The sequence below is a fragment of the Achromobacter aegrifaciens genome (genome assembly GCF_902859735.1).
Classification (GTDB): domain Bacteria; phylum Pseudomonadota; class Gammaproteobacteria; order Burkholderiales; family Burkholderiaceae_B; genus Achromobacter; species Achromobacter aegrifaciens.
Map to the genome: position 1 here is coordinate 1 of NZ_CADIJY010000012.1, position 112,967 is coordinate 112,967.

A 112,967-nucleotide genomic window follows, 5' to 3' on the forward strand; every position below is an offset into this window, starting at 1 on the left:
TGCCGCGCCTGCGCCCGCCGCGGCGCAGCCCCAGCCCGCGCCGGCAGCCGTTCAGCCCGCAGCCGCAGCAGCGGTTGCGGAGCCTGCACCGGTCGCCGCGATTCCGGCGCCGCCCGTGGCCGCGCAGGCTCCTGCTCCGGCTGAGTCCGCGGCTCCCGCAGCCATCGCGCAGAAGGCTGAACCGGCGCCTGCCGCGGCGGAACCCGAACCGGCCGCGTTGGAACAAACTTCGCAAGCCACCCAGCCCGGCAGCGTGCCGCCCTGGGAAGAACTGCCTGCCGATGCGCCGGCCATGTCCGAATCCGAAGCTGGCAAGACCGCTGGTTCGGCCGCGCTGGCGGTCACGCCCGCGACCGCCGCAGCCATCGCGCCCGCGCCCCAAGCCGACGACGGCGAAGGCCCGCCCGCCTGGGTCGACGAAGAAATCCCGTTCGAAGCCGAAGGCGGCTTTGCGCCGGACAACGGCTTTACGTCGGATCCCGACGACGATGATTTCGAAACCCTGGCCAGCGCGCCCTCGGCCGCGCCGCCGCCAGCGGCCCGCCGCGAAGGTCCGGCGCCCGCGCGCAAGCGGCAGTCGTCGCGCGCCCGCCTGACGGACATGACGTCGGAAACCTGGCCCGAGCTGGCTGCGCGCCTGCCGGTCACCGGCTTGGCGGCGGAACTGGCGCGCCAGAGCGCATGGGCCGGCGTGCAGGGCGATGCCGTCATCCTGCGCGTGGCCGTCAAGACGCTGGCCGAAAGCGAAAGCCGCGTCCGTCTGCAGACGGTGTTGTGCGAACATTTCGGCCAAGGCATACGGCTGGACGTCGAGGTCGGCGTGACGGGCGAGGCGACGGCGCATGCCGTGGCCCAGGCCGAACGCGCCGCCCGCCAGCAGGCCGCCGAAGAGGCGGTCGCGGTCGACCCGTTCGTACAGGCGCTCGTCGCCGATTTCGGCGGCCAGGTCGTCGCCGGCTCGATCCGCCACGTAGATTCCCCCGCCGCCGCTGCCTGAAGCGGCGGCCATCTCTCATTCCCCTCGTTCAAGGAAGCATCGATCATGATGAAAGGACAACTGGCCGGCCTGATGCGCCAGGCGCAGCAAATGCAGGAAAACATGAAGAAGGCGCAGGACGCGCTGGCCGAGATCCAGGTCGAAGGCGCCTCCGGCGGCGGCCTGGTCAAGGTCACCATGACCTGCCGCCACGACGTCAAGCGCGTGGCCATCGATCCGTCGCTGCTGGGCGACGACAAGGACATGCTGGAAGACCTGGTCGCCGCCGCGTTCAACGACGCGCTGCGCAAGGCCGAAGCCACCTCGCAGGAAAAGATGGCCTCGGTCACCGCCGGCATGCCGCTGCCCCCGGGCATGAAGCTGCCGTTCTGAACGCAGCCCCAAAGCCGCAATGGACCCGCTACTGCCTGAACCCGAGCCGCTCGTCTCGCTGATCGAGGCGCTGCGGCGCCTGCCCGGCGTGGGCGTGCGTTCTGCCCGGCGCATGGCCTATCACCTGCTGCAGCATGACCCGCAAGGCGCGGACATGCTGGGGCAGGCGTTGGCGGGCGCGGTGCGGGACCTGAAGCATTGCGCCCGCTGCAACAGTTTCTCGGAAGAGGAAGTCTGCGGCACCTGCATCAATCCCAAGCGCGATCCCTCGCTGCTGTGCATCGTCGAGACGCCGGCCGATCAGAACATGATCGAGTCCAGTCACGGCTATCGCGGCCTGTATTACGTGCTGATGGGCCGCGTCGCGCCGCTCGAAGGGATCGGTCCGCGCGAGCTGGATTTCGAGCGGGTGATCAAGCGCGCGACCGACGGCGTGGTGCAGGAGGTCATCCTGGCCACCAACTTCACCGCCGAAGGCGAAACCACCGCCCACTTCCTGGGCGAAGCGCTGGGCGAGCGCGGCCTGCGGGTCACGCGGCTGGCGCGCGGCGTGCCTGCCGGCAGCGAGCTGGAATACGTCGACGCCGGGACCATCGCCTGGGCCCTGATGGAGCGCAAGACCACCTGATTCCGCAGTGCCAGAACGCCTTGCCGGCAACGTATCGGCAACGGCAAAAACCGTGAGGAAGACAAGCCATGTCAGCGCTGACCGGACTGAAGGTCCTGGAACTCGGCACGCTCATTGCCGGCCCATTCGCCGCGCGCATCTTCGGCGAATTCGGCGCCGATGTCATCAAGGTGGAAACGCCCCACGGGCCTGACGGCACGGGCGGCGGCGACCCCATCCGCAGCTGGCGCCATCTGCACGAGGGCAATTCCCTTTGGTGGACGGTGCAGGCCCGCAACAAGCAATCCATCGCACTCAACCTGAAAGATCCACGCGCGCGGGAGATCGCCCGCAAGCTGGCGCTGGACGCCGACGTGGTGGTCGAGAACTACCGGCCGGGCGTGCTGGAGAAGTGGGGGCTGGGCTACGAGCAGCTGCGCGCCATCAACCCCGCGCTCATCATGGTGCGCCTGTCCGGCTATGGGCAGACGGGGCCCATGAAGGACCAGCCGGGCTTTGGCGCCATCGGCGAATCCATGGGCGGGCTGCGCTACGTGTCGGGCCATCCCGACCGGCCGCCCCTGCGCGTGGGCATCTCCATCGGCGATTCCATCGCCGCCTTGCACGGCGTGATCGGCGCGATGATGGCGCTGCGGCACCGCGACGCCACCGGCGGGCGCTGGAACGGCAAGCAGGGCGCGGAGTGCCAGGCGGGGCAGGGCCAGATGGTGGACGTGGCGCTGTACGAGGCCGTGTTCAACATGATGGAAAGCCTGGTGCCAGAGTACGACGTGGCCGGCGTGGTGCGCGAGCGTACTGGCGGCGCGCTGCCCGGCATCGTGCCTTCGAATACCTACACCACCCGCGATGGCCAGAACATCGTCATCGCCGGCAACGGCGACGCGATCTTCCACCGGCTGATGCGCGCCATCGGCCGTGACGATCTGGCCACGGATCCGGGGTTGGTGCGCAACGACGGCCGCGCCAAGCGCGTGGACGAGATCGACGGCGCCATCCAGCAGTGGTGCGGCGCGCGCGGCATCGAAGAGGCGCTGGGCGCACTGAAGGGCGCCGACGTGCCGGTGGGCAAGATCTACAGCGTGGCCGACATGTTCAGCGATCCGCAGTTCCTGGCGCGCCGCATGATAGAGCAGCACCGCTTCCCTGACGGCACGCCGGTCAAGCTGCCGGCCGTCGTGCCCAAGCTGTCGGAGACGCCCGGCGAGACGCGCTGGGTGGGGCCCGTATTAGGGGAACATACCGAGGAAGTCCTGAAATCGCTGGGGTATGATTCAGCGGCTATAGAAGAGCTGGCAAAGACCGGCGCTATCGGTCTGCCCGACAACTAGGAGACAAGCACATGTCAGTCACTCGCCGTGATCTGCTCAAGATGGCCGGCGCCGCCGGCGTCATGGGCATGGCGCCCGCCATCGTGCGCGCGCAGAAGCTGGAGAAGACCAAGGTCCAGATCGCAGTCGGCGGCAAGCCGCTGATCTACTATCTCCCCCTGTCCATCGCGGAAGCCCGCGGCTACTTCAAGGACGAAGGGCTGGACGTCAGCATCGCCGACTTCGCGGGTGGCTCCAAGGCCTTGCAGGCCGTGGTGGGAGGCAGCGCCGACATCGTGTCGGGCGCGTTCGAACACACTTTGTCCATGCAATCCAAGGGCCAGGCCTACCGCGCCTTCGTGCTGCAGGGCCGCGCGCCGATGATAGGCGTGGGCGTGTCCAAGAAGAACCTGCCCAACTACAAGAGCGCCGCCGACCTGAAGGGCAAGAAGATCGGCGTGACCGCGCCGGGCTCGTCCACCAACATGGTGGTCAGCTTCTTCCTCGCCAAGCACGGCCTGAAGGCCTCGGATGTGTCCATCATCGGCGTGGGCGCCGGCGCCGGCGCAGTGACCGCGCTGCGCAGCGGCCAGATCGACGCCATCTCCAACACCGACCCCGTGGTGTCGATGCTGGAAATGCCGGGCGACATCCAGATCATCGTCGATACGCGCACGCTCAAGGACACCAAGGAAATCTTCGGCGGCAACATGCCGGCGGGCTGCCTGTACGCCCCGCAGGCCTTCCTTGACGCCAATCCCAACACCACCCAGGCCCTGGCCAACGCGCTGGTGCGCGCCGACAAGTGGATCCAGAAGGCCGGCGCCGACGAAATCGCCAAGGTCGTGCCGGAAACCTATCTGCTGGGCGATCCGGCCGTCTACAAGGCCGCCATCGCCAAGAGCCTGGAAGGCCTGTCGCCGGACGGCCTGATCCCCGAGGATGGCGCCGCCACTGCGCTCAAGGCGCTGGCTGCCTACCAGGCGGATTTCGACGGCTCCAAGATCGACCCGTCCAAGGTCTGGACCAACGACTACGCGCGCCGCGCCAACGAGAAGTACCCCAATGGCTGAAGCCGCGCTGTCGCTGGAAAACATCAGCTGCACCTTTGTCTCCCGCGACGACCGCTCGCAGCGCTACACCGCCGTCAGCGACACGACCCTGGCCATCGCGCCAGGGGAGTTCGTGTCGGTGGTGGGTCCGACCGGATGCGGCAAGTCCACCCTGCTCAACGTCAGCGCCGGCTTGCTGGCGCCGTCCTCGGGCAGCGTGAAGGTGTTCGGGCAGCCTCTGTCCGGCATCAATGAGCGGGCCGGCTACATGTTCCAGGGTGAGGCCCTGCTGCCCTGGCGCAGCGCGCTGGACAACGTGGTGGCGGGCCTGGACTTTGCCGGCGTGCCTCGGCAACAGGCGCTGGAGCGCGGCCGCGAATGGATGCGCCGCGTGGGCCTGGGCGGCTTCGAGGGCCGTTATCCGCATCAGATGTCGGGCGGCATGCGCAAGCGCACGATGCTGGCGCAGACGCTGATCCGCGATCCCGACATCATCCTGATGGACGAGCCGTTCTCGGCGCTGGACATCCAGACGCGCCAGCTCATGGAGAACGAGGTCCTGGACCTGTGGATGGCCAAGCGCAAGGCCGTGCTCTTCATCACGCACGACCTGGACGAGGCCATCGCCATGAGCGATCGCGTGGTGGTGCTGTCGGCAGGGCCCGGCACGCACCCCATCGGCGAATTCGCCATCGACCTGCCGCGTCCGCGCGACGTGGCCGAAGTGCGCACGCATCCGCGCTTCGTGGAGCTGCACTCCGCCATCTGGGGCGTGCTGCGCGAAGAAGTTCTTAAGGGCTACGCCCAACAGAAGCGAGCCTAGGCCATGTCCAAGCTGATCAAACCCGGTTCGGCCAGCCTGCGCTTCTGGCAGTTGCTGCTGCTCGTCATCATTCTTCTCGTTTGGCATTTCGCGTCGCGCGATCCCAAGGTGGCCTTCTTTTTCGGCGAACCGCTGAAAGTGTGGGGCCGCATCTGGGCCTGGTTCGTGACCAACGCGGACATCTATACCCACCTGGGCGTGACGCTGACCGAAACCGTGCTGGCGTTTTTCATCGGCACCATCGCCGGCCTGGCCTTTGGCCTGTGGCTGGGTCTGTCGCCCGGCGCAAGCGCGATCCTCGATCCCTACATCAAGGCCGCCAACTCGATGCCGCGCGTCATCCTGGCGCCCATCTTCGGCATGTGGTTCGGCCTGGGCATCTGGTCCAAGGTGGCGCTGGCCGTGACGCTGGTGTTCTTCATCGTGTTCTTCAATGTCTACCAGGGCGTGCGCGAAGTCAGCCCCACCTTGCTGGACAACGCCAGGATGCTGGGCGCGCGCCGCCGCCAGCTGTTGCGGCACGTTTACCTGCCGTCTGCCACCAGCTGGGTGTTTTCCAGCCTGCATACCTCCGTGGGCCTGGCCTTCGTGGGCGCGGTGGTGGGCGAGTATCTGGGCTCGGCCAGCGGCGTGGGCTACCTGATCCTGCAGGCCGAAGGCACTTTCGACGTCAACACCGTGTTCGCGGGCATCATCGTGCTCACGGCTTTTGCGCTGGTGCTGGACGCCATCGTCGGCATGGGCGAAAAGCGGCTGATGAAATGGCAGCCCAGGTCCGGCGAAACCGAAAAGATCTGACCGGAGTTTCCCATGGCCCGTCTACCCTACGCCGACCTGACCCATCCCGAAGCCAAGCCTCTGGTCGACCGCATCGTCGCCGAACGCGGCAGCGTCCTGCACCTGTACCAGATGCTGCTGCACAGCCCCGCGGTGGCCGGCGGCTGGCTCAATTACCTGACCTCGATCCGCCAGCTCAGCACCTTGCCTGGCGATCTGCGCGAGCTGGTCATCATGCGCGTGGCGGCCATCAACGGCGCGCCCTACGAGGCCGACCAGCATGCGCCGATCGCGCTGAAGGAAGGCGTTTCGCAAGCGCAGCTGGACGCGCTCAATGATTGGGAAGCGTCAGATCTGTTCGATGAACGCGAAAGGGCGGTGCTGGCCTACACCGATGCCATGACGCGACAGGTGCAGGTGCCGGAACCGGTGTTCCAGGCGGCGAAGGCGGCGATGGGCTCCGAAAAGCTCATCGTGGAGCTGACCGCGACGGTGGCGGCCTACAACATGGTGTCGCGCTTCCTGGAAGCGCTGCAGGTGCATTCACACGATCACCGCTGACGCACGCGCGCGGCCGCAAGGGCCGCGCGCGTGCTTGCGGATGTGGCAGAGGAAAGTCGCGCTCAGGCGCGCTGCGCCTCGATCAACGCATCCAGCTTGACCGCGTCCGCCACGAACAGGCGGATGCCTTCCGACAGCTTTTCGCTGGCCATCGCATCCTCGTTGAGCAGGGTGCGGAAGGTGACCTCGTCCGCGCCAATGCGGGCGATGTTGGCGGGCACGTCGTCGGCGCGCAATTGCGCGGGCGCGTCGCCCTCGGTGCCGGCCAGCTTGGTCAGCAGCTCGGGGCTGATGGTCAGCAGGTCGCAGCCCGACAGCGCCAGGATCTGGCCCACGTTGCGGAAGCTCGCACCCATGATTTCCGTGGGGATGTCGAAGTGCTTGTAGTACTGGTAGATCCGCGTGACGGACAGCACGCCGGGATCGCGCGCCCCGGCATTGTCGGCCTCGACCCAGTTGGCGCCGGCGGACTTCTTGTGCCAGTCGTAGATGCGGCCGACGAAGGGCGAGATCAGCTGCACGCGGGCATCGGCGCAGGCCACGGCCTGCGGCAGCGAGAACAGCAGGGTCAGGTTGCAGCGCACGCCTTCCGATTGCAGGGCGCGGGCCGCCTGGATGCCTTCCCAGGTCGAGGCGATCTTGATCAGCACGCGCTCGCGCGGCACGCCAGCGGCTTCGTACAGGGCGATCAGGCTGCGGGCGCGTTCGATGGTGGCGCGGGTGTCGAAGGACAGGCGGGCGTCGACTTCAGTCGACACGCGGCCGGGCACGATGTCCAGGATGGCGCGGCCAAAGGCCACCAGCAGGCGATCCATGAGTTCGGCAGTGGGCGCGCCGCGGTGTTCGCGCGCGGTCTTTTCCAGCAGGGGACGGTAGGCGTCCTGCTGGACGGCCTTAAGAATTAGGGACGGGTTTGTGGTGGCGTCGGTGGGACGCAACGCCTTCATCGCTTCGAAATCCCCCGTGTCGGCGACGACGGTGGTGTGGTTGCGCAGGGCGTCGAGTTGGCTGGGCATGGACGGTACGGCTCGCTGCAGGCTAGGGTTGAAGGTGTCCTAGCGTATCACCGAGGCCGCAGGCGCGCTGCCGGCCGGACGGCGGAGGGGGACGGCGGGACGCGGAAAAACAGGCCAAAACCCCGTTTCCGGCCTTATTTGGCGCGGTTCCCCGAGAAAAACGGCCGCTCAAGGTATAATCCGAAGGTTTGATTATCGATTCTAAAACCGGGGTTTACTGTGCTGCCGCAACTCTTTCCCGAGGGGATCAACCGCTTCCCTCCTGCAATTCTGGCTCTGGCGGACGGTACCATTTTTCGAGGCGTGTCGATCGGTGCGCCTGGGCATACCGTTGCCGAAGTGGTGTTCAACACCGCGATGACCGGGTACCAGGAAATTCTCACCGATCCCAGCTATAGCGGCCAGATCGTCACGCTGACCTATCCGCACATCGGCAATACCGGCGTCAACGCCGAAGACGTGGAAGCCAAGCGCGTCTTTGCCGCCGGCCTGGTGGTCCGCGACTGTCCCGCCCGCGTGTCGAACTTCCGTTCCACGCAATCGTTGCCTGAGTACCTCTCCGAGCAAGGCGTCGTCGCCATTTCCGGCATCGACACCCGCAAGCTCACCCGCATCCTGCGTGAAAAGGGCGCCCAGGGCGCCTGCATCTTCGTCGGCACCGACGCCGAGCGCGCCGTCGAGCTGGCCCGCGGTTTTGCCGGCATGGCCGGCCAGGACCTGGCCAAGGAGGTGTCGCTCAAGGATCGCGCCGAATGGACCGAAGGCACCTGGCAACTGGGCGAGGGCTTCTCCAAGCCCGACCAGTCCAAGTTCCACGTCGTGGCCTACGACTTCGGCATCAAGACCAACATCCTGCGCCTGCTGGCCGACCGCGGCTGCCGCCTGACGGTGGTGCCGGCCCAGACCAGCGCCGAGGAAGTCTTGAAGCTCAATCCCGACGGCGTGTTCCTGTCCAACGGCCCTGGCGACCCCGAGCCCTGCGACTACGCGATCGAAGCCACGCGCGCCTTCCTGGACAAGAAGCTGCCGGTGTTCGGCATCTGCCTGGGCCACCAGATCATGGGCCTGGCGCTGGGCGGCAAGACGCTCAAGATGAAGACCGGCCACCACGGCGCCAACCACCCCGTGCAGGACCTCCAGTCCAAGCGCGTGTTCATCACCAGCCAGAACCACGGTTTCGCTGTCGACGCGACCAGCCTGCCGGCCAACGCGCGCGTGACGCACGTCTCGCTGTTCGACGGCACGCTGCAGGGCTTCGAGCTCACCGACCGCCCGGCCTTCTGCTTCCAGGGTCACCCCGAAGCCAGCCCGGGTCCGCACGACATCCTTGAACTGTTCGACAAGTTCATCGCCCTGATGTCCGGCCAAAAGTAAAGATTGCATCATGCCCAAGCGTACAGACCTAAAAAGCATACTCATCATCGGCGCCGGCCCCATCATCATCGGGCAGGCCTGCGAATTCGACTATTCCGGCGCACAGGCGTGCAAGGCGCTCAAGGCAGAGGGCTACCGCACCATCCTGGTGAACAGCAACCCGGCCACGATCATGACGGACCCGGAAACGGCCGACGTCACCTACATCGAGCCCATCACCTGGCAAGCCGTCGAAAAGATCATCGAGCGTGAAAAGCCCGATGCGTTGCTGCCCACCATGGGCGGCCAGACCGCGCTGAACTGCGCCCTGGACCTGGCCCACCACGGCGTGCTGAAGAAGCACAACGTCGAGCTGATCGGCGCCAACGAGCACGCCATCGAAAAGGCCGAAGACCGCCAGAAGTTCAAGCAGGCCATGACCGACATCGGCCTGGAATCGGCCAAGTCGGGCGTCGCCCACAGCATGGACGAAGCCTGGGAAGTGCAGCGCCGCATCGCGGCCGAAGTCGGCACCTCCGGTTTCCCCGCCGTGATCCGCCCCAGCTTCACCATGGGCGGTTCGGGCGGCGGCATCGCCTACAACGCCGAAGAATTCGAAACCATCTGCCGCCGCGGCCTGGAAGCTTCGCCCACCAGCGAACTGCTGATCGAAGAGTCGCTGCTGGGCTGGAAGGAATTCGAGATGGAAGTGGTCCGCGACAAGGCGGACAACTGCATCATCGTCTGCTCCATCGAAAACCTGGACCCGATGGGCGTGCACACGGGCGACTCCATCACCGTGGCGCCGGCTCAGACGCTGACCGACAAGGAATACCAGATCATGCGTAACGCATCGATCGCGGTGTTGCGCGAGATCGGCGTGGATACGGGCGGCTCGAACGTGCAGTTCGCCGTCAATCCCAAGAACGGCCGCATGATCGTCATCGAGATGAACCCGCGCGTGTCGCGTTCGTCGGCGCTGGCGTCCAAGGCTACCGGCTTCCCCATCGCCAAGGTCGCCGCGCGCCTGGCCGTGGGCTACACGCTGGACGAGCTCAAGAACGAAATCACCGGCGGCGCCACGCCCGCCTCGTTCGAGCCCTCGATCGACTACGTGGTCACCAAGGTGCCGCGTTTCGCCTTCGAAAAATTCCCCACCGCCGACGCGCGCCTGACCACCCAGATGAAGTCCGTGGGTGAAGTCATGGCCATTGGCCGCACCTTCCAGGAATCCTTCCAGAAGGCGCTGCGCGGCCTGGAAGTGGGCGTGGACGGCCTGAACCAGAAGACCACCGACCGCGAAAAGCTGCAGGTCGAACTGGGCGAACCTGGTCCGGAACGCATCTGGTACGTGGGCGATGCCTTCGCGCAGGGTTTCACGCTGGACGAAGTGCACAACATCACGCACATCGATCCGTGGTTCCTGTCGCAGATCAAGGAAATCGTCGACATCGAGCTGGCGCTGGAACAGAAGACGCTGGCTGACCTGGACTACGCCACGCTGTGGGAACTCAAGCGCCGCGGTTTCTCCGACCGCCGCCTGGCCTTCCTGCTGGATTCCTCGGAATCCGAAGTGCGCAAGCTGCGCCACCAGCTGAACGTGCGTCCGGTCTACAAGCGCGTCGACACCTGCGCCGCCGAATTCGCCACCCGCACGGCCTACATGTACTCGACCTACGAGGAAGAGTGCGAAGCCGCGCCCACCGACCGCAAGAAGATCGTGGTGCTGGGCGGCGGTCCGAACCGCATCGGCCAGGGCATTGAGTTCGATTATTGCTGCGTGCACGCCGCGCTGGCGCTGCGCGATGACGGGTACGAGACCATCATGGTCAACTGCAACCCGGAAACCGTGTCCACCGACTACGACACCTCGGATCGCCTGTACTTCGAGCCGCTGACGCTCGAAGACGTGCTCGAAATCGTCCACAAGGAAAACCCGGTCGGCATGATCGTCCAGTACGGCGGCCAGACCCCGCTGAAGCTGGCGCGCGCCCTGGAAGCCAACGGCGTGCCCATCATCGGCACCAGCCCTGAATCCATCGACGTGGCCGAAGACCGCGAGCGCTTCCAGAAGCTGCTCAACAAGCTCGGCCTGCGCCAACCGCCCAACCGCACTGCGCGCACCGAAGGCGAGGCCCTGGCCCACGCCGCCGAAATCGGCTATCCCCTGGTCGTGCGTCCCAGCTATGTGCTGGGCGGCCGCGCCATGGAAATCGTGCACGAGCAGCAGGACCTCGAGCGCTACATGCGCGAGGCCGTGAAGGTCAGCAATGACTCGCCGGTGCTGCTGGACCGCTTCCTGAACAACGCCACCGAAGTGGACGTGGACTGCCTGGCCGACGGTGAAACCGTCTTCATCGGCGGCGTCATGGAACACATCGAGCAGGCCGGCGTGCACTCGGGCGACTCGGCTTGCAGCCTGCCCCCGTACTCGCTGTCGGCGGAAGTCATCGCCGAGATCAAGCGCCAGACCACGATGATGGCCAAGGCATTGAACGTCAGCGGCCTGATGAACGTGCAGTTCGCGATCCAGGGTGGCGACGTCTACGTGCTGGAAGTGAACCCGCGCGCTTCGCGCACGGTGCCCTACGTTTCCAAGGCCACCGGCCTGCAACTGGCCAAAATCGCCGCGCGCGCCATGGCCGGCCAGACCCTGGCTGCGCAAGGCATCACCAAGGAAGTCGTGCCGCCTTACTTCTCGGTCAAGGAAGCCGTGTTCCCGTTCGTGAAGTTCCCGGGCGTGGACACCATCCTGGGTCCGGAAATGAAGTCGACCGGCGAGGTGATGGGCGTAGGCACGAGCTTCGGCGAAGCCTTCGTCAAGTCGCAGCTGGCCGCGGGTGTGCGCCTGCCGGAATCCGGCACGGTGTTCATCAGCGTCAAGAACCAGGACAAGCCCCTGGCGGTGGAAGTGGCGCGCGGCCTGCACGCGCTCGGCTTCAAGCTGGTCGCCACGCGTGGCACGGCTGCCGAGATCGAAGCCGCCGGCATTCCGGTTCAACTGGTGAACAAGGTCACCGAAGGCCGTCCGCACATCGTCGACATGGTGAAGAACGGCGAGATCTCGCTGGTCATCAACACCGTCGAAGAGCGCCGTAACGCCATCGCTGATTCGCGCACCATCCGCACCCAGGCGCTGGCCGCCCGCGTGACCTTCTTCACGACCATCGCCGGCGCCCGCGCCGCGGTCGAAGGCATGCAATACCTGCGCCAAGGCCTGGGCCTGCAGGTGTATCCGCTGCAGGAGCTGCACGCTTCCTTGCAAGGCTAAGCTGGCAAGCGACACAATAGGGCACGCGAAAGCGTGCCCTATTTTTTTGCAACGCGATTCCGCAACGCTACGACAGGCATCAGGCACACATGGAAAGAGTCTTCATCACCGGCGCCAGCAGCGGCCTGGGACGCGCCTTGGCGCAGCAATACGCGTCCACGGGCGCTACGCTGGGCCTGCTGGGCCGGCGCGAGGACGCGCTGCGCGAACTGGCCGACAGCCTGCCCGGCGAGCACCGCTGCTATGCAGTGGACGTGCGCGACCGCCAGGCGCTGCATGCCGCGGCACAGGATTTCATTGCCTTTTGCCAGGGCCGGGTGGACGTGGTCATCGCCAGCGCCGGCATCAGCGCCGGCACCCTGACCGAGCATGGCGAGGACTACGACGTCTTCAAGGCCATCGTCGACACCAATCTGCTGGCCACCGTGGCGACCTTCGAACCCTTCATCGCGTCCATGCGCCAGGCCGGGTCGGGCAGGCTGGTGGGCATCGCCAGCGTGGCAGGGGTGCGGGGGCTGCCGGGCGCGGGCGCCTACAGCGCGTCCAAGTCGGCGGTGGTGACCTATTGCGAAAGCCTGCGGCTGGAGCTGGCCGCCGAAGGCATAGACGTGGTGACGATCGCGCCCGGCTACATCAAGACGGCGATGACGGCCCACAACCCGTATTCCATGCCTTTCCTGATGGAAGCAGACGCCTTCGCCCGCCGCGCGCGCAGCGCGATCGGGCGGGGCGCGTCCTATGTGGTGATTCCGTGGCAGATGGGCATCGTGGCCAAGCTGATGCGCTTGTTGCCCAATGCCGTCTACGACAGGCTGGCGCGCAACGCGCCGCGCAAGCCGCGCCGCGCGCGCTAAGCGTTCACGGCACCACGTCGTTGCCGACTTCGTCGGTCACGTGGCCCACGTCGCCCCAGTCCAGCACCTGCCATTTACGGCCCTGCACGCCGACGCGGTTGATGCTGACGTTCAGCAGCGAGGCGTCGCGCGGCCCGTTCAACGGCACGCCCGAGGCATGGCGCCAGATGATGTCCAGCACGCCGCCGTGCGTGAACATCAGGATGCGTTCGTCGTCGTGGCGGCTGGCGATGTCGTCCACGGTGGAAATGACGCGGGACTGGAATTGGCCCAGCGTTTCGCCGCCGTCCAGCGGGCGCAGCGGGTCGCGGCTCTTCCAGGCGGCAGCGGCTTCGGGGGCCAGCACATCGATGCGTTCGTGGTCCAGGCCTTCCAGCACGCCGAAGCCGCGCTCGCGGATGCCCGGCTCCACGCGCACGCGCAGGCCCAGCTGTTCGGACACGGGCACGGCGGTGGCGTGGGCGCGCTGCAGGTCGCTGCTGTAAATGGCGTGGATGGGCGTGTGGCGGGCCTCTTCGCGCATGCGCGCGGCCAGCAGGCTGGCCTGGTTGACGCCGAATTCGTTCAGGGGGATGTCTTGCCAGCCTTGCAGGCGGCGCTGGCGGTTCCAGTCGGTTTCGCCGTGGCGGATGAACCAGATTTCAGTCATTACGGTCTTGATGCGGATTTAGAGCTGGCCGGACGCGATGGGCGCGCGCGGTTTCCAGATGGTTTGAATGATCGAGCTTAACGCGACCAGCGCGGGCTCGCTAGCGCGCTCATAGGGCAGGATGAATCCCAGCATGGCGTCCACGCGCGCCTGGCCCCAGACGATGAAGTCGTTCGAGGCCGCGCCGGCCAGCGCGGCTTCCTCGCGCAGCAGGGCGCAGCCGGCGCCCGCGCGCACCAGCGCGTCCAGGTTGGCCTGGTCGTCATTCTGCATCACGATGCGCGGCGACAGGCCATGGCGTTCGAACATGTCGCGCAACAGCAGGTGCGTATGGCTGCCGGCGGGGCCGTCCAGCCAGGGCAATTGCGCCACCTCGCGCCAGCCGCCGCGCTTGAGCACGGCGGCGTGCTCCTTGGGCATGGCGATGCGGTAGCGCACGCTGCGCAGGGGCTGCCAAAGCACGCCGCGCGGCGGATTGGCGGCGATGATCAGCGCCGCCGGCAGGCGGCCGGTGCTGACCTGTTCCGCCAACGCGGCGGCAGGCAGGGTCTGGGTCTTCAGCTCGACCAGCGGCAGGCGCTGGGTGACGGCCGAGGCCAGTTCGCCCAGGCGCAGGAAATCCGGCTTTTCGCTGGGCACGCCCAGCTCGACCGCGCCATGCAGGCTGCCTTGCAGCTGCTGGGCTTCGGATTTGAACTGCGCGCCCAGCACCAGCAGCGATTCGGCGGTGGGCAGCAGCACCTCGCCGGCCTTGGCCAAGGCCAGCCTGCCGCCGCTGCGGTCGAACAAGGCCACGCCCAGGCTTTGTTCCAGCGCCTTGATCTGCGCGGTCACGGCGGGTTGGGTCAGCGACAGCGCCTCGGCCGCCTTCGTCAGGTTGCCCAGCCGGGCGACGGTGACGAAGGCGCGGATCTGATAGATTTCCATGGCCCCGAGTTTAGGCCGCCAGGAGCCGCACTTGGGTAGGTTCGAGACCGATGGAAACCGGAGCGCCGATGGGGAAGGGCGACAGCCCGGCCAGATGCGATTGGTCCGCCGTCAGCCGCTGCTCGCCGATCTGCACCTGATAGCGGGTGAACTCGCCCAGGAACTCGCTGCTTTCCACGATGCCCGGCAGCCACACATAGCGCGCGTCGCCCAGCCCGTCCGCCATTTCGATCTGTACCGTGTGCGGGCGGAAGCTGGCCGCCAGCCGGGTAGCGGCGGGCGCTTCGCCCGTGAGCGGCAGGTGCAGGTCGCCCACGCCTTCCACCGCCAGCACCACGCTGCCGCTGGTGCGTTCGCGCACGTCGCCTTCCAGCACGTTCATCGTGCCCACGAAGTTGGCGACGAAACGGTTCACCGGATAGTCGAACAAGGTGCTGGGCGCGCCGATCTGCTGGACCACGCCATGGTCCAGCACCGCCATGCGGTCGGCGGTGGTCATGGCCTCTTCCTGGTCGTGGGTGACGAAGATGGTGGTGATGCCAAGCCGGCGCTGCAGGCTGAGCAGGTCCTGGCGCATCTGCACACGCAGCTTCTTGTCCAGGTTGGACAGAGGCTCGTCCAGCAGCAGCACCTGCGGCTCGATCACGATGGTGCGCGCCAGGGCCACGCGCTGCTGCTGCCCGCCGGAAAGCTGGTTGGGGCGGCGCTTGCCATACTGGGACAGGCCGACGAGGTCCAGCGCGGCTTCCACCTTGGCATGGATCTCGGCGCGCGGCAGCTTGCGTTCGACCAGGCCGAAGGCCACGTTGTCCCAGACCGTCATGTGCGGCCACAGCGCATAGTTCTGGAACACCATGCCGATGTTGCGGTTCCAGGGCGGCGTACCGCTGATGTCCTTGCCGTCCACCAGCAACTGCCCGGCGCTGTGCCGGTTGAAGCCGGCGATCAGCCGCAGCAGCGTGGACTTGCCCGAGCCCGAGGGGCCCAGCAGCGCGAAGAACTCGCCGGGCTCGATGCTGATGTTGACGTCCTTGAGCACTTCCGTCTTGCCATAGGACAGCCGGATGTTGCGGCATTCGACGCTGACTTTCTTCATGCGGATTCCCCTTCATTGCGAGCCGGCCGCTGGCGCGACTGGGCGCGCTCCACCAGCAGGTGCGAGACATACGTGCCGATGGCCACCGCGGCCACCGCCAGGACGCCGAGCGCGGCGCCGGGACCCCGCCCCGCTGCGCTCTGCATGTACAGATAGATGCCGTAGCTCATGGGCGCCTGGCTATCCTTGGTCACCAGCATGATGGTGGCCGACAGTTCCACGGCCGCCGTCACGAAGCTGGTCACGAAGCCCGCCAGCATGCCGCCCGCCATGAGCGGCACCACCACGCGCCGTATGGTGCTCATGCGCGTCGCGCCCAGCGATTGCGCCGCCTCTTCCAGCGAGATGTTGATCTGCTGCAGCGAGGCCACGCAGGAACGCAGGGCGTAGGGCAGCCGGCGCACCGAGTACGCGATCATGATGATGATCCACGACGAGGTCAGCAACGTGCCCGTGCCGGGCAGCTCGATGCCGCGGAAGGTGCGCAGAAAGCCGATGGCCAGCACGATGCCTGGAATCGCCAGCGCCGCGGAAGCCAGGAAGTCCAGCCACTGGCGCGCCGGCAAGCGGGTGCGCAGCATCAGGTAGGCAATGGCAGTCCCCAGGATCACGTCCACGCCGGCGGCCAGGCCGCAATAGAGCAGGGTGTTGGCGATCATGCCTTGCGACTCGGAGAACACCGCGGCGTAATGCGCCAGCGTGTAGCCGTCAGGTAGCGGCGCAAAGCTCCAGACGCTGGCCAGCGACAGCAGCAATACGCCCATGTGCGGCGACAGCACCAGCAGCAGCACCAGGATGATCCAGCCATAGGCCAGCACGCTCTCCATCGGGCGCAGTTTGCGCTTCTGGATGGAGCCGCCGCCCTTCTGCAGGGTGGAGTAATCGCGGCCCTTGAGGACCCGTGCCGACAGCCACAACGCCAGGATCGAGAAGCCCACCATGATCACGCTGATCACATAGCCCAACGGGTCCTCCAGGCCCACCTGCGTGATGCGCAGATAGGCTTGCGGCGCCAGCATGTTGGTGGTGCCCAGCACCAGCGGCGTGCCCAGGTCGTCGAACACCTTGACGAACACCAGCGAGGCGCCAGCCACGTAGCCGGGCAGGGCCAGCGGGAAGATCACGCGGCGGAACAGGCGAAAGCCCCGCGAACCCAGGTTGAAGGCCGCTTCTTCCATGGCGCCGTCGATGTTGCGCAGCGCCACCACCAGGTTCATCAGGATGAAAGGGAAGTAGTGCAGCGCTTCCACGAAGATGACGCCGTTCAGGCCCTCCATGAACGGAATGGTGAAGCCGAACCAGTCATTGAGCAGCAGGTTCACGCTGCCCGAGCGGCCGAAGATCAGCTGCATCGCGACCGCGCCCACGAAGGGCGGCATGATCAGCGGCAGCACGCCCAGCGTCTGGATCAGCAGCGCGCCGCGGAAATCGAAGCGCACCGTGAAGTACGCCAGCGGCACGGCGATCAGGGACGCCAGCAGCGCCGACCAGCCCGCCACGTACAGGCTGTTGAAGAAGGCTTCCTTCATCAGCGGCTGGCTGAAGAAGGCGCCGAAGTGGCCCATGGTGAAGCTGCCGTCGGCGTTCACGAATGCGCTGTAGAACACCGTGCCCACCGGCACGGCCAGGAACAGCAGCAGAAAACCGAACACCAGTAGCGCCGTCAGCAGGGGGCCGACGGGCAGGCGCGAGTGGCCCGAAGAATTCATCGAGATTCCCGAAATCGTTGCCAGGGGAAAACCGCGGCAGCGGACGGGACCGGCCCGTCCACTGCGCGTCCTGCGGGTGTGGCGGCCTAGAGCGCGGCGGCCTGCTTGGCGAGCTTCACGGCTTCTTCGTAGTTCGCCTTGGAACGGCCGTTCCATTCGCCTTCCAGCTGAGTGATCTGCTGGTTCACGGCGGCGTCCTTCTTGTTGCCGGCGAAGATCGCCAGGAAGGCCGGGTCGGCGGCCTTCTTTCCGTCGATCAGCGGTGCCCAGGTCAGCTTGCGGGCCTGCGCCAGCAGTTCGGCAGCCTTGCCGCTCTTGGCCTTGTCGCCCAGCTTGGCTTCGGCGTCGTAGATGGCCTTGGTGGCGGCCTGCAGTTCCTTCAGGCGGAACGTGACCGTCTGGTCATACAGCGACTGCACCACGTAATAGCGCGACTGCGACAGGTCGGCGTTGAATTGCACCTTGCTGCGCTTGGCGATTTCGGCGGGGTCGGGATAGCCCTGGGGAATCTTGCCGGCCAGCGCCGTGTAGGGCAGCACTGGCAGGCGCGAGATCTTGGGCTCCAGCAGCAGTTCCTGCCCGGCCTGGCTGAGGGTGAAGGCGATGAACTTCTTGCCTTCCTCAGAGTTCTTCGCGCCGGCGATCAGCGCGATGTTGGCCGGCACGATGGCGGTTTCGGAGGGGTAGACGAATTCGACCGGGAACTTGGAATACTTGCTGGACAGGCCGAAGAAGTCGATCACCGGGCCGGCGCCGAACTGGCCGTTGTTCACGCCGTCGGGTACGCCGAACGAACGCTCGGTCACGGCGCTGCTGTTGCCCGACATGCGCAGCAAGGTGCTCCAACCTTCGTCCCAGCCTTCGCCCTGGAGGATGGTTTCCACCGTCAGGTGCATGGTGCCCGAGCGCGACGGCGAGGTGATCCCGACATGGCCGAACCACTGCGGCGACAGCAGGTCCTTCCATTCCACCGGCGCAGGGATCTTGTGCGCCGCGATGTAGCGGGTGTTGTAGATGATGCCGTAGCCGGCCAGGGCCTGGCCCAAATACATGCCGCCCGGATCGTTGATGGGATAGTTGCCGATCTTGTCAGGCACCTGCTTGTTGGCGACGTCGGTGGAACTTGCCAGCAGTTTGTCGCGGCCCAGCACTTCGAAGGCGTCGGGCGCGCTGGCCCAGAACACCTCGGGGCGCTGGCCGGCGGGCGTTTCGCGCACATAGGCGATGCCCGATACCGTGTTCTTGTTCAGGACTTCCAGCGTGATGCCGGGATTGGCCTTTTCGAAGGCCGTCTTGTAGGCCTGGGTGAGGTCTTTGGGGAACGACGTGATCACCGTGACGGTGCCTGCCAGGGCAGGGGCCGCGCAAACGGCCAGCACCGCACCTGCAAGGGCTGTGCGCATTGCATGCATGGTTTGTCTCCGTAGTTTTAGATTTGTCCGGAGACAGTACTGGCCGGCCTGGGCAGCGTCCAATCACAAATTTTGATGCGCGCCATCAATGCGGGCGCCCCGGCCGGGCGGGGCGCCGAGCCTTGCCCGCTAGGCCGTGGCGGATATGCCGCCTTGCATGGCCCGGGCCTGCTTGTCCATCACTGCGGTGATCTGCTGCTGGATCTGCATCGCCTGGGCGTTGAGCGCCATCAGTTGCTGGGCCTTCATTTCGGCCGGCATGCTGCTGGCCTTGACCTTGGCGATCTGGTCCATCACGCGCTTGAGCTGCTTCTGCAGTTCCTTGATCTGGCGTGTGTAGGCGTCGTCGTTGCTGGAGTCTTCGGTTTCCTTGGCTTCCTGCACGTTGCCCATTTTCAGGCCGCCTGGGTTGTTGACGCGGATCTTGCCGTCCGCGGACACCGTGCTCGCTTCCGCGTCCGAGGCGCTCTTGGCTTCCTTGTTGGCCTGGATCTTCTGGGCCCAGAGGTCGGCCAGGCTGTTGATTCGGGAACTGCCGCTGATGGGATCGATCGCCATGATTGCTCCTGCCGCCTATGAGGATTTCGGGGTTTTCACTAGTACGGCATTCCGACGGTGAACTTAAGCATTGCCCCCTGTTTGCGGCCCCCTTTACACTGGCGCCCGCTCACACCCAACACCTACTTTGGGATATCCATGTCCAATTCCTACTTTCCGCGCTGGCGCCTGGCGGACGACGCCGAGCCCGGCGTCATCATCGCGCCCGACGAAAGGCTGTCCTGGCCCAAGAACGTGGCCATGGGCGCCCAGCACGTGGTTGCCATGTTCGGCTCCACCGTGCTGGCGCCGCTGCTCATGGGCTTTGACCCGAACGTCGCCATCCTGATGTCAGGCATCGGCACGCTGATCTTCTTCCTGTTCGTGGGCGGACGCGTTCCCAGCTACCTGGGTTCCAGCTTCGCCTTCATCGGCGGCGTGATCGCGGTGACCGGCTATGCCGGCGGCGGGGCGAACGCCAATATCGGCGTCGCGCTGGGCGCCATCATCGCCTGCGGCCTGGCCTACACGCTGATCGGCCTGATCGTCTGGTTCGTCAACGCGCGCGCCGGCGGCGGCGCGAACTGGATCGACACCCTGATGCCGCCCGTCGTCACGGGCGCGGTGGTTGCGGTCATTGGCCTGAACCTGGCCCCGATCGCCGCCAAGGGCGCGATGGGCGCATCCGGTTTCGACAGCGTGATGTCCATGGTCACCATCCTCTGCGTGGGCGGCATCGCCGTGTTCACCAGGGGCATGGTGCAGCGCCTGCTGATCCTGGTCGGCATGATCCTGGCCTGCGTGGTGTACGGCATCCTGGCCAACGGCATGGGGCTGGGCAAGCCCATCGACTTTTCGGGCGTGGCCGGCGCGGCCTGGTTCGGCTTGCCGCATTTCGCCGCGCCGGTGTTCAAGGTCGAGGCCATGGGCCTGATCGTGCCTGTCGCCATCATCCTGGTGGCCGAGAACCTGGGCCACGTGAAGGCCGTCAGCGCCATGACCGGACAGGACCTGGACCGCTATCTGGGCCGCGCCTTCGTCGGCGACGGGGTCGCCACCATGGTGTCCGGCGCCGTGGGCGGCACGGGCGTCACCACCTACGCCGAGAACATCGGGGTGATGGCGGTCACGCGCATCTATTCCACCCTGGTGTTCGTGGTCGCCGCCCTGATCGCCATCGTGCTGGGCTTCTCGCCCAAGTTCGGCGCGCTGATCCAGATGATCCCGGGGCCCGTGCTGGGCGGCATGTCGGTGGTGGTGTTCGGCCTGATCGCCATTGCCGGCGCCCGTATCTGGGTGGTCAACCAAGTGGACTTCAGCGACAACCGCAACCTCATCGTGGCTGCGGTCACGCTGGTGCTGGGCGCGGGCGACTTCACGGTCAAGTTGGGTAACTTCACGCTGGGTGGCATCGGCACCGCCACCTTCGGCGCCATCATCCTGTACGCCTTGCTGCGCCGCAGGAAGTAAGCGGCGCGACCACGCGCGGACCCGGCGTCGCGCGCGTGGCCGGCCAGCGCGCCTAGGTGCCCGACAGCCTCGTGGCAGAGGCCGTGGCGGTCACGGCCACCGGCACCGCCTCGATCACCTGTCCGGATTGCGTCTTGAATACTGCGGTGGCTTCCGCCAGGCGCCGCGCCTGTTCCTCCATCGCGGCTGCCGCCGCTGACGCTTCCTCGACCAGCGCGGCGTTCTGCTGGGTCACCTCGTCCATTTGCGAAATTGCCAGGCTGACCTGGTCTATGCCGCCGGCTTGCTGCGTCGAAGCGGCCGAGATCTCGGCCATGATCGCCGCCACCCGCTGCACGGAATCCACAATTTCCTGCATGGTCTGCCCGGCTGCGGCGACCTGGGCCGAACCGGCGGCGACCGTGTCCACCGAAGCTTCGATCAGCGTCTTGATCTCCTTGGCGGCCTGCGCCGCGCGCTGGGCCAGGGTGCGGACTTCGCCCGCGACCACGGCAAAGCCCTTGCCCTGCTCGCCGGCGCGCGCGGCTTCCACCGCGGCATTCAGCGCCAGGATGTTGGTCTGGAAGGCGATGCCATCGATCACGGACACGATGTCCGCGATCCGCCGCGAACTGTCCGAGATGCCGTGCATGGTGGCCACCACCTGCTCCACGTTCTGGCCGCCGCGCTGCGCCACGTCCATGCTGACCGCGGCCAACTGATTGGCCTGGGCGGCGTTTTCCGCATTCTGCTTGACGGTCACCGCCAGCTCTTCCATGGTGGATGCGGTTTCTTCGAGCGCCGCGGCCTGTTCTTCGGTACGCACTGACAGGTTGGAGTTGCCGGCAGCGATTTCCGCCGCGCCCACATTGATCTCATCCACCCCCTGGCGCACGGACGTCACCGTGCGGGTGAGGCCCTCCTGCATGCGTTTGAGCGAAGCGAACAGGACGCCGATCTCATTGTTGGAGCGGGTTTCCACGCGGTTCGTCAGGTCGCCGGCCGCGATGCGGTCAAAATGCCTGCCAGCCTCCTGCAGCGGACGCAGCACGGCGCGCCGGATGAAGGTCCAGCACAATGCCGTCAGCAGCAGGGCGGCGGATATCAGCGCGACCGCCGAGATCCGGGCGGTGGAGTAGGTTTGCTCCGAGCTTGCCAGCACGCCGTCGCTGCGCTCCTGGACCCGGGCCAGGAAGGCTTGCATGTCTTTCATGAAGTAGGCGTCTGCCTGGGGCAGCCTCCCCTCGTCCTGGCGGTACTTGGCAGGCGAGCGTGCCTTGAGGTCGGATTCCAGTGTGTCCAGGATGGCGGCGTACTCGGTGAAGCGTCCCTGCAGCGTCTGGGCCAGCTCCTGACCGCGAGGACTCTTGGGGACGGCCATGTAGCGGGCGAAGCGCTCGCGCGCCTGCTTCAGATGGCTGGCGGCTTCGTCGCCGGCCAGCCCGGCCTGGTCCATGCCGCCGGCCTGCATGGCAGCCATGCCCGCGCCGAGCGCCAGTCGCGCGCGCAGCAGGGCGGCGTTGGCTTCGTAGAGCGGGTCGACCTGATGGACCGCGACATTGTTCAGGTCCTTGATCTCGGTCACGCTTTTTTCGGCGTTCATCCAGCTCAAGCCGCAAGCCAGCGCCAGGGCGACGACGAAGCAGCCCAGCACCAACAGCATTCCAGTACGGACTTTCAATTTTTCCAGCATGAGAGCTCCTCGTTCTTGAACGCGATCCGCCGTGCGAAGGAACGGCCCAGGCCGCCTGCCGAGCGGCGGAATGGCGAACGTCGCGCCGGGTGGCTGCGATGCGTCCGCCTCCACTGCAACTACCCGCAAAAACAAGACTCCTGCCCCTGGCACGTGCTTGCGATCAGCAGCCCCGGCCAATCGGCAGTGATTTCAATGTATTAAATTGTCATGAATGACACAATTTGTTGTTTTATACTGATTCAGTCCGTTTTTGCTGGCGTTTTGAGAGGTAAGCATCGGCTGTTGCAAAAAAACTATCGAAGAGTAGTTTTTACGCCACACCTGCGCCATGGCGCGCGATTGCGGCCTGCCCCATCCGGCTTTCGGGTGGATCAGGAAAAACTGAAAAAAATGACGGGTTTTAGCGGGTTACAGCGGCGAAATGCGGCGAAAACAGCGGTTTCTCCGGCGGCTTGCAATTCCCGTGGACTTTGACCACAATATGACCTTGATTGCCCCGGTTCCGACCCGAGCCGGGGTTTTGTTTTGGTCGTCCGCGCCGCTCGCCAGTTTTTGCTTTTACCCGGCTGCCTGCGCGCGCCAGGATTCCGACCTTCACCGAGAACGCTCCGTCCGGGGCGTTTTCTACTTTTGTTTGGGAAACGACATGTCTGCCATTCCTTTGACCGTGCGCGGGGCCGAGCGCTTGCAAGAAGAGCTCCAGCGGCTGAAAACCGTGGAACGTCCTGCCGTTATCAACGCGATCGCTGAAGCGCGTGCGCAGGGTGATCTGTCGGAAAATGCCGAGTACGACGCTGCTCGCGAGCGCCAAGGCTTTATCGAGGGCCGGATTGCCGAGCTTGAAGGCACGCTTTCCAACGCCCACCTGATCGATCCTACCGCCCTGGATGCCGAAGGCCGCGCCGTGTTTGGCGCCACCGTCGACATCGAGGACCTGGACTCGGGCGATCGTGTGACGTACCAAATCGTCGGCGACGTTGAAGCCGACATCAAGTCGAACCTGATTTCCGTGTCCAGCCCGGTGGCGCGCGCGTTGATCGGCAAAAGCGAAGGCGATGTGGTCGAGGTCAAGGCCCCGGCTGGCGTTCGCGAGTATGAAGTCCTGGGCGTGCGCTACATCTGACGCCAACGTAGTAAGCTGGAAGTTGTCAAAACACCATAGTCCGAACCGTGCGTTCGACTGAATTCCGCGGTTTAATGCGGATCGCTATGGTGGACCGGGCGCGTAAAGCGCCCGTTTTTGTGCCTGCACTTACCTTTTCGTCGACTTGCGGCTGGTGCCGCTGCGTGCTCCGGCCCGCAGGCTGAGCGCGCTGCCGGCGCGGCGGGGAATGCCGTGACCGCTGGCGGTGGTCTTCCTGGTGCCAGGGCGCATGGGCTTGCCGTTCTTGTTGAGCTGGTCCTGGGGCACGAAGCGCGTCTTCGGCTTGGGCTCTTCGGATTCGCTGCGGCGCGGACGCTTGGCCAGGGTCTTGCCTTCGGCGGCCAGCTTCTTGGGCGTGTGCGGCTCAGAGGCGCGGCGCTTGGCAGGGCGTTCGGGTTCCATGGCGGCCAGCGCGGCGGGCTTGATGTTGCCGGCCAGCGGGCGGAACAGGATCAGCGTCTTGCCCAGGTGGTGCACCGGGGCGCAGGAAAGCGTGTCGCAGATGGTCGACAGCATTGCGTCGCGGGCCTCGCGGTCGTCGCCGCCGGCGCGCACCTTGATGAGGCCATGCGAAGTCAGCGCCAGGTCGATTTCCTTGAGCACGGCTTCGGTCAGGCCATTGTCGCCGATCAGGACGACGGGGCGCAAAGGGTGAGCGGCGGACCGAAGGTCGCTGCGCTCACGAGAGGTAAGTTCTAATATAGGCATGCGTGGAATTGTACGGTAATGGCCAAGAATAAATTCTCTAAAGACTGGATTCACCAGCACATCAACGATCCCTATGTGAAGCTGGCGCAACAGAAGGGCTACAGGGCCCGCGCCGCCTTCAAGCTGATCGAGATCCTGGATACCGAGAAGCTGATGCGCCGGGGCGACCTCGTGGTCGACCTGGGGTCGGCGCCCGGCAGCTGGTCCCAAGTGGCGCGCGAGCGCCTGGCGGGGCCGGGCGGGGTCGTGGACGGACGCATCATCGCGCTCGATATCCTGCCCATGGAACCCGTGGCGGGCGTTGAATTCATCCAGGGCGACTTCCGCGAAGATGAAGTTTTGAAACAATTGGAAGACATGGTCGGATCGCGCGCGGTGGACCTTGTTATTTCCGACATGGCCCCCAACTTGTCAGGGGTGGGTATTGCCGACTCCGCGCGCATCCAGCATGTGTGCGAGTTGGCGATGGAATTCTCCTGCGCCCACCTCAAGCCCAACGGGGCGCTGATCGTCAAGGCTTTCCACGGCAGCGGCTTTTCGCAGATCGTGGAATCCTTCAAGCAGCGCTTCAAGCGGGTGGTCGAACGCAAGCCGAAGGCATCGCGGGACAAATCCTCCGAAACCTTTCTGGTTGCGCGCGATCTGAAGTAGCCCGGGTCCGGGGCGCGCCGCCTCGGATTCGAAAAACCTACAGCCTGCCGGGACAACGACCAGAAAATTCGCGAATAAGACAAAACTCAGAGGGGCTCAGGCATCCCGGGACGCAATCTGGTCTGACAGGGTAGAATGAGCTATTGACATACTTGTGACTGTGCCATATGCGGGTGCGCGGTCGCCGGTCGGAATCGAAAGCAGGAGATCGACCTTGAATAATTCATTTTCGAAAGTCGCTGTCTGGATGGTGATAGCCCTCGTGCTGTTCACTGTCTTCAAACAGTTCGACGGACGCGCTCAGACCCAGGACGGCGTGACCTACACGCAGTTCATGGACGACGCCAAGGCGGGACGTATCCGCAAGGTCGACGTCCAGGGCGACGTGCTGTACGTCACCCCTGACGCGGGCCGCGCCTACACGCTGACTTCGCCGGGCGACCTCTGGATGGTCTCCGATCTGCTGAAGTATGGCGTCCAGGTGTCGGGCAAGCCGCGCGAAGAGCAGTCGTTGCTGATGAGCATCTTCGTGTCGTGGTTCCCCATGCTGTTGCTGATCGGCGTCTGGGTGTTCTTCATGCGCCAGATGCAGGGCGGCGGCAGGGGCGGGGCGTTCAGCTTCGGCAAATCGCGCGCCCGCATGCTCGACGAGAACACCAACCAGATCACCTTCGCCGACGTTGCCGGCTGCGACGAAGCCAAGGAAGACGTCCAGGAACTGGTCGATTTCCTGCGGGACCCCAGCAAGTTCCAGAAGCTGGGCGGCCGCATTCCGCGCGGCGTGCTGATGGTCGGCTCGCCGGGTACCGGCAAGACGCTGCTGGCCAAGGCCATCGCGGGCGAAGCCAAGGTGCCGTTCTTCAGCATCTCGGGTTCCGACTTCGTTGAAATGTTCGTCGGCGTGGGCGCGGCCCGCGTGCGCGACATGTTCGAAAACGCCAAGAAGCACGCTCCCTGCATCATCTTCATCGACGAAATCGATGCGGTCGGCCGCCAGCGTGGCGCCGGCCTGGGCGGCGGCAACGACGAACGCGAACAGACGCTGAACCAGATGCTGGTGGAAATGGACGGCTTCGAGTCCGGCCAGGGCGTCATCGTCATCGCCGCGACCAACCGTCCCGACGTGCTGGATCCCGCGCTGCTGCGCCCGGGCCGCTTCGACCGCCAGGTCGTGGTGCCGCTGCCCGATATCCGCGGCCGCGAGCAGATCCTGAAGGTCCATATGCGCAAGGTTCCGCTGTCGCCCAACGTCGACGCGACCGTGCTGGCGCGCGGCACCCCGGGCTTCTCGGGCGCCGATCTGGCCAACCTGGTCAACGAAGCCGCGCTGTTCGCCGCCCGCCGCAATGGCCGCACGGTCGACATGTCCGACTTCGAAAAGGCCAAGGACAAGATCATCATGGGTGCGGAACGCCGCTCCATCGTGATGCCCGAAGAGGAACGCAAGAACACCGCGTACCACGAGTCCGGCCACGCGATCGTCGCCCGCCTGCTGCCCAAGACCGATCCGGTCCACAAGGTCACCATCATCCCGCGCGGCCGTGCGCTGGGCGTGACCATGCAACTGCCTGAGACCGACCGCTACAGCATGGACAAGGGTCGTCTGCTGTCCACCATTGCCGTGCTGTTCGGCGGCCGCATCGCCGAAGAAATCTTCATGGACCAGATGACGACGGGAGCTTCGAACGACTTCGAACGCGCCACCGCCATCGCCCGCGACATCGTCACGCGCTACGGCATGACCGACGAGCTGGGCCCGATGGTCTATGCCGAGAACGAAGGCGAAGTGTTCCTGGGCCGCAGCGTCACCAAGACCACGCACATGTCGGAAGCCACCATGCAGAAGGTGGACACCGAGATCCGCCGCATCATCGACGAGCAGTACAGCGTTGCGCGCAAGATCCTGGAAGACAACCGCGACAAGGTCGAAGTCATGACCTCCGCGCTGCTCGAATGGGAAACCATCGACGCCGACCAGATCAACGACATCATCGAGGGCCGTCCTCCGCGTCCCCCGAAGACGCCTCAGGGCCCGTCGGATACGTCCGATACGCCGCCCACGGGCCTGGCGGCAGGTGGCAATACGGCTGCCGCTGTCTGAGGCTGCTCATCCTGAGTTATGGCAAATAACTTCCTTTGCGGGCGCTTCGAGTTTGATCTCGAGCGCCCGCTTGTCATGGGTATCGTCAACGTCACGCCGGACTCCTTTTCCGACGGCGGCCAGCATGACGATACGGATTCCGCAGTGGCGCATGCGCGCCAATTGATCGCCGAAGGCGCCCAGATCCTGGACCTGGGCGGCGAATCCACGCGCCCCGGGGCCGATCCGGTGTCCGTGGCCGACGAACTGGCTCGGCTGCTGCCGGTGGTGGAGGCGCTGCGCGATTGCGGCGTGCCCCTGTCCATCGACACCTTCAAGCCGGAAGTCATGCGCGCCGTGCTGGATGCCGGCGCGGACATGATCAACGACATCTATGGCTTCAGGCAGCCCGGCGCCGTCGAGGCGGTGGCGCATTCGCGCTGCGGGCTTTGCGTGATGCACATGAAGGGCGAACCTCGCACCATGCAGGCCGCCCCGCCCGAGTACACCGACTTGATCGGTGAAATCGGACTCTTCCTGGGGGCTCGCGCGCACAAGCTGCGCGCGGCCTGGATCGATCCTCGCCGCATCGTGCTGGACCCGGGCTTCGGCTTCGGCAAGACGGGCGACCAGAATTTCCAACTGTTGCGCCGGCTGTCCAGCCTGCGCAGCGCCGGTTATCCATTGCTGATCGGCCTCTCGCGCAAAACCATGATCGGCCAGGCTACCGGCCGGCCCGTGGGCGACAGGTTGCCCGGCAGCATCGCCGCGGCGCTTGCCTGCGTGGCGCGTGGCGCTTCCATCGTGCGGGTGCACGATGTGGCGGCCACGGTCGACGCGCTCAAGGTATGGCACGCGGCAGAACAAGGAGCACTCAGTTCATGATTCGACGCAAATATTTCGGTACCGACGGTGTCCGCGGCGAAGTCGGCGGTCCGGTGATCAACGCCGAATTCGCGCTGCGTCTGGGTTACGCGGCCGGCCGCGTCCTGGCGCGTGAGCACGCCGTGCGCGGCGGCAGCCGTCCGCAGGTCGTGATCGGCAAGGACACGCGGATCTCCGGCTACATGCTGGAATCCGCGTTGGAAGCCGGCCTGTCGGCGGCAGGCATCGACGTGCTGCTGGCCGGTCCGATTCCGACCCCCGCGGTGGCCTACCTGACCCGGGCGCTGCGACTGGTGGCGGGGATTGTCATCAGCGCTTCGCACAATCCGTACCAGGACAACGGCATCAAGTTCTTCTCGGCGCAGGGCATGAAGCTGCCCGACGAGATCGAGGCCGACATCGAAACCGCCCTGGACGAGCCGCTGGGCTGCGTCGCCTCGGAAGCGCTGGGACGCGCGCGCCGCATGGGCGACGCGCAGGGCCGCTACATCGAGTTCTGCAAGAGCACCTTCCCCAACGATCTGGACCTGAACAGCATGACGATCGTGGTGGACGCCGCCCATGGCGCCGCCTACAACATCGCGCCGCACGTGTTCCGCGAACTGGGCGCCGAAGTGCACGCCATCGGCGTCAATCCGGATGGCTTCAACATCAATAAGGGCGTGGGCGCGCTGCATCCCGAGCTGCTGGCCAAGGAAGTGCACGCTCGCGGTGCCCAGTTGGGCATCGCGCTGGACGGCGACGCTGACCGCCTGCAGATGGTGGATGGCGAAGGCCGCATCTACAACGGCGACGAACTCATGTACGCCATCGTCCGCGAACGCATGCAGCGCGGCAAGGTGGACGGCGTGGTCGGCACGCTGATGACCAACTTCGGCTTCGAACGCGAAATGCAGCGGCTGGGCGTGGGCTTCGAGCGCGCCAATGTCGGCGACCGCTACGTGCTGGAGCAGATGCAGGCGCGCGGCTGGCTGTATGGCGGCGAAAGCTCCGGCCATCTGCTGTGCCTGGACTGCCATTCGACGGGCGACGGCATCGTCGCCGCGCTGCAGGTCCTGACTGCGCTGCGCCGCAACTCGGTCGGGCTGGCGGAGTGGGTGAGCGATCTGCGCATGTATCCGCAGAAGATGATCAATGTGCCGCTGACCCCGGGCCAGGACTGGAAGACGCATGCCGGCTTGAGCGCGGCGCGCAAGGCCGTCGAAGCCGAGCTGGACGGTCGCGGCCGCATCCTGATCCGCGCTTCGGGCACCGAGCCGAAGCTGCGCCTCATGGTCGAGGCCGAGGATGAAGCCCTGGCCGTCTCCTGCGCCGAGAAGCTTGCGGCCAGCCTGGGATAAACGCTGCCTTACGATTTCGAGCAAGGCCACCCGGCGCGTGACGGGTGGCCTTTGTTTGTTCAAGGGTTGTATAGATTTGTAAAGTTTTGTCGATTTGGGCGGAGGATTGATTTATTCGCTCCAGACTAAACTTCATAGTCACGTAACATATTGGTCAAGTCTTTGACATACAGGGCGTCCACACTGGCTGGACTCTCTAGGAGCTTCGCGCAATGCTGGAATTAGCACGCATCAATCCGAGCCGTAATGCCGCGGAACCTTGGACCGGCGCCGCCGCCAAGGTGCTGGTGGTGGGCTTGGCGCGCACCGCTGAAGAAATCGAGCAGATTCAACGCCTGCGCTACGACGTCTTCACCGAGGACATGGGCGCGGTGTTCCCCGACGCCCAGGACGGCATCGAGCATGATCGCTTCGATCCGTTCTGCGAACATCTGATGGTCCGCGAGCTGGATACGGGCCGCGTAGTCGGCACCTACCGGATCCTGACGCCGGAAAAGGCGCGAGAGGCTGGCGGGTATTACTCGCAGTCCGAGTTCGACCTGTCCGGGCTGGGCTCCATCCAGGACGAGCTGGTCGAAGTCGGCCGCTCTTGCACCCACCCCGACTACCGCAGCGGCGGCGTGATCATGCTGTTGTGGTCTGGCCTGGCCGAATACCTGCGCCGGGGCGGTTATCAGTACGTGCTGGGCTGCGCCAGCGTCAGCCTGCGCGACGACGGCGTCACGGCCGCCGAAGTGTGGCGCACCATTTCCAAGCAGCTGCCGCAGGGCGATGAGCCGCGCGTGACGCCGCTGCACCGCTATCCGGTGGAGAAGCTCAACAGCACCCTGCCGGCGCGCGTGCCGCCGCTGATCAAGGGCTATCTGAAGCTTGGCGCCAAGGTCTGTGGCGAGCCCGCCTGGGACCCCGATTTCAACGCCGCGGATTTCCCGGTCCTGCTGAAGATGGACCGCATGGACGAGCGCTACCGCCGCCATTTCGGGCTGGATCAGCCCGCAACCGCCGCTGTCCAGCGCTGAGACCCCCATGCGCCGCCTGTTCCGCCGCATGAAGATCAGGTTGATACGGCGGGCCACCAGGCCCTTGCGCATGGAACTCAAGCGGCTGGATCGCGAAACCGATCTGTCGCCGTTCTAGCGCGTCGGCCCCGCAGGGCGGGGTCCGAACAGGGCGGCGCGGGCGCGCCGCCCGGCTGGTTCCTCAGAACTCCAGCAGTTCGAACGAAAAGCCCACCTTGTTCCACTCGGCTTCTTCCGCGCGCAGCGTGAAGTCGCTCAGGGGGTGCTGCGCCAGCCATTCGCGGTTGACCCGCACCACGATCGAGTTGTCGCGCACCGACGCGGTCAGCGGCAGCGGTTCGATTTCATTGCGGCGGCGGAACAGCAGCACCGCCAGGCGCAGGCTGAGGATGGCCTTCCATTGCGGGCGCGAGCGCACCAGCGGTTCCAGCTTGGTCAGCTTGCCCTGATGGCCGAGCGCAAGCAGCGCCAGCAACTGCTGGTCGGCGCGCGAGAACCCGGGCATGTCGGCGTTTTCCAGCACGTAGGCGGTGTGCTTGTGGTACGCATTGTGGGCGATGGACAGGCCCACTTCGTGCAGGTCGGCCGCCCAGCCCAGCGCGGGGCGCAGCTCCGCGCGCTCCGGACCATCCGGGAACATGGCGTCGAACAGCGTCAGCGCAGCGTGGTGCACGCGACGCGCCTGGTTGACGTCGACGTGGTAGCGCTTCATGAACTGGCGCACCGATTCATCGCGCTTGTCATGCTCGTCATCGCGGCCCAGCAGGTCGTACAGCACGCCCAGGCGCAAGGCGCCATCGCCGGTGTGCATGACGTCGATGCCCAGCTCGTCGAACAGGGCGCTCATGATGGCCAGGCCGCCGGGCAGCACGTCCGAGCGTTCGATCTTGATGCCGGGCAGTTCGGATGGGATGACGCGGCCCGAGCGGATGATGCGGTCCTTCAGCTTGTTCAGGCCGGCGCGCGTGATGCCTCGGTCCGAGAAGCGGCATTCGGTCAGGATGGCGAACAGCGCCTTGGCCGTGCCGGAGGAGCCGTAGGCTTCCTTCCAGCCCATCTTGCGGTACTGCTTGGCGATGACTTCGATCTCGCGGCGCGCGGCCAGCTCGGCCTGCTTCATCTGATGAGCGTCCACCACGCCGTCCGAGAAGAACTGGCGGCTGTAGCTGACGCAACCCATGTAGAGCGAGGACATCAGGCCGGGCTCGTGGCCTTTGCCGATGATGACCTCGGTCGAGCCGCCGCCGATATCGATGACCAGGCGCTTGTTGGGCGAGGGGGGCAGGGTGTGGACCACGCCGGAGAAGATCAGGCGGGCCTCTTCGCGGCCGGCGATGACTTCGATGGGAAAGCCCAGTGCGGCTTCGGCGCGCGGCAGGAAATCGCGGGTGTTGCGGGCAACGCGGAACGTGTTGGTGGCGACGGCGCGGACCCGGTTGGGATGGAAGCTGCGCAGGCGGTCGCCGAAGCGCTCCAGCACGGCGATGGCCCTGTCGATGGCCTCGTCGCCCAGCCTCTTTTCGGAGTCCAGGCCGGCCGCAAGCCGGACGGTTTCCTTGAGGCGGTCGATCTGATAGATCTGGGGCGTACCGTCCTGTTGAACGATGCGTCCGATGGAGAGGCGGAAGCTGTTGGACCCGAGGTCCACCGCGGCCAGAAGTTGATCCATGCGGCTCGTAAATATTGTCTGAGAGGTGGCCCGATTATAGAGATCCCATGTGACAGCGCCCCCGCCCACGTTTTTTTTCTTATGGAACAGGGGTTTGCGGCATCTGATCCGCCTGCTATGCGTCCCGGTTTTGGCGTACGCTACGTATTTGCTGCTGTGTCATGGAACCGTCACTTTTTTGCAGTAAAACTCCACGCTCTCCCTACGTATGGAATCCGGTATGCCCTCACGCCCTCCTGCCGAGCCTTTGCTTCTGAACCGCGAGTTGTCGCTGCTGAAATTCAACGAACGCGTGCTGGCGATGGCGGAGAATCCCAAGACTCCCTTGCTGGAACGCCTGCGCTACGTCTGCATCGTCAGTTCCAACCTGGATGAGTTCTTCGAGATCCGGATTTCCAGCCTGAAGGAGCAGCAGCGCCAGTCGCCGAATCTGGTGGGGCCCGACGGCATGACGCCCGACCAGGCGTTCGACAATGTGCAGCAGGCGGTGCACGAACTGGTCAACCGCCAGTACAACCTGCTCAACGACGAGATCCTGCCGGCCATGCACGCCGAGGGCATTTCGTTGCACCACGCGTCCGAATGGAATCCGCAGCAGCAGGAATGGGCGCGCGATGTCTTCAATCGCGACGTGATGCCGCTGCTGACCCCGATCGGACTGGATCCGGCGCATCCGTTTCCGCGGGTCTACAACAAGAGCCTGAACTTCATCGTGTCGCTGTCGGGCGCCGACGCCTTTGGCCGGCAAGCCTCGATCGCCGTGGTGCAGGCGCCGCGCGCCTTGCCGCGCCTGATCAAGATGCCGCAGGAGCTGTCGGGCCAGCCCGAGGGCTACATCCTGCTGACCTCGCTGCTGCGCGCCTTTGTCGGCGAGCTCTTCCCGGGCCTGGAAATGCTGGGCTGCTATCAGTGGCGGGTCACGCGCAACAGCGACCTGTTCGTGGACGAGGAAGAAGTCACCAACCTGCGCCACGCCTTGCAGGGCGAGTTGTCGCAGCGCAACTTCGGCGCCGCCGTGCGCCTGGAGATCGACAAGCTGACGCCGGTCGAACTGGAACACTTCCTGCAGCGCGAGTTCTCGCTCAAGGCCGAGGACACGTACCGCGTGCCGGGGCCGGTGAATCTGTCGCGCCTGATGCAGCTGTGCAACTCGGATTCGCGCCCGGATCTGTTGTTCCCGGATTACCGCGCGCCCGTGCCGGCGCCGTTCGACCGCGTGGGCGACAAGCCGGCCGAACTGTTCGAGGCCGTGGCCGAGCAGGACCGCCTGCTGCACCATCCCTACCAGTCGTTCCAACCCGTCATCGACTTCCTGACCGCCGCCGCGCTGGATCCGGACGTCATGGCGATCAAGCAGACCATCTACCGCACCGGCGAGGACTCCGAGCTGATGAAGATCCTGCTGGCCGCCGCGCGCGCCGGCAAGGAGGTGACGGTGGTGGTGGAGCTGATGGCCCGCTTCGACGAGCAGACCAACATCAACTGGGCTTCCAAGCTGGAAGAGGTGGGGGCGCACGTCGTGTACGGCGTGGTGGCGCACAAGACGCACGCCAAGATGGCCGTGGTGTTGCGCCGCGAAAAAGGGCGGCTGCGCCGCTATGCCCACCTGGGCACCGGCAACTACCACCCGCGCACGGCGCGCCTGTACACCGACTTCGGCTTGCTGACCGCCGATCCTAAGCTGTGCGAGGACATGGACAAGGTGTTCGCGCAGCTGACCGGGCTGGGCGCGCGCCGTTCGCTCAAGGCGCTGATGCAGTCACCCTTCACCATGCACGACGGCATGGTGGCGCTGATCCGCGCCGAGGCCCGCGCGGCCAAGGCCGGCAAGCGTTCGCGCATCATGGCCAAGATGAACTCGCTCTTGGAAGAACAGATCATCGAAGAGCTTTACAAGGCCGGTCAGGCCGGCGTGAAGATCGACCTGATCGTGCGCGGCGTATGCGCATTGCGCGCCGGCGTGCCGGGGCTGTCCGAGAACATCCGGGTGCGTTCCATCGTCGGCCGCTTCCTGGAGCATTCGCGGGTCTTCTACTTCTACGCCGAGGGCGAAGAAACCGTGTACCTGTCGTCGGCCGACTGGATGGATCGCAACTTCTTCCGCCGGGTAGAGATCGCTTTCCCGATCTACGACAAGACCCTGAAGAAGCGCGTCATCGACGAAGCCTTCACCTACGCCCTGCGCGACAACCAGCTGGCCTGGCAGCAACTGCCCGACGGCGACTACACCCGCGTCAAGAGCCGTCGCGAGCCCTTCAACGTGCACCAGTACCTGATGCAGAAGCTGGGCGTGTAACGCCTGCCGCCCCGACCGGGGCGGTTTTCGAAGCAAGGCCTCCCATATGTTCGTCCCCCTTTTTAGGGTGGCGGCGTTCGAGGCAAATCCTCCCCAGATCCAGGCCGCGCGGATCCGGCTCCGCGCCGGTCCGCCACCGGCGCCCCCTGGGAGGGAGGCGCGCAGCGCCTCGGGGGGATCATGACTGTCACTATCCTGTCATGTGGGACTTCTATTATTCGAGGGTCGCTGAAAGACAGGCAGTTTTCCAAGCCTGCCAGACTCCTCCAACGAGCACAGAAGGAACCCTGATGTTCAAACGTGTCTTCAAACAAGTTTCCCTGGGCGTCGCGCTGAGCGCCGCCGTATTTGCCGTCCAGGCCGCCGACGTGACCGGCGCCGGCGCTTCGTTCCCGTACCCGATCTACGCCAAGTGGGCCTCCGACTACAAGGCCGCCACCAATAGCGCCGTCAACTACCAGTCCATCGGTTCGGGCGGCGGTCAGCAACAAATCATCGCCAAGACCGTCGATTTCGGCGCTTCGGACGATCCCATGAAGGCTGCCGATCTGGAAAAGAACGGCCTGCTGCAATTCCCGGCCGTCATCGGCGGCACGGTTGCCGTGGTGAACATCGACGGCGTCGAACCCGGCAAGCTGAAGCTGTCGGGCAAGGTCCTGGCCGACATCTTCCTGGGCAAGATCAAGAAGTGGGACGACGCTGCCATCAAGGCGCTGAACCCCGACCTGAAGCTGCCGGCCGCCGACATCATCGTCGTGCACCGCTCGGACGGCTCGGGCACCACCTTCGGCTGGACCAACTACCTGTCCAAGGTGTCGCCGGACTGGAAGTCGACCGTGGGCGAAGGCAAGGCCGTCAAGTGGCCCGTGGGTCAGGGCGGCAAGGGCAACGAAGGCGTCGCCGCCTACGTCGGCCAGCTGAAGAACTCGATCGGCTACGTGGAATACGCCTACGCCAAGCAGAACAAGCTGGCCTGGACGCAACTGCAGAACAAGGACGGCAAGTTCGTCCAGCCGGAACAGAAGGCGTTCGCAGCCGCGGCCGCCAACGCCGACTGGAAGAGCGCGCCGGGCATGGGCGTGGTCCTGACCGACGAGCCGGGCGCCGATTCCTGGCCCGTCACCGCCGCCACCTTCATCCTGGTCCACAAGTCGCAAGACAAGCCGGCGCAGGGCAAGGCCGTGCTGGAATTCTTCGACTGGGCCTTCAAGAACGGCGCCAAGTCGGCTGAAGCCATGGACTACGTGCCGCTGCCGGAAGCCGTGACCAAGGAAATCCGCGCCGCCTGGGGCGAAGTCAAGGCCGCCGACGGCAAGGCCGTCTGGCAATAAAGGCTTGAGCGCGAGGGAGGCCGGCTGACAATGCCAATCTCCGTCGCGCGCAATCCACAGCGGCCGCCGCTGGCGTTCCGGATACGGGATGCTGGCGGCGGTCCGCCGCAAGACCTTCGAAGTTTCTCCCCTGGTTTCCTAAGGAAAGTCCATCCATGAGCGCGGTAATGGATAATAGTGTGCCGCTTTCGCCCAGCGTGGCGGACTCCGTGACTACCGGCACGCCTTCGCCTATGAAGCAAAACAAAAACGCGCTGATGGATGCGCTATTCAAGAACCTGACCCGCCTGTTCGCCTTCCTGGTGTTCATCCTGCTGGCGGCGATTCTTGTTTCCCTGATCTACGGCAGCCGCGAATCGCTGGCCAAGTATGGCCTGTCGTTCCTCTGGCTCAACGACTGGGATCCGGTCAATTCGAACTACGGCGCCGTGGTGCCCATCATCGGTACGCTGCTGACCTCGGCCATCGCCCTGATCATCGCCGTGCCCGTGTCCTTCGGCATCGCCATCTTCCTGACCGAACTGTCGCCCACCTGGCTGCGCCGCCCCCTGGGCACAGCGGTCGAAATGCTGGCGGCGATTCCGTCCATCATCTACGGCATGTGGGGCCTGTTCGTCTTCGTCCCCGTGTTCCAGCAGTATGTGCAGCCCTTCATGATCGCCACATTGGGCAGCCTGCCCGTGATCGGCGGCATCTTCGCGGGGCCGCCCTTCGGCATCGGCATCTTCACGGCCGGCCTGATCCTCTCGATCATGATCATCCCGTTCATCGCCGCGGTGATGCGCGACGTGTTCGAACTGGTGCCGGCGATGCTCAAGGAATCCGCCTACGGCCTGGGCAGCACGACCTGGGAAGTGATGTGGCGCGTGGTGCTGCCCTACACCAAGTCGGGCGTCATCGGCGGCATCATGCTGGGCCTGGGCCGCGCGCTTGGCGAAACCATGGCGGTGACCTTCGTCATCGGCAACGCCTTCAAGTGGTCCGGTTCGCTGTTCTCGCCGGGCAACTCGATCGCTTCGGCGCTGGCCAACGAATTCAATGAAGCGGGCGGCATACAGAAGTCGGCGCTGCTGGAACTGGGCCTGATCCTGTTCCTGATCACGACCATCGTGCTCGCGCTGGCCAAGATGCTGCTGGTTCGCTTGTCCGCCAGTGAAGGCAAGAAAACCTGACGCGCCGCGAGCACAAGGAAAAGATCATGGCTGTATCCGTACTCAATATGCAGAACGGCACCTATCGCCGGCGCCGCGTAGTCAACCGCATCATGCTGACCGTGTCGCTGGGCACCCTGGTGTTCGGGCTGTTCTGGCTGTTCTGGATCATTCTGACGCTGTTGATGAAGGGCGCGCCCGCGCTGTCGTACACGCTCTTCACCGAGATCACGCCGCCGCCCGGGCAGACCGGCGGTCTCATCAACGCCATCTTCGGCAGCGTGATGATGGCTGGCGTGGGCACGCTCATCGGCACGCCCGTCGGCATCCTGGCCGGCACCTACCTGGCCGAATACGGCCAGCGCGGCTGGCTGGCGCCGGCCACGCGCTTCCTGAACGACGTGCTGCTGTCGGCCCCGTCCATCATCATCGGCCTGTTCATCTACGCCGTGTACGTGGCCCAGGTGGGGCACTACTCGGGCTGGGCCGGCGCCATCGCGCTGTCCATCCTGGTGATTCCGGTGGTGGTGCGCACCACCGACAACATGCTGCTGCTGGTGCCCAACAGCCTGCGCGAAGCCGCTGCCGCGCTGGGCTGCCCCAAGTGGCGCATGATCACCATGGTGTGCTATCGCGCCGCTAAGACCGGCATCATCACCGGCGTGCTGCTGGCCATCGCCCGCATCTCGGGTGAAACCGCGCCGCTGCTGTTCACCGCGCTGTCGAACCAGTTCATGTCCTTGAACATGAACGGCCCGATGGCCAACCTGCCGGTCGTGATCTACCAGTACGCCGCCAGCCCCTTCAAGGACTGGAACAACCTGGCCTGGGCCGGCGCCACCCTGATTACGCTGCTGGTGCTGGGCATCAACATCATCGCCCGCAACATGTTCCGCAAGTAAAGATCGCTATGCCGGCGCGCCGGGCGCGCCGGAGCCAAGGGAAACCAAATGGAAAACACCGCTACCGCCGTCAAGAACAAGATCGAGGTCAAGAACCTGAACTTCTACTACGGCAAGTTCCATGCGATCCGCAATGTGAACATGTCGATCCAGGAGAAGAAGGTCACGGCCTTCATCGGCCCGTCCGGCTGCGGCAAGTCCACGCTGCTGCGCACCTTCAACCGCATGTTCGAGCTCTACCCCGGCCAGCGCGCCGAGGGCGAAATCATCCTGGACGGCGAAAACTTGCTGACGGCCAAGACCGACATCTCGCTGATCCGCGCCAAGGTCGGCATGGTGTTCCAGAAGCCCACGCCGTTCCCCATGAGCATCTACGACAACATCGCCTTCGGCGTGCGCTTGTTCGAGCGCCTGTCCAAGGGTGAAATGGACGAGCGCGTGGAATGGGCCCTGAGCAAGGCCGCGCTGTGGAACGAAGTGAAGGACAAGCTGCACCAGAGCGGCAACAGCCTGTCGGGCGGCCAGCAACAGCGCCTGTGCATCGCGCGCGGCGTGGCCATCAAGCCGGAAGTGCTGTTGCTGGACGAGCCGTGCTCGGCGCTGGACCCGATTTCGACCGCCAAGATCGAAGAGCTGATCGCCGAACTGAAGAACGACTACACCGTCGTCATCGTGACGCACAACATGCAGCAGGCCGCGCGCTGCTCGGACTACACCGCCTACATGTACCTGGGCGAGCTGATGGAATTCGGCCAGACCGACCAGATCTTCGTGAAGCCTTCGCGCAAGGAAACGGAAGACTACATCACGGGCCGCTTCGGCTGACCGCCGCGTTTCGGCTCTGCAAATGGCGGCGCGCTGTTCGGACAGCGCGCCGTTTTTCATTTGCTGTTACAGCAGCACCTGCTCGGAGCCCGCCGGGGCTGCTCCTGGACGTTGCCCGCATGGCGGCCGGGAATCAGCACCATGAACATCCCCGCCAGCGCGTAACAGCCCCGCAGGCCCAGCCGCATAGGCCAACCGGGCCGGGATCTGGTATAGTTGCCACCCTTCGGGGCGTAGCGCAGCCTGGTAGCGCATCTGCTTTGGGAGCAGAGGGTCGTGAGTTCGAATCCCACCGCCCCGACCAATGAAGAAAGGCCGTCAGCGATATGTCGCTGACGGCCTTTTGCTATTTCCGGGCCGACCCTCAGGTCAAGCGCAGCATCCGCCGCATCCTTTCCGTCAGCAGCTGCTTGATTGCATCATCCGGGAGGCGCATTGGACCCGGGTCCGTCAGCATCATGGCACTGAGCGTTCCCAGCAGCATCTGCATGGCGATCTGGATTTCCAATTCTGTGTCCACGCCCGCCTGGACCGGCATTTTTCGAGCCAAGGCCGGCACGAACAGGGCATGCATATGGCGATTCAAGATGACCAACGGACTCGATTCTCGTTCGGCCATCGAGAAATCCTGTAGCACGGCCTTGAAAGTCCCCTGGCTTTCGCGGCAGCCATCGACGTAAAAATCCACCATGGCTGCGACGATATCCGAGGCGGTGCCTTCGGTCCAGACGGCGTCTTGGCGGACAAGATTATCGGCTTGCGCTTTGCTTTCCGTGACGGCAGCGTCCAGGACTGCCGCAAGAAAGGTCTCTTTGTCCTGGAAACGGCCATAGAACGCGCCGATGGATGTGTCCGCGAGACGTATCACGTCACCAATCAGTACCAGGTCCAGGTTGGCGTGCCGTTCTATCAATTCGCGGCCGGCGCGGATCATCCTGGCCAGGGACTCCTCGCTGCGTAACTGACGGGGAGGACGCGGAACGCCCGGTGATTGGGCGACCGGGCGAGCGGCTTTCCGCTCCCTGGAAGCGCGCGTTGTCTTGGTAGTTGTTTTCTGCGATGGAGGGGCTGCCATGACAACATCTATCCAAACCTGAAGTGCCACATTATGCCGTAGCAGATGCGCTCTCTTATCGATCAAGCGCCTGTTGCTGCCACGTCATAACGGGGAGGTTGTTTGCAGGACGAACGGCGGTCACAGGTGCTTGGCCCAGCACTGATCTCGGCCTAGGGAAACCTCGCGTTGAAGGGCCTCAAGTACCTTCCAATAATAGAATTAGAATTCTAATTATTGTGTGACAACGAAATATGGCCATGGGTTGGTCCTCCTGCCAGCTCTGCCGTATCCCACGGATCAGTCCGCGACTTGCGTGGATGCAACGGCAGGTCATGCGCACGGCGGCGATGCGGCATGGCGCGGCTCCTCGCATAGCGGCATTGGAGAAGAGAATCATGAGCGATTACATCTCAGGCAAGACCATCGTCATTACCGGGGCAGGCGGCGGCTTTGGACGCCAAGTCGCGCAGCAGGCCGCCGCCCGTGGCGCGCTGGTGACGTGCGGCGATATCGACGCGGACGCTGCGGCGGAAACCGTCGCACGCATTACCGCGGCGGGCGGCCGGGCGCAGGCCCTAGCCGCGGATGTCCGCATTCTGGATGACCTGAGAGGCCTCGTCGGCGCCAGCGTGCAGCGCTATGGTTCGATTGACGTAATGCTCAACAATGCAGGCATCATGCCGCTGGCTTTTGTCGCGGATCACTCGCGTGCCTACGATGCCTGGATGCGTTGTATCGACATCAATATGAGGGGCGTGTTCAATGGCATGATTGCCGCCCACGATGCGATGATCTTTCAGGGGCGGGGCCACTTCATCAACATCTCGTCCATCTATGGGGACTTCCCCGCAGTGGGCGCGGCAATCTACGGCGCCACCAAAGCCGCAGTCGATTTCATGTCGGAAGCCGTGAGGACGGAGGCGCGCGGGAAGATCAAGGTGACGACCATCAGCCCCACCGGAGTGCCCAACACCGGACTTGGCGGGTCCGTAGCCAACCACGCTGCCGCCGTCGGGAGAGTCGGGAACAACATGGAGCAGTTCATGGCAATGGTAAAGGGCCTGCAGGAAGGGGCCCTGCCGCCTGATCTCCGCGATCCGGAGAGCCTGTCGCATATGCCGGTGGAGCCTGACTCGATCGCCGACGCGATCCTGCTTGCCATCGATCAACCATGGGGCGTTTCGGTCAGCGACATGACGGTGCGCGCTTCGGCGGATTGCTTCGTGCTGTGATGGATCCGTGGTTTGTCGGCCAGGCGCCGCCAGCCTGCCAATTGATGGCGTGGGCGGGGACCTGAATCAGGCCGACCAATCTGCCACGAACTCATCACGAAACCGCCGTATCCAGTCCAGCCGCGTGGCAGCAAGCGCGCGGCCGCCATCCGTCTGCATGGTTCCCGCGATGCGTGCGAGCTTCAATTCGATGTGATCCAGCGCGTAGGCGCCGTCGTCCAGTTGCCGATGCGTGCCCATGGGGTCGGTGGGGTGCGCAAGCGCCCGCCCCAGTTGCCCGCCGACATGGAACATGCGGGCCAGTCCCACCGGTCCAAGCGCATCCAGGCGGTCGGCATCCTGCACGATGCGGGCCTCGATGGTCCGGGGCGGGATGTTGGCGGAGTAGCTGTGGGCCTCGATGGCATGATGGACGGCTGCGAGCTTGGTTGAGGGATAGCCGGCGGCCTGCAGCTCACGCACGGCCTCGTCAGCCGCCATGGCCGATGCGCGCGCCCGGTCGGGATGGTTCTTGGGCAGGTTGACAAGGTCATGCAGGTAACTGGCGGCCATGACCACCATGGCGTCGGCTTCGGGGTGGTGCGCCAGCATGCTGTTGGCGGCCTTCCATACGCGTTCCAGATGGCTCAGGTCATGGGCGCCGTCACCGGTATCCGCGCTCTGGGCGATCAGTATGAGCTGCGGCCGCAATGCCGCCAAATCTTCGCGCATCTTCATTTTCTTCCGCCAGCTTCGGGACCAGCGGAAAGTGTACACAGGACGTTTTCGGGCCGGGCGTTTTGCCGCGCGGCCCGCAGCGCGGCCTTAGCCGCCCTGCGCCTGCATCCGTGCCGCCGCCATGGAGCAGATCCGGTACACCAGCGCCGACACCACGAAGCTGGCCGGCGCGGCCAGCGTCGCCGCGAAACCCTCCGTGTGCATCAGCGCCAGGCCGCAGATCGCGCCTGCGAACCAGCCGGCCAGGCCAGCGCGGTTGAAGGCGGCCCCGCCATGTTGCGGCGCGGACTCCTGGTCGCCCAGAATGTGCACCAGCGCCACCGCCACCCACGACACCACAAAGATGCCCTGGTAGGCGAGCGCCTGCAGCAGATACGAGAACACGTCCAGCAGCATCAGCGCATACGTCACCGCGCCCACGATGACCGCCCACATCGCCTTGGGCCAGCGCATGCCCGGCCAGCGCGCGAAGAATGCCTGCATGTTGATGGTGGCCAGGTAGTAGTTGGCGGTGTTGATGCGGGTCTGCGTGATCCACACGAACAGCAATCCGCCCAGGCCCATCAGCTTGAGCAGCGCCAGCACCACCGACACTTCCGACAGCGCGGCGTCGCTGGGGATGGTGCTGACCAGATAGATGCCGGCCACGCCGTTGAGCAGGAAGGTCACCAGATAGAAGGGCATGCCGAAGTTGTAGCGGCTATGGTAGGTCTGGTCTTCGCGCTTGCCGAAGCGGGCATAGTCGAAGGTGAACATCATCAGGACCCATACGCCCATGTAGTACACGAAGGCGTCCCACCAACCGCCGGGGACCGGGCCTTCGGGCGGACCGAATGACAGCCAGGCATCGCTGTAGCCGTATTCCTGCGTCGCCATCACCACGGCCAGCAACAACCCCAGCAAATAGAAGGGCAGCAGCACGCCGTTGAACTTGTCGAGCCATGTTTGCACGCTGCCGAAGATCAACAGCACGCTGTAGATGACCACCACCAGCGCCACCAGCCAGTACGGCACGACAGGATAAAGATGATGCGCCGCGACCGACATCACCGCGCCTTCGAACACCGCGTAGTAGATGGCGGTGGCGAAGAAGATCAGGGTGGCCAGCGCCGCGCCCGAGGTGCCGAAGAGCCGGCGCGAGAACAGCGCCACCGACAGGCCGCTGCGGATGGCGTAGCGGCTGATGACGCCGTTGATCAGCCCGTAGCTGATCACCGACAGCACCATGCCGATGATGGCGTTGCGGGCGCCGTATTTCAGCGCCAGCGTGGCGCCGACGACGATGTAAAACACGGCGCTGCACACGGCCCACCAGGCCATGGTGAGGGCGTAGCGGGGCATGCGGTCGCTGTCGGCGACGGCATGCAGCGAGTTGTCCGTCTCATCGGACGGTTTGCGTGGGGTCATGTTGGCCATGTCGGATCTCCTGGCGGGATCGGATGCTGCGGTTCGACTGCGGAACGGGCGCGGGTCGCCCACCGGCCTTGCCAGGGGGCAAGGCCGGGATATAAGAAAAACCGGGAGAAGGGCGCGGACCGGCCGCGCCCCGAGGATCAGCCGCTGAGCGCCTGATGCAGCCGCTCGAAGCGGGCGCGGTAGTCGCGCCTTGCGGCCACCGCCTGCTCCAGCGTCACCCGCTCGAAATGGGCGCTCTGGTTGGGCTGCATCTGACCGACCTTGTCCAGGTCGGCGCTGATGACCGTGCCTATCATGGCGTAGCCGCCGCCGGACACCGCATCGCGATGCAGGATGATGGGTTCCACGCCCGCAGGCACCTGGATGGAGCCGATGGGATAGCAGGCGTCGACGATGTTCGACGGATCGGCGCCCGCGCCGAAAGGTTGCTCGCGGGCGCGAAAGCGTAGCGGGCGGCCCTGCTTGTAGCGGTAGCCGATGCGATCGGCCTCGGAGGTCACGGTCCAGGCGTCTTCATAGAAAGTGGCGGCGGATTCTGGCTCCAGGCGGTGATCGTATAGACCCGGAAGCACGCGCAGCGTCTGCGTCTTGGGCGGGGCCTCGGCCAACGCGGCCGGCAGTTCGCGGCCCACGCGCGTGCGGATGGACGCCCGGCCCACCGCCAGCCGGTCGCCGGCCTGCAGCTTGCGGCCTTCGTGCCCGCCGATAGCGCCCAGCGCGTAGGTCGAGCGGCTGCCCAGGACCACAGGGACGTCGATGCCGCCCGCGACCGCCAGGCAGGCGCGGGCGCCGGCCTGCACGAAGTCGAACGACAGCCGGCTGCCGGCCTGCACCGCCAGCGCCACATTGCAGGCCTGCGCCACGCCGTCGATCTTGGGGATCATGCTGGCGCCCGTCACGGCAATCACGGCGGTGCGGTGGAACAACAGCTCCGGGCCGAGCAGCGTGCATTCCAGCACCGCGTCGCCGGCGGCATTGCCCACCAGCAGGTTGGCGGCGGCCAGCGCGTACTGATCGAGCGCGCCGGACGGCGGTATGCCCAGGTGGTAGTGGCCTAGGCGGCCCGTGTCCTGCACCGAAGTGGCCAGGCCGGGCTTGATGACTTCGATGATGGGATCGTTAGGCATGGAGCGTCTCCAGCAGTTGGGCGTTGCAGGCATCGGGCGCGCGCTGGAACTCGGCCAGCGAGAACGACACGGGCCGGATGCGCAGGTCGAAGCTGCCGGCCTCGACCTGCGCCGTGGCCTGGTCGTACTCGTCGCGGGTGATGGGCTTGAACTTCACGATGTCGCCCGGGCGGAAAAACACCATCGAATCGCGCAGATGCGCCTGGCGCTGGGCAGGTTCGAAGATGGGTGCTGGCGTGACGCCGAACATCTGGTAGCCGCCCGCGCCGCGTACCGAATAGATGCAGCCGAAGCAGCCGCCGTGTCCCACCGTGTGTTTGGGAGTATCGGTGCGGGGGCGCAGGTATTTGGGAACCTGCAGCTGGCGGTCGCGTTCCACCATCTGGTACATGAAGGGCAACCCGGCCACGAAGCCCACCATGGACACGAACCAGGGCGAACCGGAGTGGGCGTCGATGAAGCCCTGCACCGAGTCGTGGCCGTTGATGCGGGCCGCGTACTCCAGGTCGGTGGATTCCGGATCCTGGTGCCTTTCGCGAAACCGCATCAGGGTCTCGTGGGTCCAGGGGTCGTTGTAGTACACCGGCACTTCGATGATGCGGGTGGCCAGCGTCAGGTTGGCCAGGTCTATGCCCGCCTCCAGTTCGCGCAGCAGGGCCAGCAGGGCGTCCGGCGCGATGCGGTCGGGGTCGTACCGTACTTGATAGGACGCGTTGGCCGGGCATATCTCGGTCACGCCGTCGACCGCGCGTTCGCGCAGCGCCCGCGTGATCGCCATGCCCTTGAAGAAGGATTCCAGCGACATGTCCTCGCTGATCTCGACGAAGATGAACTCGTCGCCGCCATGGGTGTAGCGCAAGCTCATTGGTTTTCCTCCCGGTCCCTTTGCATCCAGGCTTCAAGATAATTGGTGTGGTAGCGGCCCGCCAGCACGTCCGCATCCTCCAGCAGTTCGCGGTGCAGGGCCAGCGTTGAATGCACGCCCGTCAGTTCCACTTCGTCGAGCGCGCGCGCCATGCGCGCCAGCGCCGCCGCGCGGCTCTCGTCCCAGACGATCAGCTTGGCCAGCAGCGAGTCATAGTAGGGCGGCACGGAGCAGCCCGGATACAGCATCGAGTCCACGCGCACGCCGGGCCCGCCGGGCCAGCGCACGTGTTCCACCCGGCCAGGGCTGGGCGCGAAGTTGCGCTTGGGGTCTTCGGCGTTGATGCGGCATTCGATCGCTGCGCCGCGAATGGCGATGTCCTGCTGGCGTAAGCGCAGGGGTTCGCCGTCGGCGATGCGCAGCATTTCGCGCACCAGGTCCACGCCCGTGATGGCTTCGGTGATGGGGTGCTCGACCTGGATGCGGGTGTTCATCTCGATGAAGTAGAACTCGCCGGCGCCGCGGCTGTCGTCGTACAGATACTCCAGCGTGCCCGCTCCCCGGTACCCGACCGAGCGCGCCAGTTGCGCCGCCGATTCGCACAGCTTCTGCCGGGTGGCGGGGTTCAGGGCGGGAGAGGGCGCTTCTTCCAATACCTTCTGCCGGCGCCGTTGCAGGGAGCATTCGCGTTCATACAGGTGGACGGCGTTGCTGCCGTCGCCCAGAACCTGCACTTCGATGTGCCGCGCGCGCGGCAGATAGCGCTCCAGGTATACGCCGGCTTCGCCGAAGGCCGCCTGCGCCTCGGCCTGGGCCTGCGGCATCTGCGCGCGCAGTTCGGCTTCGTCGCGCACCACGCGTATGCCGCGCCCGCCGCCGCCCGCGGCTGCCTTGATCATGAGCGGGTAGCCAATGATGGCGGCATGGGGCAGGGCTTCGTCCAGCGATGACAGCACGCCTTCGCTGCCAGGCACCGTCGGCACGCCGGTCGCCTGGGCGCAGGCGCGCGCCGCCGCCTTGTCGCCCATCGTGCGGATGGTGGCGGCATCGGGCCCGACGAAGATCAGGCCGGCGTCGCTCACGGCCTGCGCGAATGCCGCGTTTTCCGACAGGAAGCCGTAGCCGGGATGTACTGCCTGGGCGCCGGTGCTGCGGGCGGCCTCCAGCAGCGCTTCGGTGTTCAGATAGCTGCGCGTCGCGTGCGAGGGGCCGATGAGCACCGCTTCGTCGGCCATGCGCGTGGCCAGCGCGTCTCGGTCCGCTTCGCTGTATACGGCCACGGTGCGCATGCCCAGTTCGCGGGCGGCGCGGATGATGCGCAAGGCGATTTCGCCGCGGTTGGCCACCAGCACCTTGTGGATGTTGCGCGGCCGGTAGGGAAGATGGGTATCGGACATGGCGCGGCCTATCCCTCGATGCGCAGCAGGGGCTGTCCGGCTTCCACCGGCTCGCCGTCTTCCACCAGGATCTCGGCCACCACGCCGCCGGTGGGCGTTTCGATCTGGTTGAACTGCTTCATGACCTCGACGATGCCGATCACGGCGCCGGCGGCGACCGTGGCGCCCCGCTCCACGAAGGGGGCAGCGTCGGGGCTGGGGCGGCGGTAGAAGGTTCCGGGCAGGGGGCTGGGAATATCGTGCAACGGCATGGTTTTCTCCTTGGAATGTCGTTCGGGCGGCAGGGGGTCAGGGGCCGGTCACGCTGGGCGGCGCGATCCGGATACCGTGGGCTTCCAGCTTCTCGCGGGTGGCGCGCACCAGGGACAGGGCGCCGGGTGTGTCGCTGTGTATGCAGACGGAATCGAAGTCGATGGGGATGTCCTTGCCTTCGACCGTGCGCACGCGGCCCTCGGTGCAGGCGCGCAGCACTTTTTCGGCGACCTGGGCGGGGTCCAGCGGCTGGGTGTAGCGGGTGAAGACGATGGAGCCGCTGGCGTCGTAGTCGCGGTCGGCGTAGAACTCGCGCACCACGGGCTGGTTCAGTTCGCGCGCCAGACGGTAGGTGACCGAGCTTTCCATGCAGTACAGCGCCAGCGTGGGCTCCAGCTCCTGCAGCGTTTCGATCAAACGGCGCGACAAGGCTTCGTCGCGGGCGGCCTGCATGTACAGCGCGCCATGCGGCTTCACGTGCTGCAGGCGCAGTCCGTGCAGTCGGGCGAATTCGCGCAGCGCGCCCAGTTGATAGACGATGTCGTGCACCAGCGCTTCAGCGCTTTCGCGCATGTCCCGCCGGCCGAAGCCGACCAGGTCGCGAAAGCCGGGATGGGCGCCGATGCAGACGCCGTGTTCGCGGGCCTGCAACACCGTGCGGTTCATGATCCGCGGGTCGCCGGCATGGAATCCCGTGGCGATGTTGGCCGAACTGATCAAGGGCATGATCGCTTCGTCCACGCCGTCCCCGATGGTCCACGGGCCGAATCCTTCCCCCATGTCCGAGTTGAGGTCGATGCTGCGTTTGCTCATTGCCGGAGGCTCCTTGGCGTTGCTCGCCGCATTCGACGCGGCGTGTGACGTGAACATTAGCCAAGGCCGAGGGGGACAAAAAGATCTTTTTATTGATCGATCAATATCTGTTTTTTAGATAACTATCCGTCGAATTGGCAGCATCGTTCCGACGTTTTTCCTATGAAAAATAAGGGATACCCCTGATAAGACGCATCGGATCGCAGAGAGAATATTCAGATATTCTGGGGTAAAGATATCGATTAAAAAGATAAGACCAGACATGTCGATTACCCTACGTCAGCTCAAATACTTCATCGCCGCAGCCGAACTGGGCCAGATTTCGCAGGCGGCAATCCAGCTGGCGATATCCCAGTCGGCCATCACCAGCGCCATCCGCGAACTGGAGGAGACAGTGGGCACGGCGCTGTTCCTGCGGGGCGCCCACGGCGTGACGCTGACTCACAGCGGCCGCACCTTCTTGAACCACGCCTACAACATCCTGTCGTCGGTCGACGAGGCCCTGCGCATGCCGGCGACGGCGGAAGAGGTCTCGGGCCGCCTGTTGCTGGCGGCGTCCTATACGGTGATCGGCTACTTCCTGCCGTATCACCTGCAGCGGCTGTCTCAGCTGTATCCGCGCCTGGACATCCAGCTGCACGAACTGAACCGCAGCGCCATCGAGGAAGGCCTGATCGCAAACCGCTATGACATGGCGGTGCTGCTGACCTCGAACGTCGCCAATCCGGATCTGGCGGTGGAGCATTTCTTCGGCTCGCCGCGACGCCTGTGGCTGCCGGCCAGGCATCCCTTGCTTGCGGCGGACGCCGTGACCCTGGAGGACGTCTCGCGCGAACCCTTCATCATGCTGACCGTGGACGAGGCGGCCTACACCGCCTTGCGCTACTGGAACGAAACTCCGTTCAAGCCCGACGTGCGGCTGCGCACCTCATCCGTCGAGGCGGTGCGCAGCATGGTGGCCAACGGCAGCGGCGTGGCCCTGCTGTCGGACATGGTCTACCGGCCCTGGTCGCTGGAGGGGCGGCGGATTGAAACGGTACAGCTCAAGGACCCGATTCCGCCCATGAACGTCGGGTTGGCCTGGCGCCGGGGCGCGGAAGTGTCGCCCGCCATGCAGGCGGTGCGGGACTATTTCCGGCATGCGTACATGGCGCAGCGGGGCGGGGCGGGCTGAACGCGGACCGGCGCTACGCCCGCTTGCCGGGATGTATGCCCATGGTCTTCGCGATGACTTCCAGCATGATCTCGTTGGCGCCGCCGCCGATGGCCGTCTGCCTCAGGTCGCGATAGGCGCGAGAGATCCAGTTCTCGTTCATGACGCCCTGGCCGCCCCAGAACTGCAGGCATTCGTTGGGAATCTTCATGGACAGCTTGCCAGCGTAGTACTTCGCCATGGAGGCGAACTGGGCGATGTCCTGGCCGTCCAGGTATTGCTCGATGGCACGGTACAGCAGAGAGCGCAGTGCCTGGATCTCGGTCTGCATTTCGGCGAGCTTGTGGTAGACCACCTGATTGGACAGGATTGTGCCGCCGAACACTTGCCTCTGGCCGGCGTATTCGATGGTCTCTTCGATGGCCCGCTCCATCGACCGCATGCTGCGCGCCGCGACGAACATGCGTTCTTCCTGGAACTGCTCCATCTGGTAGATGAAGCCCATGTTCTCTTCGCCGATGCGGTTGCTGACTGGTACCCGCACGTCGTCGAAGAACAGTTCGGCCGTATCGGAGGCGCGCAGCACCAGCTTGTCCAGCTTGCGCGACACGCTGACGCCGGGAGCGTTCAATGGCACGATGATGAGCGATTTGTTCTTGTGCGGTCCGCCGTCCTGCGAGGTATTGCACAGCAGGCAGATCCAGTCGCCCTGTACGCCATTGGTGATCCACATCTTCGATCCGTTGATGACGTAGTCGTCGCCGTCGCGCCGCGCCCAGGTCTTTATCTGCGACACGTCCGAGCCTGCCGAGGCTTCGCTTACGCCGATGCAGCCGACCAGATCTCCCGCGATGGTGGGCGCCAGGTAGGCGCGCTTGAGCGCATCGCTGCCGTGATGCGCCAAGGCCGGAGTGCACATCGTGCTTTGCACGCCGATGGCCGAGGTCAGCCCGCTGGACCGGACTTCGCCCAGGGTCTCGGCGAAGACCATTTCGTAGCTGAAATCCAGCTCCATGCCACCATACTCGGCAGCCTTTCCTATGCCCAGCAGCCCGGCGGATCCGAAGGCCTTCATCACGCGGTGCGCAGGGAAAATCTGCTCGGCCTCCCACTCGTCCAGATAGGGGTCCAGGTGTTCGGCGATGATGCGGCGGGTGGTCCGTTCGAGTTCGCGATGCTCGTGGGTCAGGTGCATGGCTGTTTCCGGTTGGTTCAGTTGGCTGCCGGTGCGCCGGCGTCGGCTAGCGTGACGTGGCCGGCGATCAGCGCGACGCCGCCGGCATCTCTTACCCAGACGTCATATCTCCCTGGTGCATCGGCCACGCATTGGCCGCCTGCGGTGATGAGGCCGCCGGCATGCAGCGGCTTGAGAAAGCGGATGTCCAGGTCGAATCGTTCCAGCGCCGCGGCACCGAAGCTGCGCGCCAGCGATTGCCAGATCAGGTTGACCGACAGCGTGCCGTGGGCGATGGTGCCGCCCATGGGCGTGGCCGAGGCGAATGCCGGATCTACGTGCAGGGGATTGAAGTCGTTGGTCAGTTCGGCATAAAGATCGATGTCCGCCTGAGTGACCTTCATGGATACTTCTTCCAGTGTAGGCGTCATGGTGTGTCCTAGGCAGCCCAGATCAGATTCATTCGGCCGGTATAGAGGGGGCGTCCAGTTGCGCCCTCGCCAGCGACTTCAAGTCGTAGATAGCGACGTTCGCCCCGCATTTCCTTGTCCAGGCAGCGCACCGTGGAACGTACGCGTTCGCCAGAGCGCGGCAGCCCTTGGACGCAAAGCGCTTGCCGCGCATGGATGTTGCCGGGCGGGCGCGGCGTCACCACGTTCAGGTAGGCGCGCATCATCAGCGCGACGGCCAGGCCGGCCTGCCTGGCCGGTGCGTCCTGCGCGTGCTGGCCGAACAGGCGTTCCCAGAGCGCCAGCAGCCTCGCGTCGAGCGGCTCTTCCCATTCGCCCAGCACGGAACCAGGGGTAAAGCTGTCATAGGTATACAGCGCGCTCATGGCGTCTCCGGTTCGGCAATCGGGAGCAGGTGGTCGCCGCGGGGCTCGAATCCGATCCGCACCCGCTGGCCGATGGCGAGCGGCGAGTTGGCGTCATTGCGGGTGTTGACCATCAAGCGGAATCCCTCGTCCAGGTCGACCAGAGCGATTACATAGGGCGCTTCGGCCTTGAAGGCCGCGTTCGGTGCACGATGCACCGTGGTATGGCTGAGCACGGTGCCCAGTCCGGCGGATTCGTTCCACTTCAGCTGCTGTCCGTGGCAATGAGTGCAGACACTGCGCGGAATGCGCTGCACCGCGCGGCATTCGCCGCAGGTCTGGTAGCGCAGCTTGCGGTCGCGGCAACCTTGCCAGAAAGGCTGCGTTTCCGCGGTGGGGCGTATGGAGGGCTTTTCCATTTCAGGCGGCTCCCAGGATGAGTGAGCAGTGGGCGGAAAGGATGCCGCCGTCTCCGTGCACGAAGGCCAGGTTGGCGCCATCCACCTGGCGGGCATCCGCCTGGCCGCGCAATTGATGGACGGCCTCGACCGCATGGAACATGCCGCCGGCCGCGCCGGAGTGGCCATAGGACAGCAGGCCGCCATGGGTATTGCAGGGCAGGGCGCCGCCCAGGCCCAACTGGCCTTGCAGGGCGGCGGGCCCGGCTTCGCCGCGCGCAAAGAATCCAATGGATTCAAGTTCGACCAGCAAGGTGATGGTGAACGAGTCGTAGATGAGAGCGACGTCGATGTCGGCGGGCTTCAGGCCGGCCGCCGCGAACGCGCGTGCCGACGAGGCCTTGCAGCCGAAATCGACCAGGCTGGGTGCGGACACGATATGTTCGTGCGTGTGGCCCTGGCCCGCACCCAGGATCTCCACGGCACGGTGGCTGGTGTTGGTGGCAGGACGGCGGCTGACCACCAGCGCCGCGCCGCCGTCGGAAACCAGGCAGCAGTCCAGCATGCGCAGGGGCGCGCTGATCTCGCGCGAGTTCAACACGTCCTCAATGGAGATCGGCTCGCGCTTGTGGGCCTTGGGATGCCGGCCGGCATGGCGGCGGTGCTCCACGGCGATTGCTGCCAGGTGCTCGGATGTCACACCGTAATCGTGCATGTAGCGTTGCGCAACCAGCGCATAGGAAGCGGGCACGCTGATGCCGAAGGGGCGCTCGAACTGCGGGTGGCCGACCTCGGCCAGCGCCGCCACCGCGCCGTCGCGGGACAGCCCCGTCAGACGGTTGTCGCCCGCGACGACCAGGACGTGGTTGCACTGGCCGCTGGCCACCAGGGCGGCCGCCTGCATGACCATGATGCAGGCGCTGGCGCCGCCGGCCTGTATCGCGGTGCAGAAGTTCGGACTCAGGCCCGCGTATTCGCAGAACACGGAACCGAGCATCAGGTGCGGCTCGGTAAAGGAATAGGCGCACAACACGCCGTCGATGTCGGCGGGGTCCAGGCCCGCGTCGCGTATCGCGCCGAATGCCGCTTCCGCGTGCAGGCCCATGCAACTGGAACCTGGCAGTTCGCCAACGCGTGTGTCGCAGGCGCCAGTGATGTAGGCGTTCATGCTCATGCGGCGCCGTCCTTGCCGGGCTTGGCGGACCAGTTGAATGCGAGGGGCTGCTTGTCCAGGAAGCGCGCCACGGCGTCGTCGTGGTAGACCGTGTGCAGAGCCAGCGCCTGGGCATGGGCCTCCAGTTCGGCCAGCGTGTTCTGGTCCAGGTTGAAGGAGCGGTTGAGTATGTTCTTCGACATGCCCAGCGCTTCGGTCGATGCGGCATGGAATCGGGCGGCAAGCGCCAATGCCTCGTCCAGCAGGGATTGCGGCGGGACGATGCGGTACAGGATGCCGAGGGCGCGCGCTTCTTCGGCGTCCACTTCGCGTGCCGAGAACACGAGTTCCTTGGCGCGCTGAAGGCCGACGATGCGCGGCAACAGGAAAAAGCCGCCCAGGTCCGGCACTAGGCCGATGCGTCCGAAAACGGCACAGAACCGCGCGCCCGGCGTGCCCAGGATGAAATCGCAGGCCAATGCCAGATTGAAGCCCGCGCCGAAGGCGGGGCCGTCCACCGCGGCAATGACGGGCTTTTCCAGATTGACCAGCTCATGGAACCAGGTGTGCAGACGGCGTATGCGATCCCGGTCCTTGTACACAGGCCGTTTGGCCTCGGACAGCGATTTCAGATCGCCGCCCGCACAGAACACGCCCTGGGCGCCCGTGATGACCACGGCTTTGACCGTGTCGTCGTCGCGCGCTTGAAGCACGGCTTCGGCCAGGCTTTGGCGCACCTCGAGATCGAAGGCGTTGCGTCGTTCGGGACGGTTCAGGGTGATGAGGAGTGTCGCGCCGCGGCGCTCGCGCAGGACATAGTCGGTCATGGCTTGAATCCCAGGCTGTTGGCGATGATGTTCTTCTGGATCTCGCTGGTGCCTTCGCCGATGATGTAGACCAGCGCGTCGCGGTGGATGCGGCCGACCGGATACTCGCGCATGATGCCGGCGCCGCCGAAGATACGGATGGCTTGCTCGCTGACCGAAACGGCGGTTTCGCTGGCGACCAGCTTGACGCGCGCGGCCGTGGCCGCGTCCAGGGTTCCCTGATCCACGCGCCAGGCGCCGTAATAGACCAGCCAGCGGGCCGCTTCGATCTGCGCCGACATCTCGGCAAGCTTGTGGCCGATGGCCTGATACTGGCCGATGCGCTTGCCGGCCACCAGACGGTCGTTGGCGTAGGCGGTGGCGGCATCGAAGGCCGCGCGCGCCATGCCCAGGGCATTGGCCGCCACGCCGACCCGGTTTTCGCTGAGCGATTCCAGGATCAGCGGATACGTGCCTTCGGTTTCGCCGAGCAGGCAATCGTCGGGCACGAAGGCGTTGTCGATGTGGATAAGCGCCGTTTCCGACGCGCGTATCCCTTCCTTCTTGAGCTTGGAAATTTCGAAGCCAGGATTGGGCAGTTCGACGATGAACAGGCTGATCGAGTCAGGACGGAGGTCGGGACTGGTGCGCGCGGCTACCAGCAGGAAGTCGGCGAAGGGTGCATTCGTGATGTAAAGCTTGCTGCCATGCAGGCGCCAACCGCCTTCAACGCGTTCGGCCCGGGTCTTCATGGCGCGCACGTTGGAGCCGCCGTCCGGTTCGCTCAGACCGAAGCCGGCCACTTTCCGGCCGGCCAGCGCGGGCGCCAGGAAACGCGCCTTCTGCGCCGGCGTGCCTGCTTTCCATATGGGCCAGATGCCCAGATGCGTATGGGCCGACCAGGTGGATGCGAACGCCTGGGACAGGTAACTCAGCTCTTCGCGCACGATGCAGTCGCTGATTTTGTCCAGGCCGCTGCCGCCATCGGCTTCCGGATAACGCACGCCCAGCAGGCCCAGATCGCCCCAGCGTTCAAAGACGTGCTTCGGAAAGGTTTCCTGTTCTTCAGCATCGAAGACCAGGGGGGCGAGTTCATCCTGGCAAAGCCGCCGCACGGTATCGCGGACGGCTTCGTGTTCACTGGAAAACGCAAAGCTCAAGCTCACGGATATGCTCCTTTTGTCTCCGCTGGCGATGCCCGTCACCCTTGGCGTGTCGGGCATCTTTAAATTCTTTATAGAGAATAATATTCTCGTTAAAAAATATAATAGCCAGCGTTCATTGATGCGTCAATCATCGGATCAGGCGGTTTTGTCCTTGACAAGCCGGAGGGTCAATCCTAGACTTTATTCGCTATAAAGATAAATATTCGCTATACAGAATAAAGGAGACAACATGAAGACCGGATTACCCCTGCTTCAATCCTCATTCTCGTCGCGGGCGGCCAGCTTGGCTGCGGCTGCCTTTATGGCTTTGGGCTCAGGGTCGGCCCGTGCCGAGCCTGTCTACCCGTCCAAACCGATAGAGGTGATCGTGGCGTCCTCGGCGGGCGGCATCCTGGACACTATCGCGCGCACGGCCGCGCACGGCATCGAACGCCTGGGCCAGCCTGCCGTGGTCAAGAACCTGCCGGGAGGCGGCGGCACCATCGGCACTCAGGCAGTGGCGCGCGCGCCGGGAGACGGCTACACCTTGGGGGCGGTAGCGACCAGCCACGCCATCAATCCCAGCATGTATTCCAAGCTGCAGTACGACACCGCGCGCGGATTCAGCAACATTACGCAAATGGTGGAGCTGACCAACTTCCTGGTCGCCAATCCTGCGGTCCCCGCGTCCAACCTCAAGGAGTTCATCGCGCTGGCAAAGTCCAAGCCAGGCACCCTGACATACGGCTCTGCGGGCGTCGGACAATCCAATCATCTTTCAGGCGAATTGCTGCAGCAGGCCGCCGGCATCAAGCTGGTGCATGTGCCTTACCGGGGCAGCGCACAGGCGTTGACGGATCTGCTCGGCGGGTCGCTTTCGGTGATGTTCGTCGACGCGCTTTCGGCCGAACCCTATGTAAAGTCAGGAAAGCTGAAGCTGATCGCGATTACCGGATTGGAGCGGTCGCCGGCCTATCCCGACTATCCCACGCTGAATGAATCCGGCTTGCCGGGGTTCAACGGCAATACCTGGCTCGGCCTGGTTGCGCCTGCCGGCGTGCCCAAGAACATCGTCGACAAATTGCAGGGAGCGGTGCGCGCGGAGTTCGAGGATCCCGTCGTGCGCAAGCGTCTGCTGGGGCAGGGCGTCATTCCGGTAGCTTCCGCGCCGAAGGCTTTCAGCGAGTTCCTGGACGGCGAGATGAAGCGCTGGGACCAGGTCATCAAGACGGCGGGCATCGATGCGAACTGAAATGATGGAAGACATGAACATCGTGGGCGGCGCGTCACCGCAGGCGCTGGCAGGGGCGGCGCGCGCGGCCGCCGTGCTGGAGGCGCGCAGCGTGGCCATCGTGGGCGCTTCAGCCGATCCGGGGAAGATCGCCGGCCGACCTTTGGCCTACATGCTGTCGCGCGGCTTTGTCGGCAAACTGTTTCCGGTCAATCCGACGCGCGATCAGGTGCAGGGTCTCAAGAGCTATCCCTCGTTGGCCGCGATAGGCGAGCCGGTGGATCTGGCCATAGTCGGTACGCCGGCGGGGCTGGTCGAGGATGTGATCCGCGAGGGCGCGGCCGCGGGCGTCAAGGCGTTCGTCGTGTTTTCTTCGGGCTTTTCCGAAACGGGCGAAGAAGGCGCGGCGCTGCAACGCAGGCTGGGCGAACTAGCGCGGGCCCAAGGCGTCACGATACTCGGCCCCAACTGCCTGGGCGTGGCCAATAGCGCCACCGGACTCATTGCCTCGTTCACCACCGCACTGGAGGAAACGCCAATCAAGCAGGGCGGCTTCGCCTTCGTCAGCCAGAGTGGCGCGTTGGGCGCGTACTGGATGGACATCTGCCTGCGTTCTGGCCTGGGATTCAGCAAATGGATCACCACCGGCAATGAGTGCGACATGGATGCGGCGTCGGCCATTGCCTATCTTGCCGACGATCCGCAGACGCGCGTCATCGGACTTTACGTCGAGGATATCCGCGATTCCCTGGCGTTCCGACGGGCGCTGCTGCGCGCGGCGGCAGCCGGGAAGCCGGTCATCGCGATCAAGGCGGGCCGCTCGCAGGCGGGCGCGGCGGCGGCTGCTTCGCATACGGGAGCGCTGGCCGGCGACGATGCCCTGTATGACGCCTGCCTGCGTCAGCATGGCGCGCTGCGGGTGGATTCGCTGGGCCAGATGATGGATGTGGCCCGGCTGTTCCTGTTCGACAGCGTGCCGCAGGGCAAGCGCTTGGCCGTCATGTCCGTGTCGGGAGGCGCGGGCGTGCTCATCGCGGACGAAGCCGAACGCTGGGCGCTGGAGCTGCCCGCGCTTGCGCCGCAGACGGCCCAGGCGCTGGCGCCGGTGTTGCCTTCCTTCGTCAAGGCGGCCAATCCGCTGGACCTGACCGGCAATGTGGTGCAGGACACCGCCAGCATTTCAAGGGCGCTGGAGGCCGTGGCGCGAGACCCGGGCAACGACGCCATCGTGCTGTTCGTTGGCCTGATGCACAGCATCGCCACGGCGTTTACCGACGCCATCGCCCAGGCGCGCCAGCGTACCCATCGTCCCATCGTGGTGATCTGGATCGGCGCCAAGGAAGAGTCGGTGAGTGTGCTGGAGCAGGCGCGCATACCCGTGTTCCGCGATATCCCGCCCGCGGTTGCAGCCCTGGGCGCTGCTGTGCGTCTGAACGGCTTGCGCCATGCGGCGCTTACGGCGCCGGCGTTGCCGGCACTCCGGTGCGATGCGATGCCGGCCGCTAGTATCGCGTTTCTGCTTGAGTGGGACAGCAAGGCGCTATTGCGCGAACTCGGAACCGCCGGCATCCCCGACGGCGTGCTGGTGGACGGCGATATGCCCGACCGCTTGCCCGCGCCCTTGGCTTACCCCGTCGTCGCCAAGCTGCAGGCCAGTACTGTCCTGCACAAGAGCGACATAGGCGGCGTGGTACTCGGCATCATGGACGACGAGCAATTGCGAGCAGCCCTGCTGCGCCTGCGCGCAATCGCCAGCGACAGGGGCATCGACGCGAGGGGCATCCTGCTCGAATCCATGCAGCGCTTCGACCACGAATTGCTGCTGGGCCTACGCCGCGACGTCCGATTCGGCCCCACCTTGACGCTGGGCCGCGGCGGGGTGGAAGTGGAGCTCGATCCCGACGTGGTCTGCCGTTTGCTGCCGCTGGACGCACAAGGCATCCAGGAAATGATCGAGGGCCTGCGCTCGGCCAAGCTGCTGCAGGGGTTTCGGGGGCGCGGCGCCGTTGACCTGCCAGCTCTGGCTCGGCAGATTGCGGGGTTGTGCGAAGCATTCCTGGCGCGGCCGGACCTGGCGGAAATCGAGATCAATCCGCTGGCAGTGGGCGAGGGGCAGGCCTGGGTGCTCGATGCGGTCGTGAGCAGGTTCGAATGACGGCATCCTCGCACCATGTGCTGGTTCACGACGCCGCTGGCGTCCGTACGCTGATCCTGGACCGTGCGGCCAAGGCCAACGCCCTGAACGTGGAAATGCTCGACGTGTTGCGGCGCGCGATTGAAAGCGCCCCGGCCGCAGGGATTGGGCTGATCGTTCTCCGCAGCGCTTCTCCCTCCCTGTTCTGTGCCGGCGGCGATATCGAGGAGTTCGTCCGCAGTGCGGCGTTGTTGCAAGCGCAGGGGCAGGGCCTGCGTGAACTGATGGCCGCCATGGCGCGCTCGCCGGCTCCCGTCCTGGCTGTCGCCCGAGGCAAGGCGGCGGGGGCCGGCGTCATCCTGCTGGCGATGACGGACATCGTCATTGCCTCGGCGGACCTCACGCTCGCGTGCCCGGAAATCGCTTTCAACATGTACCCCGTCATGGTCCAGACCGCCCTGGAAACCAAGATCAGCGGCGCGCGGGCCCGCCAGTTGTGCCTCAGCGGCCAACTGCTGAAGGCCGAGCCCGCCCGAGACCTGGGACTGGTGACCGATGTGTTGCCGACCGAGGACTTCGAGCGGCTTTCCGCCGAGCGCCTGGCGTTCTACATCGCGCGCCGCGAGGCGCTGGTCATTGCCCGCAAGGCGCGTTTGTTGCGGGAGCCGCCCGATTGCGCCGTCGGACGCATCGAAGCGCTCGAGCCCCTGATGCACGAAAACTTCGCCAGGCCCGGCGTGCAGGAAACCATACGCGGCTATCTTTCCAGCATGCGCGCCAGGCGCTCCGGTTGATATGCCCGCCGGGTTTGTGCGGGCAGGCGCTCTATGCCACAATTTTTGCTCTTTTCTATCCAGAGAAATTCTCTGTCTTCAGAATGACGACCGAACAACCGGAAAAACTCGTAGGTGCTCTCGTGGGCGGATTACGCGTTCTGCGCTACCTGAGCGCGGCGCCCTCGGGCGTGGGGGTCACCCGCGTGGCGCGCGACCTGCAACTCAATTCCAGCACTTGCTACAACTTCCTCAAGACGCTGGTATATGAAGGCCTGGTGTCGTTCGATGAAGCCACGAAAACCTATTCCATCGCGTTGGGGCTGGTCGAGCTCGCCAAGGGCGCGCTGGAGCAGGGATCCTACGTGCGGCTGGTGCATCCGCATTTGCGCGATATCGCGCGCAGCCACGGCGTGACTGCGACGCTCTGGCAGCGCACGTCCAATGAGCGCGTAGTGCTGGTGGACCGTGCCGACACCGACAGTTCGGTGCGCGTGCACATGAGCGTGGGCCAGCGACTGCCCATGTACATCGCGGCGCTGGGCCGCTGCATGGCGGCCCATTCCGGGCTGGATGACAAGGAATTGCGGCAACGTTTCGACAACCTGAGGTGGGACGACAAGCCGCCTTTCAAGGACTATATGGAAGGCGTGCGCGACGCCCGTGAAAAGGGTTACGCGGTGGACGCCGGCAACTACGTCAAAGGCGTCAGCACGGTTTCCGCCGCGGTGCTCGACGAATTCGGCAAAGCCGCCATGGCCATCAGCGCCGTTGGCTTCAGCGCCCAGGTTTCGGGCGAGGCGCTCGAGCGCCTGGGCGTTGACCTGCGCGACCGCGCCGCGCTGATCTCCCGCGCACTCTCGGGCGGCCGCGCCTGATTCCCCACCGCTGACGCCACGCTGCCCGTGTCGCCGTGCGGGCAGCGCGGCCGCTGCCCCTTCCAGCGCGGGAAAACTCCCTGAAAAACCCGATTGACGTTCTCGAGAACCTTTGCTTATGATTCATCTAACCGTACGGTTAGTAAATTAACTGACCGATAACTTATATGTAACAGCATGACGCCAAGGCAGGCGGCGTGGAATCACAAATAGCGGTTGTTACGAGGAGGCAATGGTGGCTAGCGCCAACAAAGAGCAGTTGCTGGACGCATACCGGCGCATGTTGCGCATCCGGCTGGCCGAGCTCCGGCTCGGACGCTTGTTCGCGGACGGGGAGGTGCCCGGCTTCATCCATCTGAGCATCGGCCAGGAGGCCGTCGCCGCTGCGATGGGTATGGTGCTGCGGGCGGACGATACCGTCGCCTCGACCCACCGTGGCCATGGTCATGCCCTGGCCAAGGGCATCGACATCGAAGATTTCTTCCTGGAGCTGATGGCGCGCGAAGAGGGTATCTGCAAGGGCCGTGGCGGTTCGATGCACGTCGCCAACCTGTCCATCGGCATGCTGGGCGCCAACGCCATTGTCGGCGCCAGCATACCGATAGCCCTGGGCAGCGCACTGGCCCATCAGGTGCAGAAAAAGGACTGCGTGGCGGTGGCCTTCTTTGGCGACGGCGCCATGGCCGAAGGCGTGCTGCATGAAAGCCTCAACCTGGCTGCGCTGTGGCGCCTGCCGTTGCTGTTCCTGTGCGAGAACAATGGTTGGGCCGAGTTTTCTCCCACCCACAAACAGTTCGTGGCGCCGCTGGACAAGCTATCGGCCGCCTTTTCCATTCCCCACGAAAAAATCGACGGCAACGACGTGTTGGGGGTGGCCGACGCCGCCAGCGCGGCCGTGGCGCGCATACGCGCCGGTGAAGGTCCGCGGGTGCTGGAGTGCATCACTCACCGTTGGCGCGGCCACTATGAAGGGGATCCCCAGAAGTACCGCCCTTCCGAAGAGATCGAGGGCCTGGGCGAGCATGATCCGGTAGCGCGCTTCGAAGCGGTGCTGGATCAGAACGGGGTCGCCAAGGCGCAGCGCGAACAGGCGTTCGAGGAGGTCCAGGCCCAGGTCGAACGCGCGGTCGAACGCGCGCGCCTGGGGCGCCAGCCCGTGTGGGAGGACGCGCGCAATGATGTCTACACCATGAACGAGGCGAACTGAGATGGCTGAACTACGTTTTGCCCATGCCATCAACCGCGCGTTGGCCGAGTGCATGGAGGAGGATCCCACGGTGTTCCTGTTCGGCGAAGACATCGCCGAAGCCGGAGGGCCGTTCGGCGTCACGCGCGGGCTGCATGCCCGTTTTGGCCCGGACCGCATCCGCGATACGCCGATTTCCGAAGCCGCCATGGCCAACGCGGCAGTGGGAGCGGCTCTGTCCGGTCTGCGTCCCGTGCTTGAAATCATGTTCATGGACTTCATGACGCTGACCATGGACGCGCTGGTCAACCAGGCGGCCAAGGCTCGCTACATGTTTGGCGGGCAGGCCAGTGTGCCCATGGTGGTGCGCACCCCGCATGGCGGTGGCATCAGCGCGGGGCCGCAGCATTCCCAATGCCTGGAAGCATGGTTTGCCCACATTCCGGGCCTGAAAGTGGTGTGCCCCAGCAACCCCGCCGATGCTTATGGCCTGCTGAAGTCAGCCATTCGCGATCCGGACCCGGTGGTGTTCGTGGAGAACAAGGCCTTGTATGCCCTCAAGGGCGAGGTGGCCGATGATGCCGGACCGATACCGCTGGGCCGGGCCCGGGTTGCACGCCCGGGCCGAGACCTGACCGTGGTGAGCTACGGCGCGACCGTGCACAAGGCCTTGCGGGCCGCCGAGGCCCTGGTTGCCGATGGCATCGAGGCCGAGGTGCTGGATCTTCGCAGCATCCAGCCCTGGGACGAACAGGCGGTGCTGGCATCGCTCAAACGCACCCACCGGCTGCTCATCGTGCACGAAGCCGTGGAGGCATTCGGGGTCGGCGCCGAGATCGCTGCACGAATGGCGGACATAGGTTTTGACGAACTCGACGCGCCCATCGCTCGTGTCGCGGCGCCCTTCGTTCCGGTGCCATTCGCTCCATCGCTCGAAGAACAGTACCAGCCCCAAGAGGCCGATGTCATAGCCGCCGCGCGCAAGCTCTGCGCGTGAACCCAGGAGACAGCATGAACGAACCCAGCATTCTTGCCGAAGTCCGCAATCGCGTCGGCATCATCACCATCAATCGGCCGAAGGTGCACAACGCGCTGGACATTCCAACCTTGATCGAACTGGAACGGGCTTTCGCCGCATTGGAAGCCAGCGACGACTGCCGCGTCATCGTCATCACGGGCGCCGGCGATAAGTCGTTTGTGGCGGGAGGCGACCTGGCCGACCTGAATTCACGCCAGGGGCTGGCGCACTACCAGGAGTTCGCCGAGGATATCCATCGCGTGTTCCGGCGCATCGAAGTCAGCGACAAGCCGACGATCGCTGCGGTCAACGGCTGGGCGTTGGGCGGCGGCACCGAGTTGCTCCTGGCCATGGACCTGCGCATCCTGGCCGACAGCGCCATGATTGCGCTGACCGAGATAAACCTGGGCCTGTTCCCGGGGGCGGGCGGTACGCAGCGCATCATCCGGCAGGTCGCGCCTTGCCTGGCCAAGGAGCTGATGTTCACGGGCGGGCGCATCAGCGCCGCCGATGCGGTGCGCATGGGCCTGGCCAACCGCGCAGTTCCGAAAGACGAACTCATGGCGCAGACTCTGGCGCTGGCGGAGCAGATAGCAGGCAAGTCGCCGCTGGTGCTGAAGCTGCTCAAGCGCACGCTGCGCGACGGCGCCGACATGCCCCTGGCCAATGCGCTGGCGCACGAACAAGCCATGATAGGCCTGGTGCTGGACACGCGCGACGCGCATGAGGGCATCGGTGCATTCCTTGAAAAGCGCGAAGCGCGCTTCGCGGGGCAATAGCCCATGGGCGCGCTGAATGACCTGCTGATGCCCAAGCTCGGCCTGACCATGACCGAGGGCATGTTGATCGAATGGAGCGTGGCCGCTGGCGACCAGGTCAAGGCTGGCGATCCCTTGTTCGTGGTGGAGACCGACAAGGTCGCCAACGAAATCGCGGCGGAGGCAGACGGGCTGATTGGCGAGATCCTGGTGCAGGCGGGCGAAACCGTTCCCGTCGGCGCTGTGGTCGCGCGTTGGACGGGCCCGGGCCAGCGGGCAGAGCAGGAACCCGGCCTGGCTGCCGGGGAGGAGGCAACGGTCATGACCAAGCCGGCCGTGCCGGCGTGCGTCGAGCCGGCGCCAGTCGTGGGCGGCCGCATCGTGGCCACGCCGCTGGCGCGGCGCCTGGCCCGTGAACTGGACGTGGATCTGGCGAAGGTCGGCGGCACGGGGCCTGGCGGACGCATCAAGGCGGCCGATGTGCGCCAGGCGGAAGCGCCGGCGGCGCTGGCGAAGAGCGCCGACGAACTGACGGTTGCGGCAAAGGACGTCGGCCAGCGAGTCACCGCCAGCGGGCTGGTGCAGTCCATGGCCCGCCGCATGACGCAAGCCAAGCAGGTACCTCATTTCTATCTCTCGGCCGAAGCGGAAGTCAGCGAGCTGCTCGCCTTGCGCGGCCGGTTGAATGGCCAAGCTGACGCACCCCGGTTGACCTTGAACCACTTCGTCATCGCCGCGGTGGCGCGGGCGCTCGAGGCCTTGCCGCAACAGAACCGCATCTGGAACGACGACCATATCGTGCAGTTCCAGGCCATCGACGTCGGTGTGGCGGTCACGACCGAGCGCGGGCTGATGGCGCCCGTCCTGCACGGGCTGGCAGGCGCCACGCTGGACGGCGTCGCACGGCAGTCGGATGCATTGCTCGAACGCGTGCGCTCGGGCAATGCCACCCGTGAGGACATGATTGGCGGCGCCATCTCGATTTCCAACGCGGGCATGTTCAACGTCACATACATGACGCCCATCATCAACCCGCCCCAGTCGGCCATCCTGGGCGTGGGCAGCATTCGCGAGATATTCCGGCCCGACTCGCAAGGCGCGCCCGCGCTGCGGCGCGAAATGGGCTTGGTGCTGGCAGCGGACCATAGGCTGCACGACGGTGCGGGCGCACTGAAATTCCTCAATCACGTCATCGAATTGCTGCAGGACCCCTACCGGCTGCTGCGTACCCATACTCAAGGATAGATCACATGGACTTTTCGCTTTCGGACGAGCAGAAGCTGATAGTCGAGACCGCGCGCCGCATTGGTGAAACGTATGGCGTGGAATACTGGTACGAACAGGATCGCAAGAACGCGTTCCCCCAGGCGTGCTGGCAAGCCATTTGCGAGGCCGGCCTGGCAGGCGCGGCGCTGCCCGAGGAACATGGCGGATCCGGCCTGGGCATGGTGGAGTTGGCGCTCATCGTCGAGGAACTTTCCGCAGGCGGCGGCGGTTCGACGCTGGGCCAGCTATTCATGATCAATCCCATCTTCGGCGGCGTGCCGATTTCCAGGTTCGGCAGCGAGCAGATGAAGCGCGAATTGCTGCCCGGCCTGACCAGCGGCAAGATCAACTTCTGCATGGCGCTTACCGAACCCGATGCCGGCACCAACACGCTGGCCATGAAGAGCTTCGCCGCTGCCCAGCCCGATGGCAGCTGGCGCCTGGATGGACGGAAGATCTGGATCACCGCCGTGGATGCCGCGCAGAAGATGCTGGTCGTGGCGCGCACTGCCAAACCCGTCGAAGGGGCGCGGCCAACGGACGGTATCTCCATGTTCATGATCGACGTCGAACGCGAGGGCCTGAGTTACTCGGCCATCGATAAGGTGGGCACCCAGACGCTCAGCGCATGTTCGGTGTTCTTCGACAATGTCCGCATCGAAGCACATGAACTGGTGGGCACGCTGGACAAGGGCTTTCGCGAATTGCTGGACGTGCTCAATACCGAGCGCATCGTGACGACTGCCAGCCTGGTCGGCGCGGGCAGGTTGGCGGAGCGCCTGGCGGTGCAGTACGCGAACGACCGCAAGGTGTTTGGCGGCAAGCCCATCAGTGCATACCAGGGTCTGCAATTCCCCCTGGCGCAATCGCATGCGGAACTGCAGTGCGCGCGGCTCATGAACCTGAACGCGGCCTCGCTGTGCGACCAGGGCTTGCCCTATGGCACCGAGGCCAACATTGCCAAGCTGATAGGCTCCCAGGCTGCCAGCCATGCCATCGAACGCAGCATGCAGACGATGGGCGGCATGGGCTATGCGCGTGAATTCCATGTGGAGCGCTTGTGGCGCGACGCCAGGCTGTTCAAGTTCGCGCCAGTGTCGGAAGAAATGATCCTGAACTACATCGCCATACACGATCTCGGCATGCCGAAGTCATACTGAAGCGCCAGAATCGAGACGCGGGACCGGCCCAGGCCGCCACCCGCGCCGAGCCGCCATCCAAGGGAGACCCACCATGCTCAATCTGAGCGCAGCCATCGCCTATCACGCCCGGCGCACCCCCGATCGCGCCGCCATCATCTATCGCGATGAAGCCATCAGCTATGCCGACTTCCATGAACGCATCCGCCAGGCGGCGGCGTTGCTTCAGTCGCATGGCATAGGCCGCAACGACGTGGTGGCGCTCTTCATGAAGAACAGCGCCGCCTTCCTGGAACTGGCGTTTGCGGCCAGCTACCTGGGCGCGGTGTTCCTTCCCATCAACTACCGGCTGGCGGCGCCCGAGGCCGCCTACATTCTTGCCGACGCCCGCGCCAGGCTGCTTTTCGTGGACGAGGAGTTCGCGGAGGTGGCGGCCTTGGAAGTGCCGAAGGTAGTGCTGAACGCGGAGGGCCAGGCCGATTCGCGCAGTCTTGGCAAGCCAGGGCGGGAAGTGCCAGAACTGGCCGCCACGGCACAGGACGACCTGGTCCGGCTGATGTACACGTCCGGCACCACCTCGCGCCCGAAGGGCGTGATGCATACCTACGGCAACCTCCACTGGAAATCGATCGACCATGTGATCGCGCTGGGCCTGACGCACCAGGAGCGCCTGCTGGTGGTGGGCCCGCTTTATCACGTCGGCGCCTTCGACCTGCCAGGTATCGCGGTGCTGTGGGTGGGCGGCACGCTGTGCGTGCACCGAGAGTTCGACCCGGAAGCGGTGCTTGCTTCCATCGAGCGCCATGGCCTCACCTGCGGCTGGATGGCCCCTGTCATGTTGAGCCGCGTGCTGGCCGTGCAGCACCCCGAACGGTACTCCCTCGATACCTTCGGCTGGTGCATTGCCGGAGGCGAAAAGACGCCGGAATCCCGCATCCGAGACTTCACCCGCGTGTTTACCCGGGGACGCTTTATTGATGGCTTCGGCATGACGGAAACCTGCAGCGGCGACACGCTCATGGAACCCGGCCGTGAGCTCGAGAAGATAGGTTCAACCGGGCGTGCATTGCCGCATGTGGAGATCCGCATTGCGGACAATGAGGGCCGCTGGTTGTCCGCCGGAGAGAAAGGCGAGATCTGCGTGCGCGGGCCCAAGGTGACCAAGGGCTACTGGAACGCACCCGAGAAAACCGCTGAAGCTTTCTTCGGAGATTGGCTGCGCAGCGGGGACGTGGGCTACCTGGACGATGAGGGATTCCTGTTCGTCACCGACAGGACCAAGGACATGATCCTGACTGGCGCGGAGAACGTGGCCTCCAGCGAAGTCGAGGCCGTGCTCTACGAAATGCCGCAGATCGCCGAAGCCGCGGTCATCGGCGTGCACGACGAGCAGTGGGGCGAGCGGATCACTGCGGTGGTGGTGCTCAACCCCGGGCACACGCTGACGCTGGAAGAGCTGGACCGGCATTGCCGCAAGCGCGTGGCCAACTTCAAGGTGCCCCGGGAATTGAAGGTGGTGGAGGAACTGCCGCGCAATCCTTCCGGCAAGGTCCTCAAGCGCGTGCTACGCGATCGCTACAACGGCTGACACGCGGCAAACACATAAGAAAGCAGGGGAGAAGACATGAGTTTGGCCAGAAAATTCGCGGCGTTTTCGACGGGTCTGACCGTCGACAGCCTTCCTGAACCCGTGGTGGAAAAGGTCCGCGCCTGCGTGCTCAATGGTTACGGCATTGCATTGGGCTCGCATCCCACGCCGTTCTTCCGCGTGGCCGAGCGGGCCGTCCTGGCGATGGACGGTGAACGTCCCGGCGGCGCCACGCTGCTTGGCAGCGGCCGCCGCAGCACGGTGGCGGGTGCGGCGCTTGCCAATGCCGCGCTGTTCCATGGCAGGGCGCAGGAAGATACCTGCGGCGTGGCACATTTCGGCGCCATCCTTCTGCCGCTCCTGACAGCGCTGGTGGAGCACGGCGAAGGGGCCATGGAGGATTTCCTGCCCGCATTGGTGGCAGGCTATGAGATCGGCGGCGCATTGGAATCTGCCTATTCGGCCCGGACGACCGCCGCAGGCTTGCGCGCTTCGCCGCTGTACGGCACGGTCGCCGCCGCGGCTGCCGTTGCCCGGTTATGGCGCTTGTCCGAGGAGCGCACTGCGGCGGCGTTGTCCAACGCCGCCTCGTTCACAGGCGGCATCCTGCAGTCTTTCGGCGATGGCACCGACGAATGGCGCTACCAGGTTGGAATGGCCGGGCGCAACGGGCTGGCGGCGGCGACGCTGGCGGCCCATGGTTCCGTATCCGCGGACGGCGCCTTCGAGGGCAAGTCCGGCTTCGCACGTGCCTTCGTCAGGGCCGAATGTGATGTCGCCGCCATAGCCGGCGGCTTGGGCAAGGACTGGTCGCTGCTCAAGGTGACTTTCAAGCCATACCCCGTCTGCGCACTCAACCAGACGCCGGTCCGCGCCTGCCTGCGGCTGCGGGACCTGCTGGGCACGCGCGGCAGCGCCCTGAGGACCCTGCGCGTATACCTGAACCCTACGGTCGTGGGCTATGCGGGCATGGACAAGGAAGGACCGTTCCAGAGCATTTCCGGAACGCTCATGAGCACGCAGTTCTGCGTTGCCACGACCTTGCTGCATGGAACGCCAACCATCGCGCATATGGCGCAATTCGGCGACACGGCCGTGGCAAGCCTGATCCCGCGGATCCGGCTGCATGCCGACGATGCTCTCGGCTTGCTGGCCTGCCGCCTCGAAGCGGAACTGGAGGGTGAGAGCGAACCTCTGATAGTGCGGCTGGACACCGACCACACGGAATACAGCTACGACCGGACCCGGGTGTCCGCGCTGATACGCGGCATCGGCGAAGAGACCGGTGTGGCGCAGCGCGCCTATGACCATATCGAACGTTTCGCGGCCGAACTGCCACAGGCGGAAATGGCAGACGTCCTTGCCGCCTTCAAAGAGATCCAGACTGCCCGCTGAGAGGCCAGTGGATGGCGCTTCGAGAATTCGGGGCGCGTTACTACAACGTGCAAGAACCTAGGAGGAGACGACATGTCCTGGTACAGGAAATCCACGCCTGCGTGGTTGGCGGCCGCCGTGGCGGCCTTGGTTTCGGGGACCGCGTTGGCGGCGGATACGGTCAAGATCGGCATGACCTCGGCCTTGACCGGCCCCTATAGCGAGTTTGGCGAAGGCAACCGGCGCGCCGTCGAGCTCGCCGTCGAACAATGGAACGCCAAAGGCGGCATCAACGGCAAGAAGATCGAGATTGCGATGCTGCTGGATGACCAGCTGAATCCGGACCGCGCGGTGCAGAACATGCGCGCCATTCTGGACAACAAGGATATTGTCGGCATCATCGGTCCGGCGGGCAGCGGACCGACCCTGGCTGTGATCGACATGGCCCAGGCCGACGGCCGCCCCTACATGAACCCCATCGCGCAGACGCCGGTCGTGACCTATGCGGGCGAGAAGACCGGAGAAAAGCCGCGGCCCAATGTGTTTTCGTTCGCGCTGCAGAACGACATCGAGGCCGTGGCCATGGGCGAATACCTGGCCAAGCGCTTCAAGCGCATCGGCATCGTGCACGAAAGCACGGCCTACGGCGTGACCGGAGTCGATTACCTGTCTGCCTCCATAGGCAAGAACGGCGGCGCCAAGCCTGTCGCGACGGACTCCTATAACCAGGGTGCGCAGGACATGACCGCGCAGGTGGCGCGCATGAAGCGCGCCAACGTCGATGCGATCGCCGCCATCGGCCTGGGCAAGGACCTGGCCGTGCTGCGCAGGACCATGGCGCGGCTGAACGTGAACGTGCCGCTGGTCGCCTCCAATGGCGCCTTGGGGCAACCCTACCAGGAGGGCGCGGGCGATCTGACCCTGGGCACCCTGGGCACGATGATCGGCGCGTTCGGCAATCCCATGCGTCCGGCGGCGGCGGACTTCGCCAAGGCCTACAAGGCGAAGTACGGCGCCGACCGCTGGTGGGGCAACGACCCGGAGAATCCGCAGCTGTTCATGGCGATCTCGGTGTCCAACGGCTACGACGCGGCCAATGTGCTGTTCGAAGGCATACGCCAGGCCAACTCCACCGATCCCAAGGCCATTATCGCGGCGATCGAATCGATCAAGGACTTCCAGGGCGTCAACACCACCTACAACTTCTCGAAGAGCCGTCATCACGGCATCGAGACGGATGGCGTCAAGGTGTTCGAGTACGTGAAGAAGGACGACAAGGTCCGGCTGCAGCCGGTCGCCCAGTAACTGGCACGTCGCGCGTCCGGCGCCATGAGGCGCTGGGCCGCGCCCGTCTGTATGGATGATGGTGATATGGATTTCTTTATCCAAATGATCGTGTCAGGCCTGAGCGTCGGCGCCGCCTATGCGTTGATCGGCCTGGGCCTGAACCTGACGTTCTGGACCACGCGCGTGCTCAATTTCGGACAGGGTTCGGTGTTGATGGCGGGGGCGATGCTGACGGCCGTCATGGTCGGCGCCGGGGTCAACGTGTTCCTGGCGGTGGGCGTGTCGCTGCTGGCCACGGCCTTCATCCTGTGGGTGGTCGAGGTGGTCGGCGTGCGGCCCACGCGGCGCATTGCCGGCAGCATGGGGTGGGTGGTCTCCACCCTCGGCATAGGCATCTTCCTGCAGGGTGTGGCGAGCTGGCTGTTCGGGACACAGGCTGTGGCGTTTCCGGACGTGCTCTTCAGCAGCACCGACACGGTGGAGTTCATGGGTGCCTACATTTCGCTGCAGTACATCGCCGTGTTCGTCATCAGTGTGATGATCGTCGGCCTGATGGAGCTGTTCCTGCGCCATTCCATCTGGGGTTACGGCGTGCGCGCGGTCGCGCACGATCGCGACCTGGCGTCGCTCATGGGCATACCGGTCTACCGCGTGGTGGTCTTCTCGTTTCTGGTGAGCGGCGTGCTGGCTGGCATCGCCGGCATCCTGGTGTCGCAGGTGTCGGGAACGGTGGATCCGAATTTTGGCCTGCATCTGCTGATCCTGGCATTTGTCGCCGCGGTCATGGGCGGCATGGGCAGCGCGTTCGGCTCCCTGGTGGGCGGGCTGATCCTCGGCATCCTGGAGAAGCTGGTGGGGGGCTACGTCTCGCCCGCCGCGGCCGAGGTCGTGGCTTTCGTGCTTTTGATAGGCGTGTTGACGATCCGGCCGCAGGGCCTGTTCGGCAAGCGTGAAACCGTGAAGGTGTGAGGACGATGAAACAGCTGGGGAAAATCCTGTCGAACTCCTGGACGCTGGGCGTGCTGGCCGTGGCGCTGGCGATAGGCGCCGGCCATGTCGCCACTGGCACGGTGCAGATGTGGAGTTTCGTCATCATCAACATCCTGCTCGCCCAGGGCATCAATCTGCTGACCGGCATCAGCGGGCAGATCTCGCTGGGCCATGCCGGATTCTTCGCCATCGGCGCATATGCCAGCGCGATCGCGATGAAGTCCTGGGGAGTGCCGTTTCCGGTGGCGCTGTTCCTGGCAACCTTCGGGGCGGCCGCAGTCGGCCTGCTGCTGGCGGGCCCGGCGGGCCGCGTGCGCGAGTTCTACCTGGCGATGATGTCGCTGGGTTTCGGCTTGATCGTCTACGAGCTGGCGCGCGAACTGCGCGGCGTGACGGGAGGAGTGATGGGCATGCGGGGCATACCTTCGTCGCAGATCGGCACCTTGCAGATCTTCGGTTGGACCATCGATACCGTGGCCTATTTCCGCATCCTGTTGGCAGTGTTGCTGGTGGTCATGCTGATGCTGCGCAACTTCGTCAAAAGCCATTTCGGCAGGGCATTCTATGCCGTGCACGTCAGCGAAATCGCGGCGGGATCGCTGGGCATCTCCCAGGCTGCCGTCAAGCGCGCGGCCTATGCGATCAGCGGCGGCCTGGCCGGCCTGGCTGGCGGTTTCTATGCGCACATGATCGGCTACCTGACGCCGGAAAGCTTTGGCCTGATGCGGTCCATCGAGATCCTGGTGATGTCGATCGTGGGCGGGCTGGGTTCGCTGGCAGGTCAGGTGTATGGGGCGGTGCTGTTCACCTACTTGCCGCAGAAGCTCCAGGCCTTCAATGACTATCAGTACATCGTCTACGGCCTGATCCTGGTGTTCATCTTCACTTTGCTGCCCAAAGGGCTTGCCGGCCTGCTGCGCACGCAGACGCGCTACAGCAAGTTCGACCAGTTGCGGCTCGCGGCGCCGGTCGAGGCCGAGCCGCCTTTGTCGCAGCGGCAGGCCGCCGCGGGCGCCGAAAGGCAGCAAGCGCTGGTGCGGGTTGAAGACGTGGTCATGGAATTCTCGGGCCTGCGCGCGCTGGCGGGCGTGTCGCTCGAGCTGCGCGCCGGCAGCATCACCGCGCTGGTCGGGCCCAATGGTTCCGGCAAGAGCACCCTGGTCAACGTCATCAGCGGCATCTATGCGCCGACCTCGGGGCGCATTTTGTACAAGGGCCGGGACATCGCGGGCTGGCCTTCGTACAAGGTCGCGCAGGCGGGCATTACCCGTACCTTCCAGGATCCGCGCAACGTGCCCAGCTTTACCGTGCGCGAGAACATCCTGATGGGAGCCCATCGGCGCTATCGGCATGGCGCGCTGGCAGCGGCGTTCAACACCCCAGGCGCAAGGCGCGAAGAGGGCGCATTGCTGCGCCAGGTCGAAGCCTTGATGCAGGCGGCCGGGCTGGCCGGCCATGCGGACGCCATCATGAGCGAACTGCCCTATGGCATCCAGCGCCTGGCCGAGGTCGCCCGCGCCCTGGCCAGCGATCCGGAGCTGCTGCTGCTGGATGAGCCTGCCGCCGGCCTGTCGGAGGTGGAGTCGGAACACCTTATCAGGCTGGTCCGCCTGGCGCGTGACCATGGCGTGGCCATCATGATCATCGATCACCACATGGATTTCCTGGCCGAACTGGTTGAGGAGGTGGTGGTGTTCGAAGCCGGCGAGGAAATCTATCGGGGCGACATGGACGGCATGCGCGCCGACCAGGCCGTGATCCAGGCCTATCTTGGCGTTGAGGAGCCCGTCCATGCTTGAAGTCCGCAATCTGCAGGTAAGTTACGGTGCAATCGACGCCGTGCGCGGTGTCAGCCTGACCGCGCGCCCCGATGGCATCACCGCTTTGATCGGTGCCAACGGCGCCGGCAAATCGTCGCTGATGCGGGCGATATCCGGAGTCACGCCGATCAGGGGCGGGCAGATCCTGCTGGATGGAGAAGACATATCCCGCTTGCCGCCGCATGAACGCGCGCGGCGAGGACTGGCGCATGCCATGGAGGGGCGGCGCATCTTCCACCAGCACACCGTCGAGGAAAATCTGATCACAGCCTGGCATTTCCGCAAACCAAAGGGAAACTTCAAGGGCGCCGTGGAACAGGTGTACGGCAATTTCCCGGTCCTGGCGCAACGCCGAACGGCGAAGGCTGGGACCCTTAGCGGGGGCCAGCAGCAGATGCTGATCCTGTCCATGGCCACTTTGCACGAACCACGTTGCGTGTTGCTGGACGAGCCTTCCCTGGGACTGGCGCCCATTGTTGTGGCGCAGATCTTCGATTTCATCAAGCAGTACTGCGCGCAGGGCGGCCGCGTGGTGCTGCTCAGCGAGCAGATGGCCAGCCTGGCGCTCAGGGTGGCGGATTTCGGCTATGTGCTCAAACACGGCAAGACAGTCTTCGAGGGCACGCGCGACGTGCTGACGGGCAGCGCCGGCGCTGAGCTTTCCAGCGCCTATCTGGGCGCGGGCAGAACGGAATAGGCAGACATGCAGACGGAAAAGAAGGACAGGCCGCCCACGGGCGGGAGTATCGATACCGAGCTGCTGGTGTTGGGCGGTGGGCCGGGCGGCTATACAGCAGCCTTCCGCGCCGCTGACCTGGGGCTGTCGGTGACGTTGGTCGAAGATCGGCCCGGCCTCGGAGGCGTATGCCTGAATGTGGGCTGCATTCCCTCCAAGGCGCTGTTGCACGCAGCCCGCGCCCTGGAAGAGACGCGCGGCCTGCACGAGCTGGGCATCGAATTCGGCGAGCCCCGCATTCGTCTGGACAAGCTGCGACAGTGGAAAGAAGCGCTGGTCGCCAAGCTGAACGGCGGACTGGCGGGCCTGGCCCGACGGCGCAAGGTCCGTGTCGTGCACGGAAGGGGGCAATTTGCAGGACCCAACACCCTGGAGGTCGCCGGCGGCCCCTCTGTGCACTTTCGCCAGGCCATCATTGCAGTGGGTTCGCACCCCGTGCGCCTGCCGGACTGGCCGGAAGATCCGCGCATCATGGATTCGAGCGGCGCCCTGGCGCTGGCGGATGTGCCCAGGCGCCTGCTGGTGGTGGGCGGGGGCATCATTGGCATGGAACTGGCGACGGTGTACGCGGCGCTGGGCGTCCGCGTCACAGTGGTGGAGCTGACCGACGGTCTTTTGCCGGGATGCGACCGCGACCTGGTGCAGCCCCTGGCGCAGCGGGTGGCGGGCCGCTATGAGGCCATCCTGACGGGGACGCGGGTGGTGTCGGCCAGCGCCCGGGAGGATGGGGTGCACGTCGTGTTCAGCGGGCCGCAAGACGCCGGACCCCAGGTGTATGATGCCGTCTTGGTTGCGGCCGGCCGCCGGCCCAACGGGGCCAGGATCGGCGCGGATCGGGCGGGAGTCCATGTGGATGAACGCGGCTTCATACCCGTCGATGAGCGCCAGCGTACCAATGTCTCCCATATTCTTGCCATAGGCGACGTCGTCGGCGAACCGATGCTGGCGCACAAGGCGGCCTACGAGGGCAAGGTGGCGGCCGAGATCGCGGCGGGCAAGAAAGCTGCCAACGATGCCAAGGTCATTCCCGCGGTCGCTTACACGGATCCGGAAGTGGCTTGGGTAGGTTTGACCGAGACAGCCGCGCGCCTCAATGGCGTGGCGTTCGAGTCGGCCAGCTTTCCGTGGGCCGCCAGCGGCCGAGCGCTGAGCCTGGGGCGCGGCGAAGGACTCACCAAGATCCTGGTCGATCCGCAGACCCGCGCCTTGCTGGGGGTAGGCATGGTGGGGCCGCAGGCTGGCGACCTGATCGCCGAGGCGGCGCTGGCCATCGAGATGGGAGCGGAGCCCGGCGACATTGCGCTCACAATACACCCGCACCCGACCTTGTCGGAGACGCTGGCATTCGCGGCCGAGGCATACGAGGGGACGCTCACCGAGTTGTTCCTCTCCGGGAAAAAAAGTTAAATATGCGGCCGGTCCACGCAATTCACCGGGAGGGTTTGATCAGTGGCAACATGGAATAATTCGGTGCCCACGCACAAGGCGATGCACCAATTGAAGCGCGAAGCGCTGTTGCGCCAGGCGATTGCCGCATTCAACCAGAAAGGGTTCCACGCCACTTCGCTGGGAGACATCGCGACCAGCCTGGGCGTTACCAAGGCGGCGCTCTACCACTATTTTCCGAACAAGCACGCCCTGCTGTACGAGGCGTTCGCCGAGGCTTTGAGAGTAGGCTTCGAGGCCATCGAAGCGGCGGAACGCCATGGCGGCACCGGCCTGGAAAAGCTGCAGCTGGCGTTGCGCGAGTACCTGGAGGTGACGCTCAGCGAAATGAGCCGCTGCGTCATCATCACCGAGGAACACGCGCTAGAGCCCGATGACCGCGCCGAGATCGTCAAGCAGCGCGACCGCTTTGAGGCCAAGCTGCGCGCCTTCGTGCGCGAAGGGATGGAGGACGGCAGCATCATCCAGTGCGATCCCAAGCTGGCTATCTTTTCCATTTTTGGCGCGGTGAACTGGGTGCCGAAGTGGTATTCGGACGCGGGTGAATGGAACAACAAGCAGTTGGCCAAGGGCATGTCCGAACTGCTGTGCCGCTCCATCGCCAGCAAGCCGCCCGAGGCGTTCGCACCCGACATCGGCAAGATGCAGGTGGAATAGGCGCACCGCAGGGCGAAAATTTACGTTCTAATCTCGGTCTATCCAGCAAGCGCAAATACGCCGGCCGCCCCTGCGCGGCCCGCCAGACCGGGGAAAATAGAATGAGAACATCCTTGCTTTTCGTGGCCGCCCTTGTGACGGGCTGCGCCAGCGGTTCCAGCGACCTGCTGACCGAATCGAAGGTGGCCGCCATCAAGCTCAACGTCACCACCTACGAAGAGATGGTCCGGGACTACGGCCCGCCCCGGTCGCAGGGCGTCGGCCGCGATGGGCTGACGACGGCCACCTGGTTCTATTTCGACAATAGCGCCTACGGCGCGATGGACAACCAGCAGACGCTGACCGTGATCTTCAACAAGGACCGCACGGTGAAGGACTACGTGAACGCGTCCGCCGGGTCCGGCAAGAGCCGCTAGGCCGCGCAGGGGCTTCGGCCCAGGTGTTCAGAGCACCAGCTTCAGTCCGATGGCGAACATGGCCGCGGCGACGCAGCCGTCCAGCACCCGCCACGCATTGGGATTGGCGAAGATGGGCCGCAGCAGGCGCGCGCCATAGCCCAGCGCAAAGAAGAAGGCGAAGGACGCCGTGATCGCGCCCAGCGCGAAGGCGGTCTTGTGGCCGTCGTACTGGCTGGAGACCGAACCCAGCAGCACCACGGTGTCCAGGTACACGTGCGGATTGAGCCAGGTCAGGGCCAGGCAGGTCGCCAGCGCGGCGGCGCGTCCGGCGGTCTGGGTGGATGAGGGCTTGAGGCTGTCGTGGCGGGCGCGCAGCGCCGATATGAGGCTGCGCGCGGCGTAGACGAACAGGAATAGCGCGCCGCCGTAGCGCAGGGCGGATTCCAGCCAGGGCAGTGCGCCCACGGCCAACCCGAAGCCGGCCACGCCGGCGCTGATCAGGATGGCGTCGGACAGGGCGCAGGTCAGGCAGACGGCAAAGACATGTTCCTGGCGCAGGCCTTGGCGCAGGACGAAAGCGTTTTGCGCGCCGATCGCCATGATGAGGCTCAGGCCGAGCAGGAATCCGGGAATGTAGGCGGTGGTCATCGTCAACCTTGAATCAAGGGCGACAGACTAGCCTGGGCTAAACAATTAGGACAGCTAATTATTCTAATCTATATTCAGTTTTACTAATTATTCTGGACGCGTCCGAACGCACTCGGACGCGCCGCCAGGCCAGACCTTAGAACATGTGGCGGATGCCCGCCGAGGTCTGCAGCGTATGGGATTCCCGGACGTCCAGCCGGTTCACGTAAGCGTAGAGGTTGGTGCGCTTGGACAGGTCGTACTGGTAACCCAGCGCCCAGCCGGTGATGTCGGAGGACGTGGCGCGCTGGTAAGAGGCCATCACCTTGCCAGCCTTGCCCGTCGGCACGGTCACGCCGGCGATATAGGAGTTGACGTTGTCATAACCGGCCGAAGGCCCGCTATTGGCGTTGCGCAGATTGCCGTAGGTGCCGTGCAGCGTGATCCATTCGAAGTCATAGGAGCCCGCGGCCTGGAAATTGGTGGCGTTCTTTTTGCTGGGCTGCAGCGCGTTGGGATTCAGGCGTTCGTAGGTCAGCGCGGCGGCGATGGGGCCCTTGTTGTAGCGCAGGCCAGCGGTCAAGACGCGGTCGTGGTTGTCCGTGGCGAATTCGTTGCCGTCGTTGGCTTCGAAGCTGTAGCCCAGGCCGGCCTGCCAGCCGTTCATCCGCGGCGTGGCGTAGAACACGGCATTGTTGACGCGGCCTCCGGCGCCGAAGTCGCCGTCGTTGTAGCCCAGCACGGCGTTGTTGGAGCTTTGGCTCCAGCCGGTGCCGAAGGGCGAACCTACCCCAGCCCACTCGAAGCCGTAGACCCACTGGCGGCCCAGGCGCACTTCACCGAAGCCGCCCGCCAGGCCGACGTAGGCCCAGCGTCCGAACATGCGCCCTTGCGCCTGGGTGCCGTTGTTGGCATTGAAGCCGCTCTCGAGGCGGAAGACGGCCTTGTAGCCGTTGCCCAGGTCTTCGCTGCCGCGCAGGCCCCAGCGCGAGCCGGACTGGTTGCCGCTTTTCTGGCGCAGGCTGGATTCGCCATCCTTGCGCTCATAGAGCATGCCCAGGTCGACCAGGCCGTACAGCGTGACCGTACTGGTTTCGGCAGCCTGCGCCGGGCTCATGCAAGAAAGGGCCAGCGCCGCGCCCAGGAATTTGCGTTGTCTCAGCTTTTTTTTCAAGGTGATCCCCATTGATGTTGTGTTGCGGATGGACGAACGGCCCCAGCCGCCCGCGCGGTGCGCGGGTGGCTGGGGGTAAAACACGGGTGGCCGGGTCAGGGCGCCGGCAAGGGCGTCAGCGCTTGCGGATCGGCGACGTGCAGCGTGAGGCTGCAACCATGGACCGAGGACAGATGCAGGGTGTTGAGAGCGATGCGTTTCTCGCGGGCATCGGCCGCCGCTTCCCCGCTATTGGGATTGACGTCGTACTTGGGAAAGTTGCTGCTGGATATGTCCAGGCGGATCCGGTGCCCCCGCTTGAACAGATTGCAGGTGGCGAAAGGCTCGATCGTGATTTCATAGACCTTGCCGGGCTCAAGCGCCGCCGGCTTTTCCCAGGACTCATGGAAGCGGCAGCGGAAGATGCCGTCGGTCAGGTTCAGCGCGTAGCCTTGCGGATAGTCGGGGTTGGCGGGATAGACGTCGATGAGCTTGGCGGTGAAGTCGGTGTCAGGGCAGTCGGACGAGATGCAGAGCTTGACCACGACCGGGCCGACGATGGCCAGGTCCTGCTCCAGCGGTTCGGTCTGGAATACGACGACGTCATCGCGTGAGGCCAGCGGCAGGCCGGGCTGCTCAATGCCGAAGAAGCGGGCGTCCTCGCGCTGGTCGAAGCCGCCGCCCACGAACACCGGCTGGCCGGACGTGAGCGCGCCGCCGATGGTGGGGACGGGGCGCCGAGGATCGGCCTGGTAGCGGATGCTGGCGTGCGTGGCCTGCGGCGGGTCCAGCCGCAAGCTGCCGTCGGCATGCAGAAAGTAGGGCGTGGCGCGGGCCTGCGGCACCGGCCAGGTCTCGGCCTGCACCCACTGGCCGCCATGCTCGAAGCGGCCCTGCGTGTCGCGCCGGCCGCTGCCGCCACCCATCAGGAATAGGCGCGCGGCTGGGTCGGAAGCGGCGGGGCTGGCGTTCTGCTGTAGCCAGCGGCGGAACCAGGACAGGCGGAACTCCAGCCAGTTGCGGGCGATGTGGCCGTCGAAGGCCGCCGTCGGCCCGAACTCGGCGTCGCCGCTGTGTGTGATGTTGCGGTCGCCGTGCAGCCAGGGACCCATGATGAGCCGCAGCGGCGCGTTCCTGCCGGCGCCCAGACCCTCGTAGTTCTCCATGGTCGTGCGCACGTAGGCGTCGTACCAGCTGGACATCAGCACGACCGGAATGTCGGGGATGGCGTCGTAGTAGCCCTGGGCATAGATGCCCAGCTGGCGCCAGGATTCGTCGAAGGACTCGGCGCGCCATTGTTCGAATAGATAGTCTTCGTACTCCGGCACGGCCGACAACGGCGAATGGCCGGGCCGCCAGGGCATGCGCGCGAACCACTGGCGGATGTCCTGGGCGTCGAGCGCGGCCAGCACTGCCGGGTTTTCCTGCGCGGCCGGGCTGAGCTTGGCCTGCTTGTAGGCCCAGGTCGCCTGTTTCAGTTCGAAGGCGCCGGATTGGCGGATGCCGCACTGGTAGCCGTTGGAAAAGCCGCCGGAATCCAGCACCATGCAGGCCAGGCCCGGCGGGTTCATGCAGGCCAGCGCCATCTGCGTGTGCGCGCCATAGGAAAGGCCCATGGTGCCCACCTTGCCGTTGCACCAGGGCTGGGCGGTTATCCACGCCATCGTGTCGAAGCCGTCCGGCCCTTCGGACAGGTACTTGGTGAACTGGCCCTCGGAATCGTAGCGGCCGCGGCAGTCCTGGAACACCACGGCGAAGCCGTGCTGCGCGAAATAGCGCGCGATGGCGGGGCGCGGCTGGCCCTGTTGGCCGTCGATCTGCTCGGAACGGGAGATGTCGGCCTTGCCATAGGGCGTGCGCTCAAGAATCACGGGTAGCGGCGCGTCCGTGCCGGCCCGGTAACCGGGGGGAAAATACACGTCGGTCGCCAGCAGCACGCCGTCGCGCATGCGCACTTTCTGGTTGGACAGGTCCGCGAGGGGGCGGGTGGGGCTCATTTTGCTTCCTGTATGTAGACCATGGAGGTCCGTTCCAGCTTGTTGGCGCGCACGACGATGCCGTCGCGGGCGGCCCAGAAAACGACTGGGAAATAGAGGGGCACGATGCCGACGTCGTTGAAGGCGGCTTCGGCGGCCTGGCGCAGCAGTTGGTTGCGGACGTCCGTGTCGAATTCGGTGGCGGCCCGAGCCAGCAGCCGGTCCACCTCGGGGTTGGAGTAGCGCGCGCGGTTGAACGCGCCTGTGCCGGCGGCCTTGTCGTAAGTGGCCAGCACGTTGGTCAGTCCGTTGGACGAATCGCTGGTGCTGTTGCCGTAGGAGAAGATGAAGGCGCTGTACTGCTGCTTGCTGCTGGCGCCGGCATAGACGTTGTAGGGCTGCGTGACCACGCCGTTGATGCGCAGGCCGGCGCGCGCCATCATCTGCGCCAACGCCTGCGCCAGGTCGCCGTCGCTGGCGAAGCGGTCGTTGGACGAATGCACGGTCAGGCCGAAACCCTGGGGATAGCCGGCCTCGGCCAGCAGCTTGCGCGCGCCTTCCAGGTCATAGGCGGGCGGCGCCAGCGTGGGCGAGTAGCCGCCCAGCCCTTGCGGCACCATCTGGCCCGCAGGCACGCCGGCGCCGCTCAGCAGACGGTCGGTGATGGGCTCGCGCATGAACATCATGGAGATCGCGCGGCGCACCCGCACGTCCTTCAAGGGATTGGCGTCCATGGGCTTGCCCTGGGCGTCGGTGACGTACGGACTCTTGTCGCGCGCCGAATCCAGCGCCAGGTAGATCAAGCGTGCCGAGGCCGACTGATACAGCGCGTAGCCGGGGCGGCTCTGCAGCTTCTTGGTGTCGGTGGGCGGTACGCTGTCGATCAGGTCGACCGAACCCGACAGCAGGGCGGCCAGGCGCGCGGCGTCGTTGGAGATGTAGCGGATCACGACGCGGTCGAAATCCGGCGACTTGCCCCAGTACTGCTCGTTGCGCTCCAGTTCCAGGCTGTCGCCCGGCTGCCAGCGCTTGTACTTGTAAGGGCCAGTGCCGATGGCGGCCGGGCCGGCATTGAAGTCTTCCGAGCTGCGCCCTTCGGCCGCGCGGCGCGACAGGATGTAGACCAGGCCGATCTGCTCCATCAGGTCGGGGGTGGGCTGCTTGCTGCGGATGCGCAGCGTCAGCGGGTTCACGATCTCGATGCCGGCGATGGAGCGCACCGCGCCGGTAAAGGGCGCCGGACTGTTCGGCACCTTGGGCGCGCGCTGCAGCGAGAACACCACGTCGTCGGCCGTGAACGGCGAGCCGTCATGGAAGCGCACGCCGGGGCGTAGCTGGATTTCCCAGAGCGTCGGCTCCAGCGCCTTCCACGACACCGCCAGGCCTGGGCGGATCTGCATGTTCTCGTCGGTCGATACCAGGCGCTCGAAGATGTTCTCGGCCGCAGCCTGGTTGTTGCCCGTGCGCGAGAACAGCGGGTCCATGGACGAGGGCTCGCTGGAGTGGCCGATCGTCAGCAAGGGGCGGGCGTACGTGCCCGCGGCGGCCGCCAGCAGCGCAGCGGCGAGCAGGGCCTGCAGGCCGCTGCGCAACAGGGAGGATTTGAGGCTTGCAGCTTTCATGGACGGATCGTTCCTTGCGCTGGCGCATCCAGCAGGTGACAGGCGGCGCGGTGGCCATTGCCCTGCTCCAGCAGCATGGGCTGCTCGGTCTTGCAGCGCGCCATGGCATGGGGACAGCGCGGATGGAAATGGCAGCCTGGCGGAGGATTCAGCGGCGAGGGGATCTCGCCCTTAATGGCGTGAAAGCGCCGCTTGCGGTTGGTCAGCCGCGGGACCTCTTCCAGCAGGGCCTGGGTATACGGATGCAGCGGCGTCTTGAAGATCTCGGCGGTGGGGCCGGATTCGACGATGCGGCCGAGGTACATGATGACGGTGCGGCCGCTGATGCGCTGCACCACGCCCAGGTCGTGGCTGATGAAGAGATAGGTCAGTCCCAGCGTCTCGCGCAGGTCCATGAAGAGATTCAGGATCTGCGCCTGGATCGAGACGTCGAGCGCGGCGATGGACTCGTCGCAGATGAGGAAGCGCGGCTTGACCGCCAGCGCGCGACCGATGCCCACGCGTTGGCGCTGGCCGCCGGAGAACTGGTGCGGAAAGCGGTTGCGGTAATCCGGATTCAGGCCCACTTGCCGCATGACCTCCACCACGTAGTCGTCGTAGTCGGGGCGCGCCACGATGCCGTGGGCGAGCGGGGCTTCGCCGATGATGTCGCGCACACGCTTGCGCGGATTCAGCGAGGACATCGGGTCCTGGAAGATCATCTGCGTGGACATGCGCTGGGCATGCGCGGCCTGCCCGGTCAGGGAAGACAGCTCGCCGGCCGGCGTCAGCAGGGTGCCGGAAGTGGGCGGCAGGATGCCGGCCAGCACGCGGCCCAGGGTGGACTTGCCGCAGCCGGATTCGCCGACCAGGCCCACGACTTCACCTTCATGGATGGACAGGTCCACGCGGTCCACCGCGTTCACCGTGTGCGACGCCACGCGCGCGCCCAGCAGCCCGGCCAACCTTTCGGCGTAATCGGGGCGCTTCACGAACAGGCGCGATACCTGCTGGGCCTGCATCAGGATGGGCGTGTTCAAGAGAGGGCTCCTGTCTGGGGATGAAAGCAGCGCAGCGTGCGTTCCTGCCCGGCCGTGATGTGCGGCTGTTCTTCGCGGCAATGCAGCGTGGCGTGCGCGCAGCGCGGGCTGAAGGCACAGCCCTGCGGCAGCGCGAGCGGAGAGGGCGCCATGCCGGGAATCTGGTAGAGGCGCGCGCCGCCCTGGTCGTTGCTGGGCACCGAGCCGATGAGGCCGACGGTGTAGGGATGGCGCGGATGGTCAAGGATGTCCGCGGTGGGGCCGGACTCCACCACCCGGCCCGCATACATCACGCAGACGCGGTCGGCCAGGCCGGCGACCACGGCCAGGTCGTGGCTGACCCAGACCATGGCGGTGCCGGTTTCGGCGCAGAGCTTCTGCATCTCGGCCAGGATCTGCGCCTGGATGGTCACGTCCAGCGCGGTGGTCGGCTCGTCGGCGATGATGAGGTCGGGTTTGTGCAGCATGGCGATGGCGATTGCCACGCGCTGGCGCATGCCGCCCGAGAGCTGGTGCGGGTAGGCCTTCAGGCGCTCTTCCGGTGAGGGGATGCCGACCGCGGCCAGCGTGTCGCGGGCGCGGGCCCAGGCGGCCTGTCGGCTGCAGCGCTCGTGCGCCCGCACCGTTTCGACCATCTGCGTTTCGATACGGAACACCGGGTTCAGGGTCATCATGGGATCCTGGAACACCATGGCGATGCGGTTGCCGCGCAGTTCGCGCAGCTCTTCGGCCGATAGCGTGGCCAGGTCACGACCCTTGAACAGGATCTGGCCGCCGTCGATGCGTCCGGGCGGGTCGATGAGGCCCAGCACGGAGAAGCCCGTGATGGACTTGCCCGAACCGGACTCGCCGACCAGGCCCAGGATCTCGCCCGGGTGGACGTCGAAGCTCACGTCGTCGACTGCGCGCACCACACCCGCTCGGGTGTGGAACCAGGTGCGCAGGTTCCTGACGGAAAGCGTGGGAATTGCCGGATTCATGGGGCTTCCTATTTCTGCAGGCGGGGGTTGAGCGCTTCGCGGATGCGATCGCCCACGATGTTCATGGTGAAGACCACCGTCAGCAGCAGGACGCCCGGATAGACGCTGATCCAGTACAGGCCGGCCAGCATCTGCTGGTAGCCGTTGGCGATCAGCAGACCCAGCGAGGGCTCGGTGACGGGCAGGCCGATGCCAAGGAAGCTGAGCGTGGCCTCCGCCGCGATGGCGTTGGCCGTCTGGATCATCGCGATCACGATGACGGGCGGCACGCAGTTGGGCAGCAATTGGCTGAAGAGCGCGCGCCGGTGGCTCAGGCCCAGGCAGAGCGCGGCCTCCATGTATTCCTTGCGTCGTTCGACCACGGCGGTGGCGCGCACCGCCCGCGCGAAGTAGGCCCACTGCACCACCACCAGGGCGAAGATGACCTTGTCCAGCCCTTGTCCCAGGATGGCCAGCATCATGAGCGCGACCAGGATGGTGGGAAAGCCTAGCATCAGGTCGACCAGCCGCATGATCAGGGTGTCCACGCGGCCGCCGAAGTAGGCGGCGGCCAGGCCCAGCACGGTGCCCACCACCATGGCGAACAGGCCGCTGAGCACGCCCACGCCCAGGCTGGTGCGCAGGCCATACATCATGGCCGACAGCATGTCGCGCCCCTGCGCGTCGGTGCCCAGCCAGTAGGTGTCGCCGTAGACGCCGACGCTGCCGGGCGGCAGGCGGCCGTCCAGGATGGTGATGGCGGCGAGGTCATAGGGATTCTGCGGCGCGATCCAGCTGGCGAACAGCGCGGCCAGGACCAGCACGCCCAGGATCGCGGCTGCGATGCTGGCGGCGCGGCTGTCGAGCACGCCGTACAGGGCCTGGCCCAGCGTCGTTTCGCGGTTGAGTTTCATGGCGGTGGTTTTCATTCGGCGGCCCCCACGCGGACACGGGGGTCGAGGACGGAGTAGATGATGTCCACCAGCAGATTGAGCAGGATGAACATGGTCACCACGATAAGCAGATAGGCGACCACGACGGGACGGTCCAGCTTCATGATGCTGTCAATGATGAGCTTGCCCACGCCGGGCCACGCAAAGATGGTTTCGGTGACCGTGGCGAACGCGATCATCGAGCCGAACTCCATGCCGACCACCGTTACGATGGGGATCATGATGTTCTTCAGCACATGCATATAGATCACGCGCGATTCGCGCAGGCCCTTGGCGCGCGCGAATTTCACGTAGTCCAGCGGCATGGTCTCGCGCACGCCGCTGCGCGTCAGGCGCACGATGAGGGCGATCTTGAAGAGCGCCAGGTTCAGCGCCGGCAGGATCAGGTGGCGGATGCCGTCCCAGGACGCCAGGCTGGTCTGGATGCCCAGCACTTCGCCGGTGGGGCCGCGCCCGGTGGATGGCAGCCAGCCCAGCGTCACCGAGAAGATCAGCACCAGCATGATGCCCTGCCAGAAATTGGGCAGGGAGAAGCCCAGGATGGAACCGGTCATGATGCCGCGGTCCAGCGCCGAATCCGGCTTCAGGCCAGCGACCAGGCCCAGCGGCAGGCCGATGGCCAGGGCCAGCAGCAGGGCGACGAAAGCCAGTTCCAGCGTGGCCGGCAGCCGCTGCAGGATGAGCTGGATGGCGGGCTGGTTGTAGACGAAGGACGTGCCCAGGTCTCCATGCAGCGCGTTGCCGACGAATTTCAGGTACTGCTGATAGAGCGGCAGGTCCAGGCCCAGCGACGCCACGGCCTGAGCGATTTCCGCCTGCGAGGCGTCGGCCGGCACCAGGATTTCGATGGGGTCGCCGATGGCATAGACGCCGGCGAACACGATGAGCGAGGTGAGGGCGAGGATCACGACGCTCTGGCAAAGCCGGCGGATGATGAACGCGGTCATGGCGCGGCGCTGCGACAGGACGGGCGTGGGGCTACGGCGCGCATTGGGGCTCCTTGCGATTCGGCGCTAATACGGATTGATTGCGGATTCGTGTATGGGCAGAATCCGCGGTTGCCGGCATGTTCTAGCCAACGCGGAGCCTTGGCAACCGTATGCTGGGCCGGCATGCGTCTATGTGAATTTCGCCAAATTTGGTGCTAACCCTAGGTATTGGGCAATGCGTCGCCGCCGGCGCGCCCGCGACAACAATGAATTTCAAGCAGCTAGAGGCCTTCGTGGCCTTCATGACCACCGGATCGACCATAGAGGCCGCGCAGCGGCTGGGAACGTCCCAGCCGGCGGTCAGCCGCCTGCTCAGCCAGTTCGAGTCCGATTTGGGGCTGCCGTTGTTCCTGCGACGCAAGGGGCGCCTGCATCCCAGCAGCGAGGCTGACGCCTTGCTGCCGGACGTGCAGAACATGATCCTCGATGCCAAGTCGCTGCAGCGGCACGTCAACCAGTTGCGGCTGGGTGGACTGCGACGCACGCTGATGCGCGTGCAGCTGCCTAGTTCGGTTGCCCAGACGGTGATGCCGGCCGTGGCGGAGTCCTTCCTGAACGACCATCCGGAGGTGGCGCTCGAGGTTCTGGTGGGTACCTACGAAACCAGCGAGGCCGCAGTGCTGGGCCGCGAGGCCGATCTGGCCCTGGTCCGTTCGCCCACCTTGAATTCCGGGTTGGAGACGGTCGCGCGCCTGAGCACGGACGCCGTGTGCATCGTGCCGCCCGGGCATGCGCTGCAAGCCCTGCCTGAGGTCGGGCCGGCTGATCTAATCGGAGTGGACATGGTGCTGCTGGGACGCCAGCGCCTGCTGCGCCAGCAGATCGACCACGTCTTCCGGCAGGGCGGCATGGTGCCGCAAATCCGGGCGGAAGTGCATTCGGTGGAAATGGCCTGCCGGCTGGTGGCGCGGGGCATAGGCGTGTCCGTGGTCAACGGCCTGTTCGCGCGCCTGTGCCAGGAGACTGGTGTGATCTGCAAGCGGTTTGCGCCGCGCATCGGCTACAGCCTGGGCATGGTCACGATTGCGGGCGAGCCGCGCAGCCCGCTGGTGCTGGAACTGTCGCGGCGCATCATCGACGAGATGTCGCGGGCCGCAGGCAGCGACGCCTTCGCGCTTATCGATCCTTGACGCGGACGGCTTGCGCCGGAAATGGCGGGTACTCAGGGAATCAGGGGGAAATCAAGGGCGCCTGCGCGGGCAGGCGCCGCCCGTGATGTTGATGCCTTTCAGCTGCCGCCCTGGTCGGCAGCGCGCAGGATGCCGTACAGCTTGTCCTTCAGGTGCAGTTTTTCTTTTTTGAGCACTTCAACCTCGTTGCCCGACGCCGGCTGGATGCCGGCCTCCATGTTCTTGATTTCCTGGTCCAGGTCATTGTGACGCTGGAACAGCGCGGAGAAATGCGCGTTTTCGGATTTCAGTTGGGTAATGAGGTGGCGGTATTCAGGGAACATAGGGGCCTCTTTAAAGAACCGGTTGATGGGCACTGCGGGAAACCGGGGAACCTGATGATCCATAAAGCTTTCGATTCCATGACACGCCAACCCCGCGCCGTTGTCAACCATCCGGGTGCTTGCAGTCCGTCCGAGAATTGATGTCGCGCAAGGCGCTGGCAAGGGCGTTATTCTGTCGTGCCTGATCACGTTTTATTACATGAAGATCCGTCCCCGGCGATAAACTCGCTTCCCCGTGGTCTGCCATAAATTTGAAATGAATCAGCGCGCGTCCATCCTTCGCCAAGTCTTACAGCTTTTCAAGCAGGACGGGAGGATCCATCCGGGTACGGGCATGATGAGCGGCGTGATCGCGCTGTTCCTGGCGATCCTGGCGGTCCTGGGCGTCCTGGCGTTCCATTTCCCCGCCTACCTGACCACTCCGGAGCTGCGCAGCTTCTACAACGTGGACGCGATGCGGGCCCTGCTGTTCACCGCGCTGCTGATTTCGGGCAGCATCGCGCTGGCCAACACCGTGCTGGGCCGCCAGCGCTGGCTGAACATCGCGGCCTTCGTGCTGGTGTGCGGCGCAGTGGCGGCGGGGGGCAGCAACGTGGTGGTGACCACGTCCAATACGGGCAACCATCCCTATCTGGGGCTGGATTGGTTCATCCTGGATCTGCTGGCGTCCAGCACGGTTTTCATCATTTTCGAGAAGCTGTTCCCGCTGTATCCGGGCCAGCCGGTGTTCCGCGGCGAATGGCAGGTGGACATGAAGCACTTCCTGTTCAACCACCTGTCGGTGGGGGCGGTGCTGCTGTGCATCAACTTCTTCGTGCACCGGCTGTTTTCCTGGGCGGCCTACGAACCGCTGCAGCAGGCCATCGTGTCGCTGCCTTACCTGGCAGAGCTGTTCGTGGCCGTGCTGGTGGCGGATCTGGTGCAGTACGCGGCGCACCGCGCCTATCACGAGGTGCCGTTCCTGTGGCGCATCCACGCGGTGCACCACAGTACCCGTACCCTGGATTGGCTGGCCGGTTCGCGCCTGCACATCGTCGAATTGCTGATCACGCGGGTCGCGGTGCTGGGCGTGCTGTTCGCGCTGGGCTTTTCCAAGCCGGTGCTGGACGCCTACATCATCATCGTCGGCTTCCAGGCGGTGCTGATCCATTCCAACGTGAGGCTGCCCTGGGGCTGGCTGCGCTACATCATTGTGACGCCGGACTTCCACCATTGGCACCATTCCTCGGATACCGAGGCCATCGACCGCAACTACGCCGCCCACTTCTCGTTCATCGATTACGCGTTCGGCACGGCGGTGCGCGGCGTGAGCAAGCGCCTGCCCGAGAACTACGGGATCCTGGATAACGACATGCCAGGCACGTTCCTGGCGCAGCAGGCCTACCCTTTCGCCCGCAAGAAATGAAACGGCGGCGCGCCCGATGCGCGCCGCCGTGGAAGTCAGAGCCAGCCGGCCATGCGCCCGGGCGCGGCCGGCGGGGACCTTACCTGCTGCCCTTGACGGTGGAGTAGGCCGCCATCAGGTTGCGGTAGTCGGGGATGTGGTTGGAGAACAGCGTCCCCAGGCCTTCGATGTCGTTGCGCCAGTCGCGGTGCAGTTCGCAGGCCACGCCGAACCAGCTCATCAGCTGTGCGCCGGCCTGTTCCATGCGGCTCCAGGCGGCATTGCGGGTCACTTCGTTGAAGGTGCCGGACGCGTCGGTCACGACGAACACGTCAAAGCCTTCCTCCAGGGCCGACAGCGCCGGGAAGGCCACGCAGACCTCGGTGACGACGCCGGCGATGATCAACTGCTTCTTGCCGGTGGCCTTGACGGCCTTGACGAAGTCTTCGTTGTCCCATGCATTGATGTTGCCCGGGCGGGCGATGTAGGGCGCCTTGGGGAATTTGTCTTTCAGCTCCTGGACCAGCGGGCCGTTGGGGCCGTCTTCGAAGCTGGTGGTCAGGATGGTGGGCAGCTTGAAGTATTCGGCCAGGTCGGCCAGCGCCAGGACGTTGTTCTTGAACTGGTCGGGCTGGAAGTCCCGGACCAGGGACAGCAGGCCCACCTGGTGGTCGACCAGCAGCACCGCGGCCTGGGTCTTGTCGAGTTTCACATAGGGCTTGGTCATTGCGTACTCCATGAGGGAATTGCGCGCCCTGCGGCGCGCGGGAAACCGGGCGGACTCAACGCTGCGAGTCGAGCTGTTCGCCCTTCTTGATGACTTCCTGGGCCCGGTTGTAGCTTTCGATCAGCAACTGATAGGGCGGGAAGATCTTGGTATAGACCTCGGCCCACTTGGCCGCGTCTTCGCGGTGCCAGGTCTTTTGCAGTTCCGCCGCGACGGCGCCCGTGTCCATGGGCACGACGCCGGCCTGCACCACGCGCGCCAGCGTGATTTCCTGGGCCATCTTGCTGTAGGTGCCCGAGGCGTCGACCACCACGAAGACCTTGTAGCCCTCGGCCACCGCGCTGATGGCGGGGAACGCCATGCAGACGCTGGTGATGGTGCCGGCAATGATCAGGGTCTTGCGGCCGGTCGCCTTGACCGCGGCAACGAATTCAGGGTTGTCCCAGGCATTGATTTCGCCTTTGCGCGCGACATATTTCGCGTGCGGGGCGTTTTCATGGATTTCAGGAATCAGAGGGCCATTGGGGCCCTGCGGCACGGAAGCGGTGGTGATGACGGGCAGCTTCGCCAGAGTGGCCATCGAGGCCAGCGCGCCGGCCAGCGAGCGCAGCTCGGTCATCGGCATGTCGGCAACCGTCTGGAACAGGCCGCTCTGGTGATCGATCAGCAGCATGACGGCATCGTTGGGATCGATGACGGGGCGCTGGCCATTGAAGTTGGCGGGGACGCTCATGGTGTGCTCCTGTTGACGTGGGGCTAACCATGCTAGGAGCAACGCTGGCCGCTGGGTAGGCGGGAGAAATGGGTTTCTGCGTCCCATTCGTCGGACGCTGCGGGCGGCCCCGAAGCTACTTCAGGGTGGGCACCTTGTGGCGCACCTGCGTGTCGTGTTCGCGCTTGGCCACTTCCTGGTACTCCGAACTGAGGAAGTCCAGCAGCTCGCGCACGCCGGGCAGCAGGCCGCGGCGCGACGGAAAGATGGCGTGCACGCTGCCGGCTTCCGGCTGCCAGGGAGCGCCTACGTCCACCAGGGTGCCCGCGTCCAGTTCCTCGCGGATCATCAGCAGGGGCAGGGAGACCACGCCCACGCCGCGCAAGGCGGCCTGCTTCAGCGCCAGCATGTCGTCCGTCACCAGGCGAGGCGTGAACGGCACGACGATGCGCGCGCCGTCCGGCCCGTCCAGCCGCCAATGGGATTCGCGCTGTTCCGTACCCAGGGCCAGCGTGGGCAGTTCGCTCAGGGCGTGCGGATCCGCAGGCAGCTTGATGCTGCGCGCCAGCGCCGGGCTGGCCACCAGGCACTGGCAGCTCATGCCCAGCGGTTTCATGATGAGGTCGCTGCTCTCGATGGGACCGAAGCGCACGCGCACCGCGATGTCGAAGCCCTCGCGCAGCACGTCCACGGGGCGGCTGAAGCTCTTCAGGTAGACGTGGACCTTGGGGCAGCGGACCATGAAGCGGGCCACCAGGTCGCCCAGGAAGTAGTAGATCAGCGCGGGCGGCGCGCTCATGCGTATGGTGCCTTGCGGTTCGGCGCGGGTGCGGTCGATGACTTCCTGGGCGGCTTCCGCGCCCGCCAGCATCGACAGGCATTGCTCGTAATATTCCTGACCCAATTCGGTCACGGCGAAGCTGCGAGTGGAACGCTGGATGAGCCGCACGCCGAGCCGGTCTTCCAGCAGCGCAATGCGCCGGCTCAGGCGGGATTTTGGTATGCCCAGCGCCCGTCCCGCGGGTGCGAATCCGCCGTTCTTGACGACCTGGACGAAGTAATAGAGGTCATTCAAGTCATGCATTGCTTCCCCGCTGTTCTGAAAATAGGACGTCTAGGGGAGCATATAACGGCTGCGGCACTGTGCGGGCAGGTTTTCTTTTACATTTGAGCGTACCTTCAGGAGCCACCATGCCAGCTTCCGACCCGGCGGCGCTCGCCCGTGAAATCAAGGCGGCGCAGGACCATGCCTCTTACATCGCGCCGGTCACGGCCCGGCGTCCACGCTTCGACCTGGATGCCGCCTATGACGTGGCTGCGCGCATCCATCAGGCGCGGCTGGCGGAAGGCGCGCTGCTGGTCGGCCGCAAGATAGGCTTCACCAATGCCGCGATGTGGGCGGCGCTGGGCGTGGATTTCCCCGTGTGGGGACGCGTTTATGAACACAGCGCGGTTTATGACGACACCGGCGAAGTCCATTGCCGCCTGGGCCGCTATGTCGAGCCGCGCATCGAACCCGAGATCGTGCTGCATTTCCATTGCGCGCCGCCGCGCACGCGGGAACTGGCCGCCATATTGGAATGCGTGGATTGGATCGCCCATGGGTTCGAATTGGTGCAGTCGCACTATCCCGCCTGGCAGTTCCAGGCCGCCGATACCGTGGCGGACAACGCCTTGCACGGCGCGCTTTACATCGGGCCGCTGATGGAGCCGGCCGAGCTCGGCCCGGGCTTGATCGAACGGCTGGCGGACTTCCGGGTGGAGCTGTCCTGCAACGGCATCCGCCGTGAAACCGGTGCGGGCGCCAACGTGCTGGGCAGTCCGCTGGCGGCGCTGGCCCATCTGCTGGAGGTGCTCGGGGAGCGTCCGGCCGACGAGGCGATCCAGGCGGGCGAACTGGTCACGACCGGAACGCTGACCAAGGCATATCCGGTGCACGCGGGCGAAACATGGAGCACCACGCTGGACGGCATCGGCTTGCCGGGCCTGCGCATCGTGTTCGACGAGTGAGCCCGCGCCGGTTGCCGGCGCGCAGGGACGCTAGGCGCTGGCGCGCTGGTTCAAGGTCAGCGGAAACACTTCCTGGCGCGCGGCGGGCGCGCCGCCATTCAGGCGCTGCAGCAGCAGTTCCCCGGCGCGGGCGCCCAGCTTGCGGCTGTCCACGCCGATGGTGCTCAGGCCGGGCTCGATTTCGCGGGCGATGTCGGTATCGCCGAAACCCAGGATGGCGATGTCGCGGGGAATTGCGAGTTTGCGGTCGCGCGCCTCGAACAGCGCGCCCACCGCCAGCAGGTCGTTGGCGCAGAACACGGCGTCAAAGGCCTGGCCCATGGCGAGCAGGCGGCCCAGGGCGGCGCGGCCATCGGCGATGGTTTGCGCATTGTCCACGGCCAGTTCGGCCACCACCTGCAGGCCCAGTCCGGCAGCGGCGGCATTGAAGCCCTGGCGCCGCAGTTCGCCGCGGCCGCCCTGGCGCGCCACGAAGGCGACGCGGCGGTAGCCGCGTTCGGCCAGATGGCGCGCTGCCATGACGCCGCCGTCATAGTTGGAAAAGCCCACCAGCATGTCGATCGGGTCGCGCGGATAGGCCCAGGTCTCCATGATGGGGATGCCCAGTTCGCGCAGCGACTGGCGGTTTTCCTCGAGCTCGATGACGCCGGTGAACAGCACCGCCGCGGGCCGCAAGGCGCGCAGCGACGCGATCATGCTGGTTTCCTTGGCGTAGGAATACGAGGTCTGTCCGACCATCAACTGGTAGCCCTGCGGCTCCAGCACTTCGGCGCAGCCCTGCACGGCCAGCGCGAACTGCTGGCTGAGGATGTTGGAGACGAACGCCGCCACCACGCTGGACTGCCCGGAGCGCAGGGCGCGCGCGTGCGGATTCGAGGCATAGCCGGTCTGCGCCACCACCTGCAGGATGCGGTCGCGCTTTTCCTGGGCCACTTTCTCGGGCTGGCGCAAGGCCCGCGACACCGTGATGGGCGATACGCCCGCCAGCCTGGCCACTTCCTCGATGCGCGGCGGCTTGGCGGGGGCGGCCGCGCGGGCGGGCGCGGCGGCGCCCTCGGGACGCACGCGCAGCACGTCGTCGTAGGTGGGGGCGGAAGGAGGCGCGGGCCGGTGGGTCATGCGATTTCTTTTGATTGTTCCGGGATCAGGCGGCAGGCGTCAGGATATCAGCCTGGCCGACGGGACGCGCAACCTGGATCAGGCTGTCGCCGGATTCGCAGTCGGTATGCAGCCGCCGCGAAATGACGATACCCGATACCCGGAAACGCAGGACTTCCTCTTCCGCGTCCAGCTGGTTGAGGTCATGGTAGTAGCCCGCGACGTCGCCCGCGCGCACGCTGGCGCCGATGTCCACCGCCGGCTCGAACCAGCCGCGCCGGGTGGCGAAGATGTTCTGTTCGTGGCTGTCCAGCTCCAGCAATTGCATGGCGGGCGCGCCGGGCTGGTGCGGGCCGAGCACGGGCGCATCGGTCACGCCCAGCTTTTGCAGCAGGTTGTCGATGGCGCGCTGGGTCGCGGCCAGCGTGGCCGGCGTCAGCGTGCCGCCGCCGCCGAACTCGCCGCTGATGCCGATCGCGCCAGCGCGCGCGGCCGCCGCCATGGAGGTGGGCGCATCGCGGCCATTGGCGGCGACGAAGGCGTGGCCCATGCCCAGCGAACCCATCAGGTCCAGCGCGCGCGCCATGCGCTCGGGCGAGTCCTGGCGTTCGATCAAGGCGGTGGGCAGGTGCGCCATCGAGGTGCCGCCGGAATGGATGTCGAACACCACGTCGTGGCGCGGGAACAGTTCGTGTTCGAGGAAGTGCGCCAGGCGTTCGGTCGGGGTGCCGCCGGGTTCGCCGGGAAAGGCGCGATTGAGGTTACCGTTGTCCAGCGGAGAGCGCCGCCGCGCCGCCATCACGGCTGGCAGGTTGGCCAGCGGCAGGATGGTGACTTCGCCGCGCATGCGGGAGGGATCCAGGCGGCGGATCAGCCGGCCCAGGGCGACTTCGCCTTCGTACTCGTCGCCATGGTTGCCCGCCATGAGCAGCACGCGCGGGCCGCTGCCGTTGCGGATGCGGCAGATGGGCGTCTTGATCTGGTAGTAGGGCGAACGGTCTACCGAGTAGGGGGTGCCCAGGAAACTGAGCGCCTTGCCGTCGGCATCGAAATCTATGTCGTGAAACAGGCCGGTATGCATGGGGAGATACAACAGCGCCGCGCGAGGCGGCGCGAAGAGGGATCGGAAGGCTGCAGCAAAGCGCGCTTAGCGCAGCGCGGCGACCGCGGTCATTTCGACCCGCAGGTCGGGGTCGGCCAGGCGGGCTTCGACGCAGGCGCGGGCCGGCGGATTGGCGGGGTCGACCCAGGCGTCGTAGACGCGGTTCATGGCGTCGAAGTCGCCGATGGCGGGCAGGAACACGTCCACGGCCAGCAGGCGCGATTTGTCGCTGCCGGCTTCGGCCAGCAGCGCTTCGATCTTGGCCAGCACTTCGCGGGTCTGCGATTCGAGCGAGCCCTGGCGATTGTCGGCCACCTGGCCGGCGATGAACACGAAGCCGTTGTACGAGACGGCCTGGCTCATGCGCGAGCCGGATTTGTAGCGTTTGATCATGCGAGTCCTTTGTTGGGGCCGATTACATCTGCGGCAGGGTCTGGGCTTCCTTGAACCATTTTTGCTGCAGGGCCGGCAGCTTGCCGTTCAGGCGGTTGGTGAAGAGGAAGGTATTGATCCAGTTCAGCAGGTTCTGCTGGCCCTGCTGCACGGCGGCATGCGCGGGCGATTGGCGGATCAGGAACTTGAGTTCGGGCGCCTTCGCGGCGTTGTCCTCGGCCACCTTGAGCGCGATGGCGCTGTTCTCGGCGAACGATTCCGACTGCCCGGCCAGGTAGGCGGCCACGGCCGAAGGCGTGTCCTCGAAGCGCACCAGCTTGGCGCCCGGCGCGTTGTCGGTGAGCCAGATGTCCAGCGTGGAGCCCTTGGCGACCGCGATGCTGTGGCCCTTCAATTCGTCCACCGTTTTGGCCTGCGGCATGCTGGCGCCGCCGTAGACGCCCAGGTTCACCGCGGCATAGGGCTGCGAGAACATGACCTGCTGGGCGCGTTCCGGCGTGGCGCCGGCGGCCGCGATCAGCACGTCGACCTTGCCGGCCAGCAGGCTGGGAATGCGGCTGGCGCCGGTGACCTGCACCAGCTCCAGCTTCACGCCCATGTCGGCGGCCATGAGTTTGGCCAGGTCGATGTCCAGGCCCGCGGCCTCGCCCTTGGCGTCCTTGAAGCCCCAGGGCGCGGCGTCCATCAGCACGCCCACGCGCAGCTTGCCCGCGCCCAGCACGTCCTGCAGTTTGTCGGCGGCCGAGGCGGGCGCGGCCAGGGAGAGACAGACGGCCGCGGCGGCGGCCAGCTTGGCGAACAGTTTCATGCAATGACTCCAGGAGCGGATGGTTCAGTGGGTGGACGGCGCGGCCGTGCCGATGAATTGGCGCAGCTCGGGGGTTTGGGGATTGGCGAAGAGTTCGGCGGGCGGGCCTTGTTCCCAGACGCGGCCCTGGTGCATGAACACGACCTTGGACGCAACGTTGCGGGCGAAGGCCATTTCATGCGTCACCAGCACCATGGTCATGCCCTGGCGCGCCATGTCTTCCATGACCTTCAGCACTTCGCCCACCAGTTCCGGGTCCAGCGCCGAGGTGACCTCGTCGAACAGCATCAGTTGCGGCGCCATGGCCAGGCAGCGCGCGATCGCCACGCGCTGCTGCTGGCCGCCCGACAGCAGGGCCGGATAGGCGTCGATCTTTTCGGCCAGGCCGACGCGGCGCAGCACGTCCAGCGCCAGCGCGCGGCCCTGCGACTTGGCGATCTTGCCGTTGAGCGTGGGCGCCAGCGTGATGTTGCGCTCCACGTTCAGGTGCGGAAACAGGTTGAACTGCTGGAACACGATGCCCACGCGCTGGCGGAACTGGCGCAGGCCGGGCATGCTGGCGTGGATACGTTCGCCGCCGATGCGGATGTCGCCGTCGTCCACCGTCTCCAGCGCGTTCAGGCAGCGTAGCAGGGTGGACTTGCCCGAGCCGGAGCGGCCGATGATGGTGACGATCTCGCCTTCATTGACTTCAAGGGAGACGCCGTTGAGCACCGCGTTGGCGCCGAAACGTTTGTGGATGTTGGAGACTTCAACGAGCGCCATGGAAGCGGCCCTCCAGGTTACGGGCCCACATCGTCAGGGGCAGGCACGCCGCGAAGTACAGCAACGCGACGCAGGAATAGACCAGCAGGGGCTGGAAGGTGGCGGCGCTGGCGATCTGTCCGGCGCGCGCCAGTTCGACAAAGCCCACCACCGAAGCCAGCGAGGTGCCCTTGACGAGCTGCACCAGGAAGCCCACGGTGGGCGGCAGCGACAGGCGGAACGCCTGCGGCGCGATCACATGGCGAAACTGGTGCCACTTGGACAGACCCAGGCAGGCGGCCGCTTCCCATTGCTCGTGCTTCACGGCCTGGATGCCGCCGTACCAGATCTGGCCCAGGAAGGCCGCCGTGTAGATGATGAAGGCGACGCTGACGGCGGTCAGCGCGGGCACTTCGATGCCCAGGAACACCGGCATGCCGAAGTAGAAGAACATCAGCAGGCCCAGGAGCGGCACGCCCTGGACCAGTTGCTGCATGGCCGCGGCCAGCCAGCGCAGCGGCGCCGAACGGTGGCCGCGCAGCAGCGCCAGCCCCAGGCCCAGCGGCGCGCCGATGGCCAGCGCAATCAGCACCAGGGCCACGGTCCATTGCAGCGCGCTGAGCAGGGAGGCGAAATCACTCAGGGTAAATGTACGCATGCTCGCGACTCCTAGCGGCGCACGGGCCAGGTGAAGGCCAGGCTGCCGGCCAGGGCCAGCAGCGCCTTGGTGATCAGCACCAGCGTGAAATAGATGCCGCAGATCACCGCATAGACTTCAAAGCTGCGGTAGGTGCGGCTTTCGATGAAGCTGCCGGCATGGAACAGATCCTCGGCCGATACCTGCGAGGCCAGCGAGGTGCCCAGCAGCAGGATGACCAGCTGCGTGCCCAGCGCGGGGTAGACGTTGCGCAGGGCGGGCGCCAGCACGATGTGGCGGTACACCTGCCAGGTGCTCAGGCCCAGGCAATGGCCGGCCTCGATCTGGCTGCGCGGAATGGAATCCAGGCCGGCGCGCAGGATCTCGATGGCGTAGGCCCCGAAATACAGGCTGAGCGCCAGCGCCGCGGCTACGAAGGGGGGCATGCGCAGGCCCAGACCCGGCAGGATGAAGAACACGACGAACAGCTGGATCAGCGACGGCGTGTTGCGGAACACCTCGACATAGGCGCGCAACGCCAGCTTGACCGGCTTGGGGCCATGGCGCGTCAGCAGGGCGCCGGCCAGGCCGATGGCCAGCCCGGCGATCACGGCGATGACGGTCAGCTCCAGCGTGACCTGGATGCCGTCCCAGAGCTGTTCGCGGTAGCGCCAGATCTGTTGGAAGTTCAGCTGTTGCATGGCTTATCCGAAGAACGTGCGGTAGGCCGACTGCACGCGGCCGTCGGCGTCCAGGCCGAAGAAAACGCGCCAGCGGTCCAGACAGGTGCAGGGATGCGAAATGCCGAACTCGATCACGTCGCCCGGCGCCAGTTCGCTGTCCGGCGCGATGGCCAGGAAGGCGTGCTGGTCGTTGAGCCGCGTGACGCGGGCTTGCGTGTCCCAGCCGGGCAGGGCCGCGCCGCCGCGGAAGGCGGCCAGCGGCGCGGGCAGGTCCTGGTCGTAGGACACGTCGCGCATGCCGAAGCCGCAGATCGCCAGGCCCGGTTCCGGTCGCGACAGGACTTCGCCCCACAGGCGCAGGGCTGGCCGGAAATCGGTGGCGGCATTGCGCGCCTGGCCGTCGACCAGGAAGCCCGCGCGGGCGTCCATGGCCTGCAGCGCGCGCTGATAGGTGCCATGGTCATGGAAGAAGATGGCGCCGCTGCGCAGCACCAGCTGGGCATTGCCGTCCTCGGACAGCCAGCCCTTGGCCGCCTGAGTGACATGGTCGAAGAAGGCCGAGCCGCCCGCGGTGAACACCAGAGGCGCGTGCGGCGCCAGCGCGCGCACTTCCTTGAACGCGCGGGCGGCGCGCTCCATCAGCGCAGCGATATTGCTGGCGGTGAGCGCCGCGTCCGAGCTGGCGACGGCGCCTTCGTAGGTGGCCACGCCCGCCAGCGCGAGCTTGTCGCTCTGCTCACGGATCGCGGCCAGGATGGCTGCGACCGCGGCATCGTCGCGCGCGCCCGCGCGACCGCCGCCGACTTCCACCAGCACCTCCACGGGCCGGCCGGCTTCAGCAGCCGCGGCGGCCAGCGAACGCACGGTGTCGGCGGAGTCCGCGAATGCCAGCAGGCGCGCATGGGGGTAGCCGGCAAGCAGCTTGCCCAGGCGGGCGCCGCTGGCCGCGCCGCCGATCTCATTGCCCAGCATCAGGCGGGTTACGCCTGCGCGCAGCAGCACGGCGGCCTGCTGCAGGTTGGCGACGGTGGCGCCCCAGGCGCCGGCATCGAGCAGGCGCTGCACGATCTGCGGCGACATCGGCGTCTTGGCATGCGGCGCCAGCGCCGCGCCGTGGCTGCGGGCGTACTGGAAGATTTGCTCGACGTTATGGGCGAAGGCGGCCTCATCCAGCGTCAGGACGGGCAGGGCCATGTTGCCGCTCCTGGGCTGCCAGCCCCGGGCCGCCACGCCGCGCAGCGGGACGGCGGGCTCGCCCGGAGGAATGCCCCGGTAGGTATCGTCCAGTGGAGTATCGAGCAGGGTTTCCAGGAAGGGATTCATGTGGCCGCCGAAGAAAGATCAGGATTATGACAACGTTGTCATTTGATGGCGGCAGTCTAATGGTAACGTTGTCAAATTAGGATTAGGGCAATCCCCTAGGGATGCCCGACCGGCGGCTCAGGCCGGCGCCGACGCGGTTTCGTCCTTCCAGCGCTGCTTGTCGCGCAAGGGCGGCGAACCGAACAGGCGGCTGTATTCGCGGCTGAACTGCGACGAGCTTTCGTAGCCCACGGAATGCGCCGCCAGCGCTACGCCCGCGTCATCGGTCAGCATCAGGCGCCGCGCTTCCTGCAGGCGCAGGTGCTTCTGGTATTGCAGCGGGCTCATGGCGGTGGCCTGCTTGAAATGATGGTGCAGCGAAGACACGCTCATGTGCACGTCGCGTGCGATTTCTTCCACGCGCAGGGGCTGGGCATAGTTGTCGCGCAGGATGCGGATGGCCTTGGCCACGCGGTTGAGCTGGCTGTCCTGCAGCACCGATTGGCGCAGCACCGCGCCCTGGCCGTTCATCAGCAGGCGGTACAGCAGCTCGCGCTTGACCAGGGGCGCCAGGATGGGAATGTCGCGCGGCGTGTCCAGCAGGCGCAACAGGCGCAGCACCGCGTCCAGCAGCGCGCCGCCCAGCGGATTGACGCAAAGCGCGCGCGCGGCCTCGGCTGGCGGCTGCGGCGGCAGGCTTTCGTCGCTGATCAGCGAGGTGATCTCCTCCACGTTCAGCTCCAGCCGCAAGCCCAGATAGGGCAGCGTCGGGCTGGCGACGGACACCTTGGCCACGACCGGCAGATCCACCGAGGAAATCAGGTAATGGAAGGGGTCGTACTCGTAGGCATCGTCGCCGATGAGCAAGCGCTTGGAACCCTGGGCGATGACGCCCAGCGCGGCCTTCTGCAGTCCGGGCTTGGCGCCGGTGGGCTGCGAAATGCGGTGCAGGAACAGGCCCTCGATGGGCGTGTCCAGCGAACCCTCCAGGTCGCCGGTCATGCGTTCCAGCGTGCAGAGCAGTTCGCGCCGCGCCGGCTCATAGGCGACGTCCAGGGGCGGGACGGCGACTCTGGCGGCAAGTGCGGATGTGATGGTCATGGGGGCTCCCGTGGCGCGCCGTGCCGGATGGGCGTTGGCGGCAGAAAGTCGGAGGATTGGGTGGCTTTCAGTTTATGCCTAAGCTTGCCTGCATCCAGGCTGCGGCGCTTTTCATGGAGAAATGGGCAGAAAATTCGGAGGAATGAGCGGCCAGGCGCCGCAGACTGGCCAGCGCTGCAGGATTGGGCAAAAAAAGGGCAGGATCAAGCAGCGTCCGCGCCGGCCCCTGGACGCATACTTTCCTTCATCCCGGCAGGCGGGCCGCGGCCATTCCATCCCGGAGCGCCGGCCCCCCCAGCCCTTGAAGGAGCGCAACCATGCGGTACAAGAAATTCGGAAGCACTGGCCTGTTCGTGTCGGAACTCTGCCTGGGCACCATGACCTTCGGCGGCGGCGGCGAGTTTTGGAGCAACATCGGCAGCCTGCAGCAGGAAGAGGCCAATCGGCTGGTGGGCCGTGCCTTGGATGCCGGCGTCAATTTCATCGACACGGCCGACGTGTATTCCGAGGGCCGCTCGGAGGTCATCACCGGGCAGGCGCTGCGCGACCTGAAGGTGGCCCGCGAGGACGTCGTGATCGCGACCAAGGTGTTCGGACCGACGGGCGCCGGCGTCAATGCGCGCGGCAACTCGCGTTCGCACATCATCGACGGCGTCAAGAAAAGCCTGTCGCGCCTGCAGCTGGACCATATCGACCTCTACCAGATCCACGGCTTCGATCCCGCCACGCCGGTGGAAGAAACGGTCAGGGCGCTGGACAATCTGGTGCAGCATGGCCACGTGCGCTACGTTGGCGTGTCCAACTGGGCCGCCTGGCAGATCATGAAGGCGCTGGGCATTGCCGAACGCCTGGGGCTGGCGCGCTTCGAGTCGCTGCAGGCCTACTACACGATCGCGGGCCGCGACCTGGAGCGCGAGATCCTGCCCATGCTGCAAAGCGAAGGCGTGGGGCTGATGGTGTGGAGCCCGCTGGCAGGCGGCCTGCTGAGCGGCAAGTACAGCCGCGACGGGCAGGCCGAAGCCGGCAGCCGCCGCGCCGCCTTCGACTTCCCGCCGGTGGACCAGGAACGCGCCTACGACAGCATCGACGTCCTGCGGCGCGTCGCCGGCGCGCGCGGCGTATCGGCGGCGCAGGTGGCCCTGGCCTGGCTGCTGCACCAGCAGGCCGTGACCAGCGTCATCATCGGCGCCAAGCGCGTCGACCAGCTGGACGACAACCTGGCGGCCACGGCGATACGCCTGACGGCGGACGAACTGGCCGAGCTGGACCAGGTCAGCGCCTTGCCGCCGGAGTATCCGGGCTGGATGCATGTGCGCCAGGGCGAATACCGGCGCAAGCAGCTGAGCGAATCCGGCGGGGCGTAAAACGCCGGGGACAGGCGGGGCCGCCAGCGGTGGGACCGCCTCCGGCGAGGCCGCCGCCGGCATGGTTGCCGGCGGGCGTGCCAGGCCTCGCGCCGTGCCGCGGCGACTAGAATGTCATGCACATTGCTGTGTATGGATTCTTGTCTTCAAGGGACACGCGTGGCCATTCCGTATCTACGCCGCCTGACGGCCGTCAGCCGCAGCCCCCAGGCCAACAGGCACCTGGCTTACATCCTGACCTTCACCGCCGGCGCGGTCAACGCCGGCGGCTTCCTGGCCGTGCAGCAATACACCTCGCACATGTCCGGCATCGTCTCCATGATGGCCGATCACCTGGCGCTGGGCGGGGTGATCGTGGTGCTGCAGGGGCTGGCGGCGCTGCTGTCCTTTCTGGCCGGCGCCGCCAGCTCGGCCTTCCTGATCAACTTCGGGCGCCGCTCGCACCTGACCAGCGAATACGCGATGCCGCTGCTGTACGAAGCCGTGCTGTTGCTGGGCTTCGGCTTGCTGGGCGCCAACCTGGAAACGCTGCGCTGGTTCTACGTGCCGGGCACGGTCATGCTGCTTTGCTACATCATGGGTCTGCAGAACGCCATGATCACCAAGCTGTCGCGCTCCGAGATCCGCACCACGCATGTGACGGGCATGGTGACCGATATCGGCATAGAACTGGGCAAGCTGTTTTACTGGAACGTGGCCCAGGGCGATCCGGCCTCCATGCAGCCGGTGCGCGCGGACCGCAGCAAGCTTGTCGTGCTCACCGTGCTGGTGTCGCTGTTCTTCGTCGGCGGCGTGACGGGGGCATATTCCTTCTTCAACTTCGGGTTCGGCTCGACGGTGCCGCTGGCGCTGGTGCTCATGGTGCTGGCCGCCGTACCCATTGTGGACGACATCCGCAGTCTGCTGCCGCGCATGTAGGGCCTGTGCGCCCGCCGCCGAACTACAATGCCCTGCACCGATACACAGGAGGCAGACCGGGCATGGACGCGGAATTCTGGCTGGAGCGTTGGCGCGAAGGGCGCACGCATTTTCATCAATCGCGGGTCACGCCGCTATTGCAGAAGTATTGGCCGACGCTGGGCGTGCCCAAGGACGGCCGGGTGCTGGTGCCGCTTTGCGGCAAGTCGCTGGACATGGTGTGGATCGCGGCGCAGGGGCATTCCGTGCTGGGCGTCGAGCTGTCCGAGCTCGCGGTCGAGCAGTTCTTCGAAGAAAACGAACTCAAGCCGCTCACGCACGTGTCCGTCTATGGCAAGCACTACGTGGCGGGCAGCATCGAAATCATCTGCGGCGACATCTTCAAACTGGATGCGCAACTGCTGTCGCATTGCGTGGGCGCCTATGACCGCGCCGCGCTGGTGGCGTTGCCGGACACCATGCGCGCAGACTACGTGCGCCACGTCTACGGCAATCTGTCGCCCGCCTATCAGGGACTGCTGATCACGCTGGACTACCCGCAGGAAGAAATGGCGGGGCCGCCGTTCTCTGTCGTGGACAGCGAAGTGCAGAACATCTTTGCGGGCGTGTCGCCCGCCAGGATCATCGACCGCCGCGACATCCTGGAAAAGGAACCGAAGTTCCTGGCGGCCGGCGTCAGCCGGCTGGACACCGTGGTCTATCACCTGGGCGCGCAGGAATGAAGACGGCGCCCGCCCGAGCACAGGCGGGCGCCATGCTCTCAGGTCATCAGCCAGCCGCCGGCCACGTCCAGCACCTGGCCGGTGACGAAGCGGGCTTGATCCGACGCGAAGAACAGGCAGGCATCCGCTACTTCTTCCGGCGTACCCAGGCGGCGCAGCGCGGTTACCTGCGCAACCGCGTCATTGATTTCCTTGGGCACGGTTTTCAGCAAGGGCGTGCTGATGCGTCCAGGCGCCAGGGCGTTGACGGTGACCTGGTGCTCGCCCAGTTCGGCGGCCCAATGGCGCGTCAGACCGATCAGTCCGGCCTTGGTGGCCGCGTAATGCGCCGCCACGATGTCGCAATAGGCGCGGCCGGCCACGGAAGACATGTTGATCACGCGGCCCTGGCGCTCGCGCACCATGTGCGGCGTGGCCAGGTGCGTCATGTAGAACACGCTGTTCAGGTTGACGGCGACCACGTTCTCCCATTCCCTGGGCGGCATCTCCCAGACCTTCAGCGCGCGTCCATCGGTCTTCGGTGAAATGCCGACGTTGTTGACCAGGATGGTGGCCGGACCCAGCTCTGCGCTGATGCGTTCGTAGGCTGCCTGGCACTCCTCGAAGCGCGCGACGTCCGCGTGCACGAAGCAGGCTTCATGGCCGCGCTTGCGCAGTTCCTTTTCGTAAGCCTGCCCGCCCTGCGCATTGAAATCGATGAGACCCACGCGGCCGCCTTCCGCCAGGAAGCCTTCGACGATGGCCGAGCCTATGCCGCCGACCGCGCCCGTCACGATGGCCACCTGGTCCTTGAAGCGCCCGCTCATGCGGCCACCTTCAGCATGATCTTGCCGATGTGCTTGCTGCTTTCCATCAGCGCATGCGCCTGGGCCGCTTCCGCCAGCGGAAATACCTTGTGGATGCGCGGCAGGCATTGCCCCTGTTCCATCAGCGGCAACACTTTTTCCGCCAGCGCGCGGGTGATCGCGCCCTTGTCCTCGTCGGAGCGGGGGCGCAGGGTGGAGCCGGTGAATTGCAGGCGCTTGAGCATGATGGGCATGGCGTCGATCTCGGCCTTGCTGCCCTCCAGGAAAGCGATCTGCACCAGCCGGCCATTGAGCGCCAGCAGCCGCAGGTTCTTGTTGATGTAGGCGCCGCCCACCATGTCCAGTATCACGTCCACGCCCGCGCCGCCGCTGCCCTGGCGCACCGCCGCCTCGAAGTCGGCCTCGCGGTACAGCACGGCATGGTGCGCGCCGGCGGCCAGGCAGGCGTCGGCCTTCTCCTGGTTGCCTACCGTGGTCCAGACTTCGGCGCCGAAGGCGCGCGCCAGCTGGATCGCGGTCAGGCCGATGCCGCTGGAACCGCCGTGCACCAGGAAGCGTTCGCCGGCGGCCAGACGGGCGCGGTCGAACACATTGGTCCAGACGGTGTAGTAGTTCTCGGGGATGGCGGCGGCCGTCAACAGGTCCAGGCCGCGCGGCACGGGCAGGCAATGGCGTTCGTCCGCCAGGCAGTATTGGGCGTAGCCGCCGCCCGGCGTCAGCGCGCAGACCTGGTCGCCGACTTTCCAGAGGCTGGCGTCGGGCCCGGTGGCGATGACGGTGCCGGAAACCTCCAGCCCCAGGTGGGGCGAGGCGCCCGGAGGCGGCGGATAGGAGCCGGAGCGTTGCAGCACGTCGGGGCGGTTGACCCCGGCGTAGGCGACCTCGATCAGCACCTGCCGGCCGGCGGGGGCCTCCATGTCGCGTTCGGCCAGGCGCATGCAGTCGGGCGCGCCGCCCTGGCCGTGGTCGATGTATGTGCAGCGTAAAGACATAAGGAATCCTTGGTATCAATGGCCCAGGTAGGCCTTCTTCACATGCGGGTCGCTCAGCAGCTCCGCGCCAGTGCCGGTGCGCACGATGGCGCCGTTCTCCAGCACGTAGCCGCGATCCGCCAGCCGCAGCGTGCGGAACACGTTCTGCTCCACCAGCAGCACGGTCACGCCATGCGCGGTGACGCCGCGGATGATGTCGAACATCTGCTGCACCAGCAGCGGCGACAGGCCCAGCGAGGGCTCGTCGAACACCAGCAGCTTGGGATCGGCCATCATGCCGCGCGCGATCGCCACCATCTGCTGTTCGCCGCCGGAAAGCGAGCCGGCGTACTGGTTCAGGCGTTCCTGCACCCGCGGGAAGATACCCAGCACCTCGTCCAGCTTGCGTTGCACGATGGGGCGGGCGGCGCGCTTGTAAGAACCCATCAGCAGATTGTCGCGCACCGTGAAATGCGGGAACAGCTGGCGGCCTTCGGGAATCATGGTGATGCCCGCGTCGACGATGTCGTAGGGCTTGCGGTTGGTCAAGTCCTGGCCTTCGAATTCGACCTTGCCTTCCATGGCGGCGATGACGCCGCACAGCGTCTTCAAGGTGGTAGTCTTGCCGGCGCCATTGGCGCCGATCAGCGTGACGATCTCGCCCGCATGGACCTCGAAGTTCAGGCCGTTCAGGACCTGGCTCTTGCCGTAGCCCGAGGACAGATTCGAAACCTTAAGCATCCTGGTACTCCTTGCCCAAATAGGCCTCGATGACGGCGGGGTTCTCCACCACGTCCTTGGGCGCGCCGCTGACCAGCACCGCGCCTTCGTTCAGCACGATGATGCGGTCGGACAGCGCCATGGTGGCCTGCATCATGTGCTCGATCAGCAGCACCGATACGCCGGAATCTCGGATGCGGCGGATCATCTGGATCGACTTCTCGATGTCGGTCGGGTTCAGTCCCGCCATCACCTCGTCCAGCAGCAGGATGCGCGGCTTGATCGCCAGCGCGCGGGCGACCTCCAGGCGCTTCATGCCGCCCACGGTCAGGTTGCGCGCCTCGATGTCCAGGTACTTCACCAGGTCGGTCTGCTCGGCGACTTTCAGCGCGATCTGCTCGGCTTCGTCACGGTTCGACGTGCGGATGAAGGCGCCCAGCATGATGTTCTCCAGCACGGTCAGGCCGGTGAACGGCTTGGCGATCTGGAAGGTGCGGCCCAGGCCCTGGTGCGCGAATTCGTCGGGCGTCTTGCAGGTGACCCAGTTGCCTTGCGCGTCCAGCATGGTGATGCCGCCCTTGTCCGGCGACAGGAACCCCGACAGCAGGTTGAAAACCGTGGTCTTGCCCGCGCCGTTGGGGCCGATCATGCCCAGGATCTCGTTCTGGTTCAGCGTCAGCGACACGTCGTTGGTGGCGCGCAGGCCGCCGAAGCTTTTGAACAGCTTGTCGGCCTTGAGCACCGGCTGATCCGTGCGTTCGGCACTGTGCAGGCGCAGTTCATCGGCCAGCTTGAGCTTGGCGCGGGGCGTGCCCAGATAGGGCAGACGCGACAGCCAGCGTTCGATGGCCGGGCCGAAGGCGCCGGCCAGGCCGCGCGGAATGGTCAGCACCACCGCTACCAGGATCAGGCCGTAGATCAGCCCGTGCATGCCGTTGCCCACGCTGCTGAGCCAGCCGCGCGCCAGTTCGGCGATGGGCAGCACCAGGAAGGTGCCGGCGATGGGGCCGGCCACCGTACCCAGTCCGCCAATCAGCGCGAACATGGCCACCTGGATCGACAGCTCCAGCGAAAACGCCGAACTCGGGTCCACGAAGGTCAGGTAGGTGATGTGGAAGGTGCCGATGATGCTGGTCAGCATGGCGGACACGACCGCGGCGATGATCTTCATGCGCACGGTATGGATGCCGACTGCCAGCGCCGCGTCCTCGCGTTCGCGGATCGCGATCAGGTAATGGCCGATGCGCGACTTGCGGATGTACCAGGAGGCCCAGGTCACCAGCAGGAACAGGCCGAAGGCGATGATCACGTAATTGACCTTCTCGCGGAACACGATCCAGGTCCAGCCTATGTTCAGCGGCAGGCTGATGCCGCTGGAGCCGCCCGTCCAGCTTTCTTCGTGGATCACCAGGAGGCGCACCACTTCCAGGATCGCGATGGTGGCCAGCGCGAAGAACGGGCCGCGCAGCCGCAGCGTGGGGTAGCTGATGAGGATGGCGACCGCGCCCGAGATCGCCGCGCCCGCCAGCATGCCGAACCACGGCGAAATGCCGAAGTTCTGCGTCAGCAGCGTGGCGGTATAGCCGCCGATGCCGTAGAACACGGCGTGGCCCAGCGACAGCTGGCCGGCGTAGCCGCCGACGATGTTCCAGGCCACGGACAGCGCCGAGAACACGAACAGCAGGACGAACAGGTTGGTCCAGAAGGGCGTGCCCATGATCACAGGCACAAGGAACATCGCAATCAGCAGGATGAGGCTGACGTAGGTCTTGGGGTGTCGGATATCGGGAAACACATCTCGCTCCTTGTTGCTCTGATCACTCTGTGCCGACGCCGAACAGGCCGTTCGGACGCAGCACCAGGATCAAGAGGAAGATCCCGAAATAGACGACCTCTTTCAGGTCGGGGGCGATGTAGAAGCCAGCCAGCGTGTCCACGATGCCGATGATCATGGAGCCGGCCACCGCGCCGTACAGGCTGCCCAGGCCGCCCAGCACCACGATCACGAAGGCCGTCAGCACGAAGTACGTGCCCACGGTGGGAAACACCGGATACTGCGGCGCCAGCAGGCCGGCGGCGATGCCGACGAAGGCCGTACCCAGGCCGAAGGCGATGGCGTAGACGTTGTTGACGTTCACGCCCATCAGGGTGGCGGCATAGCGGTGCTGCGCCACGGCCCGCAGCGCGCGGCCCAGGTAGGTGCGGTGCATGAACAGGTGCAGCAGCACCGCCAGGGTCAGGCCGATCACGAAGGTGACGAGCTGCCCGGTCACCATCGAATAGGGGCCGATGTCGATGGCGTTCGTGCCCAGTTCCACCGGCGCGCGATAGACGTTGGCGCCGAATATGACCAGGGCGAGATTCAGCAGGATCGTGGACACGCCCACCGTGGCGAAGATCTGGATATGCTGGTCGGCGTTGAGCAGCGGCTGGATGATGCCTTTCTGCGTCAGCGCGCCCAGCGCGAACAGGATGACGGCGACGGGCACCAAGCCGGCATAGGGATGCACGCCGAATTGCGCCGCGATCAGATAGACCATGTACATGCCTATCATCAGGAACTCGCCGTGCGCGAAGTTCACGACGCGCACCACGCCGAAGATCAGCGTCAGCCCCAGGCTGATGATGGTGTACGCGCCGCCCAGCAACAGGCCGTTGATGACCAGTTGAATGAATAGTTCCATGTTGCAACCTCTTTGAGCGGGTAGCGGCCCCGGCCCGGCCGTGTTGTCGGCCGGACCGGGGCGCGCGGACCCCGGGATACGTCAGGCGCCCCCGAGCGCCTGAGCACTGGCGTGGCGCTTATTTCTTGAAGACCGGCTTGCCGAGTGCGAGGTTGCTGGGCGCGATGGTGACCAGCTTGCCGTCCTGCCACTGCATCACGTAGAACGTGGATGCATTGTTCTGGCCGTCTTCGCCGAAGTCGAAGGCCCAGCCGTTGGCGCTCTGGCCGGCCGGCTTCTTGTAGGCCAGGACGGCGGCGCGGATCTTGTCCTTATCCGTGGACTTGGCGTTGCCGATGGCTTCGAAGAAGGCCTTGGCGCCGACGTAGTTGGTCAGGCTGTGGCCGGATTGGGGGTCGCTCTTGTAGGTGGCCTTGTAGGCTTCGAGGAACTTGTCCAGGCCGGGCGCGCCTGCGGGATTGATGGAGGATTGCGGGAAGTCCAGGTCGAACACGCCGTTCATGTCGGCGCCCACGGCCTTGGCCGTGTCCGCCAGCGAATAACCGCCGCCCGCGCCGATCACGACCTTGGGCTTGAAGCCCGCGGCGCGCGCCTGGCTGAAGAACAGGATGGCGTCGTTCTGGTAGGCCGTCTGCAGCACCACGTCGACCTTGGCGCCCTTCAGGCGCAGGATCAGCGAGGACAGGTCGACGGTCTTGGCCGAGTACGGCAGCACTTCCGCGACCGTATAGCCCAGTTCCTGCGCGCGTTTTTTCTCGGTGGCGGCCACGTCGGTGCCGTAGGGGCCGTCCTCGTGGATGATGCCGATCTTGATGTCCTTGGGGTTCAGCCCCATGCCCGGCGCGATGGTGTCGTGCAGCGCGTTGACCACCGACACGCCGTACAGCGCGGTGTTGGGGTTGCTGCGGAACAGGTACTTGTAGCCGCGGGTGGTGATCTTGTGCGCGGTGGCGCCCAGTTCGAAATAGGGCACGCCGGCCAGCTCGGTCACGGGCGAGGCCGCGTAGGAAATGCCGGAAGCGTAGCTGCCGAACACGCCGACCACGTTGGAGGAAATCAGGCGCTTGGTTTCCGACACGGCTTGCGTCGGATCGACGGCATCGGCCTTGATGATTTCGATCTTCTCGCCGTTGACCCCGCCCGCGGCGTTGATTTCATTGACGGCCAGCTCCAGGCCGCGATAGCTCTCTTGTCCCAGGAGCGCGAGCGCGCCGCTGAACGGGAAGAGGGCGCCTACCTTCATGTCGGCCGCTGCGGTGCCGCTTGCCAGCGCGCCGCATACGCCCAGCGCCAAAGCAATTTTGTTGAACTTGAACACTGTCTACGCTCCTTTGTCGGTATGGGATGCGGACTTTCTTGTTTGGTCCGTTTTTTTGAATATATGATATATCGGCCGGGCGGGTAGCAAACCCCGCCTTGGATTCTAGTGGGGGCCGTAACCCGCCGAATCGGGGAATTCCCTAAAGCCGCATGAATAAAGACTTAGCGGGCTGACGTCGAGCAAATCCAGGTGCTTTTGCTACTTCGGGATGACACTTTTCGATGTACGGCCCGGTTGCAATAAACGTCATAAGCTGGCGGTTTTTTTCATATATCGTATATCATCAATCGGCTGTTTTTCATAAGAATCAGGAGACAGAGGCATGTTCGAGGAAGTGGATTTCGCCGGGAAAAAGGTGCTCATCACCGCCGGCGCGGACGGGCTGGGCCTGGAGATGGCGAAGGTGTTCCGCCATGCCGGCGCCTCCGTGTTCGTATGCGATGTGAACCAGGAGCGCCTGGCCGCGCTGCCGGCCGAATTGCCTGGCGTGCATGCGGCCCTGGCCGACGTCTCGGACGAAGACAGCGTCGCCGCGCTGTTCGATCAGGTCCGCGCCAAGCTGGGCGGCCTGGACATCTTGGTCAACAACGCCGGCGTGGCCGGTCCCACTGGCTACGTCGAAACCCTGTCCAAGGCGGACTGGGACCGCACGCTGGCCGTGAACATCACCGGACAGTTCCTGTGCGCGCGCCAGGCCATCGGCCTGCTCAAGGAGTCCAAGGCCGGCGTGATGATCAACCTGTCGTCCGCGGCCGGCCATCTGGGCTTTGCCGGGCGCTCGGTTTATTCCGCCTCGAAGTGGGCAGTGATTGGCTTCACCAAATCCCTGGCCATCGAACTGGGCCCCTATGGCATCCGCGTCAACGCCATCCTGCCGGGGGCGGTGGAAGGGCCGCGCATCCGCGCCGTGATCGCGGCGAAGGCGGATACGCTGGGCCGTCCGGTGGAGGAGATTGCCGCGCAGTACGAGAACCAGGCCGCGCTGGGCCGCATGGTCACGGCGCGCGATATCGCCAACATGGTGCTGTTCAACGCCAGCGAGGCCGCCCGCAGCGTCTCGGGGCAGGCCATCGTGGTGGACGGCTTCACACAGAAGCTTTACTGATGGACGCCGGGTCCAAGGCGCAGCGCGCCGCCATCATCGGAACCGGCCTGATCGGCCAGGGCTGGGCCATCGTGTTCGCCCGCATGGGCTGGGAAGTGCGCCTGTATGACGTCAACGCCGCAATGCTGGCCGAAGCCCGCGGTCTGATCCTGCAGCAGCTGCGCGAACTTGAAGCCCAGGGCTTGCTGCAGGACGCCGAGGCCATAGGCGGGCGCGTCCATGTGGCAAGCAACCTGGCCGATGCCTTGAAGGGCGCCAGCTACATCCAGGAGAACTCGCCCGAAAACGTCGAGATCAAGCGGGCGCTGTTTGCCGAACTGGACGCGGCGGCCGAACCCGACGCGATCATCGGCAGTTCCACGTCCAGCATCCCCGCCAGCGAATTCACCGGGCACCTGGCCGGGCGCCACCGCTGCCTGGTGGCGCACCCGGTGAATCCGCCGTACCTGATCCCGGTGGTGGAACTGTGCCCCGCACCCTGGACCAGCCCGCAGGCCGTCGATTCCGCCCGCGCCGTCATGGCCGGCATCGGCCAGAAGCCGGTGCTGGTGCGGCGCGAAATCGAAGGCTTCATCCTCAACCGCCTGCAGGGCGCGCTGCTGCACGAGGCGTTCCGCCTGGCCAGCGCGGGCATCGCCAGCGCCGAGGACATCGACGCCACGGTGAAGGACGGCCTGGGCCTGCGCTGGTCGTTCATGGGGCCGTTCGAAACCATAGACCTCAACGCGCCGGGCGGCATCGCCGACTATTGCGCGCGCTACGGCGGGCTGTACCAGTCCATCGGCGCGACCCAGGGCGAACCCGTCGCCTGGGACGGCGCGCTGGTCGAAGCGCTGTCGGAGGAACGCCGCGGCTTGCTGCCGCAGGAAGATCTTGCCAAGCGCCGCTTCTGGCGCGATGAAAAACTGATGCGCCTCATGCGCCATAAACAGGACAACGGAGACAACAATGGCTAAGCCCAAGCAGAAAGTCATCATCACTTGCGCCGTGACGGGCGCCATCCACACGCCCAGCATGTCGCCGCACCTGCCGGTAACCGCCGACGAGATCGCGGAGGCTGCCATCGGCGCGGCCAAGGCGGGCGCGGCGGTGCTGCACCTGCATGCGCGCGATCCGCAGACCGGCAAGCCGTCGCAGGATCCGGCGCTGTTCAAGCCCTTCCTGGAGCGGATCAAGCGGGAAACGGACGCCATCATCAACATCACCACCGGCGGCAGCCCGCATATGACGGTGGAAGAGCGCATGCGCCCGGCCACCACCTTCAAGCCGGAACTGGCGTCCCTGAACATGGGGTCCATGAACTTCGGCCTGTACCCCATGCTGGGCCGCTTCAAGGAGTTCAAGCATGACTGGGAGCGCGAGCATCTGGAGAACAGCCGCTCGCTGGTGTTTCGCAATACCTACCAGGACATCGAATCGATCCTCGCGCTGGGCAACGCCAACGGCACCCGCTTCGAGTTCGAGTGCTACGACATCAGCCACCTGTACAACCTGGCCCATTTCGTGGACCGCGGCCTGGTCAAGTCGCCGCCCTTCATCCAGTCGGTATTCGGCATCCTCGGCGGCATCGGCCCGCACCCCGAAGACCTGATGCACATGAAGCGCACGGCCGACCGCTTGTTCGGCAACGACTATGAGTGGTCGATCCTGGGCGCCGGCCGCGGCCAGATCCCGCTGGCCACCATAGGCGCGGCCATGGGCTCGAACGTGCGGGTGGGGCTGGAGGATTCGCTGTGGATCGGCCCGGGCGAGATGGCGCAATCCAATCAGGTGCAGGTGGAGCGCATCCGCACCATCCTGGAGGCGTTGAACCTGGAAATCGCCACGCCCGCAGAAGCGCGCGCCAAGCTGGACTTGAAGGGCAAGGACAACGTGGCGTTCTGATGCGGCCAGGGGCCGGCCGCTATCCGGCCCCTTGTCGCGTCAGGCGCGGCGGCGCAGCGCGGCAGCCAGCGTGTCGGTGTCGAGCGCGCGGTCGAAGTTGGCGGCGTGGCGGGCCTTCAGGCTCAGCTCCGCAGCCAGCCGCAGTTCCGCGTCGTCCGGCATGTCGGCCGCACCCAGTTCGCGCAAGGTGGTGGGCAGGCCCACCAGGGCATACCAGCGGGTCAGCTCGTCCAGCATGCCGTCCGTCCGGCTTTCCAGGTCCAACTGCACCAGCAGGCCGACCGCCACCTGCAGGCCATGCGGGGCGCTCGCCACGCCGCTGATCTTGGGCAGTCCGCGCGTCAGCGCGTGGGCGATGGACAGGCCGCCGCTTTCGAAACCGAGGCCGCTCATGAGGATCATCGCTTCCACCACGCGTTCAAAGGCCGGCGTGGGCTGGCCGCTGCCGGCAACCGCCACGGCATCCGCGCCGTCGGCCAGCAGGGTGCGCAGGCAGCCGTCGGCGATGAACTGGGCGGTGAGAGGCGGCGCGCCGTCATACATGTTGCGGCCGCCGTTGCGGCCGCATTGCTCTGCCTCGAATTTCTTCGAGACCGCGTCGCCCAGCCCGGCGAGAAAGAAATTCGCCGGCGCGGTGGCGATGACGGCGGTATCGACCAGCACGATGGTGGGGTTGAACAACATGTGCTCCACCGCCAGGAGATTGTGATGGGCGTCGTACAGGACGTAGTTCTTGCTGGTCGGCGCGTCGTTGGACGCGACGGTCGGCACGGTGATGAGATGGCAGTGCGAGGACTTGGCCACCGCCTTGCCCGCGTCCAGCGCCTTGCCGCCGCCCACCGCGATGACCATGTCGATGCCGGCCGGCGCGGCCTGCGCGCGCAATTGCGTGATCGCGGCCGGCGTCAGGTCGCCTTCGACCATCAGCGGTATCAGCGACACGTTTTGCGCCGCGCACAAGGCTTCGATTCTTGGCCCCAGCACGCCATGCACGTAGCTGTCGATGACCAGGGCCGCGCGGCGGCCGAACAGGGCTGCGTACTGTCCCAGGGTGTCCAGGGCGCCGGCGCCCTGGATGTAGCGGCTGGGCGCGCCAAAAATCTTCAGCATCGGATTTTCCTTCGGGTTTGCCTATTTGCGGGCAGCGGGGGGGCGGTAGTCGAGTTCCTTTTCGCGCTCGACCAGCCAGTCGATCATGATCTTGCCGCCCCAGACCAGATCGGCCTGGATGGCTTGCCTGGCGGCTTCGGAGTCGCGCGCTTCCAGGGCTTCCAGCACCGCTTCGTGGCGGTGCTCGTTCTGCGAATAGTCCAGGCCCGAGGTCTTGACGTGGAACACCTTGAGGATGGGGCCGGTGATCACCCAGAACGATTCCACCGTGGCGCGCAGGATGGGCTTGTTGCTGGCTTCCAGGATGGCGAAGTGGAACTTGCGGTTCAGGTAGCTGGCGCGCTTGGGATCGCTGGCGGTGCAGGAGATGAAGTCCCGTTGCAGCGCGATCAGGTTGTCCAGTTGCTTGCGCGTGATGTGCTGGGCGGCCTCGGCCGCGCCCATGCCTTCCAGGTGGAAGCGGATCTGCTGGATTTCACGCAGCTTTTCCGAATTGACGTAAGGCACGTAGACCGCGGTGGCCGCCTGCATTTCCAGGCCTTGCTCGCTGATCAGCCGGAAGATGGCCTCGCGTACAGGCGTGATGGAGACGCCCATTTCCTGGGCCAGTTCGCCAATGATCAGGCGTTCGCCGGGTTCGTACTGCCCGTTGATCAGGGCATTGCGGATTTCGTTGTAGACCCTGACGGAGAGGTTCTCTTTCTTGACCGGTTTAAGGCTGGACATGACAGGCTCAGGCTTGCTGTATTGATGGGGGCGGGTGGATTCGGGATGAATTCTATCCCGCCATGGCAAATTCGAGCGCGATGGGTATATTATATATCATATATCCTAACAGCGAAAAGGAAGCGCCATGAGGAGTGACAGGGAGGTCCCCACCGAAGGGCAGGTCGGGCTGCTGCGGGAAAAGGCCCGCCACATCCGGCTGGAGACCATCAGGTTGATCGAGATCGCCAAGGTCGGGCATTACAGCTCGGTGTTCTCGTGCGCGGAAATCTTCGCCGCGCTGTACTACGACGTGATGCGGCTGCGTCCGGGCGAGCCTCAGTGGCCCGACCGCGACCGCTTCCTGATGGGCAAGGGCCATGCGGCGGTGGGCCTGTTCCCGGTGTTGGCCGACCATGGCTTCATTGCCCGCGAACTGCTGGACGGCTACACCCGCCTGGGCAGCCCGCTGGGGGACCATCCCGACATGAGCAAGGTGCCGGGCGTGGATTTCAGCTCG

107 protein-coding genes and 1 tRNA gene (1 of these 108 running past the window's edge) are annotated in these 112,967 nt (G+C 65.5%); 54 read left to right on the forward strand and 54 right to left on the reverse strand.

Annotated elements, in window-relative coordinates; translation table 11 throughout:
* From HV766_RS24125 to HV766_RS24160, 8 genes are all read left to right on the forward strand, one after another.
* The coding region (locus HV766_RS24125; RefSeq protein ID WP_302476947.1) for a DNA polymerase III subunit gamma/tau C-terminal domain-containing protein at positions 1–997 on the forward strand (997 nt) is incomplete at its 5' end.
* Between the two features lie 45 nt (positions 998–1,042).
* Positions 1,043–1,369 carry a YbaB/EbfC family nucleoid-associated protein gene (locus HV766_RS24130; RefSeq protein WP_042794716.1) on the forward strand — a complete coding sequence of 109 codons (327 nt, stop codon included), beginning with the start codon at positions 1,043–1,045 and terminating at the stop codon, positions 1,367–1,369.
* A gap of 19 nt (positions 1,370–1,388) precedes the next feature.
* Positions 1,389–1,997 carry a recombination mediator RecR gene (recR, locus tag HV766_RS24135; protein WP_054451387.1) on the forward strand — a complete coding sequence of 203 codons (609 nt, stop codon included), beginning with the start codon at positions 1,389–1,391 and terminating at the stop codon, positions 1,995–1,997.
* A 68-nt stretch (positions 1,998–2,065) separates the two neighbouring features.
* Positions 2,066–3,325 (forward strand): CaiB/BaiF CoA transferase family protein, encoded by a 1,260-nt coding sequence (locus tag HV766_RS24140; RefSeq protein ID WP_054451385.1) that lies wholly within the window; start codon positions 2,066–2,068, stop codon positions 3,323–3,325.
* Between the two features lie 11 nt (positions 3,326–3,336).
* Positions 3,337–4,377 carry an ABC transporter substrate-binding protein gene (locus HV766_RS24145; protein ID WP_054451384.1) on the forward strand — a complete coding sequence of 347 codons (1,041 nt, stop codon included), beginning with the start codon at positions 3,337–3,339 and terminating at the stop codon, positions 4,375–4,377.
* Entirely contained in the window at positions 4,370–5,179 is an 810-nt protein-coding gene (locus tag HV766_RS24150) for an ABC transporter ATP-binding protein (RefSeq protein WP_054451383.1), read from the forward strand. Before HV766_RS24145 ends, HV766_RS24150 begins: the two co-directional genes overlap by 8 nt.
* A 3-nt stretch (positions 5,180–5,182) precedes the next feature.
* Positions 5,183–5,977 (forward strand): ABC transporter permease, encoded by a 795-nt coding sequence (locus HV766_RS24155; RefSeq protein WP_054451381.1) that lies wholly within the window; start codon positions 5,183–5,185, stop codon positions 5,975–5,977.
* Positions 5,978–5,989: 12 nt separating this feature from the next.
* Complete coding sequence (locus HV766_RS24160; protein ID WP_054451379.1) at positions 5,990–6,517, forward strand: carboxymuconolactone decarboxylase family protein; 528 nt, start codon at positions 5,990–5,992, stop codon at positions 6,515–6,517.
* Between the two features lie 62 nt (positions 6,518–6,579).
* Here the strand turns inward: HV766_RS24160 and tal are convergent, their stop codons facing one another.
* Positions 6,580–7,533 (reverse strand): transaldolase, encoded by a 954-nt coding sequence (gene tal, locus HV766_RS24165; protein WP_054451378.1) that lies wholly within the window; start codon positions 7,531–7,533, stop codon positions 6,580–6,582.
* A gap of 219 nt (positions 7,534–7,752) precedes the next feature.
* Here tal and carA point away from each other — a divergent pair, with 219 nt between their 5' ends.
* The 3 genes from carA to HV766_RS24180 all read left to right on the forward strand — a co-directional run bounded on the left by carA (position 7,753) and on the right by HV766_RS24180 (position 13,011).
* Positions 7,753–8,907: a glutamine-hydrolyzing carbamoyl-phosphate synthase small subunit gene (gene carA, locus HV766_RS24170; RefSeq protein WP_175161614.1), complete on the forward strand. Its 1,155-nt coding sequence runs from the start codon at positions 7,753–7,755 to the stop codon at positions 8,905–8,907.
* A 10-nt stretch (positions 8,908–8,917) separates the two neighbouring features.
* A complete protein-coding gene (gene carB / locus HV766_RS24175) occupies positions 8,918–12,157 on the forward strand; it encodes a carbamoyl-phosphate synthase large subunit (RefSeq protein WP_054451376.1) in 3,240 nt (1,079 codons plus the stop codon).
* An 89-nt stretch (positions 12,158–12,246) separates the two neighbouring features.
* Entirely contained in the window at positions 12,247–13,011 is a 765-nt protein-coding gene (locus HV766_RS24180; RefSeq protein ID WP_054451375.1) for an SDR family oxidoreductase, read from the forward strand.
* A 4-nt stretch (positions 13,012–13,015) separates the two neighbouring features.
* On the opposite strand, the gene HV766_RS24185 is transcribed toward HV766_RS24180, so the two are convergent.
* From HV766_RS24185 to HV766_RS24210, 6 genes are all read right to left on the reverse strand, one after another.
* Entirely contained in the window at positions 13,016–13,660 is a 645-nt protein-coding gene (locus HV766_RS24185) for a histidine phosphatase family protein (protein WP_013395601.1), read from the reverse strand.
* A gap of 18 nt (positions 13,661–13,678) precedes the next feature.
* Positions 13,679–14,587 (reverse strand): LysR family transcriptional regulator, encoded by a 909-nt coding sequence (locus HV766_RS24190; RefSeq protein ID WP_054451373.1) that lies wholly within the window; start codon positions 14,585–14,587, stop codon positions 13,679–13,681.
* 10 nt (positions 14,588–14,597) lie between these two features.
* Positions 14,598–15,683, reverse strand: a complete 1,086-nt coding sequence (locus HV766_RS24195; RefSeq protein ID WP_054451372.1) for an ABC transporter ATP-binding protein — start codon at positions 15,681–15,683, stop codon at positions 14,598–14,600.
* Entirely contained in the window at positions 15,680–17,392 is a 1,713-nt protein-coding gene (locus tag HV766_RS24200) for an ABC transporter permease (RefSeq protein WP_175181972.1), read from the reverse strand. The genes HV766_RS24195 and HV766_RS24200 overlap by 4 nt, the downstream gene beginning before the upstream one ends.
* 86 nt (positions 17,393–17,478) lie before the next feature.
* Positions 17,479–18,804: an ABC transporter substrate-binding protein gene (locus HV766_RS24205; RefSeq protein WP_054451370.1), complete on the reverse strand. Its 1,326-nt coding sequence runs from the start codon at positions 18,802–18,804 to the stop codon at positions 17,479–17,481.
* A 129-nt stretch (positions 18,805–18,933) separates the two neighbouring features.
* Positions 18,934–19,362, reverse strand: a complete 429-nt coding sequence (locus HV766_RS24210) for a hypothetical protein (protein ID WP_054451369.1) — start codon at positions 19,360–19,362, stop codon at positions 18,934–18,936.
* 138 nt (positions 19,363–19,500) lie between these two features.
* Here HV766_RS24210 and HV766_RS24215 point away from each other — a divergent pair, with 138 nt between their 5' ends.
* On the forward strand, positions 19,501–20,811 hold the full coding sequence (locus HV766_RS24215) for a solute carrier family 23 protein (protein ID WP_175181973.1): 1,311 nt from the start codon (positions 19,501–19,503) through the stop codon (positions 20,809–20,811).
* A gap of 52 nt (positions 20,812–20,863) precedes the next feature.
* On the opposite strand, the gene HV766_RS24220 is transcribed toward HV766_RS24215, so the two are convergent.
* On the reverse strand, positions 20,864–22,483 hold the full coding sequence (locus HV766_RS24220; RefSeq protein ID WP_054451367.1) for a methyl-accepting chemotaxis protein: 1,620 nt from the start codon (positions 22,481–22,483) through the stop codon (positions 20,864–20,866).
* Positions 22,484–23,132: 649 nt separating this feature from the next.
* On the opposite strand from HV766_RS24220, the gene greA reads away from it, so the two are divergent.
* On the forward strand, positions 23,133–23,609 hold the full coding sequence (gene greA / locus HV766_RS24225; RefSeq protein ID WP_054451366.1) for a transcription elongation factor GreA: 477 nt from the start codon (positions 23,133–23,135) through the stop codon (positions 23,607–23,609).
* A 129-nt stretch (positions 23,610–23,738) separates the two neighbouring features.
* Here greA and HV766_RS24230 read toward each other — a convergent pair whose 3' ends face one another.
* Positions 23,739–24,338: a YhbY family RNA-binding protein gene (locus tag HV766_RS24230; RefSeq protein WP_054451365.1), complete on the reverse strand. Its 600-nt coding sequence runs from the start codon at positions 24,336–24,338 to the stop codon at positions 23,739–23,741.
* Positions 24,339–24,356: 18 nt separating this feature from the next.
* On the opposite strand from HV766_RS24230, the gene HV766_RS24235 reads away from it, so the two are divergent.
* The 5 genes from HV766_RS24235 (at position 24,357) to HV766_RS24255 (ending at position 30,313) form a co-directional block, all read left to right on the forward strand.
* Positions 24,357–24,989, forward strand: a complete 633-nt coding sequence (locus tag HV766_RS24235; protein ID WP_054451364.1) for an RlmE family RNA methyltransferase — start codon at positions 24,357–24,359, stop codon at positions 24,987–24,989.
* A gap of 214 nt (positions 24,990–25,203) precedes the next feature.
* Positions 25,204–27,090, forward strand: a complete 1,887-nt coding sequence (ftsH, locus tag HV766_RS24240; RefSeq protein WP_054451363.1) for an ATP-dependent zinc metalloprotease FtsH — start codon at positions 25,204–25,206, stop codon at positions 27,088–27,090.
* 18 nt (positions 27,091–27,108) lie between these two features.
* Positions 27,109–27,954 (forward strand): dihydropteroate synthase, encoded by an 846-nt coding sequence (folP, locus tag HV766_RS24245; protein ID WP_054451362.1) that lies wholly within the window; start codon positions 27,109–27,111, stop codon positions 27,952–27,954.
* Entirely contained in the window at positions 27,951–29,294 is a 1,344-nt protein-coding gene (glmM, locus tag HV766_RS24250; RefSeq protein ID WP_175181974.1) for a phosphoglucosamine mutase, read from the forward strand. The genes folP and glmM overlap by 4 nt, the downstream gene beginning before the upstream one ends.
* Before the next feature lie 212 nt (positions 29,295–29,506).
* The gene (locus tag HV766_RS24255; RefSeq protein ID WP_054451360.1) at positions 29,507–30,313 is read left to right on the forward strand and encodes a GNAT family N-acetyltransferase; all 807 of its coding nucleotides are present in this window, start codon (positions 29,507–29,509) and stop codon (positions 30,311–30,313) included.
* 181 nt (positions 30,314–30,494) lie between these two features.
* Here the strand turns inward: HV766_RS24255 and ppx are convergent, their stop codons facing one another.
* Positions 30,495–31,982, reverse strand: coding sequence for an exopolyphosphatase (ppx, locus tag HV766_RS24260; protein WP_054451359.1), 1,488 nt, complete (start codon positions 31,980–31,982; stop codon positions 30,495–30,497).
* A gap of 220 nt (positions 31,983–32,202) precedes the next feature.
* Here ppx and ppk1 point away from each other — a divergent pair, with 220 nt between their 5' ends.
* From ppk1 to HV766_RS24290, 6 genes are all read left to right on the forward strand, one after another.
* Positions 32,203–34,278 carry a polyphosphate kinase 1 gene (gene ppk1 / locus HV766_RS24265; RefSeq protein ID WP_054451358.1) on the forward strand — a complete coding sequence of 692 codons (2,076 nt, stop codon included), beginning with the start codon at positions 32,203–32,205 and terminating at the stop codon, positions 34,276–34,278.
* A gap of 290 nt (positions 34,279–34,568) precedes the next feature.
* Entirely contained in the window at positions 34,569–35,609 is a 1,041-nt protein-coding gene (gene pstS / locus HV766_RS24270; protein ID WP_054451357.1) for a phosphate ABC transporter substrate-binding protein PstS, read from the forward strand.
* A 155-nt stretch (positions 35,610–35,764) separates the two neighbouring features.
* The gene (gene pstC / locus HV766_RS24275; protein WP_054451356.1) at positions 35,765–36,781 is read left to right on the forward strand and encodes a phosphate ABC transporter permease subunit PstC; all 1,017 of its coding nucleotides are present in this window, start codon (positions 35,765–35,767) and stop codon (positions 36,779–36,781) included.
* Between the two features lie 26 nt (positions 36,782–36,807).
* A complete protein-coding gene (pstA, locus tag HV766_RS24280; RefSeq protein ID WP_082400756.1) occupies positions 36,808–37,662 on the forward strand; it encodes a phosphate ABC transporter permease PstA in 855 nt (284 codons plus the stop codon).
* 48 nt (positions 37,663–37,710) lie between these two features.
* Positions 37,711–38,487 carry a phosphate ABC transporter ATP-binding protein PstB gene (gene pstB, locus HV766_RS24285; RefSeq protein WP_006221056.1) on the forward strand — a complete coding sequence of 259 codons (777 nt, stop codon included), beginning with the start codon at positions 37,711–37,713 and terminating at the stop codon, positions 38,485–38,487.
* A gap of 227 nt (positions 38,488–38,714) precedes the next feature.
* A tRNA-Pro gene (locus HV766_RS24290) sits at positions 38,715–38,791 on the forward strand.
* Positions 38,792–38,851: 60 nt separating this feature from the next.
* On the opposite strand, the gene HV766_RS24295 is transcribed toward HV766_RS24290, so the two are convergent.
* Positions 38,852–39,421, reverse strand: a complete 570-nt coding sequence (locus HV766_RS24295) for a TetR/AcrR family transcriptional regulator (protein WP_254593355.1) — start codon at positions 39,419–39,421, stop codon at positions 38,852–38,854.
* A 518-nt stretch (positions 39,422–39,939) separates the two neighbouring features.
* On the opposite strand from HV766_RS24295, the gene HV766_RS24300 reads away from it, so the two are divergent.
* Complete coding sequence (locus tag HV766_RS24300) at positions 39,940–40,776, forward strand: SDR family oxidoreductase (RefSeq protein WP_119450670.1); 837 nt, start codon at positions 39,940–39,942, stop codon at positions 40,774–40,776.
* Positions 40,777–40,842: 66 nt separating this feature from the next.
* On the opposite strand, the gene HV766_RS24305 is transcribed toward HV766_RS24300, so the two are convergent.
* From HV766_RS24305 to HV766_RS24335, 7 genes are all read right to left on the reverse strand, one after another.
* Positions 40,843–41,493: an HD domain-containing protein gene (locus HV766_RS24305; RefSeq protein WP_175181975.1), complete on the reverse strand. Its 651-nt coding sequence runs from the start codon at positions 41,491–41,493 to the stop codon at positions 40,843–40,845.
* Between the two features lie 87 nt (positions 41,494–41,580).
* Positions 41,581–42,909 (reverse strand): purine-cytosine permease family protein, encoded by a 1,329-nt coding sequence (locus HV766_RS24310; protein ID WP_175181976.1) that lies wholly within the window; start codon positions 42,907–42,909, stop codon positions 41,581–41,583.
* 137 nt (positions 42,910–43,046) lie between these two features.
* On the reverse strand, positions 43,047–44,036 hold the full coding sequence (locus HV766_RS24315) for a 5-oxoprolinase subunit C family protein (protein ID WP_054457871.1): 990 nt from the start codon (positions 44,034–44,036) through the stop codon (positions 43,047–43,049).
* Positions 44,029–44,901 carry a 5-oxoprolinase subunit B family protein gene (locus tag HV766_RS24320; RefSeq protein WP_175181977.1) on the reverse strand — a complete coding sequence of 291 codons (873 nt, stop codon included), beginning with the start codon at positions 44,899–44,901 and terminating at the stop codon, positions 44,029–44,031. Before HV766_RS24320 ends, HV766_RS24315 begins: the two co-directional genes overlap by 8 nt.
* The gene (locus HV766_RS24325; protein ID WP_175181978.1) at positions 44,898–46,298 is read right to left on the reverse strand and encodes an acetyl-CoA carboxylase biotin carboxylase subunit; all 1,401 of its coding nucleotides are present in this window, start codon (positions 46,296–46,298) and stop codon (positions 44,898–44,900) included. The genes HV766_RS24320 and HV766_RS24325 overlap by 4 nt, the downstream gene beginning before the upstream one ends.
* Positions 46,299–46,306: 8 nt before the next feature.
* Positions 46,307–46,549: an acetyl-CoA carboxylase gene (locus HV766_RS24330; RefSeq protein ID WP_119450622.1), complete on the reverse strand. Its 243-nt coding sequence runs from the start codon at positions 46,547–46,549 to the stop codon at positions 46,307–46,309.
* Positions 46,550–46,586: 37 nt separating this feature from the next.
* Positions 46,587–47,363 (reverse strand): 5-oxoprolinase subunit PxpA, encoded by a 777-nt coding sequence (locus tag HV766_RS24335; protein ID WP_054457867.1) that lies wholly within the window; start codon positions 47,361–47,363, stop codon positions 46,587–46,589.
* Between the two features lie 262 nt (positions 47,364–47,625).
* Here HV766_RS24335 and HV766_RS24340 point away from each other — a divergent pair, with 262 nt between their 5' ends.
* Entirely contained in the window at positions 47,626–48,537 is a 912-nt protein-coding gene (locus HV766_RS24340; RefSeq protein ID WP_054457866.1) for a LysR family transcriptional regulator, read from the forward strand.
* 13 nt (positions 48,538–48,550) lie between these two features.
* Here the strand turns inward: HV766_RS24340 and HV766_RS24345 are convergent, their stop codons facing one another.
* The 7 genes from HV766_RS24345 to HV766_RS24375 are packed head-to-tail and all read right to left on the reverse strand — an operon-like array spanning position 48,551 to position 54,027.
* Positions 48,551–49,711 (reverse strand): acyl-CoA dehydrogenase family protein, encoded by a 1,161-nt coding sequence (locus tag HV766_RS24345; protein WP_054457865.1) that lies wholly within the window; start codon positions 49,709–49,711, stop codon positions 48,551–48,553.
* Between the two features lie 17 nt (positions 49,712–49,728).
* Entirely contained in the window at positions 49,729–50,121 is a 393-nt protein-coding gene (locus HV766_RS24350) for a MaoC family dehydratase (RefSeq protein ID WP_119450623.1), read from the reverse strand.
* 8 nt (positions 50,122–50,129) lie between these two features.
* Complete coding sequence (locus tag HV766_RS24355) at positions 50,130–50,525, reverse strand: hypothetical protein (protein WP_119450624.1); 396 nt, start codon at positions 50,523–50,525, stop codon at positions 50,130–50,132.
* A complete protein-coding gene (locus HV766_RS24360; RefSeq protein ID WP_175181979.1) occupies positions 50,522–50,923 on the reverse strand; it encodes a Zn-ribbon domain-containing OB-fold protein in 402 nt (133 codons plus the stop codon). Before HV766_RS24360 ends, HV766_RS24355 begins: the two co-directional genes overlap by 4 nt.
* 1 nt (position 50,924) lies before the next feature.
* Complete coding sequence (locus HV766_RS24365) at positions 50,925–52,076, reverse strand: thiolase family protein (RefSeq protein ID WP_175181980.1); 1,152 nt, start codon at positions 52,074–52,076, stop codon at positions 50,925–50,927.
* Positions 52,073–52,882, reverse strand: coding sequence for an enoyl-CoA hydratase/isomerase family protein (locus HV766_RS24370; protein WP_175181981.1), 810 nt, complete (start codon positions 52,880–52,882; stop codon positions 52,073–52,075). Before HV766_RS24370 ends, HV766_RS24365 begins: the two co-directional genes overlap by 4 nt.
* Positions 52,879–54,027: an acyl-CoA dehydrogenase family protein gene (locus HV766_RS24375; RefSeq protein WP_119450627.1), complete on the reverse strand. Its 1,149-nt coding sequence runs from the start codon at positions 54,025–54,027 to the stop codon at positions 52,879–52,881. The genes HV766_RS24370 and HV766_RS24375 overlap by 4 nt, the downstream gene beginning before the upstream one ends.
* A 229-nt stretch (positions 54,028–54,256) precedes the next feature.
* On the opposite strand from HV766_RS24375, the gene HV766_RS24380 reads away from it, so the two are divergent.
* The 18 genes from HV766_RS24380 (at position 54,257) to HV766_RS24465 (ending at position 74,703) form a co-directional block, all read left to right on the forward strand.
* Positions 54,257–55,258, forward strand: a complete 1,002-nt coding sequence (locus HV766_RS24380) for a tripartite tricarboxylate transporter substrate binding protein (RefSeq protein WP_054457858.1) — start codon at positions 54,257–54,259, stop codon at positions 55,256–55,258.
* A 1-nt stretch (position 55,259) separates the two neighbouring features.
* Complete coding sequence (locus HV766_RS24385; protein ID WP_054457857.1) at positions 55,260–57,392, forward strand: acetate--CoA ligase family protein; 2,133 nt, start codon at positions 55,260–55,262, stop codon at positions 57,390–57,392.
* Complete coding sequence (locus HV766_RS24390) at positions 57,389–58,165, forward strand: enoyl-CoA hydratase/isomerase family protein (protein WP_175181982.1); 777 nt, start codon at positions 57,389–57,391, stop codon at positions 58,163–58,165. The genes HV766_RS24385 and HV766_RS24390 overlap by 4 nt, the downstream gene beginning before the upstream one ends.
* Positions 58,166–58,248: 83 nt before the next feature.
* Positions 58,249–59,022, forward strand: coding sequence for an IclR family transcriptional regulator (locus HV766_RS24395; RefSeq protein WP_054457855.1), 774 nt, complete (start codon positions 58,249–58,251; stop codon positions 59,020–59,022).
* 235 nt (positions 59,023–59,257) lie between these two features.
* A complete protein-coding gene (locus HV766_RS24400; protein WP_175182009.1) occupies positions 59,258–60,229 on the forward strand; it encodes a thiamine pyrophosphate-dependent dehydrogenase E1 component subunit alpha in 972 nt (323 codons plus the stop codon).
* 1 nt (position 60,230) lies between these two features.
* On the forward strand, positions 60,231–61,205 hold the full coding sequence (locus HV766_RS24405; protein WP_175181983.1) for an alpha-ketoacid dehydrogenase subunit beta: 975 nt from the start codon (positions 60,231–60,233) through the stop codon (positions 61,203–61,205).
* A 14-nt stretch (positions 61,206–61,219) separates the two neighbouring features.
* Positions 61,220–62,005 (forward strand): enoyl-CoA hydratase/isomerase family protein, encoded by a 786-nt coding sequence (locus HV766_RS24410; protein ID WP_175161581.1) that lies wholly within the window; start codon positions 61,220–61,222, stop codon positions 62,003–62,005.
* Between the two features lie 3 nt (positions 62,006–62,008).
* Positions 62,009–63,229: a dihydrolipoamide acetyltransferase family protein gene (locus tag HV766_RS24415; RefSeq protein WP_125471423.1), complete on the forward strand. Its 1,221-nt coding sequence runs from the start codon at positions 62,009–62,011 to the stop codon at positions 63,227–63,229.
* 5 nt (positions 63,230–63,234) lie between these two features.
* On the forward strand, positions 63,235–64,410 hold the full coding sequence (locus HV766_RS24420; protein ID WP_175161576.1) for an acyl-CoA dehydrogenase family protein: 1,176 nt from the start codon (positions 63,235–63,237) through the stop codon (positions 64,408–64,410).
* A gap of 73 nt (positions 64,411–64,483) precedes the next feature.
* On the forward strand, positions 64,484–65,977 hold the full coding sequence (locus HV766_RS24425; protein ID WP_175181984.1) for a long-chain-fatty-acid--CoA ligase: 1,494 nt from the start codon (positions 64,484–64,486) through the stop codon (positions 65,975–65,977).
* 36 nt (positions 65,978–66,013) lie between these two features.
* The gene (locus tag HV766_RS24430) at positions 66,014–67,372 is read left to right on the forward strand and encodes an MmgE/PrpD family protein (protein ID WP_125471420.1); all 1,359 of its coding nucleotides are present in this window, start codon (positions 66,014–66,016) and stop codon (positions 67,370–67,372) included.
* 72 nt (positions 67,373–67,444) lie between these two features.
* Positions 67,445–68,656: an ABC transporter substrate-binding protein gene (locus HV766_RS24435; RefSeq protein ID WP_175181985.1), complete on the forward strand. Its 1,212-nt coding sequence runs from the start codon at positions 67,445–67,447 to the stop codon at positions 68,654–68,656.
* Positions 68,657–68,722: 66 nt separating this feature from the next.
* Positions 68,723–69,607 (forward strand): branched-chain amino acid ABC transporter permease, encoded by an 885-nt coding sequence (locus HV766_RS24440; RefSeq protein WP_054457847.1) that lies wholly within the window; start codon positions 68,723–68,725, stop codon positions 69,605–69,607.
* 5 nt (positions 69,608–69,612) lie between these two features.
* Positions 69,613–71,427, forward strand: coding sequence for a branched-chain amino acid ABC transporter ATP-binding protein/permease (locus HV766_RS24445; RefSeq protein WP_166738336.1), 1,815 nt, complete (start codon positions 69,613–69,615; stop codon positions 71,425–71,427).
* Positions 71,420–72,145, forward strand: a complete 726-nt coding sequence (locus HV766_RS24450) for an ABC transporter ATP-binding protein (protein ID WP_175181986.1) — start codon at positions 71,420–71,422, stop codon at positions 72,143–72,145. The genes HV766_RS24445 and HV766_RS24450 overlap by 8 nt, the downstream gene beginning before the upstream one ends.
* Before the next feature lie 6 nt (positions 72,146–72,151).
* Entirely contained in the window at positions 72,152–73,591 is a 1,440-nt protein-coding gene (gene lpdA / locus HV766_RS24455; protein ID WP_119450637.1) for a dihydrolipoyl dehydrogenase, read from the forward strand.
* Between the two features lie 42 nt (positions 73,592–73,633).
* Positions 73,634–74,287, forward strand: coding sequence for a TetR/AcrR family transcriptional regulator (locus tag HV766_RS24460; protein WP_054457843.1), 654 nt, complete (start codon positions 73,634–73,636; stop codon positions 74,285–74,287).
* A gap of 101 nt (positions 74,288–74,388) precedes the next feature.
* Positions 74,389–74,703, forward strand: a complete 315-nt coding sequence (locus HV766_RS24465) for a hypothetical protein (protein WP_054457842.1) — start codon at positions 74,389–74,391, stop codon at positions 74,701–74,703.
* A 27-nt stretch (positions 74,704–74,730) separates the two neighbouring features.
* On the opposite strand, the gene HV766_RS24470 is transcribed toward HV766_RS24465, so the two are convergent.
* The 8 genes from HV766_RS24470 to HV766_RS24505 form a co-directional block, all read right to left on the reverse strand.
* Positions 74,731–75,333 (reverse strand): LysE/ArgO family amino acid transporter, encoded by a 603-nt coding sequence (locus tag HV766_RS24470; protein WP_175181987.1) that lies wholly within the window; start codon positions 75,331–75,333, stop codon positions 74,731–74,733.
* Positions 75,334–75,469: 136 nt separating this feature from the next.
* Entirely contained in the window at positions 75,470–76,486 is a 1,017-nt protein-coding gene (locus HV766_RS24475; RefSeq protein ID WP_175181988.1) for a porin, read from the reverse strand.
* A gap of 95 nt (positions 76,487–76,581) precedes the next feature.
* Positions 76,582–78,462: a CocE/NonD family hydrolase gene (locus tag HV766_RS24480; protein ID WP_175181989.1), complete on the reverse strand. Its 1,881-nt coding sequence runs from the start codon at positions 78,460–78,462 to the stop codon at positions 76,582–76,584.
* Positions 78,459–80,063, reverse strand: a complete 1,605-nt coding sequence (locus tag HV766_RS24485; RefSeq protein WP_175181990.1) for an ABC transporter substrate-binding protein — start codon at positions 80,061–80,063, stop codon at positions 78,459–78,461. Before HV766_RS24485 ends, HV766_RS24480 begins: the two co-directional genes overlap by 4 nt.
* Positions 80,060–81,082: an ABC transporter ATP-binding protein gene (locus HV766_RS24490; protein ID WP_437340963.1), complete on the reverse strand. Its 1,023-nt coding sequence runs from the start codon at positions 81,080–81,082 to the stop codon at positions 80,060–80,062. Before HV766_RS24490 ends, HV766_RS24485 begins: the two co-directional genes overlap by 4 nt.
* Positions 81,079–82,062, reverse strand: coding sequence for an ABC transporter ATP-binding protein (locus HV766_RS24495; protein WP_175181991.1), 984 nt, complete (start codon positions 82,060–82,062; stop codon positions 81,079–81,081). Before HV766_RS24495 ends, HV766_RS24490 begins: the two co-directional genes overlap by 4 nt.
* 8 nt (positions 82,063–82,070) lie before the next feature.
* Positions 82,071–82,970: an ABC transporter permease gene (locus HV766_RS24500; protein WP_175181992.1), complete on the reverse strand. Its 900-nt coding sequence runs from the start codon at positions 82,968–82,970 to the stop codon at positions 82,071–82,073.
* On the reverse strand, positions 82,967–83,941 hold the full coding sequence (locus HV766_RS24505; RefSeq protein ID WP_175181993.1) for an ABC transporter permease: 975 nt from the start codon (positions 83,939–83,941) through the stop codon (positions 82,967–82,969). The genes HV766_RS24500 and HV766_RS24505 overlap by 4 nt, the downstream gene beginning before the upstream one ends.
* Positions 83,942–84,189: 248 nt before the next feature.
* On the opposite strand from HV766_RS24505, the gene HV766_RS24510 reads away from it, so the two are divergent.
* Positions 84,190–85,113: a LysR family transcriptional regulator gene (locus HV766_RS24510; protein WP_175181994.1), complete on the forward strand. Its 924-nt coding sequence runs from the start codon at positions 84,190–84,192 to the stop codon at positions 85,111–85,113.
* A 98-nt stretch (positions 85,114–85,211) separates the two neighbouring features.
* Here HV766_RS24510 and HV766_RS24515 read toward each other — a convergent pair whose 3' ends face one another.
* Complete coding sequence (locus HV766_RS24515) at positions 85,212–85,436, reverse strand: HP1242/YdcH family protein (protein ID WP_013395499.1); 225 nt, start codon at positions 85,434–85,436, stop codon at positions 85,212–85,214.
* A gap of 256 nt (positions 85,437–85,692) precedes the next feature.
* On the opposite strand from HV766_RS24515, the gene HV766_RS24520 reads away from it, so the two are divergent.
* A complete protein-coding gene (locus HV766_RS24520; protein ID WP_175181995.1) occupies positions 85,693–86,841 on the forward strand; it encodes a sterol desaturase family protein in 1,149 nt (382 codons plus the stop codon).
* 79 nt (positions 86,842–86,920) lie between these two features.
* Here the strand turns inward: HV766_RS24520 and ycaC are convergent, their stop codons facing one another.
* The 3 genes from ycaC to HV766_RS24535 form a co-directional block, all read right to left on the reverse strand.
* Positions 86,921–87,547, reverse strand: a complete 627-nt coding sequence (gene ycaC, locus HV766_RS24525; RefSeq protein WP_054457839.1) for an isochorismate family cysteine hydrolase YcaC — start codon at positions 87,545–87,547, stop codon at positions 86,921–86,923.
* A 55-nt stretch (positions 87,548–87,602) separates the two neighbouring features.
* Entirely contained in the window at positions 87,603–88,280 is a 678-nt protein-coding gene (locus HV766_RS24530; protein WP_054457838.1) for a hydrolase, read from the reverse strand.
* A gap of 115 nt (positions 88,281–88,395) precedes the next feature.
* The gene (locus HV766_RS24535) at positions 88,396–89,343 is read right to left on the reverse strand and encodes a LysR substrate-binding domain-containing protein (protein ID WP_054457837.1); all 948 of its coding nucleotides are present in this window, start codon (positions 89,341–89,343) and stop codon (positions 88,396–88,398) included.
* A 107-nt stretch (positions 89,344–89,450) separates the two neighbouring features.
* On the opposite strand from HV766_RS24535, the gene HV766_RS24540 reads away from it, so the two are divergent.
* Positions 89,451–90,269, forward strand: a complete 819-nt coding sequence (locus HV766_RS24540) for a 2-keto-4-pentenoate hydratase (protein WP_119450638.1) — start codon at positions 89,451–89,453, stop codon at positions 90,267–90,269.
* 30 nt (positions 90,270–90,299) lie between these two features.
* Here the strand turns inward: HV766_RS24540 and HV766_RS24545 are convergent, their stop codons facing one another.
* From HV766_RS24545 to HV766_RS24585, 9 genes are all read right to left on the reverse strand, one after another.
* A complete protein-coding gene (locus tag HV766_RS24545) occupies positions 90,300–91,388 on the reverse strand; it encodes a LacI family DNA-binding transcriptional regulator (protein ID WP_054457835.1) in 1,089 nt (362 codons plus the stop codon).
* A 25-nt stretch (positions 91,389–91,413) separates the two neighbouring features.
* The gene (locus HV766_RS24550) at positions 91,414–92,448 is read right to left on the reverse strand and encodes a M14 family metallopeptidase (RefSeq protein WP_054457834.1); all 1,035 of its coding nucleotides are present in this window, start codon (positions 92,446–92,448) and stop codon (positions 91,414–91,416) included.
* Between the two features lie 66 nt (positions 92,449–92,514).
* Positions 92,515–92,862, reverse strand: a complete 348-nt coding sequence (locus HV766_RS24555; protein WP_054457833.1) for a RidA family protein — start codon at positions 92,860–92,862, stop codon at positions 92,515–92,517.
* Positions 92,863–92,884: 22 nt separating this feature from the next.
* Positions 92,885–93,670 carry a transporter substrate-binding domain-containing protein gene (locus tag HV766_RS24560; RefSeq protein ID WP_059379547.1) on the reverse strand — a complete coding sequence of 262 codons (786 nt, stop codon included), beginning with the start codon at positions 93,668–93,670 and terminating at the stop codon, positions 92,885–92,887.
* A 24-nt stretch (positions 93,671–93,694) separates the two neighbouring features.
* A complete protein-coding gene (locus tag HV766_RS24565; RefSeq protein ID WP_119450640.1) occupies positions 93,695–94,435 on the reverse strand; it encodes an amino acid ABC transporter ATP-binding protein in 741 nt (246 codons plus the stop codon).
* Positions 94,422–95,072 (reverse strand): amino acid ABC transporter permease, encoded by a 651-nt coding sequence (locus tag HV766_RS24570; protein WP_054457830.1) that lies wholly within the window; start codon positions 95,070–95,072, stop codon positions 94,422–94,424. Before HV766_RS24570 ends, HV766_RS24565 begins: the two co-directional genes overlap by 14 nt.
* Positions 95,073–95,083: 11 nt before the next feature.
* The gene (locus HV766_RS24575) at positions 95,084–95,752 is read right to left on the reverse strand and encodes an amino acid ABC transporter permease (protein WP_175181996.1); all 669 of its coding nucleotides are present in this window, start codon (positions 95,750–95,752) and stop codon (positions 95,084–95,086) included.
* A gap of 3 nt (positions 95,753–95,755) precedes the next feature.
* Positions 95,756–97,057 carry an alanine racemase gene (locus HV766_RS24580; protein WP_175181997.1) on the reverse strand — a complete coding sequence of 434 codons (1,302 nt, stop codon included), beginning with the start codon at positions 97,055–97,057 and terminating at the stop codon, positions 95,756–95,758.
* 117 nt (positions 97,058–97,174) lie between these two features.
* Positions 97,175–98,137 (reverse strand): AraC family transcriptional regulator, encoded by a 963-nt coding sequence (locus HV766_RS24585; protein WP_054457828.1) that lies wholly within the window; start codon positions 98,135–98,137, stop codon positions 97,175–97,177.
* Between the two features lie 317 nt (positions 98,138–98,454).
* Here HV766_RS24585 and HV766_RS24590 point away from each other — a divergent pair, with 317 nt between their 5' ends.
* The 3 genes from HV766_RS24590 to HV766_RS24600 all read left to right on the forward strand — a co-directional run bounded on the left by HV766_RS24590 (position 98,455) and on the right by HV766_RS24600 (position 101,141).
* A complete protein-coding gene (locus tag HV766_RS24590; protein WP_175181998.1) occupies positions 98,455–99,501 on the forward strand; it encodes an aldo/keto reductase in 1,047 nt (348 codons plus the stop codon).
* Positions 99,502–99,660: 159 nt separating this feature from the next.
* A complete protein-coding gene (locus HV766_RS24595) occupies positions 99,661–100,419 on the forward strand; it encodes a YoaK family protein (protein ID WP_054457826.1) in 759 nt (252 codons plus the stop codon).
* 62 nt (positions 100,420–100,481) lie between these two features.
* Positions 100,482–101,141 carry a thiopurine S-methyltransferase gene (locus tag HV766_RS24600; protein ID WP_119450644.1) on the forward strand — a complete coding sequence of 220 codons (660 nt, stop codon included), beginning with the start codon at positions 100,482–100,484 and terminating at the stop codon, positions 101,139–101,141.
* Positions 101,142–101,179: 38 nt separating this feature from the next.
* Here HV766_RS24600 and HV766_RS24605 read toward each other — a convergent pair whose 3' ends face one another.
* The 6 genes from HV766_RS24605 to HV766_RS24630 all read right to left on the reverse strand — a co-directional run bounded on the left by HV766_RS24605 (position 101,180) and on the right by HV766_RS24630 (position 107,640).
* Positions 101,180–101,947 (reverse strand): SDR family oxidoreductase, encoded by a 768-nt coding sequence (locus HV766_RS24605; protein ID WP_175161549.1) that lies wholly within the window; start codon positions 101,945–101,947, stop codon positions 101,180–101,182.
* A complete protein-coding gene (locus HV766_RS24610; protein WP_175181999.1) occupies positions 101,944–102,939 on the reverse strand; it encodes an NAD(P)H-quinone oxidoreductase in 996 nt (331 codons plus the stop codon). Before HV766_RS24610 ends, HV766_RS24605 begins: the two co-directional genes overlap by 4 nt.
* Before the next feature lie 15 nt (positions 102,940–102,954).
* Positions 102,955–103,659 carry an ABC transporter ATP-binding protein gene (locus tag HV766_RS24615; protein WP_054457822.1) on the reverse strand — a complete coding sequence of 235 codons (705 nt, stop codon included), beginning with the start codon at positions 103,657–103,659 and terminating at the stop codon, positions 102,955–102,957.
* Positions 103,652–105,433 carry a branched-chain amino acid ABC transporter ATP-binding protein/permease gene (locus HV766_RS24620; protein ID WP_054457821.1) on the reverse strand — a complete coding sequence of 594 codons (1,782 nt, stop codon included), beginning with the start codon at positions 105,431–105,433 and terminating at the stop codon, positions 103,652–103,654. The genes HV766_RS24615 and HV766_RS24620 overlap by 8 nt, the downstream gene beginning before the upstream one ends.
* Positions 105,434–105,455: 22 nt before the next feature.
* Positions 105,456–106,322: a branched-chain amino acid ABC transporter permease gene (locus HV766_RS24625; protein ID WP_054457820.1), complete on the reverse strand. Its 867-nt coding sequence runs from the start codon at positions 106,320–106,322 to the stop codon at positions 105,456–105,458.
* Positions 106,323–106,440: 118 nt separating this feature from the next.
* Positions 106,441–107,640 (reverse strand): ABC transporter substrate-binding protein, encoded by a 1,200-nt coding sequence (locus HV766_RS24630; protein ID WP_054457819.1) that lies wholly within the window; start codon positions 107,638–107,640, stop codon positions 106,441–106,443.
* Between the two features lie 325 nt (positions 107,641–107,965).
* Here HV766_RS24630 and HV766_RS24635 point away from each other — a divergent pair, with 325 nt between their 5' ends.
* Genes HV766_RS24635 through kce form a run of 3 tightly spaced genes read left to right on the forward strand, consistent with a single transcriptional unit; the run spans position 107,966 to position 110,632 of the window.
* Positions 107,966–108,748, forward strand: coding sequence for an SDR family oxidoreductase (locus HV766_RS24635; RefSeq protein ID WP_054457818.1), 783 nt, complete (start codon positions 107,966–107,968; stop codon positions 108,746–108,748).
* Positions 108,748–109,704: a 3-hydroxyacyl-CoA dehydrogenase gene (locus HV766_RS24640; RefSeq protein ID WP_054457817.1), complete on the forward strand. Its 957-nt coding sequence runs from the start codon at positions 108,748–108,750 to the stop codon at positions 109,702–109,704. The genes HV766_RS24635 and HV766_RS24640 overlap by 1 nt, the downstream gene beginning before the upstream one ends.
* Positions 109,697–110,632 carry a 3,5-dioxohexanoate:acetyl-CoA acetone transferase gene (gene kce, locus HV766_RS24645; RefSeq protein ID WP_054457816.1) on the forward strand — a complete coding sequence of 312 codons (936 nt, stop codon included), beginning with the start codon at positions 109,697–109,699 and terminating at the stop codon, positions 110,630–110,632. Before HV766_RS24640 ends, kce begins: the two co-directional genes overlap by 8 nt.
* A 39-nt stretch (positions 110,633–110,671) precedes the next feature.
* Here kce and HV766_RS24650 read toward each other — a convergent pair whose 3' ends face one another.
* Both HV766_RS24650 and HV766_RS24655 read right to left on the reverse strand, forming a co-directional pair.
* On the reverse strand, positions 110,672–111,742 hold the full coding sequence (locus HV766_RS24650) for a glycerol dehydrogenase (RefSeq protein ID WP_119450649.1): 1,071 nt from the start codon (positions 111,740–111,742) through the stop codon (positions 110,672–110,674).
* A 21-nt stretch (positions 111,743–111,763) separates the two neighbouring features.
* Entirely contained in the window at positions 111,764–112,468 is a 705-nt protein-coding gene (locus tag HV766_RS24655) for a GntR family transcriptional regulator (RefSeq protein ID WP_054457814.1), read from the reverse strand.
* Between the two features lie 127 nt (positions 112,469–112,595).
* On the opposite strand from HV766_RS24655, the gene HV766_RS24660 reads away from it, so the two are divergent.
* On the forward strand, positions 112,596–112,967 hold the beginning of the coding sequence (locus HV766_RS24660) for a transketolase (protein WP_175182000.1). It continues 486 nt past the right edge of the window; only the first 372 of its 858 coding nucleotides appear in the window; its start codon is at positions 112,596–112,598; its stop codon lies off the right edge, out of view.

Excerpts from the sequence above, each read along its gene's own strand:
- HV766_RS24130 (WP_042794716.1), top strand. The coding sequence starts at position 1,043 with ATGATGAAAGGACAACTGGCCGGCCTGATGCGCCAGGCGCAGCAAATG.
- recR (WP_054451387.1), top strand. The coding sequence starts at position 1,389 with ATGGACCCGCTACTGCCTGAACCCGAGCCGCTCGTCTCGCTGATCGAG.
- HV766_RS24140 (WP_054451385.1), top strand. The coding sequence starts at position 2,066 with ATGTCAGCGCTGACCGGACTGAAGGTCCTGGAACTCGGCACGCTCATT.
- HV766_RS24145 (WP_054451384.1), top strand. The coding sequence starts at position 3,337 with ATGTCAGTCACTCGCCGTGATCTGCTCAAGATGGCCGGCGCCGCCGGC.
- HV766_RS24150 (WP_054451383.1), top strand. The coding sequence starts at position 4,370 with ATGGCTGAAGCCGCGCTGTCGCTGGAAAACATCAGCTGCACCTTTGTC.
- HV766_RS24155 (WP_054451381.1), top strand. The coding sequence starts at position 5,183 with ATGTCCAAGCTGATCAAACCCGGTTCGGCCAGCCTGCGCTTCTGGCAG.
- HV766_RS24160 (WP_054451379.1), top strand. The coding sequence starts at position 5,990 with ATGGCCCGTCTACCCTACGCCGACCTGACCCATCCCGAAGCCAAGCCT.
- tal (WP_054451378.1), bottom strand. The coding sequence starts at position 7,533 with ATGCCCAGCCAACTCGACGCCCTGCGCAACCACACCACCGTCGTCGCC.
- carB (WP_054451376.1), top strand. The coding sequence starts at position 8,918 with ATGCCCAAGCGTACAGACCTAAAAAGCATACTCATCATCGGCGCCGGC.
- HV766_RS24180 (WP_054451375.1), top strand. The coding sequence starts at position 12,247 with ATGGAAAGAGTCTTCATCACCGGCGCCAGCAGCGGCCTGGGACGCGCC.
- HV766_RS24185 (WP_013395601.1), bottom strand. The coding sequence starts at position 13,660 with ATGACTGAAATCTGGTTCATCCGCCACGGCGAAACCGACTGGAACCGC.
- HV766_RS24190 (WP_054451373.1), bottom strand. The coding sequence starts at position 14,587 with ATGGAAATCTATCAGATCCGCGCCTTCGTCACCGTCGCCCGGCTGGGC.
- HV766_RS24195 (WP_054451372.1), bottom strand. The coding sequence starts at position 15,683 with ATGAAGAAAGTCAGCGTCGAATGCCGCAACATCCGGCTGTCCTATGGC.
- HV766_RS24200 (WP_175181972.1), bottom strand. The coding sequence starts at position 17,392 with ATGAATTCTTCGGGCCACTCGCGCCTGCCCGTCGGCCCCCTGCTGACG.
- HV766_RS24205 (WP_054451370.1), bottom strand. The coding sequence starts at position 18,804 with ATGCATGCAATGCGCACAGCCCTTGCAGGTGCGGTGCTGGCCGTTTGC.
- HV766_RS24210 (WP_054451369.1), bottom strand. The coding sequence starts at position 19,362 with ATGGCGATCGATCCCATCAGCGGCAGTTCCCGAATCAACAGCCTGGCC.
- HV766_RS24215 (WP_175181973.1), top strand. The coding sequence starts at position 19,501 with ATGTCCAATTCCTACTTTCCGCGCTGGCGCCTGGCGGACGACGCCGAG.
- HV766_RS24220 (WP_054451367.1), bottom strand. The coding sequence starts at position 22,483 with ATGCTGGAAAAATTGAAAGTCCGTACTGGAATGCTGTTGGTGCTGGGC.
- greA (WP_054451366.1), top strand. The coding sequence starts at position 23,133 with ATGTCTGCCATTCCTTTGACCGTGCGCGGGGCCGAGCGCTTGCAAGAA.
- HV766_RS24230 (WP_054451365.1), bottom strand. The coding sequence starts at position 24,338 with ATGCCTATATTAGAACTTACCTCTCGTGAGCGCAGCGACCTTCGGTCC.
- HV766_RS24235 (WP_054451364.1), top strand. The coding sequence starts at position 24,357 with ATGGCCAAGAATAAATTCTCTAAAGACTGGATTCACCAGCACATCAAC.
- folP (WP_054451362.1), top strand. The coding sequence starts at position 27,109 with ATGGCAAATAACTTCCTTTGCGGGCGCTTCGAGTTTGATCTCGAGCGC.
- glmM (WP_175181974.1), top strand. The coding sequence starts at position 27,951 with ATGATTCGACGCAAATATTTCGGTACCGACGGTGTCCGCGGCGAAGTC.
- HV766_RS24255 (WP_054451360.1), top strand. The coding sequence starts at position 29,507 with ATGCTGGAATTAGCACGCATCAATCCGAGCCGTAATGCCGCGGAACCT.
- ppx (WP_054451359.1), bottom strand. The coding sequence starts at position 31,982 with ATGGATCAACTTCTGGCCGCGGTGGACCTCGGGTCCAACAGCTTCCGC.
- ppk1 (WP_054451358.1), top strand. The coding sequence starts at position 32,203 with ATGCCCTCACGCCCTCCTGCCGAGCCTTTGCTTCTGAACCGCGAGTTG.
- pstS (WP_054451357.1), top strand. The coding sequence starts at position 34,569 with ATGTTCAAACGTGTCTTCAAACAAGTTTCCCTGGGCGTCGCGCTGAGC.
- pstC (WP_054451356.1), top strand. The coding sequence starts at position 35,765 with ATGAGCGCGGTAATGGATAATAGTGTGCCGCTTTCGCCCAGCGTGGCG.
- pstA (WP_082400756.1), top strand. The coding sequence starts at position 36,808 with ATGGCTGTATCCGTACTCAATATGCAGAACGGCACCTATCGCCGGCGC.
- pstB (WP_006221056.1), top strand. The coding sequence starts at position 37,711 with ATGGAAAACACCGCTACCGCCGTCAAGAACAAGATCGAGGTCAAGAAC.
- HV766_RS24295 (WP_254593355.1), bottom strand. The coding sequence starts at position 39,421 with ATGATCCGCGCCGGCCGCGAATTGATAGAACGGCACGCCAACCTGGAC.
- HV766_RS24300 (WP_119450670.1), top strand. The coding sequence starts at position 39,940 with ATGAGCGATTACATCTCAGGCAAGACCATCGTCATTACCGGGGCAGGC.
- HV766_RS24305 (WP_175181975.1), bottom strand. The coding sequence starts at position 41,493 with ATGAAGATGCGCGAAGATTTGGCGGCATTGCGGCCGCAGCTCATACTG.
- HV766_RS24310 (WP_175181976.1), bottom strand. The coding sequence starts at position 42,909 with ATGGCCAACATGACCCCACGCAAACCGTCCGATGAGACGGACAACTCG.
- HV766_RS24315 (WP_054457871.1), bottom strand. The coding sequence starts at position 44,036 with ATGCCTAACGATCCCATCATCGAAGTCATCAAGCCCGGCCTGGCCACT.
- HV766_RS24320 (WP_175181977.1), bottom strand. The coding sequence starts at position 44,901 with ATGAGCTTGCGCTACACCCATGGCGGCGACGAGTTCATCTTCGTCGAG.
- HV766_RS24325 (WP_175181978.1), bottom strand. The coding sequence starts at position 46,298 with ATGTCCGATACCCATCTTCCCTACCGGCCGCGCAACATCCACAAGGTG.
- HV766_RS24330 (WP_119450622.1), bottom strand. The coding sequence starts at position 46,549 with ATGCCGTTGCACGATATTCCCAGCCCCCTGCCCGGAACCTTCTACCGC.
- HV766_RS24335 (WP_054457867.1), bottom strand. The coding sequence starts at position 47,363 with ATGAGCAAACGCAGCATCGACCTCAACTCGGACATGGGGGAAGGATTC.
- HV766_RS24340 (WP_054457866.1), top strand. The coding sequence starts at position 47,626 with ATGTCGATTACCCTACGTCAGCTCAAATACTTCATCGCCGCAGCCGAA.
- HV766_RS24345 (WP_054457865.1), bottom strand. The coding sequence starts at position 49,711 with ATGCACCTGACCCACGAGCATCGCGAACTCGAACGGACCACCCGCCGC.
- HV766_RS24350 (WP_119450623.1), bottom strand. The coding sequence starts at position 50,121 with ATGACGCCTACACTGGAAGAAGTATCCATGAAGGTCACTCAGGCGGAC.
- HV766_RS24355 (WP_119450624.1), bottom strand. The coding sequence starts at position 50,525 with ATGAGCGCGCTGTATACCTATGACAGCTTTACCCCTGGTTCCGTGCTG.
- HV766_RS24360 (WP_175181979.1), bottom strand. The coding sequence starts at position 50,923 with ATGGAAAAGCCCTCCATACGCCCCACCGCGGAAACGCAGCCTTTCTGG.
- HV766_RS24365 (WP_175181980.1), bottom strand. The coding sequence starts at position 52,076 with ATGAGCATGAACGCCTACATCACTGGCGCCTGCGACACACGCGTTGGC.
- HV766_RS24370 (WP_175181981.1), bottom strand. The coding sequence starts at position 52,882 with ATGACCGACTATGTCCTGCGCGAGCGCCGCGGCGCGACACTCCTCATC.
- HV766_RS24380 (WP_054457858.1), top strand. The coding sequence starts at position 54,257 with ATGAAGACCGGATTACCCCTGCTTCAATCCTCATTCTCGTCGCGGGCG.
- HV766_RS24385 (WP_054457857.1), top strand. The coding sequence starts at position 55,260 with ATGATGGAAGACATGAACATCGTGGGCGGCGCGTCACCGCAGGCGCTG.
- HV766_RS24390 (WP_175181982.1), top strand. The coding sequence starts at position 57,389 with ATGACGGCATCCTCGCACCATGTGCTGGTTCACGACGCCGCTGGCGTC.
- HV766_RS24395 (WP_054457855.1), top strand. The coding sequence starts at position 58,249 with ATGACGACCGAACAACCGGAAAAACTCGTAGGTGCTCTCGTGGGCGGA.
- HV766_RS24405 (WP_175181983.1), top strand. The coding sequence starts at position 60,231 with ATGGCTGAACTACGTTTTGCCCATGCCATCAACCGCGCGTTGGCCGAG.
- HV766_RS24410 (WP_175161581.1), top strand. The coding sequence starts at position 61,220 with ATGAACGAACCCAGCATTCTTGCCGAAGTCCGCAATCGCGTCGGCATC.
- HV766_RS24415 (WP_125471423.1), top strand. The coding sequence starts at position 62,009 with ATGGGCGCGCTGAATGACCTGCTGATGCCCAAGCTCGGCCTGACCATG.
- HV766_RS24420 (WP_175161576.1), top strand. The coding sequence starts at position 63,235 with ATGGACTTTTCGCTTTCGGACGAGCAGAAGCTGATAGTCGAGACCGCG.
- HV766_RS24425 (WP_175181984.1), top strand. The coding sequence starts at position 64,484 with ATGCTCAATCTGAGCGCAGCCATCGCCTATCACGCCCGGCGCACCCCC.
- HV766_RS24430 (WP_125471420.1), top strand. The coding sequence starts at position 66,014 with ATGAGTTTGGCCAGAAAATTCGCGGCGTTTTCGACGGGTCTGACCGTC.
- HV766_RS24435 (WP_175181985.1), top strand. The coding sequence starts at position 67,445 with ATGTCCTGGTACAGGAAATCCACGCCTGCGTGGTTGGCGGCCGCCGTG.
- HV766_RS24440 (WP_054457847.1), top strand. The coding sequence starts at position 68,723 with ATGGATTTCTTTATCCAAATGATCGTGTCAGGCCTGAGCGTCGGCGCC.
- HV766_RS24445 (WP_166738336.1), top strand. The coding sequence starts at position 69,613 with ATGAAACAGCTGGGGAAAATCCTGTCGAACTCCTGGACGCTGGGCGTG.
- HV766_RS24450 (WP_175181986.1), top strand. The coding sequence starts at position 71,420 with ATGCTTGAAGTCCGCAATCTGCAGGTAAGTTACGGTGCAATCGACGCC.
- lpdA (WP_119450637.1), top strand. The coding sequence starts at position 72,152 with ATGCAGACGGAAAAGAAGGACAGGCCGCCCACGGGCGGGAGTATCGAT.
- HV766_RS24465 (WP_054457842.1), top strand. The coding sequence starts at position 74,389 with ATGAGAACATCCTTGCTTTTCGTGGCCGCCCTTGTGACGGGCTGCGCC.
- HV766_RS24470 (WP_175181987.1), bottom strand. The coding sequence starts at position 75,333 with ATGACCACCGCCTACATTCCCGGATTCCTGCTCGGCCTGAGCCTCATC.
- HV766_RS24480 (WP_175181989.1), bottom strand. The coding sequence starts at position 78,462 with ATGAGCCCCACCCGCCCCCTCGCGGACCTGTCCAACCAGAAAGTGCGC.
- HV766_RS24485 (WP_175181990.1), bottom strand. The coding sequence starts at position 80,063 with ATGAAAGCTGCAAGCCTCAAATCCTCCCTGTTGCGCAGCGGCCTGCAG.
- HV766_RS24495 (WP_175181991.1), bottom strand. The coding sequence starts at position 82,062 with ATGAATCCGGCAATTCCCACGCTTTCCGTCAGGAACCTGCGCACCTGG.
- HV766_RS24500 (WP_175181992.1), bottom strand. The coding sequence starts at position 82,970 with ATGAAAACCACCGCCATGAAACTCAACCGCGAAACGACGCTGGGCCAG.
- HV766_RS24505 (WP_175181993.1), bottom strand. The coding sequence starts at position 83,941 with ATGACCGCGTTCATCATCCGCCGGCTTTGCCAGAGCGTCGTGATCCTC.
- HV766_RS24510 (WP_175181994.1), top strand. The coding sequence starts at position 84,190 with ATGAATTTCAAGCAGCTAGAGGCCTTCGTGGCCTTCATGACCACCGGA.
- HV766_RS24515 (WP_013395499.1), bottom strand. The coding sequence starts at position 85,436 with ATGTTCCCTGAATACCGCCACCTCATTACCCAACTGAAATCCGAAAAC.
- HV766_RS24520 (WP_175181995.1), top strand. The coding sequence starts at position 85,693 with ATGAATCAGCGCGCGTCCATCCTTCGCCAAGTCTTACAGCTTTTCAAG.
- ycaC (WP_054457839.1), bottom strand. The coding sequence starts at position 87,547 with ATGACCAAGCCCTATGTGAAACTCGACAAGACCCAGGCCGCGGTGCTG.
- HV766_RS24530 (WP_054457838.1), bottom strand. The coding sequence starts at position 88,280 with ATGAGCGTCCCCGCCAACTTCAATGGCCAGCGCCCCGTCATCGATCCC.
- HV766_RS24535 (WP_054457837.1), bottom strand. The coding sequence starts at position 89,343 with ATGCATGACTTGAATGACCTCTATTACTTCGTCCAGGTCGTCAAGAAC.
- HV766_RS24540 (WP_119450638.1), top strand. The coding sequence starts at position 89,451 with ATGCCAGCTTCCGACCCGGCGGCGCTCGCCCGTGAAATCAAGGCGGCG.
- HV766_RS24545 (WP_054457835.1), bottom strand. The coding sequence starts at position 91,388 with ATGACCCACCGGCCCGCGCCTCCTTCCGCCCCCACCTACGACGACGTG.
- HV766_RS24550 (WP_054457834.1), bottom strand. The coding sequence starts at position 92,448 with ATGCATACCGGCCTGTTTCACGACATAGATTTCGATGCCGACGGCAAG.
- HV766_RS24555 (WP_054457833.1), bottom strand. The coding sequence starts at position 92,862 with ATGATCAAACGCTACAAATCCGGCTCGCGCATGAGCCAGGCCGTCTCG.
- HV766_RS24560 (WP_059379547.1), bottom strand. The coding sequence starts at position 93,670 with ATGAAACTGTTCGCCAAGCTGGCCGCCGCCGCGGCCGTCTGTCTCTCC.
- HV766_RS24565 (WP_119450640.1), bottom strand. The coding sequence starts at position 94,435 with ATGGCGCTCGTTGAAGTCTCCAACATCCACAAACGTTTCGGCGCCAAC.
- HV766_RS24570 (WP_054457830.1), bottom strand. The coding sequence starts at position 95,072 with ATGCGTACATTTACCCTGAGTGATTTCGCCTCCCTGCTCAGCGCGCTG.
- HV766_RS24575 (WP_175181996.1), bottom strand. The coding sequence starts at position 95,752 with ATGCAACAGCTGAACTTCCAACAGATCTGGCGCTACCGCGAACAGCTC.
- HV766_RS24580 (WP_175181997.1), bottom strand. The coding sequence starts at position 97,057 with ATGAATCCCTTCCTGGAAACCCTGCTCGATACTCCACTGGACGATACC.
- HV766_RS24585 (WP_054457828.1), bottom strand. The coding sequence starts at position 98,137 with ATGACCATCACATCCGCACTTGCCGCCAGAGTCGCCGTCCCGCCCCTG.
- HV766_RS24590 (WP_175181998.1), top strand. The coding sequence starts at position 98,455 with ATGCGGTACAAGAAATTCGGAAGCACTGGCCTGTTCGTGTCGGAACTC.
- HV766_RS24600 (WP_119450644.1), top strand. The coding sequence starts at position 100,482 with ATGGACGCGGAATTCTGGCTGGAGCGTTGGCGCGAAGGGCGCACGCAT.
- HV766_RS24605 (WP_175161549.1), bottom strand. The coding sequence starts at position 101,947 with ATGAGCGGGCGCTTCAAGGACCAGGTGGCCATCGTGACGGGCGCGGTC.
- HV766_RS24610 (WP_175181999.1), bottom strand. The coding sequence starts at position 102,939 with ATGTCTTTACGCTGCACATACATCGACCACGGCCAGGGCGGCGCGCCC.
- HV766_RS24615 (WP_054457822.1), bottom strand. The coding sequence starts at position 103,659 with ATGCTTAAGGTTTCGAATCTGTCCTCGGGCTACGGCAAGAGCCAGGTC.
- HV766_RS24625 (WP_054457820.1), bottom strand. The coding sequence starts at position 106,322 with ATGGAACTATTCATTCAACTGGTCATCAACGGCCTGTTGCTGGGCGGC.
- HV766_RS24635 (WP_054457818.1), top strand. The coding sequence starts at position 107,966 with ATGTTCGAGGAAGTGGATTTCGCCGGGAAAAAGGTGCTCATCACCGCC.
- HV766_RS24640 (WP_054457817.1), top strand. The coding sequence starts at position 108,748 with ATGGACGCCGGGTCCAAGGCGCAGCGCGCCGCCATCATCGGAACCGGC.
- kce (WP_054457816.1), top strand. The coding sequence starts at position 109,697 with ATGGCTAAGCCCAAGCAGAAAGTCATCATCACTTGCGCCGTGACGGGC.
- HV766_RS24650 (WP_119450649.1), bottom strand. The coding sequence starts at position 111,742 with ATGCTGAAGATTTTTGGCGCGCCCAGCCGCTACATCCAGGGCGCCGGC.
- HV766_RS24655 (WP_054457814.1), bottom strand. The coding sequence starts at position 112,468 with ATGTCCAGCCTTAAACCGGTCAAGAAAGAGAACCTCTCCGTCAGGGTC.